The sequence below is a fragment of the Dactylosporangium sp. NPDC006015 genome, assembly GCF_040614215.1.
GTDB classification, from domain to species: domain Bacteria; phylum Actinomycetota; class Actinomycetes; order Mycobacteriales; family Micromonosporaceae; genus Dactylosporangium; species Dactylosporangium maewongense.
The window spans coordinates 281,189-396,531 of sequence record NZ_JBEXUD010000005.1; the positions used below are offsets into that span (position 1 = coordinate 281,189).

Genomic DNA, 115,343 nt, shown 5'->3' on the forward strand with positions numbered 1-115,343 from the left:
CGCCGGGCTCGACTGTGACGCCGCGCACGTCGGCCGGGGCGCCGCCGTGGTTGATCGCGAACAGGAACGGCGGCCGACGCACCACCTCGACGGTGTCCGGGAGATCCGGCGGGGGTCGCAGCCCCGCGCCCTCATACACCCGCCGCAGGAGCGGGCCGAGGTCGGCCGGGCGCGTGGAGACGTACCAGGCGACGCCGCTGCCGTGCCGGTGGCGGGTGACGGCCGGGCCGCCCGGCGCCGGTCCGTCCACATAGGACAGCACGGTCTCCGCGCCCGCGAGGACCAAGTGCTCGGCCCAGACGTCGGCGGTGGATCCGTCGCTGAGGGTGACCCGCTCGCCGGCGCGCAGGGGCAGGAACTCCTCGACGGTGAGGCCGAGCAGGTCGCGCAGCGCGCCCGGGTAGGGGCCGTCGGGCACGGTGTCGTTGGTGTCGACGATGCCGGAGAAGTACGACACGACGAGCGTCCCGCCGCCGGACACGTACCGGTCGAGGTTCGCCGCGGCGGCCGGGGTCGTCAGGTACAGCGACGGCACCACGACCAGCGGATACCGCTCCAGGTCGGCCGACGGGTGCACGAAGTCGACGGTCAGGTGGTCGCGCCACAGCCGCCCGTAGTAGGCCTCGACCCGCTCACGGAACGCGAGGTCCACCGACGGCCGCCACTCCAGCTCGAGCGCCCACCACGACTCCCAGTCCCAGACGACGGCGACGTCCGCCGCGACCCGGGTGCCGCGCACCGCGCCCAGGCCGGCGAGCCGCTCGCCGAGCTCGGTGACCTCGCGCCAGATCCTGGTGCCGGTGCCGCCCTGCGGCAGCATCGCGGAGTGGAACTTCTCGGCGCCGGACCGCGACGCCCGCCACTGGAAGAACAGCACCCCGTCGGCGCCGCGGGCGACGTGCGCCAGGCTGTTGCGGGCCAGCTCGCCGGGGCGCTTCGCGATGTTGCGCGGCTGCCAGTTGACGGCGCCGGTCGAGTGCTCCATGAGCAGCCACGGCGCGCCGCCGGCGAGCCCGCGGGTGAGGTCCGCACACATGGCCAGCTCGACGTGCCGGTCGTCCCGCTCGGCGGTCAGGTAGTGGTCGTTGGCGACGACGTCGACCTCACGCGCCCACTTCCAGTAGTCCAGCCACTTGCAGTTGGCGATCATGAAGTTGGTGGTGACCGGGACGCCGGGGGAGTGCTGCTTCAGCGCGTCGCGCTCCCGCCGGTAGTTGGCGAGGTGCGTGTCGGAGCAGAACCGCAGGAAGTCCAGCTGCTGGGCGGGATTGACGGCGGTCGGCGCGAGCCGCGGCAGGTCGATCTCCTCCCAGTCGCCATACCGCTGACCCCAGAAGGCGGTGCCCCACGCGGCGTTCAACGCGGGCAGGTCGCCGTGCCGGTCGCGCAGCCACCCGCGGAACGCCGCCGCGCACGTGTCGCAGTAGCAGTGGGCGTTGACCCCGGCATACTCGTTGTGGACGTGCCACAGCGCAAGCGCCGGATGCCCGCCATAGCGCCGGGCGAGCTGCTCGGCGATCGCCCGCGACGCCCGCGCGTAGTCGGGGGAGCTGGGGCAGAAGCTCTGCCGGCCGCCCTGCCCCAACACGTGCCCGGCCCGGTCGACGAGCCGCGCGCCCGGGTGCCGCCGGATGAACCACGGCGGTGGCACGGCGGTCGGCGTCCCCAGGTCGACCCGGATCCCGGCGCCGTGCAGCAGGTCCAGCACCCGGTCGAGCCACTCGAACGTGTGCCGCCCCTCGGCCGGCTCGACCAGCGCCCAGCTGAACATGCCGACGCTGACGAGGTTGACCCCGGCGGCCCGCATCAGCTCGACGTCCTGCGCCCAGACCTCCTCGGGCCACTGCTCAGGCGTGTAGTCGCCCCCGTACGCGAGCATCTAACTTTCCAGGATCCTCGCCAGGGCGTCGAGGTCGGCCTGGACCGCCGCGCAGTCCCGGTCGAACTCCTCGTCCGTCATGCCCGGCTGCCGGCGCACGCTGAACACGACCTCGCTGCCCGCCCCGTTGGCGGTGACCCGCATCGGGTTGTAGAACGTCTCGCCGGACGGCACCGTCACGTGGTGGTCCATGACGCCGAACGGGTTGTCCGGCGCCCAGTCCAGCAGGATCCGCCCCATGTCCGAGTCGGCGACCCACTGCCCGTCGACCCACTCGACGGACTTCAGCAGACCCGGCGCCCAGGCGGGCAGGTTCGCCGGGTTCGCCGCGTATGCGTAGACGTCCCCTGCCGATCGGTTGATGCTGCGGCTGACGTGTCGGGACTCCATCATGGGTCTGATTCTGCCCGGCGGGTACGACAATTTCGGCCCCGCCGGGCAGATGTCAGCGGCGGCTGCGCTGCCCCGGGGTGATGTAGTCGACCCAGACGACGTCGCCGCTGTCCAGCCGCAGGGTCACCGCCGCGTCGTCGGGCACCGGCACCGGGATCGTGACCGTCGCCCACGCGGTGGCGCTGCCCTGGTTCGGCAGCCGCAGCGTGCACCTGGCGGCGCCGTTGACGAGCACCGTCAGCTGCACGTTGCCGGTGACGGTGGCGTACCGCAGGTCGATGGACGGGCCGCGACCGACGTGGTCGAAGGCGATCGACGCGCCGTTGGCGTACACCAGGGCGGTCCTGTCGTTGGAGGCGGTCGGGTCGGCGACGGCGATGCCGGTCGACCCGCCCTGCGGCAGGTCCGCGTACTCGCCCTCGGTGCGGCCGGGGCCGGAGAAGTCCGGTGGCTCGAAGCCGCGGACGCGGTCCGGGCCGTGGACGTAGAGGCGCTTGGCGATCTCGGCCCGGAAACGGCGCAGGATCAGCGGGTTCGCCTGGATCCTGCTGTCTCCCCAGTACCCGTTGGCGCAGGCGCCGGGCTGGCAGTTCCACATCGACTGGCTCGCCCAGTCGGTGTTGATGTACGCGACGCCGCGGACGATGTCGCGGTTACGCTCGATGAACCGGAAGTACGGCGCGTACCAGGTGTCCCAGATCTGCTCGGCGGTGACCGGCACGGTCGCCCGCGGCCCGCCGGTGGCAGGGTCGACGAAGATGCAGCCGGCGGTCAGGTTGCCGAGGTCGAACCCCTGCGGCGCGGACTCGGCGACGAACACCGGCTTGCGATGCTTGCGGGCGAAGTTCAGCAGCGACTCCTGCACCGCGAGCGGTGTCGCGGCCACGTTGCCCGGCGTCTCGCAGGCCCACTGGTAGCGGTCGAAGCGCTCGCCGTAGAAGTGCGACAGCCCGGCCCAGTCGACGTACTCGTCGCCCGGGTACCACTGCTCCCAGTGCCCGGCGGCGGTCGGCGCGTAGGGCGCCTGCTCGACCCGCGGCCACGCCGCCGACTGCCACACCGTCGCGATCCGCCGCGCCCCGAGCCGGTCGATGCGCCGCGCGATGTACCGGAACGCCTCCTTGTACAGCTCCGGGTCGTAGGCGTTCCACGCGCCGTCGAACTCGTAGCCGATCCGCAGGAACACGTCCCGTCCGGTCCGGTCGAAGTACGTGATGAACTCGTCGAGCCACTTGCGGTACCGCGCGACGGTCGCCTGGTCGGCGGTGCCGGCGAGCGCCTTCAGCGGCGTCTGCGACGGGTCCGACAGGAACAACCCGACCGCGATCCCGCCGCCGTACGTGTTGAGCGTGGCCGGGAAGTCGTTGTCGCCGGCGCCGTAGTTGGTCGGCTGGAACATCCCGCTCATCGGCGCCCCGACGAGGTTCGTGTACAGCGTGACGCCCGCGGGCACCGGGAACCCGCGGTCGGTGTCCAGCACCGCCGTGTCGAAGTCCGCCAGGGTGCTGCTGTCCTGCCCGAGGTAGAACAGCACCCTGTCGCCGGACGGCAGGTTCACCGCCGACAGCGGCCGGCGCCGGTCCCCGCCGCCGTCGGTCGCCTGCGCGGTCCCGGCGGAGCTGAGCACGACGGCCACCGCCGCCAGCGTCGCGGCCAAACGGCCCAGTCTTCTGTGCAAGGGAGTCCTCCCAGGGTGGGGTGTGGCCGCGACCGTAGGTCGCACCCCCGGGGAAACCCCAGGCCTTTCGAGAGGTTTACGGCAGGTCGGCGGAGAGCGTCTTGAAGTACCGCTGCGCCGACCACGCCTCGCGGTCGCCGATGACGTACAGGCGGCGCTTGGCCCTGCTGACGGCGACATTGAGCAGGTTGGGGCGGCTCGCGGCCCACCGGCGGGCGCCGGGGCGGGCGGGGTTGCCGCCGAGCACGAGGATCACCACGTCGGCCTGCTTGCCCTGGGCGGTGTGCACGGTGCCCGCGGTCAGCCCCGGGAACCGCCGGGCCCGGGCGGCGACCTGCCGGGCGATGTCCCGGAACGGGGCGATGACCATCACCTCGGACATGTCGACGCCGACCTCGTCGAGCACGCCGAGGACCAGGTCCAGCCGGCGGCCCTCGTCCGGGATCCAGTGGCCTTGCGCGTCGGCACCGGCGACGTCGATCCACTTGGATTCGGGCAGGGTCGGGAACTCGGCGGCGAACCGGTCGCGGGCCGCGGTCCCGGTACCGTCGATCATCAGCCCGTCGTACGCGATGGCGTTGACGATGTCGAACATCGGCCGGTCGCAGCGGCGGTGCACGGTGAGCGGGACGCCGACCCAGATCTCGTCGTCGCCGTCGGCGGGCAGGCTGGTGCCCAGCGGCGTGAGACGGTCGGCCAACCGCTGCACGGACGTGCGGCTGGTCAGCCACTCCTCGTCGACGCCGAGCTCCGCCCGGATGGCCTGCTCGGCGCGGAACGGCAGCATGGTGACGGGCTCCAGCTGCAGCGGGTCGCCGACCACCACGGCGCGGCGGGACCGCCACAGCGCCCCGGCGGCGTTCTGCGGGGTCGCCTGGCCGGCCTCGTCGATGAGCAGCCAGCCCAGCGACTCCCTGCCCAGGTGGCCGAAGAGCCGGGCGAACGAGGCGAACGTCGTGGACACCACGGGCACGACGAAGAACAGGCTCTGCCACGCGGCGAGCGCGGCGTCCCGGGCGAGGTCGCGTGGCGCCTCACCGCTGACGACGTCCATGGCCGCCTGCAGGTTCCGGCGTACGTCGGTGGCCGCGTGCCGCAGAAACGCCCGGTGCAGCGCGAGCGCGGCCAGGAACAGCTCGCTGCGCGCCGTGTTCCACTCCGGATCCGTCCACAGCGCGGCCGGCTCGCGGCGCTCGCGGTCGGTCCACCAGGCGTCGTCCGGGAAGTGCCGGCCGAGCGCGGCCGCGATGCCGGCGAGCCGGTCGACGGCGGCGGCGCGCCGGCCCCGGGCGGCGTGCCAGGCGGTCTCCGTCGCCGCCAGGGCCCGGCTGGCCGCGGTGACCTCCTCGTCGGCCCGGGCGAGCTCCCGGCGCGCGGCCACCAGCGGCTCGTGGGTGACGTCCGGGGCGGGCACCGCCGTCGCCGTGGCCGCCTCGCGGCTCGCGACCTCGTGGGCCCGCCACGCCGCGTCCGCGTCCCGCTGCGCCGCGGCCAGCGTGGCCTGCCGCACCTCCAGCTCGCGCCGGGCGGCCCCCATCTCGGCGTCGAGCCACCGGTCGTGCGCCGCCCAGCGCCCGTTCGCCGCGCCGAGCGTCCGCAGCCACTCCCACCAGCCCGGCCGGGCCTGCTGGTGCGCGGCCCGGACCTGCCACTGCCGGCCCACCTCGGCCTCCCACGCGCGCAGCGAGCGCTCGGCGTTGGCCACCCGTCCGGCGACGATCCGCTCGGCCTCGGCCCGGCGCTCGCCGGCGGCCCGCGCGGCCTCCTCCCGGCGCCGCAGGGCGGCCCGCTCGGCCTCCAGCCGGCGCTCCCGCGCGATCCGCTCCGCCTCCGCGGCCCGCTCGCGCTCCACCCGCACCGCCGTCTCGCGCCGCTGCCTGGCGCCCTCGACCCTGGCGGCCGCGACCGGCGTTGCCGCGGCCAGGCGGGCGATCTCGCGGTCGAGCTCGATCCGCTCGACGACGGCGCCGTACGCCTTGGACCGCTCGGCGCGGATCGCCTCCACCCGCGCCTCGGCGGCCCGGAAGCCGGCCACGGCCTCCTTCCACGACTGCTCCGGCGCGTCCTGCTCGTAGCCCTTGAGCACGGCCAGCAGCCCGGACCACGCCTCGTCGGGCGGATCGTCGTCCGGCGTGTGGTACCAGAACGCGTTGACGAACCGCCCGCGGTTGCTCTTGTTCCCGAGCCGGGCCGCCACCAGCGCCCACGCCGCGCCCGGCGCCGGCGCCTCACCCTCCGCCGCCAGCAGCGCCCCGGCGACCTGCGGGAAGTAGTCCACCGCGGCCGCCCGCTCCCGCCAGCACCCGGCGATCGCGCCGGCGGCCGGGATCTCGTCCGTGACGTTCTGCACCGCGCCGTTGTTGGCCGAGGCCACCACCATCTCGAAGCCGACCAGGTCCGCCCGCCAGGCGCTCACGACGCGGTGGTAGTTGCCCGTCTTCCACCGCAGCTGCCGCCCGCTGAACGCCTGCCGCGGGTCGGGCAGGGCGGCCAGCCGCCGGGCCCGCTCGACCACGAGCGCCGCGATCAGATCCCGCAGCATCGTCGTCTTGCCCGTCCCCGGAGGCCCGTTGACCCCCACGATTCCGGCGTCTGCGTCGGTACCGCCCAGCGCCAGCGCACTGTTGACCGCCAGCTGCTGGCTCAACGCCAACGCGTGCCCCGGGTCGCTCGGCCACCGCCCGGCCGGCACCGTCTCCGGTGCGGTCGCCGCGAACACGTGCTCGATCCGCTCCCGTACGTCCACCCGCCCGGCGACGGCGATCTCGCTCCCCGGCCGCAGATACTCCCGCAGCGCGACCCCGTCGTCGCCCTTCGCCACCTGCCCGGCGACCAGCGCCAGGTCGCTCACGATGAAGCTGTTGAGGAACTCGTGCCCGCTCACGTTGTCAGCGCTCCGCCGGGCCACGATCTGACTGCTGACGCGGATCTCCACCCCCGACAGCGCGTCACCGGTGCCCGCCACCGCGACCGCCAGCTCCAGGCAGGCGCCGAGCTCCTCGACCCCGAGCACCCGCGCCGGCCGGTCGTCCCCTGCATTTTCATGGTTCTCAGCGTTCTCTGGCCCGGCGGGCTCGTGGGTGACCACCTCCCGCCACAGCTCGCCGAACGCCCTCGACGCCTGCTCGAACCGCGCCACCCAGTCCGCCGCCGGCCCCTCGCCCAGCACCCGCCCGGTCGCCCAGGCACAACTGGACAACACCTCCGAACCGGGCACCGCCCGCCCGTCCTCACCCACCACGAACGCGGCGAACGCACTCTCCCCACCCGGCCGCTCGTCGTAACTGTCAGGGTCCGGCTCCAACACCCGCGCCAGCACCTCGAACACCTCGTCGAGCCGGTAGACCCCCAGGTACACCACATGCCGCCAGGCCTGGTTCGCCCGCAACCTCCGCCGCGCCAGCTCATGCCCCGGCTCCCACGGCAACGCCTGCCCCGCCCGCACCCCGAACACAAGCTGCTCGCGGTCGACCTTTTCCACCCTCTGCGGGCTGAACATCTCAACCGTCTGCCAGAACTCCACCACCCGCGCCCGCCGCGCCTCCACCCCAACCCCCATCCAAACCCATCGCTCCCTCAACGCCCCCAGATCCTAGCCACCCCCACCAATCCACCCGCCCCGACAAGCCCCTCCGCCGGCCCACAGAAACTGTCGTACCCCCAATGGATACTGCGCATGGGACCAGTCAGCAACGGGGGTGGACTGGATGCAAACGGTGCTGAACCAGCCGCCAACAGAGCGCTCCTACGGCGCGCCGAAGGAGCCACTGACCCAGCTGCGATCTGTCCATCGCCGGCGTCGCGGCGGACATGGAGCGCAACGAAGGCCGCGGTGCCGCCGCAGTGCCACGAGACGTCGAAGGAGCCGTCCACCACCGGCCTGGACGCCGTTGCCGGCGGCAGGACTGGAAGCCAACCGTCAGCCCACCCCGATGTACAGAAGGCGCAGACGGAGCGGAGCCCCACTGTGAGGAGCGACTTCCGTTCGACCGTGCTGCCCACAAGCGGCGCCGGTCGGAGTTGCGGGGCATGCAGGGGTCGAAGTCCCCCTGCAGACCGCAAGCGAAGCGGCGCGGCAAGTCCGTCGACGTGCCCGACGTGTCCGCAAGTGGTGCAACCACCGACGGTGTTGAGGGGGCGAGGGTGGGGCGAAGCTCCACTGTGGCAGCGAGTTCCGTCCGGCCGTGCTGTCCACAGCCGGTGCAAATTGGCGCCGGTCGGGGGGTGCGGGGGATGCACGGGTTGCAGGGGCGAAGCTCCCTCGCAGTCCGCAAGCGAAGCGACGCGGCAAGCCGTCGACGTGCCCGACGTGTCTGCGAGCGGACCAGCCACCGACGGCTTTTGCGGGTGAGAGTGGGGCGAGCTCCACTGTGGGGAGCGATTTCCGTTCGGCCGTGCTGTCCACACCCAGTGCAAGCGGCGCCGGTGTGGGGTTGCAGGGGGGGCGAAGCTCCCTCACAGTCCGCAAGCGAAGCGACGCGGCAAAGCCGTCGACGTGCCCGACGTGTCCGCAAGTAGTGCAACCACCGACGGCGTTGAGGGGGCGACGGTGGAGCGAAGCTCCCCCTGTGGGGAGCGAGCTCCGCTCGCGCGGGGGATGCGGAAACCTGAACGGCAAGCGGCCCCCGCCGCGAAGCAGGGGCCGCCAAGGTTGTAGCGGGGACAGGATTTGAACCTGCGACCTCTGGGTTATGAGCCCAGCGAGCTACCGAGCTGCTCCACCCCGCGTCGGTTTCTCAACCTTACCTGAGGGGTGCGACGGGATTTTCAGCGGGGCGGCTCAACCTTCCGGGGGGGTCGTCTTGACCGCGACGAAAGGAGAGCCTGTGTCCTGGAGACGCGGCTTCGACGGACTGGACGCCCTCGTCGCGGAGCGTGGCGGTGCCTTGCTCGCCACGGCGGTGCTGCTCACGGGCAGCAAGGTGGCGGGGGAAGACCTGCTGCAGGGGGCGCTGGAGCGGTTGATGCGCTCGTGGGGACGGGTGCGTGAGGACCCCGAACGGTATCTACGGCGCACGATGTACCACTTGGCCGTCGACCAGTGGCGGGTGCGGCGGCGGTCGGAGGTGGCGCTGCTGGCGGAGCCGCCGGGGGAGCCGGACGGTGCGGACGCCGTGGCGCTGCGGCAGGCGTTGATGCAGGCGCTCGCCCAGTTGCCGCCGCGGCAGCGGGCCGTGCTGGTGCTGCGGTACTGGGAGCAGCTCAGCGAGGCCGAGGCCGCCGACGTGCTCGGCTGTTCGGTCGGCACGGTCAAGTCCACCGCCTCGCGGGGTCTGTCCCGCCTGCGCAGCTCGCGGCCGGTATGCGGGCGCAGGTCGCCGGGATCACCGGCGGCGGCGACGTCCTGGCGCGGGCGACGAGAAGGCACCGGCGGCGCGCCGCGGTGATCCGCACGGGGTACGCGCTGGGCGTCGCCGGGCTCGCCGGTGCGCTGGCCGTGGGCCTGACGACCGGCGCGGGCGGCGGCAAGGAGGAGCAGCGGCAGCCGCCGGTCGTGCAGGCGGAGCCGCCGGCGTCCCTCAAGCTGCAGAAGGCGGCCGCGGCCAGCGACAACATCAGCTACCGGATGAAGCTGACGATGCGCAGCGCGGACGGGCGCACGGTCATCGAGTCGGAGGGGGCGTTCGACCCGATGACCGCCACCGGCTACGTCCGCCGCCTGCAGGACGACTCGGTGACGGTGGAGCTGCTCATCGACGGGGTGCGGTACATGGGCGCCGAGCCGCCCCTCGGGCCGCTGCCGCCGGACAAGACACCGGGCGGCGAGGTGTACGGGCGCTACGGCCAGTATCCGGGCAGGTTCGACCGCCTGTCCCTGGCCGGCAACGGCATGGGGGCTCTCGGCTCGACCGGGCCGGACCCGGCGACGCTGTTCAAGGCGCTGCAACAGGTGAACGCGACGGTCACGCAGTACCCCGACGGGACGCTGCACTTCGAGTACTCGACCCACGGCATCCCGGCCGATCCGACCCTGGAGACGAGGGTCTCCGGCGACGTCATCCTCAACGCCGACGGGCGGATCGCGAAGGTGACGATGCAGGACTGGTGGCAGTCGACGATCAAGAGGACTGTCGCGTCCGGCCAGTTCTTCGCCACGCTGGAGCTGTCCGACTACGGCGTCCCCATCCACGTGGACCGCCCCAAGGACGTCGTCCCGGCGAACTGACCATGCCCGGTGGTGCTCCCCGCATGGGAGCACCACCGTTCACCGAACGGACCCCGGAGACGGGCCGGGCTTTATCCGACCAGGGCCTGGCCGCTGGAGAAGACGTTCGTCGGGTCGTAGGAGCGCTTGATGCGCAGCAGCCGGTCCCGGTCGGCGGTCGCCCAGTTGGCCAGGAGCGCCTCCGGGGCGGCGTGGCCGGAGAAGTTCATGAGGCCGCCCGGCATCGTCTCCACGGCGAGCAGCCGGTCGGTGACCTCGTCGACGACCGGCGCCAGCTCGGGCAGCCCGGGCCCGATGGCGAACAGCGAGTACTGCGCGCCACGGCCGCTCACGGCGTTGGGGGTGGCGGGCGTCCGCGCGAACGCGCCGCCGAGGTGCCGGATCTCCACCATCATCAGCGGTACGTCCACCTGGGGCCCGGCGACCTCCAGCACATGGTCGACGGTCTGCGCAGTCAGCTCACCCAGCAGTACGCCGCGATCGCGGGACGGGAGCGGGTCGACCGGGTCCTGGTGCACGGAGTCGACGGCCGAGTACGGCCGCCATGACACGTCGTCGACGAGCGCGGGCGCCGCGGCGCGCATCGGGGCGAGGAGCGCCTCGCCGTCCTCGGCCGTGCCGAGGTACGCCACCCGCAGGTGCGCCACGTACGCGCCGCGCAGCGGCTCGGGCAGCAGCGGCAGCGGAGGCAGCCGCAGCAGGGCAACCGACGTGCTCATCTCCTCCGGCAGCCCGGCCACCCACGCCCGGTAGGCGTGCAGGACCTCGGCGGCGTGGCTGCCCGGGAAGTGGATGCCGCCGCCGAAGAACCCGGCGACCTCGAACAGCCCGAACTCGATCTCGGTCACGATGCCGAAGTTGCCCTTGCCGCCGCGGACCGCCCAGAACAGATCGGCCTCGTGGTCGGCGTCGACGGTACGCAGCGCGCCGTCGGCGGTGACGATCTCGATGGAGCGGACGTGGTCGGCGGCGAAGCCGTACCGGCGGCCGAGGGGGCCGGCGCCGCCGCCGAGCGTGTAGCCGACGACACCGACGTGCGTCGACGAGCCGTTCAGCGGTGCGAGGCCGTGTGCCGCGGCCGCCTCGACGACCTGCGACCAGCGCGCGCCGGCGGCGGCGCGGGCGGTGCGCGCCACCGGGTCGACGGAGACGGCGGTCATCCGGCCGGTGGTGACGAGCAGGCCGCCGGTCACCGGGCGCACCGCGCCGTGCCCGGTCGCCTGGACCGCGACCGGCATGCCGTGGGTGCCGGCCCAGCGCACCGCCGCCGCGACGTCCTGCGCGCCGGTGGCGCCGACGACGACGTGCGGCTCGTGGTGGATGGCGACGTTCCAGGACGCGACCTCGGCCGCGTAGCCCTCGTCGCCGGGAACAAAGACGGGCCCGGCCGTGACCGGGAGATCAGTCAGTGCGATGGTCATGCCGGTACGGTGCCGGAGGCCGCTTGGCCGGTGCTTGGGTGCCGCTAGGGCTTCGCCAGGGTCGCCAGCTGCGCGTCGCTGGCCGCGACCAGGTGCGCCGCGCCGAGCCGAGCGTGCGCGGCGCGGGCCGATCGGGCGTGGTCCAGCGCCGCGTCGCGGTCGCCGAGCCGGGCCGCCAGTTCGGCGAGGACGAAGTGCATCGAGCCCCAGGTGGCGCATCCGCTGCCGACGGTGCAGAACCGGTCGGCGAAGGGGGCGATCTCGTCGTACAACTCGCGCGGGTCGGGCGTGCCCAGGCGGGCCGAGATCAGGCCCCACTGAAACGCCACGAACTCCCAGCCCCACAGCTGCTCGCGCGCCGTGCCCCAACGCTCGACCAGCGCCCGGGCCAGGCCCTCGTCGCCGGATTCGCAGGCGGCCAGCACGGCCGTCGGGCGCAGCAGCGAGTACGGCGGCTCGTCGGCGCAGCGCACCAGCTCGTCGCGCAGCTCGCTCTGGCGGCCCTGGAAGCGGCGGATGGTGTACAGCAACGCCAGCCGGATCCACTGCGCACCCCACAGGCTGGTGTGCTCCTGCAGCGCGAACGCCTCACCCACCAGGCGCTCGCCCTCCGTCCAGCGGCCGGCCAGCATCGCGCGACCGGACTGCGCATACCGCACCTGCGCCGGCAGCACCGGCGTGCGGATCCCCTCGACCAGCCGCACGCAGCGGGCCAGGTCGGCGTCGAATCCCGCGATGTCGCCCGCGATCACCTCGGTCATCATCCGGTGCAGCCGCGCGGTCGCCTCGACGGTCGGTGGCAGCGGCGTGATCGTCAGCAGCTCGTCGACCGCGGCGCGGCGCTCCGCCTCGCGGTGCGGCACCCACGCGGCGTTCCAGTAGTTGTTCAGCGTGCGCACCAGCAGCTCGGGGTCGCCGAGCTCGCGCGCCAGCCGCACCGCCTCCGCGGCGTGCGCCTCGCCGACCTCACGGTCGGGGCTGTGGTACAGCTCGACGGCGAGCGTGCCGAGCAGCACCGCGCGACGGTAGCGGTCGTCCGGGTCCAGCCGGTCCAGCTGTTCGCGCAGGATGCCGGTCATGCGCTCGTCGACGGTCAGGTACGGCCGCCACAACCACAGGGTCACCCCGCCGAACAGTGTCGCGGCGTCCATCGCCAGCTCGTCGTCGCCGAGCTGCCGGGCCAGGGTCAGCGCCTCGTCGAGCACGGTGCGGGTGCCTGCCACGTCGCCCGCGGCCCGCCGCGCGACGCCGAGGTCCACCAGCAGGCGGCACCGCTGCGTGGCGGCGCCCGGGCGGGTCGGGTCCAGCGCGCCGAGGGCGGACTCCAGGTACCGGGCGGCCTGGTCGTAGGCCAGCTGCGCCATCGCCACCTCGGCGGCCCGGGTCGCGTACCGCACCGCGCGCTCCGCGACGCCCAGCCGCGCGGCCATCGTGAAGTGGTGCACCAGCCGCCCGAGCAGGTCCGGGTCGTCCGGGCGGTCGAATGCCTCCAGCGCCTCGCCGACCTGCCGGTGCAGCCGCGCCCGCCGCAGGCGGCTCAGCCCGCCGTAGACCGTGTCGCGCACGAGGGCGTGGGAGAACCGGTAGTCCCAGCCGTCCGGCACCTCCAGGAGCACGCTGGCTTCGACCGCCGGCTCGAGGTCCGCCATGACGTCCTCGCCCCGGTCCTCGGTGGCCGCCTCCAGCAGGAGCGGGTCCACGTCCCGCCCGATGACCGCGGCGGTCTCCAGCAGCGCGCGGGTGCGCTCGGGCAGCCGGGACAGGCGCCGGGTGATGACGTCGCGCACCTTCTCCGGCACGCCGGTCCCGGCCACCGCCTGCGCGCTGCCCCACCCGCCGGGGTGCTCGCTCTCCAGCAGCCGCAGCAGCTCCTTGAGGTAGAACGGGTTGCCGCCGGTGCGCTCCAGCAGCGCGGCGGCGACCGCGCCGCCGGGCCGGTCCCGGTACCCGGGCGCGAAGCCAGCCGTGTACTCGGCGATGTCGTCGGCGGTCAGCGCGCCCAGCCGCAGCCGCTCGGCGCCGCGCTCGTTGGCCAGCAGCGCCAGCGTCTCGCGCAGCGCCGGGCCGGCGTCGGCCGACTCCGGGCGCAGCGTGGCGAGCACCAGGATCGGCAGCCGGTGCAGCGCCGGCGCGAGGTGCGCCAGCAGCTGCAGCGACGAGGCGTCGGCGACGTGCAGGTCGTCGACGACGACGAGCAGCGCTCGCGCGGCGGCGTGCGCGCGCAGGATGTCGCCCACCGCCTCGTGCAGGTGAAACAGGGCGGTGTCCGGGTCCTCGGCGCGCCAGCGGTTCTCGCCCCGCCCGGTGAGCACGTCGAGCAGGTCCCGCACGGCGTCGGTCTCCGGCAGGGCGCGCAGCACCTGCGTCCACGGCCAGAAGGCCGGCGTGGCGCTCGTTTCGACGCACCGGCTCCACGCCACGTCGAGCCCGGACTGGCCGGCGAGCTCGGCCGCGCGCTCGGCCAGGCGGGTCTTGCCCAGGCCTGCCTCGCCCGCGACGAGCAGCACGCCACCGGCCCCGCCGCGGGCCAGCTCGATGCGCTCGGCGACGCGGCGGACCTCGCCGCCGCGCCCCACGAGCGGCTCGGCTGCCTGGTGCCCTGCCGGTGCCGCGGCCTGCTGTTCCGCCTCCGGTGTGGCGGCCTCGGCCGGATGCCGGGCCGGTGCGGCGGCGGTCCCGGCGACGGTCAGGGCCTCCCGGGCAGGCGGCGGTGTCAGGGACGGGTCGTGGCGCAGGATCGTCGCCTCCAGCGCGCGCAGCTCCGGCCCGGGCGGCAGCCCCAGCTCCTCGTCGAGCAGCGCGCGGGCACGGCGGAACGCGGCCAGCGCGTCGGCCTGCCGGCCCTCGCGGTACAGCGCGAGCATGAGCTGACCCCACGACCGCTCGCGGAACGGCCGGCGGTCCAGCAGCGCCTGCGCCTCCGCGATCGCCGCCCCGTTGCGGCCGGTGCCGAGCCGGACGTCGACCAGGTCCTCGTGCGCGGCGTCGCGCAGCTCGTGCAGGTGCGCCACGGCCGCGGCGGCGAACGCCTCGTCGGCGAGGTCGGCCAGCACCTCGCCGCGCCACTCGCCCAGCGCCTCGCCCAGCAGCCGCTCGGCCGCGGGCAGGTCGCCGCGGCCGAGGGCCTGGCGGGCGGCCTCGGCGCGGGCGGCGAAGCGCACCGCGTCGATCTGCTCGCCGTCGACCGCCAGCAGGTATCCCGGATCCCGGGTGAGCAGCACCGCCGGCGGCGTGCGCGGCGGCCGGTCCGGCTCCAGGACGCGGCGCAGCTGCGAGACGTACGCCTGCATCGTGCCGGTCGCGCTCGCCGGTGCCGCGCCGGCCCACAGCCCCTCGACGATCCGGTCGACCGAGACCACCCGGCGGGGCTCGAGCAGGAGCATCGCCAGCACCGCGCGCTGTTTGCGGGCGCCGAGGTCGATCGGCTCGTCGCCCGGCGTCCGCGCCTCGAGCGGGCCCAGGATCCGGAAGTCGAGCCGCGCCACCGGGCCACGATAAGCCGTCCCGCCGAGCCGGCAGATCGGCCGAGCGATCCCCGAACCGGCTCCGGACGGACGACGCGTCGCCCCCGATGAACTGACGGCCACTCAGCATTTCGAGAGATGGCCTATTGCCTGATATCAGTTGTGACCTTCGAAACAATGCTGTGCGGCGCGGTAACCCGGGCGTTTCTTTATCGGCGAGCTCCTGGAACAGGTCATTCGTATTTTCCATTTCGCGCTGAAGCTTTCAGTGCGAAATAGGGAGAGTCGCATATGGTCCGTTTCGCACCCCTTCGGGGTCGAGTCCGGCTTCCGTCCGCAATACTCGCCGGCTGCATCGCCGCAGCAGGCCTTTTCGTATCTTCCGCCGCCGCGGACCCCGGCGACGAGCCGATCGGCTCCAATGGCTTCACCGTCGACGCCTTACCCGACGGCGGCGCGCGGGTGACGCTGCGGCTCGACGAGCCGCTGCCGGTCCGCGACGCCGTGCCGGAGCTCGCCGTCGACGGGCGCGTCATCGGGGCGGCGAAGGAATCGGCCGACGGGCTGAGTCTCATCGTGGAGACCACCGACGCCACCGTCGCCACCGCACAGCGCGTCGACGTCGCCTGGAACGGGGTGGTGCCCGGATCCAAGGCGGCGCCGCCGCGGTCCGCCGCCGCCCCCACCACGCCCAAGGGCCTGCTCAAGAAGCAGCTGTACACGGACCCGGCGCAGCCCGGTCCGTTCCAGGTGGAGCGGATCGACTACGACCTCGGCGACACGGCGACGACGCTGCCCGGGCTGAGCGACCTGCCGGCCGAGATCCGGGCCGCGGTCTACGCACCGGCCGGCGCGAAAGGCGCCCGCCCGGTCGTGATTTTCCTGCACGGCCGCCATTCGGCCTGTTACAACCCGGTCAGCCGGGCGACGAACAACACCAATTGGCCGTGCGCGGCCGGGTTCATTCCGATCGACAGCTATCTCGGGTACACCGAAACCGCGCAGGCCCTGGCCACCCACGGCTACGTGGTCGTGTCGATCAGCGCCAACGGCATCAACGCCAAGGACGCCAGTTTCACCGACGACAACGGGGCCGTGGCTCGCGGGCAGCTGGTCATGGACCACCTGGACCTGCTGGCGAAGTGGTCCACGACCGCGGGGCACCCCCTCGCCGGCCGGCTGGACCTGTCGAACGTCGGGTTGATGGGGCACTCGCGCGGCGGCGAGGGCGTGGTCGAGGCCGCGCTGCTCAACGCCGAACGGCAGCACCCGTACGGCATCAGGGCGGTCCTGCCGCTCGCCCCGGTCGACTTCGGCCGGCCGACGCTGCCGGACGTACCGATGGCGGTCCTGCTGCCGTACTGCGACGGCGACGTCTCCAACCAGCAGGGCCAGCACTTCTACGACGACACCCGGTACTCGGTGCGGGACAACGTGCTGCGGTCGTCCCTCATGATCATGGGAGCCGACCACAACTTCTTCAACACCGAGTGGACGCCCGGCGTGTCCGTCGCGCCGTCCAGCGACGACTGGTCGCCGGCCAACGACGAGGTGTGCGGCAGCGCCAGCCCGGCCCGGTTGACCGCCGCCGAGCAGCGGGCCGTCGGCACCGCGTACATGGCCGGCTTCTTCCGGCTCGTGCAGGGCGGCGAGACGGTGTTCCTCCCGCTGTTCGACGGCACGAACGGCACGGTGCCGTCGGCGGGCCGGGCCGTCGTCCACGCGCAGGCCCAGCAGCCCGGCTCGCGCCGGCTGGACCTCGCGCCGCTGGAGCGCCCGGCCGGCAACGTCTCGGTCTCCGGCTTCGACCTGGGCGCGTACTGCTACAGCGTGGCCGCGCGGGTGCTCCCCGGGGACACCCCGTGCTCGGCGACCACCGCGACCTCGAAGATCCCGCACTGGACGCCGGCGACGTTCGCCCCGTCGGTGCCGGTCAGCCCGGTCCTGCGGCTGCAGTGGAGCGCGGCGTCGGTGTCGCCCGAGGTACGGGTGGCGCTCGGCCCGGGCGAGTGGAACGTCACGAAGTACGACGCGCTCACCTTCCGGGTGGCCCGGGACGAGGCGGCGGCCGGCGACGTCGACCTCGCGGTCACGCTCGTCGACAAGGCGGGCGGCACCGCGACCGTACGGGTCGGCGACGTCAGCCCGGCGCTCACCCCGTTCCCGGCGTCGACGAACACGGCCAACGGGATCAGCCGGCTCGGCAAGACCTGGCTGCGCACGGTCCGGCTGCCGATCGCCTCGCTGTCCGGGGTGGACCTGACCAGCGTCCGCTCCGTGATCGTCCGGCCGGCCACCCCGTCCGGCGGCGCCTACCTGTCCGACGTCGCGTTCGACACCCCGGGTGTCGGCGGCGGCGTCGCCACCCCGGCGGTGCTGGTCAGCATCGCCGACACGACGGTCTCCGAAGGCAACGGCCCCGGCACCGCGACGATGCGGCTGTCACTGAGCGGCAAGCTCAAGGAGGCGGCGACCGTGCAGGTGCAGACGGCCGCGAGCGGGTCCTCCTCCTCCGGCCAGGTGCCACTGCTGTCGTTCCCGGTCACCATCCCCAAGGGCGCCACCGAGGCGACGATCCAGATCCCCCTCACCGGCAACACGGTCACCAACACCGCGTCGCTCCGCTACAAGATCACCATCTCGGCCCCCACCGGCGCCGCGATCGGCGACGGCTTCGCCTGGCTGACGGTCCTCGACGACGACGCAGCCTGACGCGAACCCACGCGGTGGGGCCGACGCGACCCGTCGTCCCCACCGCACCACCCGGCGAGGTCGGCCGGGCCTAGCCGTTGAGCTTGCACGTACGTGCTGGGTCAGGATCAGGACCTACTCGTCCTGCGCGTCACTCCCGGTCCTCGATGAGAGATTCCAGCTTGCCTGCGGCCCAGAGCGCGACGAGGGCACCGGCCAGCCGGCCGGCGCCACCGGCAGGGTGCCCCAGGCCGGTCGTCACCGTGACCGCAAGGTCACCGGCCGCGACGCCGAGTGCGGAAGCGAGGGTGAGAACCACGGTCGACCGCAGCGACAGCGGTTTACGGGACATGGGCACTCCTTGAGTCGATCCGATCGGCGTTTCTCGCCGTCGCCATCGATCTCATCGCCGGCGTGGGGGTTCGCCGCCGTCCGGGCGAACCGTTTTTACAGCGAACCATCGGGAGCTGCGCCAACTCGATGTGCCGCACGATCGCGGCGAACATCGCGCCGGTAATCTGCCTGGATGGACTCACTGCAGTCCGTCGCGCCCGGCCCGTCGGCGTCCGCCGAAGACCTGCTGAAGCTGCTGCGGCAGCTGCGCGAGGCGGCCGGTTCGCCGTCGCTGGACGTCATCGCCGGCCGGGTCCGGCCGAACCGGGGCAGAGCCACCTCGAAGGGCTACCTGAGTCAGATCTTTCGGGGCGAGCGGACGCCCAGCGCGGACCGGGCCGAAGCGATCGCGTGTGCGCTTGGCGCCGAAGGGGGTACACGGGACCAGGCGCGATGGCTGGCGGACCGGGCGGCCGACGAGAACGCGCCGGGGTGGGCCGCCATGCCGAGCGCCGCTCCGATGTGGTGGACGCGGTCGGCCTACATCGAACAGGTCCGCGACTTCGCCCCTGCCGGTGGACTGCGCGACCGTGCCGACGAGCTGGCCGAACTGCACCGGTTCTGCGACCGTGACCAGACGTATCTCTGGTGGCAGGCCGGGCCCTGGGCGGGCAAGTCGGCGCTGCTCGCGACGTTCGTGCTCGAACCGCCCCCGAATCGGGACGTGATCTGCTTCTTCGTCACCGCGCGGCTGGCCACCCAGGCCGATGCGGCCGCCTGCGTCGAGGCGCTGGTGGACCAGCTCTCGGCGCTGCTGGGCGAGCGGGAGCCGGCGCCACCGGCCGGGCCCGCGCGGGACGGGCACTGGCGCAAACTGCTGCGCACCGCCGCCGGGCGGGCGGAACGGCAGGGCCGGCGGCTGGTGCTGGTGGTGGACGGGCTGGACGAGGACCGCGGGGTCCGGCCCGGATCCGGGCTGTCCAGTGTCGCGGCGTTGCTGCCCGCCGAGCCGATGCCCGGGCTGCGGGTCGTGGTGGCGAGCCGGCCGTCACCCGAGCTGCCTGACGACGTCCCGACACACCATCCCCTGCGGTTGTGCCGTCCGCACCACCTGACAGTGTCCCCGTACGCCCGTGACCTGGGCCGGCTGGCCCGGCAGGAATTGCACGAACAGCTCGCCTCCGACGGTGCCGGACGGGGCGTGCTGGGTCTCCTCACCGCGTCCGGGGGTGGGCTGACCGTTGCTGACCTGGCCGAGCTGAGTGGTCACCCGCCGTATGAGCTGGAGCCCTTGCTGGCTGGGGTCCTCGGCCGGACAGTAGGCGTGCGCTCCGGGCGTGAGGCGGGCGCCTTGCTGTTCGCGCACGAGACGCTCGCGGTCGAAGCGGTGCAGCGGTTCGGGGCGGCGCGGGACACGTACCGGCAACGGATCCACGACTGGGCGCAGTCCTACCAGGACCGGGGGTGGCCTGCTGGAACGCCCTACTACCTGCTGCACGGCTACGAGTCGATGCTGGCGGCGACTCCGGATCTCACCCGCCTCGTGGAACTGGTCACCGACGAGGCCCGGCACGACCGTCTGCTCGACGTGACCGGCGGCGACGCGTTCGCCGTGGCCGAGGTGACCGCCGCCCAGGCCGCGCTGGCCGGCCGTAGCGGCGACGAGCTCCTGCCGCTCGTCCGCGTGGCCGCGCGGCGTGACGACCTGGCCGCACAGAACGAGGACCTGCCCGCGAAGTTGCTGGCCGTGTGGGTGGGGCTCGGGCAGCCGGCCCGCGCGGAGGCGCTGGCGCGCGGAGGCGCCAGCTCCGAAGGGCGAGGCGCGTCGCTGCACAACCTCGTCGCCGCGCTGATCGAAGCGGGAGAACACGAACGGGCCGAACGCATCGCGCTCGGCATCGACTTCCCGGACTGGCGACGTTCCGCGATCATCCTGCTCGCGGAACGAGCCGTCGAACTCGACGACCGGGACTGGGCAACCCGTCTCCTCGCGACCGGTGCCGTCGCCCAGGAGGATCTGTGTGAGGGCAGCCGCGGTCGGATTCTCGCCCGGTACGCCACCGTGCACCATGCGATCGGCGACGTCGCCACGGCGGCTGCTCTGCTGGAAGCGGCCGTCGCAGACGCGGAGAGGGTGGCTGGTTGGGAAGAGGCGTCATACCGCGACGTGTCCGATGTCGCGGAGACTCTCGTCGGGATGGGCCACGCCGATCGCGCGGAGCAGATGGTCCGCGATTTCCTCCAGCCGAATGAGGCGTCGCTCGGGTACGCGGCGCTCTCCGCTGTGGCGTTCGCTTCGGAGCAGCGAGACCTCGCCGATCGGATGATCGGGCTCGCCGTCGCGACCGCGCGGGCGTTGGCGGATCCCTATGAGCGTGGGACCGCCCTGGCAGCGTCAGCTCGTGCCGTTGTCGCCCGACCGGATCCGGCGTGGGCTCGTCGATTGCTGGACGAGGCGCTGAGGGTCGCCGCTGAGGTTGACGGCGAACTGCACGAGCATGACTGGTTACTCCTGGATCTGATCAAACTCGCCGGGCAGTTGGGAGCGGTGGAGACGGCCGTGGAGATCGCCGATCAGGTTCTCGGCGAGGAACATGAGAGCGCATGGGTCGAGGTGGCCCGGGCCTGGGCCGTCGCGGGACGCCTGGATCTCGCCGAGGAGATCGTATTGTCGTTGTCGCATCCCTACACTCGCGCCGGAGCGCTCGCGGCGATGGCCGCCTCCGTGCTGCCCGGTGCGCCAGCGGACGCCGAGCGACTTGCCCTGCAGTCCGAGCACATCACACGAGCGGAGTCTTACGGTCGTTGGACCCTGCTGGGTGCGCTCGCGGCAGCAGCCGCTCCGTTGGGTGGCGAAGAACTCGCCGGCGCCGTCATCGGACGGATCACCTCTGCCCGGCTGCGGGTCTCCGCATGGATCAAGGTGAGCGCCAGGATGATGGAAGTCGGCGGATGGGCTCAGGCTCAGCAGACCGCGGTGCTCGCGGAGGCGGCACTATCTGCCGTCAAAGACAGGTGGGACCGGGAGAAGGAGGCTGCTGACCTGGTGGCGACGGTTCTCGCCGCCGGGGAGCTCACCTGGGCGGAGCGACTTGCGAGGACTCTCGACGAGCCGCAGTGGCGGGTGAAGACGCTTTGCGCCGTCGCGGCGGCGGTCGGTCGTGGGCCGGCGGCTGCCGTCATCGTCGAAGAGGCGGACATTGCTGCCGGCACCATCTATGGACAGGACGCGCGCGAAGGGGCTTTCGTCGATGTCGCGGGCGGGTATGCCCATGCCGGGGAACAGGACAAGGCATGGTCCGTCCTGGCCCGCATCGGAGACAAGATCTACCGCGATCGGGCGATGTTCAGTATTGCCGAGGCTGCGGTAGCCGTCGGGGATTATGGCACTGCCGAAGAGGTCACCCAGATGATCGTCGACGAGTACGTCCGAGACGACAGCGTGGCGATGACTGCCGAACATCTGGCCAGGACCGGTGACCGGGAATCGGCGGCCGGTCTACTGCGGCAACTGGCCGACGACAGCTGCCGGGCGCGCGTGATCATGGTGCTCGGGGTCGCGGCCGCCGAGCAGGCCGACTGGGCGACCGCCGATCGGTATCTGACCGAGGTGGACGAAACGTGCCGGTCCGAGGTGGTCGTCGCCCTCGCCGCCACGGCCGCCCGGGCCGGCGATACGGCCCGGGCCCGGAACTACCTGCGGCGGATCCTTCCGGACACGAAGCTGGCAGTGTGCCTTCCGGCGATCGCCGCCAACGAGCCGACCGCGGTCCTCTGGCTCGCCCGGCGGATCACCGGCGCGACGTCGGGCTACGGAGGGCTGGGATCGACGGACTCAAGGAGTAAGAGCGACCGGCAGTAGGTGTTACCTGAGTCGGCGGATTGAGTCGACCGATTGGTGCCGCTGTGCAGGCGACTTCCCGGCGGCTCAGCCGTTTCATCGGCCCGGCCACGAATTGTCGACTTGGGCTTGTGCGACCTAGGTGACCTGCTCGGGATCCCACCGTCCGACGGCCACGCCGGACAGCGCTGGGCCGAGCATTGCCTTCACCAGCAAGGCGCGCAACATGACGCTCGGTCGTCGCCGACGAAGGTAGTGGTGTGTCACCTGACGTAAGTCGCAGGGAATGACCGACGACGGGGTCGACCGACCGCGTCGACGGTCGCCAGTGACGGCGGAGCACCGCCGCTGTCCGCCCTTCATTCCAATCGAGCGGCATTGCCCACGAACGCCGCGCTATCGATGCATTCGCATCCCCGTGCGCCCAGGCCAGGATTTGCCCAGGATGCCAATCTTCGAACCTGTCAACGCAATTGTGGCCATATGTGTCCTGGGGTGCGGAAACGTGGGGCATAGTCCTCGCTTGAGCGGCGCTTGCAGATCGCTGTCATTCAGCGCCGCCTGGTTCGCGAATGTCGATGTTTATGAATTGATGTATGGGACTTGAACTGCGAAAACGCGACCCATCAGCCTTGCAGAAGCTGGCGGGCCATGACGATGCGCTGGACCTGGTTGGTGCCCTCGTAGATCTGGGTGATCTTGGCGTCGCGCATCATGCGCTCGAGGGGGAAGTCCTTGGTGTAGCCGTAGCCGCCGAGGAGCTGGACGGCGTCGGTGGTGATCTGCATGGCGGCGTCGGAGGCGAAGCACTTCGCGGCGGCGCCGAAGTACGTGAGGTCCTTGTCGCCGCGTTCGGACTTCGCGGCGGCGGCGTAGGTGAGCTGGCGGGCGGCCTCCAGCTTCATGCCCATGTCGGCGAGCATGAACTGGATGCCCTGGAAGTCGGCGATGGGCTTGCCGAACTGCTTGCGCTCCTGGACGTAGCCGAGGGCGAAGTCCAGGGCGCCCTGGGCGATGCCGAGGGCCTGGGCGGCGATGGTGACCCGGGTGTGGTCGAGGGTCTGCATGGCGGTGGCGAAGCCGGTGCCCGGCGCGCCGATGATGCGGTCCGCGGGGATGCGGACGTTGTCGAGGTACACCTCGCGGGTGGGGGAGCCCTTGATGCCGAGCTTCCGCTCCGGCGCGCCGAAGCTGACCCCCTCGTCGGACTTCTCCACGACGAAGGCGGAGATGCCGCGGGAGCGGGCGGCGGGGTCGGTGACGGCGAAGACCGTGTAGTACTCGCTGACGCCGGCGTTGGTGATCCAGCGCTTGACGCCGTTGAGGACCCAGGTGTCGCCGTCGAGGACGGCGCGGGTCTTCATGCCGGCGGCGTCGCTGCCCGCGTCGGGCTCGGAGAGGCAGTAGGAGAACATGGCGTCGCCGGCGGCGACCGAGGGCAGGTAGTGCTGCTTCAGCTCCGGCGACGCGGACAGCAGCAGGGGCATGGTGCCGAGCTTGTTGACGGCGGGGATCAGCGACGAGGACGCGCAGGCGCGGGCGACCTCCTCGATGACGATGGCGGTCGCGAGGGCGTCGGCGCCGGCGCCGCCGTACTCCTCGGGGATGTGCGGGGCGTGGAAGTCGGCGGCACGCAGCGCGTCGTAGGACGCCTGGGGGAACTCACCGGTCTCGTCGGCGGCGGCGGCGTTGGGCGCCACCTTGCCGTCACACACCGCACGCACCGCTTCACGGACCGCGGCGTGCTCCTCCGGCAACTGGTACACCTCGAACACGGCATCCCCCAAAGACCCGAAAATCCTTGTCCTGAACCACCGTTCAGGCTCATCCGAGTGTGAGCATACCGATGAGTAACCAAGGAGCTGGAGGCGCGGTCGCCGGTGAGGGACTACTCTCGCCGGAGCAACGTCGGCAGTACCAAGCCCTATACGCCACAGATGTCCGCAATGCGGGTATTTGCGGAACGGGAAAGAGTGGAGACATAGGCGTGACCATCGCGTACCCGAGCACCCCACCCGTAGTAGCCGCGCCTTCCGGCGCACCACGCCCGCGGCTGACCTTCCTCGGCACCGGCTACCTTGGCGCGACCTATGCCATCTGCTTCGCCGAACTGGGCTATGAGGTGCTCGGCTTCGACGTCGACGAGGCGAAGATCTCAAAGCTGTCCGGCGGCGACGTGCCGATCCACGAGCCCGGCCTGGACGAGCTGCTCCGCAAGAACCTCTCCGCCGGCCGGCTGCGGTTCACGACGTCGTGGGAGGAGGTCGCCGAGTTCGGTGACGTCCACTTCATCTGCGTCGGCACGCCCCAGCGCCCCGACGGCATGGCCGCCGACCTGTCCCACGTCGAGAGCGCCGTCACCAACCTCGCGCCGCTGCTCAAGCGCAAGGCGCTGATCGCCGGCAAGTCGACCGTCCCGGTCGGCACCGCCGAGTGGATCGAGCAGCTCGTGCGCCGCCACACCCCGGCCGAGCTCGGCGTCGAGGTCGCCTGGAGCCCCGAGTTCCTGCAGGAGGGCGTTGCCGTCGAGGACGTGCTGCGCCCCAACCGGATCATCTTCGGCGTGAAGAGCGACTGGGCGACCGGCATGCTCTACGCCGCCCACAAGGGCGTGTTCGACCTGGCGCTCACCGAGGACCGCGAGGTCCCCGTCGTGGTCACCGACTTCGCGACCGCCGAGCTGGTCAAGGTCGCCGCCAACGCATTCCTCGCCACCAAGATCTCGTTCATCAACGCGATGGCCGAGGTCTGCGAGGCCGCCGGCGCCGATGTGACGCAGCTCGCCCGTTCCATCGGGTACGACGCCCGCATCGGCAACAAGTTCCTCCGGGCCGGCGTCGGCTTCGGCGGCGGCTGCCTGCCCAAGGACATCCGCGCGTTCCAGGCCCGCGCCCAGGAGCTCGGCGTCGGCGAGGCGCTGCGCTTCCTGCACGAGGTCGACCTGATCAACCAGCGCCGCCGGCAGAAGATCGTCCAGCTGTCCGCGGAGCTGCTCGGCCGCGGCTACGGCCCGGCCGGCCCGGACCTGGCCGGCACCCGGATCACCGTGCTCGGCGCCACCTTCAAGCCCAACTCCGACGACGTGCGCGACTCGCCGGCCCTGTCGGTGGTCCGCAAGCTGGCCCGCTCCGGCGCCGAGGTCACCGTGTACGACCCGGAGGGCATGGACAACGCCCGCAACGACGTCGCCGACGTGACGTACTCCAAGACCCTCACCGACGCCGTCACCGGTGCCGACCTGATCTGCGTGCTGACGGAGTGGGAGGAGTTCCGCAACGCGGACCCCAACTCGCTCAACGAGCTCGTCGCGGCCCGCCGGGTGATCGACGGCCGGAACTGTCTCGACCAGTCCGTCTGGGTCGCGGCCGGCTGGGAGTACCGCGGCATGGGCAAGCCGGCAGTCGCTTAAGCGCCGGAATCTCCCGAACGGGCGCATCGCTTTCGCGACACGTCGAAACAAGGCATTCTTCCCAGTAGGGCGTGAACAGCCGGGGGTGGCCGCACGCGCGGCCGCCCCCGGCTGCGGCCCGGGGGGAGGAGTCGCGTGGAGACGTATCCGTGCCCGGCGTGCGGTGGCCCGGCCAGTGAGGGCGCCGGTTGCCGCGATTGCGGCCGCCCGCACGACCCCGACGCCGCCGCGCTCGCCCTGTTCCAGCGCACCGTGGCGTCGCTGGAGCAGAAGAAGCGCGACCTGACCGACGACACCCAGAAGCTGCGTCGCCAGCTCGCGCACGCCTCCGCGCAGCGCGACTCCCTGCGCCGCAAGGTCCGGCAGTCCATCGACCAGGAGCAGACCGGCCGTGGCCGCCGCCCCCGGCTGGGGCGCAGCGCGAAGGCCGGCGGCGCGAAGATCGAGAGCACGCCGCCGGTCGCACGGCAGGTCCAGAGCCCGACGGTGCCGCCGGGGCAGGAGGTGTACTCGCCGCGGGCCCCGCTGGCCCCGGGTGAGACCCGGGGCGAGACCGAGGAGCGCAGACCGGTCGGCGCGACGCGGACGGCACCGCCCCGGACCCGGCTCGCGGCGCTGCCGCAGATGCGCCGCCCACCCGGCGGCGACGGCCCGCACGGCCCGGCCGACGAGCCCGAGGCGACCACCTCCAGCATGCAGGCGTCGGTCCTCGCGCTCGGCGGCCTGCTCCTCGCCGGCGCCGCGATCGTCCTCACCACCGACGCGTTCGGCACCATCGGCACCGCCGGCCGGGTGCTGCTGCTCGCCCTGATCACCGCCGGCGCCCTCGCCCTGCCGCTGATGCTGGTCCGGCGCGGCCTCACCGCCACCGCCGAGACGGTCGCGTCCGTCGCGCTGCTGCTCGTCCTGCTCGACGGCTACGTCCTGCGCTCCGAGGGGCTGCTGGGCGCGGACAAGGTCGAGGGCAGCCTGTACACCGGCCTGGTCTGCGCCGCGACCGCCGGCATCGCCGCCGCGTACAGCATGCAGAGCCACCTCATCGCCTCGCGGTACGCCACCCTCATCGCGCTCCAGCCGGTGCTGCCGCTGCTCGCCTACGACTCCATCCGTGGCCCCGCCGGCTGGTCCCTCGCCCTGTCCGGCGTGGCGCTCATCGACCTGGCGTTCGGCGTCGCCCTCGGCCGGTCGGTCCAGCGCCGCATCCGGCAGATCGAGGCCGAGCGCAGCGGCGACGACGGCACCGGGACCGCCCCGGCCGAGGACGCCGAGCAGCACGAGCCGCACACCGTGCAGACCGACCGGTTCGCCGACGCGCTGATGCGCGACGCGGCCTGGGTGCTGTTCGCGGTCACGTTCGGCGCGGCCCTGCTGTGCGCCGCCGCCGCCCTCGCCACCACCGAGGCCCTCGGCGAGACCGTCCGCGCCGCCGCCGTCACCCTCGTCGCCGCCGCGATCGGCGTCGCCGGCTCCCTGTCCTGGCGGCGCGGCGTCCTGCCCGACATCGCGGCCGGCATCGCCACCGTCGCGGTCATCGCCGCGTTCGCGCGGGTCGGCGCCGTCGCGTTCCCCGGCTCCACGCTGCTGTTCCTCGCGCTCGCGGTGGCGCTCGCCGCGGCCGGCGTGCCGTTCCTGCCTGGCGACGCCCGCCGGGGGCCCCGCTACGCGGTCTCCGTCGCGGCCGCCGCCACCACCGCGCTGCTCGTCGTCACCGTGCTGCCGGCGCTCGCCGCGCCGCTGCGGGCGGCGTGGCCGGTGTGGGACGCGGACCTCACGGCGTATCGCGCGGAGGTCGACACGGCCGTCGGCGCCGACGGCTGGCAGTACGTCCTCGCGGTGCTGCTGCTGACCGCCGCGGGCGTGCTCATGCTCAGCGGCCGCACCGAGCCGGTCGACGTGCCGCTCGGCTCGGCCGCCGGACCCGCCGGACGGATCGGCTCGATGTTCCGCCGCCGGGTCGAGGTCCGCCCCCAGCCGGCCCCGCCGCCGGGGCTGTGGCCGGGGCCGCTGGGCGGGGCGGAGAGCGGCCCGCGCACCGGCGTCTGGGACGACCCGCGCCCCGGGTCGCCGGCCGCTCCCCGGGCCGGCGCGGCACCGGCGACCAGGGCCAGGGACGTCGCCTTCGTCACCGTCCCCCCGCCGGAGCGCTTCCGCCCCGACGTCGCCGTCGTCGGCGCCGCCCTGATCCTGCTCATCGCGCCCGCCGCGTTCGGCCTGAGCTGGCTGGCGATCCCCGCCCTCACCGTCGCCGGCGCGATCGTCGCCGGGGCGCTCGCCATGCGGGTCCGGGAGGCGCACACCGCGTGGGTCTGCCTCGGCGCCGCGCTGGTCCTCGGCCTGTACGCGGCCGCGGCCGGCCTGGCCCGACCGGCGTCGACCGCCCTGATCCTGCTCGCCATCTCCGTCGCCGGCGCGGGCATCGCGCTGCTGCCCCGGCCGCACCGCACCGACGCCGAGGGGGAGTACGTCACCCGCAGGGTGGCCGACGCGGGCGCCGGCGGTGCCCTCTTCGCGCTGCCGGGCGCCGCCGCGGCCGGTGCCGCGATCGCCTTCGGCGACCTGCCCGGCGGCGCGACCGTCGTGCTGGTGATGAGCTTCCTCGCGCTCGCGGTGACGCTCGGGTACGCCGCGATCACGCAGGTCGCCCGCGGCGCGCAGAGCCCGCCGCTGCTGATCGGCGCGACCGCCGGCACCGTCGCGGTCGCGATCGCGGTCCTGCGCGCGGACGGCGCCACCACGATCGACCTGGTCATCGGCCTGCTCATGGTGATCGCCGTGGCGATGCTGTGGATGGCGCCCCGGATGGACGACCGGCAGACGTTCGGCGCCGAATTCACCGGCGCCGACGCCGCGGCGGCCGCCGTGACGATCGCCGGGATCGGCGCCGTGGCCAGGGCCGTGTCGCTCGCGTCCGACGGCATCGAGGTCGTGACTCTCGCGCTGCTCGTGTTCGCGGTCGCGGTCGCCGCCCGGACCCTGCCCGACGAGTGGCGCCGCGGCCCGGTCGCCGGCGCCACCACCGTCGGCGTCTGCACGGGCCTGTTCGCCGGCAGCCTGGCCGTCATCGGGGCGGTCGGGGTGATCCGGGCCGCGGACCCGCCGTGGCGCGCCGTCCTCGACGACCGATGGCTGGCCAACGCCCAGCAGCTCGCGACGTACGGGTGGCAGGTCCCCATCGCGCTGCTGCTGCTCGCCGGCGCGGCCGCGATCGCACTGCCGCAGCCGTACGGCGACGACACGGCCGCCTCGGCTGCCGCCCTCGCGGCCATCGGTGCCCCCGTCGGGCTCGGCCTCGGCTGGCAGTCCCCGATGGTCATCGGCTGGATCGCCGCGACCGGGATCGCGGCCTGGGCCGCCACCGCGAAGGGCTGGCGCGGCGCCTACACGCGGCTCGGCGCCGCGCTGGTGGCCGGCATGTTCGCCGCCGGCGCGAGCCTCGTGCGGCCCGGCGCGACCGCGGGCACACTCGTCGCGCTCGCGGTCAGCGGCGTGGCCATCGCCTGGTTCGCCCGGGCCACCGCGATCCGCCGGGGCGACCCGTCCGACGGCCCGCTCACGTTCGTCGGCGGGTGCGGTGTCGCCGCGGCCCTCTTCGCCTTCGCGGGTGCCGCCGCGGCGGCCGCGGGCGGGCTGCACCCGGGCCAGGCCAGCACCGTGCTCATCGCCGCGCTCGCGACCTCCGCCGTCGGTCTCGCCGCCGCCGCGACCGGGGCCCAGCAGGCACCGGGGTACCTGCCGTACGTGACCGTCGGCGTCGCGGGCGGCGCGACCACCACGGCCGTGGCGGCGCTGATCGTCGAGCGCGACGGCGCCGTCGTCTACGCGGCCGCCGCGGCGCTGCTCGGGGTCCTCGCCGAGCTGCTGCGGGTCACCTGGCAGCCGGGCGTCGCGTGGGTGCCGATGTCCGGCTTCCGCCCGGACAACGCCGGCACGCCCGGCCGGTGGCGGCAGGTCCGGGCACCCCGCGGGTACACCGTCGGCGTCGCCGCGGCGGCCGGCCTGCCCGCGCTCATCGTCGTCGTGTTCGTGGCGCCGGCGGTGTACGCGGCGTTGGCCGGACCGTACAAGTGGATCCAGCGCCCCTGGACGGGCACCGCGCAGACCGCGTCCGACCTCGGCGAGCTCGGCCGCTTCGCGGGCAACGGCACCCACGTGCTCGCCGCGGCGCTGCTCACCATCGCCGGCGCGCTCATGGCGGTCGGTCTCGGCGGCTCGGGGCAGGCCGTCGCCGGTCGCGCCGTCGCGATCGTCGTGCCCAGCGCCGCGCTGACCATGCTGATCGCGCCGGCGGCGCTGCACGCGCCGTGGCCGTGGCAGCCGACGGCGGCGCTGCTGGTCGCCACGATCGCCGGGCTCGGCCTGGCCCTGACGATCCCGCCGGAGGCCGACAGCTCCGACGGCCGGATGCTCATCATCGCCCGCCGGCTCGTCTTCGTCATCGCCGTGCTCGCCGCCGGGGCGGGCGGCGCGGGCAGCCTCGCCACCAAGCAGCAGACGCTGACGTGGCTGGCCGGCTCGATCGTCGTCGGCGCGGTCGCCGGCATCTGGGGGCGCACACCCAACGGCCGGATGCTCGGCTGGCACGTCGCGGCGTCGACCGCGCAGGGCTTCGCCCTCGCGGCCGGGCTCGCCGCCGGCCTGCCGCTGCGGCAGTGCGCGTTTCCGCTGCTGATCGTCGCGACGATGCTGCTCGTGCTGGGTGCCGCGCTGCCGCGGCTGCGGCCGGGCAACAGCATCAACCGGGAGGCGATGACGATCGAGGCGGCCGGCTACGCCGGCGCGGTCGTCGCGGTCCTGCTCACCCTCGGCTCGGCCGCGCACACCGCGGCCGCCCTCACCGCCCTCGGCGCGGTCCTCGGCCTGTCCGCGGCTCGCAAGGGGCGCAGCGGCCAGCAGCGGGTCATCCTCATCATCGCCGCGTCCGTCGCCGAACTGATCGCGATCTGGCTGCTGCTGATCACGGTCAAGGTGGCCCTGATCGAGGCGTACACGCTGCCCTTCGCGGTGCTCGCGCTCATCACCGGGCTCCTGGAGATCCGCCGCCGCCCGGAGCTGGGCAGCTGGCTCGCCTACGGGCCGGCCCTCGTCGCGGGCTTCGCGCCGAGCCTCGCGCTCGCGATCGCCAACGAGAACTCCCCGGAGCTGCGCCGCGTCCTGCTGATCCTCGCCGGCGTCATCACCGTCGCGATCGGCGCGGTCCGGCAGCAGAAGGCGCCGGTCGCGGTCGGCTCCGCGGTGACGATCATCGCCACCGTCAACGAGCTGCTGCGCATCGGGCTGCCCGTCTGGATGCTGCTGCTGCTCTTCGGCGGCACGGGCCTGCTGCTCATCACGCTCGGCGCCACCTACGAGCAGCGCCAGCGCCTCGACCGGCTCCGTGGCGTCTATCGCGGCATGCGCTAGGCGCCGCGGCGTGTAGCATCGATGTTTGTGAGTGCGATGTTGGTGTGTGACCAGCATGACTTCGCCTACACGGTGCACGTGGCAGGCTGCGGCGAGATGCGTCGCGCCGGCCGGCTGAGAGCCTGGCGTGAGGACGACGGCGGCCTGCTGGCCGTGCTGACCGTCCGCGGATCCAACCTGGCGGACGAGTCGGGGGTCGTCGCGGACCAGGTCCGGCTGCGCTTCGTCGGCGAGCGGGTGGATGTCGTGGCGTACGAGCCGGGCTGGTGGGGCGCGGACTTCGCCTACCTGCGCTCGGTCGGCGGCACCCGCTGGGCGCTGCTCGACCCGCGGGTGCTCGCCGACCGGCTCGGCCCTTCGTTCGTCATCGACGACGAGGAGGACACCGCCTCCGGCTACGGCGGCGCCTAAGCGCCCTCGACCTCCAGCTCGTAGATGCGGGTCGCGGGGTCGGTGGTCTGGGTCGGGGTGGTGACGACCAGGCGCACGTAGCGGGCGGTCAGCGGGCCGACCCGGTGGCTGGTGACGCCGTCGGTGTTGGCGGTGACGGTCACCGCGGTCGTCCACGTCGCGCCGTCGGTGCTCACCTGGATGGTGAACGCGCGGGTGTTCAGCGCCTGCGGCTCGCCGCCGGAGGAGGCGTGCCGGACCACGAACCGGCGCACGGTCCTGGCGGCGCCGAGGTCGGCCTGCAGGGTGGCGCCGGCGGCGCCGCTGCACCACTTGCTGTTGCCGGTGATCACGCCGTCGACGGCCTTCGCCGGGGCCTCCGCCGCGACGCAGGCGGCGCTGCCGGTGACGGTGGCGCCGCGGGCCAGGTTCACGCCCGGGTCGGCGCCGCCCTCGTCGGTGATCGCGATGTCGTCGACGTAGCCGCGGAACGGTCCGGTGCCGGTCGGGCGGTCGAAGCCGACGTCGACGCGGGTGATCGTGCGGCCGGCGAGCCCGCCGAGGCTGACCCGCACCAGGTTCCACTGGTTGACCACGAGGTGGCCGCCCTCGCCCTGGAACTGCGGGTGGGCGCGGACGCCGTACTGGTCGACGGCGCCGGAGTCACGCAGCGCGGAGCCGTCGCTGAACTGCAGGTCGACCGCGACGAACGTGCCGGTGGCCTGCTGCGGGTAGATCCAGTAGGACAGCGTCGTGGCCGCGCCGACCGGCAGGTCCGTGGCGAGGATCCGCTGGTAGGAGTAGGACTGGGTGGCGGAGTTGTCGGCGCCGGAGTACATCAGCGCGGCGCTGCCGCTGCGGGCCAGCTCGGCGCGCGGGGAGGACTCCATCGCGGTCAGGGCGCAGCAGTAGCCGCCGACGCCGATGGCCGCGCCGGCGCTGTCCAGCCAGGTCGGCGCGGGGTCGCTCGGCTCGAACGGGGCCCGCAGCAGCGGCCAGTCGCGGCCGTCGCCGAGCACCGGCTCCAGGGCCGTGTACCAGCGCGTGGCCATCTTGGCGTAGCCGGAGTCGTTGGGGTGCAGCGTGTCGTTGAGGTCGGACGCCGCGAGCGTCGACAGGTCGACCAGCCTGGCCCTCGCGCCGCGGGCGCTCACGATGCCGGGGACGGCGGCGTTGAACGTGTTGATCCGGGCCTGGATGGTGGCGTCGAGCGCGGGCACGATCTTCGCGACCAGCACGGTGGCGGTGGGGCGCGCGGCGAGGATCTGGTCGATGAGCGAGCCGAGCCGCTGCGGCGCCGTGGCCACCTGATAGTTCTGGTTCATGTCGTTGGTGCCGATGTGCAGCAGGATCACGTCGGGCTGGTAGGTGGCGAGCCAGCCGTTGGCGCTCGCGGCGATCTGGTCGATGCGCCAGCCCGAGTGCCCCTCGTTGTCGGTGTCCGGCAGGGAGCCGGACCGCTGCGAGCCGACGAAGTCGATGTTGTAGCCCGCGTTGGCGACGAGGCGGTTGTACAGCGGTGCCCGGTAGCTGGACGTGGTCGGGCTGCCCTCGCCCCAGGTGATCGAGTCGCCGAGCGGCATGACCTTGACCGGCCGGGTGGTCACCGCGGCCTGTACAGGTGCGGCGATCGCGGCGATGCAGCTCACCAGGACGGCGGCGAGCACGAGGATCCGGCGCATGCGGGGGCTCCCGGGGGTTCGGGCATTGACGGCTGTGGCGAGTCTCTCCGCGTGATCTGGTTGTGTCAAGAGTTGACAGAACTGCATGCGTGGAGGATCGTCGATGAAAACCGGATGGCGGTCCGGGCCCTTTGCCAGGTTCGGAGGCCGCCGTGCGTGTGCTTGTTGCTGTTGCGTTGGTCTTTGCCGCCGTGGTGGCCGTTCCCTCGACCGCCGAGGCCGCGACCGTCGTCTGCAACCGTTACTGCGACGGGCGCGACGCCGCGCTCGCCCCCTCGGACCGGCAGACGGTGAGCAGCACCCTGTACGGGCGGCGCTTCACCATGCATCTCAACGACACCGACGCGATGGCCTGGGCGAGCCTCGACAACGGCAAGGCCGGCGACGAGGTCTGGATGGACCGGTCCTTCGACGGCGGCCGCACCTGGGTCGACAGCCGCATCGGCTACGCCACCGTGCCCGCCGGCGCCACCGCGCGGCGGACCGCGCAGTTCAACGTCGACAACTGGGCGGCGAACGGGGTCGGCGCGCTGCGCGCCTGCGGCAAGGCCGGTGACCGCCCCGAACTGACCTGCACGGCGTGGACCCGCAGCACCTGGAACGCGTGGGACCGGCGTACCGCGGCCGCCACCGCCCTCATGATGCAGTACAACCTCCCGACGGGGTTGTTCGGCAACAACGACTGGTGGACCTCGGCGAACGCGCTCACGGCCGTCATCGACAACAGTCGCCGGTCGGGGATGGGCAGCTACCGGTACGCCATCGCCAACACCTACGACAAGCAGGTCAACGCCAAGCTCGGCCAGTTCCGCAACGAGTACCTCGACGACACGGGCTGGTGGGCTCTGGCGTGGGTGGCCGCCTACGACGCGACCGGCGACAGCCGCTACCTGAACACCGCCCGGGCCGGCGCCGACCACATGTACGCCTACTGGGACACCCGCTGCGGCGGCGGGGTCTGGTGGAAGACGGACCGGCTGGTCAAGAACGCCATCGAGAACAGCCTCTACATCCAGCTCAACGCGGCGCTGTCGCTGCGCATCCCGGGCGACACGGTCTATCGGGGGCGGGCGCAGGCGGGCTGGACGTGGTTCCAGAGCACCGGGATGCTCAACGGGTCGAACCTCGTCAACGACGGGATCAGCCTCAGCACCTGCCGCAACAACGGGTCCGTCACGTGGACCTACAACCAGGGCGTGCTGATGAACGCGTTGGTGCAGCTCAACCGCCTCACGGGCGACGCCGCCGCCCTGGCCACGGCGCGGCGGATCGGGGACGCGCTGGTCGCGAGCACGTATCTGTCGCCGGGCGGCATCCTGCGTGAGCCGAACGAGAGCAGCACCTGCGCCGGGGACGGGGTCTCGTTCAAGGGCGCCGCCGTGCGCGGCCTGGGCGTGCTGAACGCGGCCGCCGTCGGGGCCTACAACGCCTATCTGCAGCGCAACGCGGACAGCGCCTATGCGAACGATCGGGACACGTTGGACGCTTACGGCAGTCACTGGGCCGGGCCGCGGACCGCCTCCAACCACAGCTGCCAGCACAGCGCGGTGGATCTGCTCAACGCCGCTCCGTAGTTTCTCTCGTGGTCGTGAACCGGTCGGCGGGGTCGATCCGATGATGAGGTGTGAGGGTTCAGTCTGACGCCGATCTGCTCGCCTTGGCCGCCGCCGGGGACAGGGCGGCGTTCGAGGAGTTCTATCGGCGGCACGCCGTCTGGTTGACGTTGCGGCTGCGGTACCGGTGTGCCGATGAGACTTTGATCGACGACGTCGTCCAGGAGACGTTCCTCGAGCTGTGGCACGGCGGCGCCGCCCGCTACCGCGAGCAGGGCGACGTCGCCGGCTGGCTGTGGCGGATCGGCTCGCGGCGCCTGGTCGACGCGCTGCGCCGCACCAGTGCCCGGCACCGGCTCGGCCGGCTCCTCGCCAGGTTCCGCGGCGGTGAGGAGCCCGCGGAGCCTTCGGCCGAGGAGCAGGTGCTGCGGGGCGTCGAGCACGGTGACCTCGCCGGCGCCCTTTCGCGGCTCTCCCCGGAGCTGCGCGCCGTCGTCCAGGCCACGGTCCTGGACGGGCTCACCACCGCCGAGGCCGCGGTGCTGCTCGGCATCCCGCCCGGCACGGTCAAGACGCGGGCGATGCGGGCCCGCCGGCAACTACGGCAGGAGCTGGCATGAGCGGGCAGCGGAGCGGCTCGGCCCGCTCATTGGGATGGCAGGTTTGGCTCAGGCTGGCGCCGGAGCGCAGCGGAGGTGACGGCATGAGCGGGCAGCGGAGCGGCTCGGCCCGCTCATCGGGATGGCAGGTTGGCTCAGGCTGGCGCCGGAGCGCAGCGGAGGTGACGGCATGAGCGGGCCTTTGGAGCGGAGTGGGGGTGGCGGCGTGGGTCGTTCCGATGTCTGGCATCTGCAGGACTCCGACGTGCGGGCGTATGCCGGCGGCGGGCTCGCCGGGCCGCTGCTCTGGTCGGTGGAGGCGCACCTCGGCGCGTGCGCGGCGTGCCGCTCGCGGCTCACCGCCGTCGCGGATCCGCGGCTCGTCGACGACGGCTGGGCCCGTCTCGACGCCTCCCTCGACGCGCCCGTGCCCGGGCCGGTCGAGCGGCTCCTGCTGCTGCTGCGCGTGCCCGACCACACCGCCAGGCTGCTCGCCGCGACCCCGGCGCTGCGGCTGTCGTGGCTCGTCGCGATCACCCTGACCCTGGCGATGACGGCCACGGTCGCCCGGCTCGCCGACCCGCTCGTGTTCCTCGCCGGCGCGCCGCTGCTGCCGCTGCTCGGCGTGGCCGTGTCGTTCGGGCCCGGCATCGACCCCACGTATGAGGTGGCCCTCGTCGCGCCGATGCAGTCGTTCCGGCTGCTCCTGCTGCGTTGCGCCGCCGTCGTCTCCGTCACCACCGTGCTGTGCACCCTCGCGAGCCTGGCGGTGCCCGACGCCGGCCCCGGCGCGGCCGGCTGGTTCCTGCCGTCGCTCGCGCTGACGGTGCTCACGCTCCTGCTCGCCCCGCGCCTCGGCACGGTCACCGCGGCCGTCGTCGCCGGCGTCGGCTGGGGCGGCCTCGTCGCCGCCGCGGCGGGCGTCCTCTTCACCGCCGCCGGCCAGGCCGGCACCGCACTCGCCGTCGCACTCGCCGTCGGGCTCCTCGCCCGGCGGGCGGCGACCTTCGACACCGACTCCAGGAGGCTCCGATGAGCATCGACGCGGCCAGAACACGCCGCCCCGACGACACCGCCGGCGCCGTGCGGGCCGAAGGCCTGACCCTGCGGTATGGGCGCAAGACCGCCCTCGACGGCGTCACGCTCACCCTCGGCACCGGCGTCACCGGGCTGCTCGGCCCCAACGGCGCCGGCAAGACCACCCTCCTGCGGATCGTCGCCACCGCGCTCGACCCCGACGAGGGCTTGCTGCGCGTCCTCGGCCACGACCCGCTCACCGGGCCGGGGCGGCTCGCCGTGCGGCGCCGCCTCGGGTATCTGCCCCAGGACCCCGGCTTCCACCCGGGCTTCACCGCGTTCGAGTTCGTCGACTACGTCGCGATCCTCAAGGAGCTGACCCACCGCGGCGACCGTCACGCCGAGGTCCGCCGGGTCCTCGCCGCCGTCGGCCTCGACGACCAGCGCCGCACCCGCATCAAGGCGCTGTCCGGCGGCATGCGCCAGCGGGTCGCGCTCGCCGCCGCCCTCGTCGGCGACCCCGACCTGCTCATCCTCGACGAGCCGACCGTCGGGCTCGACCCGCAGCAGCGGATGCGCTTCCGCGAGCTCTTCGCCGACCTCGGCGAGGACCGGGCCGTGCTGCTGTCGACGCACCAGACCGAGGACGTCATGTCCCTGTGCCGCGAGGTCGTCGTCATCGACCGTGGCACCGTCCGCTTCTCCGGCACGCCCGCCGCCCTCGCCGCCCTCGCCGACGGCCGGGTGTGGACCAGCGCCACCCGCGAGCCCGGCGCCCTCGCCTCCTGGCGCACCGGCACCGGCCTGCACCGTCACGTCGGCGACCCGCCGCCCGGTGCCGAGCTGCTCCCACCCACGATCGAGGACGGCTATCTCATGCTCGTCGACGTCGGCGGTGCGTCATGACGGCCGTGCTCGCACCTGCCGAGGACGCGGTGCGGGTGCCGTGGCGCCGGGCGATGCTGGCCCTGGCCCGGATCGAGGCGGTCCGCTTCGCCCGGCACCCGCTGACCCTCGTCGCCGTGCTGCTGTTCGTGTCCCCGTGGGTGTACGACCTCGTCACCGGCTCCACCGACCGCTATCCGGTGCTCCACGACAAGGTCGTCGGCCTGCAGCTGTCGGGGCTGTTCATCCTCGGCGGCGGCGCCCTCGTCGTCGCCAACCTCAACGCGCTGCGCGCCCACCGCCACCGCACCGACGCCCTCTACTCGGTGCTCGTCCTGCCGGACCCGTGGCGCACCGCGGCGTTCCTGCTCGCCCCGCTGCCCTACGCGGCCGGCGTCACCCTGCTGGCCGCCGCGCGGATCGGCGCCCTCGCCCTGCTGCCCGGCGCCGCCGGCCGCCCCGACCCGGCCGAGCTCGCCCTGATCCCGGTCCTCGTCGCGCTCCTCGCCGCCACCGGCGTGCTGCTCGCCAGGCTGGTCCGCTCCGCCGTGGTGGCGCCCCTGGCGATGTTCGCCTTCGCCGTGGCCGCGTTCACCGTCCTGGTCGCCGCCGCCAGGGGCAACGCGGCCCTGCGCCTGCTCCAGCCGGTCATGTTCGGCGACCTGCCCTTCGCCCTGCCGGCCGACCTGGTCGACCGGCCGTCGCTGCGGCACCTCGGATACGTGGCGGGCCTCGCCGGTCTCGTCGCCGTCGCCGCCCTGTTCCGCTCCGGCGCCCGCGGCCGCCCCGTGACCGTGGCCGCGGTGCTCGTCTCGCTCGTCGCGGCCGCTGCCGGCGCCGCCCAGTTCCACACCGACGACGCTCTGCGCCGCGCCGCCGTCACGGCCACCGACAATCCCGCCGTCCAGCAGGCCTGCCACCGCCGCGGCGACGTCACGTACTGCGCCTTCGCCGACTTCACGGCCTGGATCCCCGGCTGGGAGGCGGTGCTGCAGGGCGTCCGCCGCGCCGTTCCCGCCGTCACCGGCCCACCCCTCGCCGTCCGTCAGCGCGTCTGGGCCCACGGCTACCCGACCGGCGGCTCCACCAGCAGCTCCGCCGACGAGACCGGCCGCAACACCGCCTGGGAGCGCGCCGCGGAGGCCGCCGGCACCCCGGCGGTGATCCCGGTCGGCACCCGCTGGGGCGACGACACCTCCGAGGCAGTCTTCGCCGCCGCCGCCGCGCACCGCCTCATGACCGGCAGCGCGTTCACCCCCTCCAGCATGGTCTGCGGCGCCCGCGGCGCGCTGCTCGTGTGGCTCGTCGGCCAGGCGACCCCCGCGACCGCCCGAGGGCTGCGGAAGCTGGACGCCGCCAGCTCCGGCGCCCTCGCCTTCGTGGACGACACGACCTTCATGGGCATGGTCGTCCCCGACCGCGACGCCGCGCCCGGCCTCAGCGCCCTGGGGCGGCCCCCAGCCGAGGTCGGCGCCCTGGTCACCGCGCACTGGACCGAGCTGACCGACCCCGCCACCGCGGCGGACCGCTTCGCCGCGCTCATGGGCGTGCCGATCGCCCCGGAGCAACCCGAGGAGGAGCGCACCGTATGCACCGCCTGACCGCCGCCGGGCCACGCCGCCGCCCTCCGGCCACCGACCGCCGCCGGGTCGATCCGATCGTCCGCACTCCCCGCGGCGGCGCGGTCGCCACTTCCCGCGGTGATGTGGTCGCCCCTTCCCGCGGCGGTGCAGTCGCGGCTTCCCGCAGTGACACGGTTGCGGCTTCCCGCGGCGGTGCAGTCGCGGCTTCCCGCAGTGACACGGTTGCGGCTTCCTGCGGCGGTGCGGTGGCGGCTTGCCGTGGTGGTGTGGTCGTGGGGCGCGTGGCGGGTCCGGCATGAGGTGGCCCGCCCTTGTCCGGCCGACCCTCCGGGCGATCCGCTGGAGCCCGGTGCTCGGTGCGATGGCGGCCGGTCTCGCGATCGTCAGCGTTCCCGCGGCGATGACGGTGACCCTCACGGCCGACAACCTGGCCGCCCTGCTGCGCCTGGCCACCGCCTGCGCCGCCGTCGGCCTGGCGTTCCTCTACGACGACCCCGCCAAGCCCACCACCGCCACCGCGCCGGCTCCCGCCTGGCACGGGGTCGCGATCCGCACCGCCATCGGCAGTGCCGTCCTGGCCGCGTGGTGGGCGGCGGCGCTCGCCGTCACGCTCGCCGGCGCCCAGGACGGCACCGGTGACCTTCTTCCGCTGCGGGCGCTGACCCTGGAGGCGGCGGCGATCGGCGCCCTCGGCCCGGCCGCCGCCGTCCTCGCCTGGCGGCTGGCGCCGCGCGGCGTGGCCAGCCCCACCGCGGCACCCGCCGTCCTGGTCGCCCTCGCCGCGCTGGCCTTCGCCCCGCGCTCGGCGGCGTTCTTCGTCAGCGTCGACGGGCCCGACTGGACCGGCGCCCACCAGCGCCTGGCCGCCGTGCTCGCCGCCGCCTGCCTCACCACGGTCGTCGCCGCGGTGCCGTTCCTGCCCCGCCGCTCCTTCACCTGGTCGGGGTCCGGGGCCACGCGGGCATCCGATCGGCCGGCCGCACCTATGCGGCGCGGACGTGGCCGTCGGTGACGTGCCAGCGGTGGTCGAAGCCGACGTTGCGGGCGAAGTACTCGTCATGGGTGATCATGACGAGGGTGCCCTGGTAGGCGCGCAACGCCTCCTCGACGACGTCGATGGCCTCGAAGTCGAGGAAGTTGGTGGGTTCGTCGAGGAAGAGGACCTGCGCGCCGGTGTTGACGATGACGGCGAGGAGCAGCCGGCGCAGCTCACCGGCACTGAGGTCGCGCAGGCGGCGGTCCCACTCGTCGGGGCCGAAGAGGTGGGCATCGAGGAGGGATTCGGCCTCATCGACGTACACCGGCACCCTCGAACGGAAGAATCCCAGCACCGTGCGGTCATCGCGGCGCAGGTCGTCATGGGTCTGGGGGAGGACGGCGACGTCGGCGGCGGTGGTGACCGTGCCCGCGTCGGTGGGGAGCCGTCCGGACAGGGCGCGCAGCAGGGTGGTCTTGCCGGCGCCGTTGGGGCCGGTGACGAGGACGCGGCCGTGGACGTCGAGCGAGACGTCGTCCAGGACGCGCCGCGCGCCGAGCTTGACCGTGAGCCCGCGGGCGCTCACCACGGACTCCGCGGCTTCTGGGGCCTCCGGAGCCACAGGGAACGCGAGGGTGAGCGGTGGGCGGGTGGACGGCTCGGCGATCCAGCGCGCGGAGGTGAGTTGCCGGGTCAGGCGGCGTTCGCGGGCCTTGGCCTTCTTGGCGACCTTCTTCGCGTACCGGCGGATCTTGTCGGACCCGAGCCCCGACCGTACCGACTCCTCGACGCCGCGGGCCTGGTCCTTGGTGCTCGCGATGTCGGCCTCGAGCCGGCGGCGGAACTTCTCCTGCGCCTCGTGGTCGAGCAGGAGCTTCTGCCAGCGGCGGGTCTTCTCGGCGCGGTAGTCGGTGTAGCCGCCCTCGTACCACTGCGGGGTGGTGTGGATGCCGTCGAGCTCGACGATCCGGGTCACCGTGCGGTCGAGGAACGCCCGGTCGTGCGTGACGACCAGGACCGCGCCGCGGAACGCCGCGAGGAAGCCGCCGAGCCACGCGGTGCCGGCGGCGTCGAGGTGGTTTGTCGGCTCGTCGAGAATCAGCACGTCAGGCGTCGCGAGCAGGACTCGGGCGAGCATCAGCCGGGCCTGCTCGCCGCCGCTGACCTCGCCGACCGGCAGGTCGTCGGGCAGGTGTGCGATGTCGAGCCGCTCGCGCACCTCGGCCCGGCGCTGCGGTGCCGACCAGCCTTCCAGGGCCAGCCAGCGCTCTTGGACCTGCCCGTACTCCTCGAGGACCGTGGCGTCGTCCGCCATGCGTGCCTCGAGCGCCCGCATCCGGCGCGCGAGGTGGTCGGCTTCGCCGTCGCTCAGGAAGGAGAGAACGGAAATATCCGGATCCGGGACCTGCTGGGCGAAGTACCCGATGCGGCGCCGCGGTGCGAGGCTGACGTGCCCGCTCGTCGGCTTCTCGGCCCCGGTCAGCAACCGCAGCAGCGTGGTCTTCCCAGCGCCGTTGGGCCCGACGAGCCCGAGCCGGTCACCGGCGTTCAGGGTGAAGTCGACGCCTTCGAACAGCAGCTCGGCGTCGTAGTGCTTGGACAAAGAAACAGCGCGTAGCAAGGTGGCCTCGCAGCGGGAGTGTGAGCGGACGGGAACGTCACCCGGCCCGTCCCCTGCGCGGGGTCCAGGTCAGGCGGTCAGCACGTCCTGCGAATCACACGGATGCATCGTCGCGCATCTCGTCCCGGCACCGCCACCGAATTACGACCGAGGGCCGCCTCCTCGAAAGGTGACGGCCCTCGGTGCGCCTGCTGCTCAGGTGCGGTCTGCTCAGATGCGGTCTGCTCAGATGCGGTCTGCTCAGGTGCGGTCTGCTCAGGTGCGGTCGCGGGGTGGTGCGGCCCACGGAGACGTCGGCGGCTCGTCGTCGCCGTGTTCGGAAGCGGCGGCCCGCTCGGCGGTGAGCCGCTCGAGCTCGGCCTGCGCGTTGGCCCGCCGCTCCGCCTCGCCCCGTGCGAACGCCGCCCGCCGCTCCGCCTGCTCCGCCGCACTCGGCGCGCCGAGCCTGGTGGTCACGTCCGGGTCGACGGGTCCGATGCGGGTCGTCGCCTGCTGGTCCTGGTCCGCGTCCGTCCCGGTCGCCGGCTCCTGGACGGGGTCGGTGGCCCGCATCGGCATGAACCGGGTCGTCGCGCCCTCGTCGACGCTCCCGCCGACGGTCGGGTGCTCACCAGTCTCGTTCTGCGCGGCGTGCCGCGGCCGGGACGGGCGGTTGGGGTGGAGCGCTTCGGTCTCCTCCTCGCGGACGCCCCGCCGCCCGGCGCTGAACCCGTCGAACGACGGCCCCGCCAGGATCGACGTCTCCCGCACGCCGTCGGGCCGCGCCGCCCGCGACGGCAACGCCTCACCACTGCCGGCGGCCGGCGTCTGCTGCGTGATGCCGAACGGCTCGGTGGCCGGCTCGCTCGCGCTGGGCCGCCCGTACCTGGTCTGCGGCACCTGCGGCGAGGGAGCCACCGACTCGGACGCAGGACGCAACGGCCCCCCACCCTCGTGCGGCGTGACAGGCGCGCCCAACGGCCGGGTCGGCAACTCGTCGCCGCCCTCCGCCAACCCGCCGGGCGCCCCGGCCCAAGGCGTGCCCCCGGCCGCGGGCGGCGCGGAGGCAGGCCCGGCCGCGGGCGGTGCGGATGCAGGCCCGGCAGCGGGCGGTGCCGACGCGGGACCGGCGGTGTGCCCGAACTGCGCTGCGGGCGGTGCGGATGCCGGCCCAGTCGCGGGTGGCGCTGAGGCGGGACCGGCCGACGGCGGTGCTGACGCGGGCCCGGCTGCGGTGTGCCCGAACTGCGGCGCAGGCGGTGCGGAAGCAGGCCCGGCCGCAGGAGGCGCGGACGCCGGCCCGGAGAACTGCGGTGCGGATGCGGACCCGGCCGCGGGCTGCCCGAACTGTGGCGCGGACGGTGCGGACGCGGGTGCGGAGAACTGCGGTGCCGCCGGCGACGCCGCGGGACCGGACCCGGCCTGCCCGAACGGCGAAGCCTGCGGCGCGGACGAGGGCCCGGACGCGGGCGGAGCCGACGCGGGTCCCGAAGCCGGCGGAGCGAATGGCGCGGGCGGTGCTGATGCGGGCCCGGCGGGGGACTGCCCGAACGGTGCGGGCGGTGCCGATGCGGGACCGGCCGTCGGTGGTGCGAACGGCGCGGGCGGTGCGGCTGCGGGACCGGCGGAAGGCTGCCCGAACGGTGCGGGCGGTGCGGATGCGGGCTGCCCGAACTGCGCGGGCGCGGGGCCGGCCGGCTGGCCGAACTGGGCCGGTGGTGCGGAAGCCTGGCCGGGTGCGGGCGGTGCGGACGCGGGGCCGGACGTGGGAGGTGCGAACGGCGCCGGCGGTGCGGATGCGGGCTGGCCGAACTGGGGCGCGGGCGGTGCCGAGGCAGGACGGGGCGCGCCCGGCGGAGCGAACGGCGGCGTCTGCGCACCCTGGCCGGCGGCCGGGCGGAACTGGGTCGCGGAGCCAGGGGCGGGCGCGCCCCCGGGCGGGAACGGCCCAGGCGGCGGCGAACCCTGCGGGGCGGCCGGAGCCGGCGGTCCACCCCGGCCACCGAGCGACGGCGGGAACGGGCCGGGCGGGGTGGCCGGCGCGGCCTGCCCACCCGGGGTCCCGGCGCCGTGAGCGGCGGCCGGCGGCTGCGCGACCGGCGCTGCGGTGGAGGACGGCTGCGTCAGCGGGGGCTGCCCGGCGAGCGGGGCCGCGTAAGGCTGCCCAGGGGCCGGGGGTGCCGAGTGAGGCTGCCCAGGGGCCGGCGGGGCGGAAAAAGGCTGCGCGGGATACGACTGCCCAGGGGCTGGCGGTGCTGAATGGGGCTGTGCAGGGGCCGGCGGGGACGAGAAGGGCTGTGCGGGATACGGCTGCCCAGGGGCCGGCGGCGCCGAATGGGGGTGCGCGGGGGCCGGCGGCGCCGAGTAGGGCTGCCCAGCGGCCGGCGGGGCGGAGGACGGCTGGGGAGAAGAGGGCTGGGCGGCGATCGAGTCCGGGGTGAGCCACGACGGGCCGGTGCTGCTGCCGGGCGCCGAGACCGGGGCCGGGCCGCCCTGCTGGCCGGGGTGCCCACCGGCGGGGGGCTGCGCGGCGAACCCAGGAGCCGGCGCCCCGCCCGCCGCGGGGGGCTGCGCGCCGAACCCAGGCGCGGCCGGCTTCGAAAGCGCCGGCGGAGCAGACGCCGGTGGAGCAGAGGACGGCGGGGCAGAGAACGGCGGGGCGGACGACACCGGGGGCGCGGAGGTCACCGGAGGCGGGTACGACCCAGCGCCGGACACCGGAGCGGCGAAGTGCGACACGGGCGGGTGGCCGGCGGCGGGGCGGCCCACCGGCGGCACGGGCTGCGTCGCGTCGGAAGGCAGGCCCGGCGAACCGGCCGGAGCGGCCCCATAGGTGGGCAGGACGGAGGTGGCGCCGGAGCTCGGCGTACCAGAGCCGCTGCCGCCACCGGAGGAGGCCTGCGCGCCATACGGCGGCAGCACCGACGTGGCACCGGCGGCGGACGGGAACTCGGTGGTGCGGGAGCCGGGGTGCGCCGCGGTCGGGCCCTGGCCCAGGGGGAACTCGTGCGGGTCGAGGGGTTCGCCGCCGGTGGCGACGACCGGGGCGGTCAAGGGCCACGCGCGCCAGCGTTTGACGCTCGCGGCGGCGACCAGCAGGGCCATGCCCAGGACGGCGGTCGTGCCGTTGAGGATGGGCAGCTGCAGGTTGATCGTCAGGCCGGCGAGCTTGTAGTCGGCGGGCAGGCCGTCCAGGGCGCCGAGCGGGTCGATGAAGAGGCTCACGTAGGTGCCGAGCAGCGCCAGGCCGGCGACGATCGGGCCGACGGGGGAGATGCGCAGTGTGGCGATGAGGCCCAGGATCAGGCCGGCGCCCAGGAGGTATGCGGCGGGCACGATGAGGTCGACGCTGTCGAAGGCGCCGCGCTCCACCCACTTCGTCACCGTTTCAGTGGATTTCTGCTGGCCGAGGGCGATCAGCAGCCACGCGATCGGGGCGATCAACATCCCCGCGATCAGGCTTCCCACGTGTCGCATGGTTCGCACCGTACCGTCTGGGGAATGCAGGAGCACACTGGCCGACCGACCGCGTATTCGCGGGTGACGCTGAGTCGCATCATGACCGCCGTCGACGTCAATCTCTACGGCACGGTCCACGGCGGTGTGATCATGAAGTTCGTCGACGACGTGGCGGGCGCGGCGGCGGCGCGGCACTCGGGCGGCACGGCGGTGACGGCGTCGATCGACGAGATCCTGTTCCTGGAGCCACTGCGGGTCGGGGACCTCGTGCACGCGTACGCGCAGGTCAACTGGACCGGGACGACGTCCATGGAGATCGGCGTGCGGCTGGTCGCGCAGCGGTGGGACGAGGTCGCCGAGCCGGTCGTGGTGGCGACCGCATATCTGGTGTTCGTCGCGGTCGACGCCGACGGCAAGCCCCGGGCGGTGCCGCCGGTCGTGCCCGATTCGCCCGAGAACGAGGGCCGGTGGCGCGAGGCCGAGATCCGCCGCGAGCACCGCCTGTCGCGCCGGGAGGCGATCCAGCGGCACCGCCAGGAAGAACAGAAGTAGCGGGAACATGACAGGCGCGTGCGGACAAGAAGGGGTGTGGACCCGGAAGGCAACCTCTTGATCGCGGACGGCTTCACGGCCATCTACGACCGGCACGCGCGGACGCTGTACCGCTACTGCGCGCGCCGGGTCGGTCCGGATCTGGCCGAGGACGTCGTCGCGCAGACGTTCCTCATCGCGTACGAACGCCGCCACACCTTCGCGCAGGACCAGCCACCGCTGCCGTGGCTGTTCGGCATCGCCACGAACGTGCTCAACCGGCACCGCCGCGACGAGGTGCGCGGCTACCGCGCCCTCGCGAGGACGGGGGTCGACCCCGTGCAGGAGAGCCACGCGACCCGGGCGGAGGAGCGCACCGACGCGCAGCGCCGGTCGCGGAAGGTCGCCCGGGTGCTGGCGAAGCTGCCCCGGCGCCAGCGCGACGTCCTGCTGCTGTTCGCGGTCGCCGAACTGTCCTACGCGGAGATCGCCGAGGCGCTGGACCTGCCGGTCGGCACGGTCCAGTCGGCGCTGCACCGGGCCCGCATCAAGATGCGCAAGGCGTTGGAGGACGAGGACCGATGAACACTGACGATCTGGCCGCCGTGCGCGAGTTCCGCGCCGACCTCGACGAGCCCCGCGAGGGCGCCCTGGCCGAGGGGCGCTGGAAGCTGGCCGGCGCCGCAATCCCGGAGCGGACGGCACCTCGCAGGACCTGGATCCTGGCGACGGCCGGGGCGGCCGTGGCGGTGGCCGCCGTGGTCGGCGCCGCGGCCGCGGTACCGACGACGCAGCCACGACAGGAGCAGGCTCAGACACCCGGACAGAGCGCGCCGGCGCAGACCCAGCCGGCGGGGGTGGACCTGCCGGTCACGCACGGCACGAAGGCGCCGATGCGCCCGCCGGTCGCGGGGAAGGCCGGCGGTGACCACGCCGCCGCGGTCGCGGCGCTGACCAGGATCGCCGGGCAGCAGCGCGGCGGGCCGCTGCCGATCGGGGCCGGTCAGGTGCTGTACGTGAAGACGTACAACCTGATCGACGGCACGGGCAGCTACATCCACGAGGTGTGGCAGGACCCTGGGACCGGCGTGGCGCTGCGCATCCGTCGCTCCGACGACGGGCCCAAGAGCATCGACCACAGCCTGTCCGATGACGAGATCGCACTGGAAACGGCGCGCGCGCACCTCGGGGCGCCGGGCCTGGACAACATGAAGGCCGAGTACGTCGCCGCGTTCCCGCGGGGGGCCGCGAAGGCGCACGAGCTGTCGGCGGCGTGGCGGGCGTGGGCCGCGAAGGCGTATCCGGGCCGCAACGCCGACGGCATGATCTTCAAGTACCTGCACGAGGTGTTCCACTACGTCGAGCCGCTGCTCGACGCGCAGCAGCGGGCCGCGCTCTACCAGGCGCTCGCGGACCTGGCAGTCGAGGCCACCACGGCGAGCATCGGCGGCCGGCAGTACGACGTGATCTGCATGGCGGACGCGCAGAAGGCCGACTGCCTGCTGGTCGACGCGGCGACGGGCCGGTTCGCCGGCGGCGCCTGGACGGGCGCGGACCTGAAGGTGACCGCCGGGAACTTCGAGTTCGTGGACTTTGCCACACAGCCGCGGCCGGTGCCGGGCGCCACCCGGGACCTCACGCAGGAGAAGCCCGGGGCTAGCGGTTCATCCACCACACCGAAGCGTTGAGCGCGGTGGCGAGCGAGGCCGACCCACTGCGGGCGGTGGTGGTGCGGCAACGAGAGCGTCATACCCGCATCGATTACCCGCGGCCGCCACACGGAAACCCGGGTGCGGATGTCGGTGGCCCACACTGAGCGATCGTTCGGGCGTGCAGGAAGATGGTCGGATGGCGAAGGAGCTGTGGCGACCCCCTGCAGACGTCCGCGAACGCACCCGTATCGGTGCCTTCCTGCGATGGCTGTCGAGCGAGCAGGGCCTGGAGTTCGAGGACTACGGGCAACTGTGGCAGTGGTCGGTCGACCATCCGGCCGAGTTCTGGCAGGCGATCTGGGAGCACTTCGAGGTCATCACGCACGAGCCGGCCACCGCGGCGCTGCCCGACGCGCGGATGCCCGGCGCCGACTGGTTCCCCGGCGCCCGCCTCAACTACGCCGAGCACGTGCTGCGGATGCCCGGCGTCGCCGACGACGAGCCGGTCGTGCTCGCCTACTCGCAGACCCGCGAGCCGGTCACGCTGACCGCCGCGCAGTTGCGCGAGCAGGTCCGCCGGGCGCAGGCGACGCTGCGGCGGCTCGGCGTCACGCAGGGCGACCGGGTCGCGGTGTACGCGCCGAACATCCCCGAGACGTTCGTCCTCATGCTCGCCACCGCCGGCCTCGGCGCCATCTTCTCCAGCTGCGCGCCCGAGTTCGGCACCCGCTCGGTCGTCGACCGGTGGCAGCAGATCGAGCCGAAGGTGCTCGTCGCCGTGGATGGCTACCGCTACGGCGACAAGGCCGTCGACCGCAGCGCCGAGGTGGCGGCGATCCGTGAGGCGCTGCCGTCGGTCGAGGCGTTCATCGAGCTCCCGTATCTCCGCGGCGGCGACCCGGTCTGGGACGAGACGTCCGACGCGTTGGAGTTCGCGGCTGTACCGTTCAGCCACCCGCTCTACGTGCTGTACTCCTCCGGCACCACGGGCCTGCCGAAGCCGATCGTGCACGGCCACGGCGGCATCCTCCTCGAGCACCTCAAGATGCTCGCGCTGCACCACGACCTCGGCCCCGGCGACCGGTTCTTCTGGTTCACCACCACCGGCTGGATGATGTGGAACTACCTGGTGTCCGGCCCGGCGGTCGGCGCCGCGATCGTCCTCGTCGACGGCAACCCCGCGCACCCCGACCTCGGCTGGCTGTGGCGGGTCGCGGCCGAGTCCGGCACCACGTACTTCGGCACGTCCGCGCCGTTCCTGCTGTCGTGCCGCAAGGCCGGGCTCGTCCCGAAGGAGCAGGCCGACCTGTCGGCGCTGCGCGGCGTGGGCTCGACCGGCGCGCCGCTGCCACCCGAGGGTTTCGAGTGGGTGTACGACGCGGTCTCCGCCGACGTCCTGCTGGCCTCGGCGTCCGGCGGCACCGACGTGTGCACGGCGTTCGTGGGCGGCGTGCCGCTGCTGCCCGTCCACGCGGGCGAGATCGCCTGCCGGGCCCTCGGCGCGCGGGTCGAGGCCTACGCCGCCGACGGCACCCCGGTCATCGGTGAGCTCGGCGAGCTCGTCATCACCGCGCCGATGCCGAGCATGCCGGTCGGTTTCTGGGGCGACACCGACGGATCCCGCTACGCCGACGCCTACTTCGGCACGTACCCGGGCGTGTGGCGGCACGGCGACTGGATCACCATCGACGAGGGCGGCGCCTGCGTGATCACCGGCCGCTCCGACGCCACCCTCAACCGTGGCGGCGTCCGGCTCGGCACCAGCGAGTTCTACTCGGTCGTCGAGGGCCTCGACGACGTGACCGACTCGGTCGTCGTGCACCTGGAGGACCCCGAGGGCGGGGCGGGGGAGCTGCTGCTGTTCGTCGTGCTGCGGCCCGGCGTGACCCTCGACGACGCGCTGCGCGCCACGATCGCGCGGGAGCTGCGCACGGCCCTGTCCCCGCGGCACGTGCCCGACCAGGTGTTCGCGGTGGAGGCGGTGCCGCGGACGCTGTCGGGCAAGAAGCTGGAGGTGCCGGTGAAGCGGATCCTCACCGGCACGCCCGTCGATCAGGCCGCCGCGAAGGGCGCCCTGGCGAACCCGGAGTCGCTGCGGTACTTCGAAGCGGTCCGGGCGGCTAGAGACCTTTCGGGGTCAGGGTTTGGGTGGGGATAGGCCGGTGGCGGTGAGGTAGCTGTCGAAGAGGCCGTGGCGGTATTGCATGCGTTTGAGGCGGTTCTTGACGGTGTGTTCCAGGGCGGTGGCGGTCCGGGTGGAGAGGTTGGCCAGGCTGCGTTTCAGTGCCGACCAGACCTTCTCGGTCGGGTTGAGCTCGGAGGCGTAGCCCGGTAACCGGTAGGCGCGCAGCCATGGCCGGGCGGCGATCAGCGTGCGCATCCGGGCGGACCTGTGGGCGTTGAGACCGTCCCAGACCAGGATGATCGGTCCGTGAAGCTGCTGGTGAGCGGCGTCGAGCATCCGGGCGAAGTCGTTCTCCCGGAAGCCTTTCGGTTCACCTTTGCGGCCCCGGTGCAGCATGGTGCGGTAGATCAGCCGCGAGCGGTCACCGGGCCGGTAGCAGACCAGACCCGCCACTGAGACCCGGACGTTACCGGCGGCGGTCACCGACACCACCGGCGTGCCCCCGCGCGGTGCCCAGGTCGTGGCCTTCCTCGCCCGCAACGTCTGACCGCACTCGTCGGCGAAACAGATCCAGGCTCTCAGCCTGCGCGCGACCCTTTTAGCGCCGGCCACCGGCGCCGCCGCCAATGCGTGATGGCCTGCTCGTCACGCTCCACAGCACGATGCACCGGCAGCTGGGCGGTGTAGCCCAGGCGGCGCATCACCTGCCACGCCGTGGCGATGCTGACCCGCTGATGGAACATCGTGGCGATCAACGCCGCGATCCGCTGCAGCGTCCACCGCTGATCCTCGCCGTACCCGGCAGCGGCCGGCCCCAGCTCCAGCTGTTGCCGTAACCGGACCAGCTGCGCCTCGGACAGCACCGGGTCCGGCCCCGGCGGGCCCTTCGACGCCAGCGCCTCGACCCCACCGGCCGCCCACGCCCGCCGCCACCGGTACGCGCTGTTCGCCGAGACCTCCAACACGGCAGCCACGCCCAACGCCGTGACGCCCTCCGCGAACAGCTCCCCGGCCCGACGACGCACCAACTCCCGCCGCTCCCGCGCAGCCGAGTTCAGACCACCGCCATCGCCGTACCGCATACCCCCAGCACACCGCCGCCACAGGCCAAAGCGATCACCCACAAAGAAGGAGCAACCCAAACCCTGACCCCGAATGGTCTCTAGACAGTAGGGCCGACGGTGTGGTCGACCTGCTCGGAGGTGCCCCGCGCGGGCAGCTTCGACAGGTCGGTGCGCACGCTGAGCACCACGCTCGCCCCGGCGGCGAGCGGCGCCAGCAGCCAGTCGAGGGGGTACGGGTACGCGTCGGCGTCGATGAGCACCCGGCCGCCCGAGATGCCCAGCTCGGCGGCGCGGGCCCGGGCGCGGTCCAGGAGCGGGCCGTGCCCGTCGAGCGAGCCGTCGGTCTCGACGAGCGCGCCGGTGTCCGCGGCGACGGGGGCGCCGGGGAAGTGGTCGCCGTGCTGGCGGGCCGAGGTCACGTAGTCGGCCCAGCCGGCCGGTGGGGTGCGCATCGGCATGCCCATCGGGGCCAGCCCGAGGACGAACCGGTCCGGCGGGCCCGCCGGCACGCCCGCCTCGACCGCCTGCGCCGACGCGAACTCGACGTCGATGCCGGCGGCGGTCGGCTCGCCGTAGGCGACGGTGACCCCGGCGGACCAGGCACCGAGCAGCACCGCGGCGGTCTGCCAGTGCGGCGGCAGCCAGACGCCGGCCGTGTCGCCGGGGCCCAGCCCACAGCCGTCGACCAGCAGGTTCGCGGTCTTGGAGACCCAGTTGCCGAGCGTCGCGCCGGACAGCTCGGCCCGCTCCCCGGTGGCGTCGTCATAGAACGTCAGCAGCGGAAGTGACGGGTCCCTTCCGACAATTGCCGCAAAGAGTGAAGGAACTGTATTCCCCATATGTCCGGAAAATCCTCCCATAGCATCTCCAATCGGGTCTAGCTAGGTGGTGTGCGATGGGGGTATGGGCAATGCGACGATACCGGCGGCTCGAACTCGTCGCCGTGGGCGGCGTCGCCATCGCACTGCTCAGCGCCGGCGGTGCCACCGCCGACCCGCGCATCCCGTTCCTGCCGCCGGCCCCTGACCTCGCCGCGCCGATCCAGTGGGCCAACCCCGTCGCCAAACAGCCCGGCCCCACCGGCGTCACCCCCAACGTCACGCGCATCCCGCTGGGCAGCTTCGAGAAGCCGGCCGACGGCGTCGCCACGCAGGCCGGCGCGCCGGCGGGCCTCGGCGAGCGGTACCGGCGCGGCGTGAAAGCGCGGACACTCACCGTCACCCGTGAGGGCGTGGCCCCCTTCAGCGCCGTCGGCGTCACCTGGCGCGAGACCGGGAAGATCGGCGATGTCAGCGTCGCCGTCCGGCACCACACCCCCGGCGGCGCCTGGAGCGCCTGGCGGACCGTCGACACCGCCGAGGCCGACCGCGACGTCACGCCCGACGCCCCCCAGGCCGGCCAGCGCGGCGGCGCGGACCTCGTCTGGACCGGCAAGGCGGACGGTGTGCAGCTGGCGGTGACCACGACCGGCGGGGCGACGCCGCACGACATCGCCGCCGACCTCATCGACCCCACCGACGCGCCCGGCGACATCGCGCCGGCCCCCGCCACCCCGGCCACGGAGAGTCAGCCCGTCGGGCTGCGCCCGTTCATGCCCGCCATCCTGCGCCGCGCCGCCTGGGGCGCCAACGAGCAGCTGATGGACTGGCGCCCGCAGTACGCCACCTACGTGAAGGCCGTCGCACTGCACCACACCGCCACCGGCAACGACTACAGCCCGGAGGAGGTGCCGAAGATCCTCCGGTCGATCTACCAGTACCAGACGGTCAGCCGCGGCTGGGGCGACATCGGCTACAACGTGCTGGTCGACCGCTTCGGCAGGCTCTGGGAGGGCCGCTCCGGCGGGCTGTCCCGCCCCGTCGTCGGCGCCCAGGCCGGCGGGTTCAACACGGGCACCGCGGGCATCGCGATGATCGGCGACTACCGGTACACGAGCGTGCCGCAGCCGGTCCAGGAGGCCGCCGCGCAGTACACCGCGTGGAAACTTTCACTGCATCAGGCGATCGATCCGCGCGGCACCGTCAGCCTCACCGGCGGCGGGTCGACGTCGCGCTACCCGGCCGGCACGACCGTGACGGTGCCCCGCGTCTTCCCGCACCAGCAGACCAACCCGACCGAGTGCCCCGGCGCGAAGGGCCTCGCCGCGCTGCCCTGGATCCGCGACCGCGCCGGCGCGATCCTCGGCGACCTGGTCAAACCCGAGATCGTGCGGACGCTGCTGGCCGCGTACCGGCCCACCGACGGCACCGTCCGCCTCCAGGGCATCCCCGATCCGATCTTCACCAGCGGGCCCAACGAGATCCCGGTCGCCGCGGACTACAACGGCGACGGCAAGGACGACGTCGCGACCTGGTCGCCGACGACCGGCAACTGGAGCATGCTGCTCACCGGCGAGGGCCGCAGGACCGTCCAGTGGGGTCTGCCGGGCGACGTGCCGGCACCCGCCGACTTCGACGGCGACGGCGCTGCTGAGCTGGCGGTTTTCCGTCCAGCGACCGGTGTCTGGTACATCAAGGGCATCGGCGAGCTGCAGCTCGGGGTGCCCGGCGACGTGCCCGTGCCGGCCGACTACACCGGCGACGGCCGCGCCGAGGCGGCCATCTGGCGCCCGTCGACCGGACTGTGGGCGATCTACGCGCTGCGCGAGTTCAAGGTCGGCGCGCCCGGTCAGCTCGCCGCGCCCGCCGACTACGACGGCAACGGCACCGTCGACGCCGCGACCTGGAACCCGGTCACCCAGCAGTTCACCATCGAAGGCCAGGCAGCCGTGAAGTTCGGCGCCTCCGGAACGCCGGTGTCCGCGCAGTACGACGGGGACGGCCGCGCGGATCCGGCGGTGTACCACGACGGCCGGTACGAGATCCGCGGTGCGGGCGGTTACGACGTGGGTGCGCCGGGCGACATTCCGATGCCGTTGAGCTGAATCCTGGGTTTCCTCGATCGCGAGTCGCGTCGTGGACATCGATCACCGGGGGATCGGGCGTAGGCTTTGCCTGACGTATCGCGTGACGTTCGTTACGCGTGGCATGCCGTGTTCGAAGGAGACGCCCAGTGACCCCCGGCCGTCCGCCCCGTGTGCTCGTCGACGCCACGAGTGTCCCAGCCGACCGAGGCGGTGTCGGGCGCTACGTTGACGGCCTGCTCGGCGCCCTGGCCGCGCTCGACGCCGACCTCGCCGTGGTCTGTCAGCGCACCGACGCCGAACGTTACGGACGGTTACTGTCCGGTGCCCGGATCATGGCCGCGCCGGCCGCTGCGGCCCACCGCCCCGCCCGCCTCGCCTGGGAGCAGACCGGCCTGCCGATGCTCGCCCAGCAGGTCGGCGCCCAGGTGCTGCACTCGCCCTTCTACACGTGCCCGCTGCGGGCCGGCTGCCCCGTCACCGTCACGGTCCACGACGCCACGTTCTTCACCGAGCCGGAGCACTACGACAAGTCCCGCCGCACCTTCTTCCGCTCCGCGATCAAGACGTCACTGCGCCGTGCCGGCCGGGTCATCGTCCCCAGCAAGGCCACCCGCGACGAGCTGATCCGCCTTCTGGACGCCGACCCGACCCGCATCGACGTCGCCTACCACGGCGTCGACCCCGACGCGTTCCACGCGCCCACCGACGACGAGAAGGCCCGCGTCCGGGCCCGCCTCGGCCTCGGCACGACGGAGTACATCGCGTTCCTCGGCGCCAAGGAGCCCCGCAAGAACGTGCCGAGCCTCATCCGCGGCTGGATCTCCGCCGTCCGCGACCGGCCCGACCCGCCCGCGCTCGTCATCGCCGGCGGCCAGGGCCACGACGACGAGATCGACGGCGCGCTCGGCGAGGTGCCCAGCCACCTGCGCCTGCTGCGCCCCGGCTACCTGCGCTACGCGGACCTGCCGGGCTTCCTCGGCGGCGCCGTCGTCGCCGCCTACCCCTCCTTCGGCGAAGGCTTCGGCCTGCCGATCCTGGAGGCCATGGCCTGCGGCGCCCCCGTCCTGACCACGCCCCGGCTCTCGCTGCCCGAGGTCGGCGGAGACGCTGTCGCCTATACCGGACCCGGCACCGACGAGATCGCCCGCGACCTCGCCGCGCTGCTCGACGACCACGAGCGCCGCAACGCGCTCGCCAAGGCCGGTGCCGCGCGCGCCAAGGAGTTCACCTGGGAGTCGAGCGCCGAGGTGCACCTCGCCGCCTGGTCGAGAGCGGCCAATCCGCGCAGTTAGTCCTCCCGCGTCACCCTCTGAAACCAGATCAGGCGATATTCGTAGTGGACATGACACCTTCGAGTTGTTGGAACGCGCCCTTGGCTGGGCATGATGGGCCTGTGTTCTACGCGGTCATCCCAGCAGGGGGCAGTGGCACGCGGCTCTGGCCGTTGTCGCGAGCCGGTCATCCCAAGTTTCTGCACGCCCTCACAGGCACGCCGTTGTCGCTGCTCCAGGCGACGTACGGGCGCCTGGCCGACCTCGCGACCCCCGAGACCACGTTCGTGGTCACCGGTGTGGCCCACGCGGCGGCGGTGGCGCGGCAGCTCCCGGGCCTTCCCGAAGGCAACATCCTGGTCGAGCCCACGCCGCGCGACTCGTGCGCCGCCATCGGGCTGGCCGCGGCGGTCATCGCCCGGCGCGACCCGCACGCCGTCATGGGCGCCTTCGCCGCCGACCAGCTGGTCCGCGACGTCCCGGCCTTCACGTCCGTCCTGCGCAAGGCCATCGCCGGTGCCGAGGACGGCCTCCTGATGACCATCGGCATCACCCCGACCCACCCCGAGACCGGCTACGGCTACCTCCACGTCGGCGAGCCCACCGGCACCGGGGACGTCTGCAAGGTCGCCTCCTTCGAGGAGAAGCCGGCCCTGCCCCTCGCCCAGGCGTACGTCGACTCCGGCGAGTACCTGTGGAACGCCGGCATGTTCGTCTGGCGCGTCGACGTCTTCCTGGACGAGCTCGCCCGCCAGCAGCCCGTCCTCCACGACGGCCTGCGCCGCATCGCCGAGGCCTGGGACACCCACGACCGCGAAGAGGTCCTCGCCGACCTCTGGCCCGACCTCACCAAGATCTCCGTCGACTTCGGCGTCATGGAAGGCGCCGGCGTGGCCGGCCTCGTCGGCACCGTCCCCGGCGACTTCGGCTGGAACGACGTCGGCGACTTCCACACCCTCGGCGAGCTCCTCGAGACCGACACCGCCGGCAACGTGGTCGTCAACCTCGACCCCGCCGCCCCGACCGGCGTCATCATGCAGGACGCCGAGCGCGTCGTCGTCGTCCCCCAGTCAGGCCGCCTGGTCGCCGTCGTGGGTGTCAACGACCTCATCGTCGTCGACACGCCCGACGCCCTCCTGGTCTGCCCCCGCTCCCGCGCCCAGGACGTGAAGAAGCTCGTCGACAACCTGAAGGAACGCGGCTCCGTCGAACTCCTGTAACCTCCCGCCCGATCGAAGCCCGCAGCTCGGTCATGTCCCATCTGCGAGCGGGTCCGGGACGTCGGCGAGGCTGATCGAGTACTTCGATCTGCGCAAGGCGGTGACTCGCCCACCTGCGAACGCGGGGCCGTGTCGGTCAGTCAGACGGACACGCCCTCACCCGCACCGCTTCGAGCAGGACATCAACGGAGGCAGCACGCCGCGACGGCCCAGTGAGGCGCGGACGGCGGCCAACCGCTGGTCGCCGCCCTCGCCGCCGTGCGGGACTGCTTCGACGTGGTGTGCGCTGGACCGTGAACGCGGGCAGTGCGGGCTGGTCGTCGGCCTCGCCGCCGCGCCGGACTGTCTCGACGCGGTGCGGCCCGGGTCGTGGTGCGAGCGGCGGGCTGATCGCAGGTAGCTGGCCTCGCCGTCATGCGGCCGCTTCGACGCGGTGTCCAGCGTGTTGGTGCAGGGCGCGGGCGATCGCCGGTGCCGCACGGGGCTGCTGCGATGTGGTGCGGTGGAGTGTGGGTGGCCGGTTGCTTGCTGCCCCAACCGTCGCGCGGGACCGCCTCGACGTGGCGCGCCGGGTCGTGGTGCGAGCGGCGGCCTGGTCGCAGGTGGCCGGCCTCGCCGTCATGCGGGGCTGCTTCGATGTGGTGTTCGCCAGCGTGTGGGCGCAGGGCTGTAGGCGATCGCTGGTCGCCGGTCTTTATCGCCGCGTGGGGCTGCCTCGACGTGGTGTGCGCCGGGTCCTGGTGCGGGCGGTGGGCTGGTCGCAGGTGGCCGGCCTTGCCGTCACGCAGGGCTGCTGCGGTGTGGTGTGGGCGCGGGTGGCGGTTGCTTGCCGGCCTTGCTGTCGTGCGGGACTGCCTTGATGCGGTGTGCGCCGGGTCGTGGTGCGGGTGGTGGGTTGATCGCAGGTGGCTGGCCTCGCCGTCATGCGGGGCTGCTTCGACGTGGTGTGCTGGACGCGAGCGCCGGGGCTGGTTGTCGGTCTTGCCGCCGTGCGGGGCTGGTTCGACGTGGGGTGCTGGAGCGTGGACGCGAGCGGCAGGCGGGTTGTTGGCCTTGCTGTCGCGCGGGGCAACCTCGACGCGGAGCGTGCCCGGGTCGTGGTGCGGGCGGCGGGCGATCGCTGGTCGTCGGCCTCGCCGTCATGCGGGCTGCTTGGACGTGGCGTGCTGGACGCGAGCGCCGGGGTCGGTTGTCGGTCTTGCCGTCGCGCGAGGCGGCCTCGACGCGGAGCGCAGCCGGGGTCGTGGTTCGGGCTGCTTCGACGCGGAGCGCAGCCGGGGTCGTGGTTCGGGCTGCTTCGACGTGGTGTGCTGGGTCGTGGTGCGGGCGGTGGGCTGGGCGTCGGTCTTGCCGTTGCGCGGGACCAGCCTCGACCCGGAGTGTGGGCGGGGTGCGGGGTCAGGCTCGGCGGGCCCAGGCGAGGGCGGGGGCGACCAGGACCTCGGTGGCGTCGGCGAGCGGGGTGGGCAGGTCGTCAGGGGCGAACCAGCCCAGCGCGGACGACTCGGCGCTGACGGTCTCGACGGCGCCGGCGGGGGCGATGGCGGCATACCTGACGTCATAGTGCAGGGCGGGGCCGCCGGCGCACTGGACGTGGTGGACGTCGAGGCCGATGGGGGCCTCGCTGATCCGCAGGCCGGCGATGCCCGACTCCTCGGTCGCCTCGCGGAGCGCCGCGGCCGCAACGGTCGCGTCGCCGGGCTCGCAGTGGCCGCCGAGCTGGACCCAGCGCTTGATCCTGCCGTGCAGGCACAGCAGGACGCGCTCGGCGGTGGAGTCGACGACGAGGGCGCTCGCCGTGACGTGAGCCCCCGGGTGCTCGCGCCACACCGTCGACGGGTCGCGGAGGACGAACTCGATGAACCGCCGCCGCGTCTGCTCAGCCTCGTCGCTCGGGGGCGTCCACTGGGTCAGCACCGCGAGGGCATCATCGTGCAACGTCGTCATAGTGACGGCAGGCTACCGCGACCGACGGCGAGCACGCCGAGTGGCATGCCGCCTTCCGGGATGTCGACCCCGGAGAGGTCGACCTGGTCCGCCTCCAGCCACTCGGACGCGACGCCGTCGGCGGCGAGCCCGGCCCGGATCCGCTGCACCTCCATGCCCGCCTCCATGGCCCGCCGCAGATCGCCGGCGGGGGCCCAGACCAGCAGCAACCGCTCGGCCCCGTCAGCAGCGGCGACCGGCGCGGGAAGCTCGGGAAACGTGAGCGGTGGGGTGTCGCGGATGGCGGCGGCGGTGCGGAGGCCCTTGGCGACGGCCTCGGCGGTGCCGAGCGAGAACAGGTCGGCGTCGGCGCCGCGGATCAGCGGGGCGGCGCCCTGGCCGTGTCCGTCGGGGCGGATCGGCAGGCCGCGGACGACGGCGACCGGGACCTGGCCGGTCTTGCCCTTGACCAGGTCGGCGGCGGCGGCGAGCTCGTCGACCACGGCCATCTGGGTCAGCTGGAGCTCGTTGCCGTGCACGTCGAGCACCCCGCGGTAGTCCGTCAGCGCGTCGATGCCGGCGGCGCCGATGGCGACGTCGGTGAGGCCCATCCGCCAGGGCCGGCCCATGGTGTCGGTGACGATGACCGCCACGTGCAGGCCGAAGCGCTCCCGCAGCTCGTCGCGCAGCCAGCGGGCCGAGGCGTCCGGGTCCTTGGGCAGCAGGACGAGCCGGGTCGGCTCCACATTGGACGCGTCGATGCCGGCCGACGCGAGCACGAACCCGTGGTGCGTCTGCACGATCTGCGTCGCGCCCCGGCGGGCGACGACCCGGGACGTCTCGGCCCGCAGCACCGCCTCGCGGGCGGCCTCGCGGGCGGGCTCCTCCAGCGGCACGTCGACCAGCTGCCCCTCGGCCTTGCTGACGATCTTGCTGGTGACGACGAGGATGTCGCCGTCGACGAGCCACGGCGCGGCGGTCGTGATCAGCGCGGCCAGGTCGTCACCGGGACGCACCTCGCCGATGCCGTCGACCGGCAGCACCTCGAACCCCGCGGGCGGCACGCTCATGCCACACCCGCCACGGACAGCGCCTCCCGGACGATCGCCGCGGTCGCCGGCACGTCGGTCATCCACAGCGGGCGGGCGCGGACGGTCAGGCCGGGCACCTCGACGCCCGCGTCGGTGTCGTCGACGAGCCAGCCGTCCAGGACGCCGCCGGCCGAGCGGGCGCCGAACAGGCCGCCCACGCCGGCGGGGGTGCACTCGACGCCCATCACGGCGAGGCACTTGTCGGCCATGCCACGGACCGGGGCGGTGCCGATGATCGGGGACACGCCCACGACCGGGGCCCGGCCGGTGGCGACCGCCTCACGGACCGCGGGGACGGCCAGGATCGGCGCGATGGAGACGATCGGGTTGCTCGGCGCCACCAGCACGACATCCGCGGCGGCGAGCGCGTCCAGCACCCCCGCGGCCGGTTTGGCCGACTCGGCGCCGACGAAGACGAACCGCGACGTCGGGATCTCCGCCCGGTGCCGGATCCACCACTCCTGGAAGTGGATCGCGCGGGAGGCGCCGTCGACCTCGACCACCGCGTGCGTCTCGACCCGGTCGTCGCTGGCGGGGAGCATGCGGATGCCGGGCTGCCAGCGGTCACAGAGCGCCTCGGTCACGGCGGACAGCGGATAGCCCGCGTCGAGCATCCTGGTGCGCACCAGATGGGTGGCGATGTCCTTGTCGCCGAGGCCGAACCAGGTCGGCTCCGCCCCATAGGCGGCGAGCTCCTCCTTGACGGTCCACGTCTCGCCGACGCGTCCCCAGCCGCGCTCGGGATCGGCGCCGCCACCGAGCGTGTACATCACGCTGTCGAGGTCGGGGCAGATCCGCAGGCCGTGCAGGGTCACGTCGTCGCCGACGTTGACCACCGCGGTGACCTCCGCCCCCAGCTCCTGCCCCACCGCGCGCACCCCGAGGAGGAAGCGAGCGCCGCCGATGCCACCTGCCAGAACCACGATCCGCATACCCTTCATCCTGCCCCACGGGTATGACACTTCCCGTGCGAGGCGGCCGGTCCGGCCACGCACGCGGATTTTCCGTTCGACGGCTAGGCTGCGAGCGACCTGTCGCGTGTCCGCTAGATCTTGGGGAGAGCCAGTGAGCACCCAGCCACCCGACCCGACCTCCTCGGCGGCGCCGCATGCGGCTTACGCCGCCGGTCCGGCCACCTCGTCCTTCGTGCCCCAGGTGCCGCCGGCGCAGCAGCCCGGCCAGAGCGTGCAGGCGACGGTCGACGCCAAGAAGGCCCGTTCGCTCACGCTGCCGTTTCGCGAGCTGGCGGCGTTCGTGCTGCTCGGCGCGACCGCGGCGTTCCTGCTCGCCGGGTTCATCTCGCTGCTGACCTCGCTGGACGGCAACTTCCTGCTGAGCGCGGGCGGCACGTTCGGCACGTTCGTCAACCTGCAGACGATCCTGCTGCCGATCCTGGCGGTGCTGGTCGCGACCCACGTCGACCCCGTGGTGCCGAAGGCGAAGGTCATCGTCCTCGTCGGCCTCGTCGAATACGGGATTGTGGCGCTCTTCGGCCTGATCCTGCTGCTCGCCAGCCTCATCGGCGACATGGACAGCGAGTCGGGCCTGCGGGCGACCTCGGCGCTCACGATCTTCCTGACCCGTCTCGGCGGTCTCGCGCTGCTGGGTCTCGTCCTGTTCCTGGTGATCAGGGTGTACCTCGGAGCCTACGCACCCCCGAAGCCGCCCCCCGGCGTGTACGGCCAGCCCGCGTACCCGTACGGGCAGCAGCCGGGCTACCAGTACCCGCAGCAGCAGCAGCAGTACGGCTACCAGCAGCAGACCGGTTCGGTCCCGCAGCAGCCGTACCAGCAGCAGCCCGCCCAGCACCAGCAGCCGACCGGCAGCTGGACCAACCCCGCGACGACCGGCTCGGGTCAGGTCGTCCCCGCCGCGCAGCCGTACGCGGCGCAGCCCGGGGCCTACCCGGCCGCGCAGGCCTCGGGCGCTCCGGCCGTGGGCCCGGCGTCGGGTGCCCCGGCCTACCCCCAGCCGGCGGCCCAGGGGTACAACCCGCAGTCGACGGGCGCGCCCGCGTTCAACGCCCAGCCCGCCCCCGTGCAGCACCCGCAGGCGACCGGCGCCCCGGCGTTCGCCCCGCAGCCCGCGGCGGCCGAGCCGGTGTCCGCGGCGCCCGCCTCGACGCCGCCGCTGAGCTCGCCGTTCGCGGCGTACACGGCGGCCGCCGCCCAGCCGGTGTCGGCGCCGCCGGTCACCCCGCCGGTGTCCTCCCCGCCCGCCGACGGCGGCGCGACGCCTTCGGGCGGGTTCGCGGCGGCCGGCTGGCCCGGCGGGTCCTCGACCCACCCGACCTCGGGCGCGGCCACCGGCGCGCCCGCGGCGCAGCAGCCGGCGGAGGACACCAGCGACGGCGCCGCCTCACCGTTCGGCAAGACGGGCGCGTTCCCGACGGCCGAGACCACGGCGGCCCCGGCGGCCGAGCCCGCGGTCCCGGCCGGACAGGAGCCCACCGCCCAGATCTGGACCGCGGGGGAGACCACGGCGGCCCACGGCACCGTCGGCGAGCCGGAGACCCAGTCGGCCGCCCCGGTCAGCATCGCCAAGGCCGACGCCGACCCGGACGCGACCGCCGCGTACGCGCCGGTCAGCGCCGCCCCGGCCGAGACCACCGGCGACGTGACCCAGACGAACACCCAGGCGAACACCCAGGCGAACACCCAGGCGCACGACTCGGACGCCACCGAGGTGTTCCGGCCCGCGGGCCAGGAGAAGCCGGCGACCGACCAGGGCGACGACGACGAGACCCAGCGCACCCAGGTGATCCCCCCGAAGGACTGAGCACCGGAGCACACCCGACCCGGGCGCCCGTCACACGACGGGCGCCCGCGTCGTAACAGGGGAAGAAGCGAAGGAGAACAGTCACATCCGGTGTGAGGGCCGATCCGCCCGGCGGCGGCCTAGGCTGCAAGCTGTGACGTCTGTAGTCAGAGGTACCGAAGGCAACGCCATGCGCCGGGCGCTGCGCCGTGCGGCCGACGGCCGTGCTCTCGACGTGACCGAGGCCGCCGTCCTGCTCACCGCCCGCGACCAGGCCCTCGACGACCTGCTCGCGGTCGCCGGCGCGGTGCGCGACGCGGGGCTCGCCGACGCCGGCAGGCCCGGCGTCGTCACGTACTCGCGCAAGGTCTTCATCCCGCTGACCAGGCTGTGCCGGGACCGGTGCCACTACTGCACGTTCGCGACGGTGCCGCACCGGCTGCCGAGCGAATACCTGGAGATCGACGAGGTCCTCGCGATCGCCCGGGAAGGCGCGCAGCAGGGCTGCAAGGAGGCCCTGTTCACGCTCGGCGACCGCCCCGAGGACCGCTGGGACCAGGCGAAGCGCTGGCTCGACGAGCGCGGCTACGACTCCACGCTGGACTACCTGCGCGCCTGCGCGATCGCGGTGCTGGAGGAGACGGGCCTGCTGCCGCACCTCAACCCCGGCGTGCTGTCGTGGGCGGAGCTCCAGCGGCTCAAGCCGGTCGCCCCCAGCATGGGCATGATGCTCGAGACGACGGCGACCAGGCTGTGGTCGGAGCCGGGCGGCGCGCACTACGGCTCACCGGACAAGGAGCCCGCGGTGCGGCTGCGGGTGCTGGACGACGCGGGCCGGGTCGGGGTGCCGTTCACGACCGGCATCCTCATCGGCATCGGCGAGACGATCGAGGAGCGCGCCGAGGCGCTGTTCGCGATCCGCAGGACGATGCGCGAGTTCGGCCACATCCAGGAGGTCATCGTCCAGAACTTCCGCGCGAAGCCCGACACGGCGATGCGCGGCATGCCCGACGCGGAGCTGCACGAGCTGGCGGCCACGGTCGCGGTCGCGCGGCTCGTCCTCGGCCCGAAGGCCAGGATCCAGGCCCCGCCGAACCTCATCGACGACGAGCACGGCCTGCTGCTGCGGGCCGGCATCGACGACTGGGGCGGCGTCTCCCCGGTCACCCCGGACCACGTCAACCCCGAGCGCCCCTGGCCGGCGATCCAGGATCTGTCCGAGAAGTCCGCGCAGCACGGCTTCCAGCTCAAGGAACGCCTCACCATCTACCCCGAGTACGCGAAAAAGGGCGCGCCCTGGCTGGACCCGAGGCTTGCCGGGCACGTCGAGGCACTCATGGACACCGAGACCGGCCTGGCCCAGGAAGGCGCCAAGCCGGCCGGCAGAAAATGGCAGGAGCCCGACGGGGGCATCCAGAGCACCGGCCGCACCGACCTGCACGAGGCCATCGACACGGAGGGCCGCACCGACGACCGCCGCGGCGACTTCGACTCGGTCTACGGCGACTGGCAGGAGGTGGCAGCGCGCGTCAGCACAAAGCCACAGCACACATTGGACGGTGACGTCCGAAGTGGACTCGCGAGGGCCGGGACCGACCCCGGAAGCCTGCTGCTGCCACAGCACGAGCACGAAGCCCTCGCACTGTTCAATGTGGACGGCGACGGCCTGGAAGCGCTCACACGGATCGCCGACGATCTCCGGAAGGCGGCCGTCGGCGACGACATCACCTACGTGATCAACCGGAACATCAACTTCTCCAACGTCTGCTACGTCGGCTGCCGGTTCTGCGCGTTCGCCCAGCGCGAGCGCGACGCCGACGCCTACCGCCTCTCCTACGAGGAGGTCGCCGACCGCGCCGAGGAGGCCTGGCTGGCCGGCGCCGGCGAGATCTGCATGCAGGGCGGCATCGACCCGAAGCTCCCGGTCGGCGCGTACGCCGAGCTCGTCCGCGCGATCAAGACCCGCGTCCCGGGCATGCACGTCCACGCGTTCAGCCCGATGGAGGTCGTGACCGCCGCCTCGAAGGCGGGCGTGTCGATCCGCGACTGGCTGGCCCAGCTGAAGGAGGCGGGCCTCGACACGATCCCCGGCACCGCCGCGGAGATCCTCGACGACGAGGTCCGGTGGGTGCTCACGAAGGGCAAGCTGCCGACGTCCGCGTGGGTGGAGGTGGTGACCACGGCGCACGAGCTCGGCATCCGGTCGAGCTCGACGATGATGTACGGCCACGTCGACCACCCGGGGCACTGGCTCAGCCACTTCCGGGTCCTCGCCGGCATCCAGGACCGCACGGGCGGGTTCACCGAGTTCGTGGCGCTGCCGTTCGTGCACCACAGCGCGCCGATCTACCTCGCCGGCATCGCCCGGCCGGGCCCGACGTGGCGCGACAACCGGGCCGTGCACGCGATGGCCAGGATCCTGCTGCACGGCAGGATCGACAACATCCAGTGCTCCTGGGTGAAGCTCGGCGACGAGGGCACGGTGGCGATGCTCAACGGCGGCGCCAACGACATCGGCGGCACGCTGATGGAGGAGACCATCTCCAGGATGGCGGGCTCCGAGCACGGCTCCGCCCGCACCCGGGAGGAGCTGGAGGCGATCGGCAAGGCCGCCGGCCGCCCCGTCCGCCAGCGCACCACCACCTACGGCCGGGTGGAGGCACGGAGCTAAAGCGGCAGCGCCCCGGTGGTGGGCACCAAGGCCAGGACGGCGACAAGGCCGCCGAGCAGCGCGACCCCGAGCAGCCGCCGGCGTGGCCAGACGACCGCCAGGATCAGCGCCACCCCGGCGACCTTGAACGGGTGGGTGCGGACCTGGACGACGGGCCAGCCCACGCTGGGGAGGATCAGGCGGACCGGCCCGATCACCTGTCTTCGCTCGACCGGACGGGTGTCCGGCTGCTGGTTCGCGTCGCCTTTCACCGTGAACGTGCCGTCCTCCGCCTGCGCCACGACCCGGTGCGTGACGAGCCCACGCGGATCGCTGTAGGTGACGATCTCGTAGACGGCGAGGGATGTCGCCTGAGGATCGACGAGAATGACATCACCGGCGTGCATGGCAGGCGCCATCGAATCGGACATGACCACGTAAGGCTTCCAGCCCAGCCCGATGATTCCGACCGTGAAAAGCACGGTGGTCACCGCGGCGCCGAGCAGCAGCCGCCTGATCACGACGGTATCCCAGGACACGCGCAGAACTCGTGGTTTCCCCGCACATCGGCGCAATTCGGCCGCGGATCCGGGCACCTGAGCAAACTCGCCGAGAGTCTTCCGGCGCGTTCGGCGTGTCGCCCGTTACCTCCGGAGGGGGTTGCTCGGTATGGGTACGGCACGGGGTGCAAGCGGTCGCCCGAGCGGGCCTATTTATCAGGTTCGGCTTGACGACGCACGCATTACACGCGTGTAATTTCACGGGGGATGTTCGGGGGGATGACCGAAAGCGGGTCATCTTTCGGACATAAAGAACACCGCGCCGAGGAACAGCAACCTTGTAGGACATGCGCCTTCCGCGTGGGGGGTTGCGCCGGCATCGTCGCCGGCGCGCAAGAAGGAGGCACGCTGATGGACGGCCGACCAGTCGTGGCCGACCTGCTGGGTAACGCTCCGGAGTGGCAAGAACGCGCTTTGTGCTCGCAGACCGACCCGGAGGCATTCTTTCCGGAGAAGGGTGGGTCCACCCGCGAGGCCAAGCGCATCTGCTCGCGCTGCGAGGTGCGGGCGGACTGCCTTGAATACGCACTGGGGCACGACGAGCGCTTCGGAATTTGGGGTGGGCTCTCGGAACGGGAGCGTCGCAAGCTCAAGCGACGCGCTGCCTAGCAGGTCGTAGGTTTGAGTGAGGGGTTCCGGCGCGACGGCCGGGACCCCTCACGCGTCTGGTGGGATGACCCGCAGGTGACCGCGGCGGCCCTGCTGGTGCGGATGGTTGCCGGGGTCCTCCTTGTGCGGCGCGGGGCGCGCCGCCTCGCGGACCGCCTCGGCGAGGGCGACCAGGTCGTCGTTGGACGGCGGCGGCGGACCGTACTCACCCTCGTGCCGGACCAGGTCCCACCCCCGGGGCGCGGTCAGCCCGCGGGCGTGCGATTCGCACAGGTCATAGGAGTGCGGCTCGGCGAACGCCGCGAGCGGACCGACAACTGCGGTCGATTCGGCATAAATGTACGTCAACGTCGCAACGGGCTGTCGGGGGCATCCGTTGCGCGAGCATCGACGTGGGGTCCTCACGGCCGAACCGTATCGCTCCGTGGGCCCGCGCCCAACCCCGAAGCCTCACGACACGCCGTGGTGACCACGCCGACACGCCCGTCCGGTTGACCGGCCCCCCTCCGAAGTGGCATGGACGATCTCGACGTGGCGCCGTGCCACTGTCGCGTCGACGGTGGCGCTACGCTGGCAGCGTGGCGAGCCCCGATCGACGACGCAGCGGACCGGGACGGCGCGGCCGCGACCGGCACGGCCGGGGGCTGCGCGGCAGGCTGGTGCCCGCCTCGCTGCCGATGTCCCGCACCCGCGCGGAGATGTTCGACGACCTGGTGCTGGACTCCGTCGAGCAGCTGGAGCAGCGCTTCGCCAACGAGCTGGCCGGCGTCGAGTTCGCCGTCGAGGACGTCCCGCCGGACCTCAACGTCTACGACTCCGACGTGCTCGAGGACGGCGAGGTGCCCCTCGCGCGGCTGCTGCCGGGCCGCCCGGGCCGCCACGGCGTCCCGCCGCGGATCGTGCTGTACCGCCGCCCCCTGGAGTTCCGGGCCGCGGACCACGACGACCTCGCCGATCTGGTCCACGACGTGATCCTGGAGCAGGTCGCCAACCTGCTGGGCGTCGCGCCCGAGGACCTGGAGCCGTAACACCTCAGCCACCGAGCACCCGCGCCAGCAGTGCGGCCCGGCGCGACGGCCGGCCCGTCCGCGACTCCGCCGCGTCGGCGCCGGTCATCACCCGCAGGCTGGTGTTCACCCCGAGCCACCGCAGCGGCTCGGGCTCCCACCGCGGCGAGCGGTGCCCCACCCAGGGCAGTCCGACCAGCGGAGAGTCCTCCTTGCGGATGAGGTCCGCGAGGGTACGGCCGGCGAGGTTCGACGTGCCGACCCCGTCCCCCACGTAGCCGCCCGCCCAGGCCAGCCCGGTGGTCGGGTCGAGCCCGACCGACGCCATCCAGTCCCGCGCGATCCCGAGCGGCCCGCCCCACGAGTGGGCGACGCCGGCGTCCTCGAGGGCCGGGAAGAGGTCGACCAGGACCCGGCGCAGCTCCGCGAACACCCGCGGCGACGCGTCGAACGCCGGCGCGACCGCCGAGCCGAAGTGGTACGGCGCGCCCCGCCCCCCGAACGCGAGCCGGTCGTCGGCGGTGCGCTGCCCGTAGATGATGAGGTGCCGGTGATCGGAGAACGTCTCCCGCCGTGCCAGGCCGGCGGACGCCCAGAACGACGCGGGCAGCGGCTCGGTCGCGATCATCAGCGAGTAGACCGGCGCGATCGCCCGGCGCAGCCCCGGCAGCCGCGGCGTGAAGCCCTCGGTGGCCCGCACCACGATCGGCGCCCGCACCGTCCCGTGTGGAGTGTCGGCCCGGCCCGCGGTGATGGCCGTGACCGGGGTCTGCTCGAACAGCCGCACCCCGAGCCGCTCCACCGTGGACGCCAGCCCCCGCACGAGCTTCGCCGGCTGGATCGCCGCACAGTGCGGCGTGTACGTGCCGCCGAGCACGTTCGTCGCGCCGACCCGCTCGAACGCCTCCTCGGAGGACAGCAGCCGCAGGTCGACGCCGAGTCCCTGCGCCTCGGCGACCTCGTGTCGCGCCCGGTCCAGCTGTACCGCCGAACGCGCCAGGACGACGGTCCCGCCCTTGGCGTAGTCGCAGTCGATGCCCTCGAGCGCCGCGACCCGCCCGACCTCGTCCACAGTGGACTCCATCGCGGCGTTGAGCGCGAGCGCCGCCGGCAGCCCGTGCGCGCGGGCCAGGGCCGGCACCGACTTCGGGAACAGCGCCGAGCACCAGCCGCCGTTGCGGCCGCTCGCCCCGAACCCCGCGGTCTCGGCCTCCAGCACCACGATCCGCAGCGCCGGGTCGGCCTTGGCGAGGTAGTACGCGGTCCACAGCCCGGTGTACCCGGCGCCGACGATCGCCACGTCGGCGTCGGTGTCGCCGGTCAGCGCCGAACGCGGCGGTACCGAAGGGAGCACGGACATCCAGAAACTCAAGGCAGCTCCTCCTCGCACTCGATCGGTTCGCCGCGTTCGACGCGAAGAGGCACTACCCCCACCCACGGGTCGAACCCCGCGTCCTCGGGGGAAGTGCTCGGCGGCCCGGCGCTCACCTTCACTGACACTTCGTCCAGGGCCAAGGCGAGGACCAGGGTGGCGGCCAGCTCCTTGCGTGAGGGCGGGCGGACGACCGCCCATCGCCCGGGCGTGACGTGTTCGCTGATGGTCTCCAGGGCCGGGAGCTTGTCCTCGACGACCGTGCACGCGCCGAGCACCATCACCGACCGGTAGTGCATCGAGGTCTCGAAGGCGCTGCGGGCCAGGACCAGGCCGTCGAGCAGCGTCACCGTGAAGCAGCAGGGCGCGCCCTCCGCGAGGACGCGGAACAGGCGGCTGCCGGTGGAGCCGTGGAAGAGCACCGAGGAGCCGGACCGGCCGTACGCGACGGGGATCGCGTACGGCTGTCCATCGTGGACGATCGAGAGATGGCCGATCGTCCCCGCGTCGAGAATGCCGTGCAGCACGGCGGGATCGTCGACCTGGAGCTCGGGAAGCCGACGGACCCGCGTCCGGCTCAGAGGCGCGCCCATGCCTCGGTCAGCACCGAACGCAGGATCTGCTCGATCTCGATGAAGTGGCTCTCGTCGCAGATCAGCGGCGGCGCCAGCTGGATCACCGGGTCGCCGCGGTCGTCGGCGCGGCAGTAGAGGCCGGCGTCGAAGAGGGCCTTGGACAGGAAGCCGCGCAGCAGCGCCTCGGACTCCTCGTCGTTGAAGGTCTCCTTCGTCGCCTTGTCCTTCACCAGCTCGATGCCGAAGAAGTAGCCGTCGCCGCGGACGTCGCCGACGATCGGCAGGTCGTACAGGCGCTCCAGGTAGGACCGGAAGAGCGGCGAGTTGGTCCGGACGTGCCCGTTGAGGTCCTCGCGCTCGAAGATGTCGAGGTTCGCCAGCGCGACCGCGGAGCCGACGGGGTGCCCGCCGTAGGTGATGCCGTGGGCGAACCAGTTGGCCCCGTCGAGGAACGGCTCCGCGAGCCGCTCGGAGGCGAGCATCGCGCCGAGCGGCACGTAGCCGGAGGTGAGGCCCTTCGCGACGGTGATGATGTCGGGCTGGTAGCCGAAGCGCTTGGCGCCGAAGTACTCGCCGAGCCGCCCGAACGCGCAGATGACCTCGTCGGAGACGAGCAGCACGTCATACCGGTCGCAGATCTCGCGGACCCGCTGGAAGTAGCCGGCCGGGGGCGGGAAGCAGCCGCCCGCGTTCTGCACCGGCTCCAGGTAGACGGCCGCGACGGTCTCCGGGCCCTCGAACTCGATCGCCTCGGCGATGCGGTCCGCGGCCCAGACGCCGAACTGCTCCTCGGTCATCGACTGGTCGGGCCGGCGGTAGAAGTTGGTGTTCGGCACCCGGAACGCGCCCGGCACCAGCGGCTCGAACTCCTGCTTGAGCACGGGGATGCCGGTGATCGACAGGGCGCCCATCGACGTGCCGTGGTAGGCGATCGAGCGGGACAGCACCTTCGTCTTCATCGGCTTGCCGGTGCGCTTGAAGTACGAGCGGGCCAGCTTCCACGCGCTCTCGACGGCCTCGGAGCCGCCGGTGGTGAAGAAGACCCGGTTCAGGTCGCCGGGGGTGAGGTCCGCGAGCCGGTCGGCGAGCTCGATCGCCTTCGGGTGCCCGTAGGACCACAGCGGGAAGTACGCCAGCTCGGAGGCCTGCTTGGCGGCGGCGTCGGCGAGCTCGTGCCGGCCGTGCCCGGTCTGCACCACGAACAGGCCGGCGAGGCCGTCGAGGTAACGCTTGCCGTTGCTGTCGTAGATGTAGGGGCCGTCGCCACGGACGATCACCGGCACCGGCGCGTCGGCGTACGCCGACAGGCGGGTGAAGTGCATCCAGAGGTGGTCTCGGGCGGCCTGGTCGAGTCGCTCGGCATCGGGCTGCTGGTCGGTCATCGTGTCCCCCACGCATAGGTCTGCTTGGCGAGCTTGAGGTAGACGAAGGTCTCCGTGGCGGTGACGCCAGGGATGCTCCGGATCGTGTCGTTGAGAAGGTTCAGCAGGTGCTCGTCGTCGGTGCAGACGAGCTCGACGAGCAGGTCGTAGCCGCCGGCGCAGATCACCACGTAGTCGATCTCCGGCACCGCGGCGAGGGCCTTGGCCACCGGCCGCAGGTCGCCCTCGACCTTCAGGCCGATCATCACCTGGCGGGCGAAGCCGAGCGTCAGGGGATCGGTCACCGCCACGATCTGCATGACGCCGGTGTCCAGCAGGCGTTGCACACGCTGGCGGACCGCCGCCTCCGACAGGCCGACGACCTTGGCGAGGGCGGCGTAGGACATGCGACCATCGCGCTGCAGCTGCTCGATGATCCGCTTGTTGACGTCGTCAAGGACGGGCTCGGTCACGTGTGGATTCTTGCCCAAGACCCCGCTGTTGGCAACTAATTCCATAGCTGGATAACTAGGGATCTGCGGATTCGTGATCCGTCAGGAATCGATCGTCGTTCGGGACCATATTTCCGCCGGGTCACGACGGTAACCTCAATCTGACCAAGTGGCGCTTTTCGTTGTGCGGCCCGATCGTAACGACGGAATCCCTTGTCAGTGATGGTACCTCGTGTCAGGATCGGTCGTCGGATACCACCCCCCGAGGTTCCGGCCCGAGATCCGTAGGAGCCCTCGTGCGAAACCCCTCTCGCCCGCCGCTCTCGCCCGAAGCGGCCGCCGTCCTCAACGCCACCGGCCTGTCGCGCCGGACCCTGATGCGAGGCCTGTTCGCCGGTGGAGCGTTCATCGCGACGGGCGGCGCCCTCGCCGCGTGCGGCACGAAGCCCGCGAAGAAGACCGAGGCGGAGAAGGCGGCGTGCACCGCCACCGACGTCTCCGCGACCGAGAAGAAGATCACCTTCTCCAACTGGCCCCTGTACGTCGACGTCGACGAGAAGGACGAGAAGAAGCGGCCCAGCCTCGACGCCTTCGCCGCGAAGACCGGCATCGCCGTCACGTACAACGAAGACATCAACGACAACAACGAGTTCTTCGGCAAGGTCCGCAACCAGCTGCAGGCGTGCCAGTCGATCGACCGCGACATCATGGTCCTCACCGACTGGATGGCTTCCCGCGTCGTCGGCCTCGGCTGGGTGCAGGCGTTCGACAACGCCAAGACCCCGAACTTCACCAAGAACGTCCTCGGCACGCTGAAGAACCGGGCGTGGGACAAGGACATGAAGTTCGCCGCGCCGTGGCAGTCCGGGCTCACCGGCATCGCCTACAACGCCAAGGCGACCAAAGAGGTCCGCACCATCGACGAACTGCTCACCCGCGCCGACCTCAAGGGCAAGGTCGCAGTGCTGTCGGAGATGCGCGACACCGTCGGCCTGATCCTCATGTCGCAGGGCAAGGATCCCGGCACCGTCACCGACGCCGAGTTCGACGCCGCGCTGGAGAAGCTGAAGAAGGCCGTCGACTCCGGGCAGATCCGCAAGTTCACCGGCAACGACTACAAGGAAGACCTGAACAAGGGCGACCTCGCCGCGTGCATCGCCTGGTCCGGCGACGTGATCCAGCTCAGCGCCGAGAACGAGGACGTCAAGTTCGTCACGCCCGAGTCGGGCCTGGTGCTGTGGTCGGACAACATCCTCATCCCGTCGACGGCGACCCACAAGGGCAACGTCGAGCAGCTCATCGACTACTACTACGACCCGAAGGTCGCGGCGGAGCTGGCGGCGTACGTCAACTACATCTGCCCCGTCCAGGGCGCGCAGGACGCGATGCAGCAGATCGACCCGGACCTGGCCAGCAACCCGCTGATCTTCCCGGACGCCGCCACCCTCGCCAAGACCAAGAGCTTCAAGGCCCTCACCGAGGACGAGGACAAGAAGTACTCGGCGAAGTTCGAAGCGATCTCGGGAGCTTGATAGATGGCCGAGCAGAGCGGTGCCGACCTCAACCTGGTCGGCGTGACGAAGTCGTTCGGCGCCTTCACGGCCGTCGACGACCTCAGCCTGACGGTGCCCGCGGGGTCGTTCTTCGCCCTCCTCGGCGCCTCCGGCTGCGGCAAGACCACGACCCTGCGCATGATCGCCGGTCTTGAGGAGCCGACGACCGGCCGCATCCTGCTCGGCGACGAGGACGTGACGCGGCTGCGGCCGTACAAGCGGCCCGTCAACACCGTGTTCCAGAGCTACGCGCTCTTCCCGCACCTCAACATCGCCGACAACGTCGCGTTCGGCCTGCGCCGCCGCGGCGTCAAGGGCGTCGCCGACCAGGTGGAGCGGATGCTCCACCTGGTCGACCTGGAAGGCTTCGGCAAGCGCCGGCCCGCCCAGCTCTCCGGCGGCCAGCAGCAGCGCGTCGCCCTCGCCCGGGCCCTGATCAACCACCCGCGGGTGCTGCTGCTCGACGAGCCGCTCGGCGCCCTGGACCTCAAGCTGCGCCGGCAGATGCAGGTCGAGCTCAAGCGGATCCAGACCGAGGTCGGCATCACCTTCGTCCACGTGACCCACGACCAGGAGGAGGCCATGACCATGGCCGACACCGTCGCGGTCATGAACGCCGGCAGGATCGAGCAGCTCGGCAGCCCCGTGGAGATGTACGACTTCCCCGGCACCGCCTTCGTCGCCAACTTCCTCGGCCAGTCGAACCTCCTCGCCGGCGCCGTCACCGGCCGCTCCGGCGACGACGTCCTCGTGGAGGCGCACGGCGCCCGCCACTCGCTGCCGGCTTCGCGGGCCAGGATCGCGGACGGCTCGGTGTGGCTCGGCGTCCGGCCGGAGAAGATGCACCTGGCGACGGGTCTGGACAAGGTCCCGGCCGGGCACCAGTCCGTCACGGGCATCATCACCGACTCGTCCTACGTGGGCGTCAGCACGCAGTACCTCGTCAAACCGGCGTGGGGCGACGAGCTGACGGTGTTCGTGCCGAACTCCGGCGTCTCCGCGCCGCTCGCGGTCGCCAGCGAGGTCACCGTGCACTGGCGGCCCGAGCACGCGTTCCTGCTGCCGCGACCCGAGGGGCAGACGGTGGCGCCAGTGGTCGACGCCGAGGCGTTGGCATGAGTGCGCTCGGGCACGTGGGGGCGGGCACCACCGGTACACCGGCGAACCTCGAAAAGCCGAGGAAGCGCTGGCTGCCGTATCTGCTGCTGCTCCCCGGCGGCCTGTGGCTGATCCTGTTCTTCGCCGTGCCCTCGATCCAGCTCTTCGCGACCAGCCTCTACGACCCGAGCGGATCCCTCGAAGAGGGCTACGCGATGACGTGGCAGTTCAGCAACTACGTCGACGCCGCGAGCGAATACCTCCCGCACTTCATGCGCTCGCTCGGCTACGCGGCGCTGACCACCGCCATCTGCCTGCTGCTCGGCTACCCCCTCGCGTACGCGATCGCGCTCAAGGGCGGCCGGTGGAAGAACCTGCTGCTGATCTGCGTGATCGCGCCGTTCTTCACCAGCTTCCTGATCCGCACCCTCGCGTGGAAGGTCATCCTGTCGGACAACGGCTGGCTGGTGACGACCCTCAACGCGCTGCACGTGCCGCTGCCCGACGACCGGCTCCTCGCCACCACCCCCGCCGTCATCGCCGGGCTCGTCTACAACTTCCTGCCGTTCATGGTGCTGCCGCTGTACGCCAGCCTGGAGAAGCTCGACCCGCGGCTGCTCGAGGCCGCCGGCGACCTCTACGCCCGGCCCGTCGCCCGCTTCACCAGGGTCGCGCTGCCGCTGTCGATGCCGGGCGTCGTCGCCGGCACGCTGCTCACGTTCATCCCCGCCGCCGGCGACTACATCAACGCGCAGCTGCTGGGCACCAACCGGCAGTACATGATCGGCAACGTCATCCAGTCGAAGTTCCTGAAGGTCGGCGACTACCCGAGCGCCGCCGCGCTGTCCTTCACGCTGATGGCGGCGATCCTGGTCCTGGTCTTCGTCTACGTCCGGCGCGCCGGGACGGATGAGGTGCTCTGATGCTGCATCGCCTACGCCGCTCCGTCGCCGACCACTGGGTCATGGCGATCGGCCTGCTCGTCCTGCTGTACCTGTTCGTGCCGATCGGCGTCGTCGCCGCGATGTCGTTCCGCGACGCCGGCCGCAACGCGCCCTACTCGCTGGAGAACTACAAGTTCACCTGGGCGCACTGGGCCGACCCCTTCGGCACCGCCGGCATCGGCGACGCCTTCCTGCTCAGCATCGTCATCGCGGCGATCGCCACGCTCGGCGCGGTCATCCTCGGCACGCTGATGTCCTTCGCCCTGGCCCGCCACACGTTCCGAGGCCGCGCCGCCACCAACACCCTGATCTTCCTGCCGATGGCGACGCCCGAGATCGTCATGGGCTCGTCGCTGCTGGCGCTGTTCGTCGCCTCCGGCGTGCAGCTCGGCTTCTGGACGATCGTCATCGCCCACATCATGTTCTGCCTGTCGTTCGTGGTCGTCACCGTCAAGGCCCGCCTCGCCGGCCTCGACCCGCGGCTGCAGGAGGCCGCGATGGACCTCTACGCCAACGAGGCGCAGACCTTCCTGCGGGTCACGCTGCCGCTGGTCATGCCCGGCATCGTCGCGGCGGCGCTGCTGTCCTTCTCGCTGTCCTTCGACGACTTCATCGTCACCAACTTCAACTCCGGCAGCACCGTCACGTTCCCGATGTTCGTCTGGGGCGCCTCGCAGCGGGGCATCCCGCCGCAGATCAACGTGATCGGCACCGCCATGTTCGTCATCTCCTTCCTGGTCGTGCTCATCGGCCAGGTCCCCAACATGCGCCGCTCCCGTCAGAAGGGCTGACCGATGCACCTGCTCATCGTCGGCGCCGGTGGCGTCGGCTCCGCCGCCGTGCGTATTCTCGGCCGCCGCTCGTTCTTCGAGACCTGTGTCGTCGCCGACTATTCGCTGCCCCGCGCGCAGGCGGCGGTGATCGACGACCGCTTCACGGCGGCCCAGATCGACGCCTCATCGGCGGCAGCTGTCGAGGAGCTGTGCCGGGCTCATCGGATCACGCACGTACTCAACGCGGTCGACCCGCGGTTCGTCATGCCGATCTTCGAGGGCGCGTTCGCCGCCGGCGCGCACTACCTCGACATGGCGATGTCGCTGTCCTCACCGCACCCCACCGCGCCGTACGCGGAGACCGGGGTGAAGCTCGGCGACGAGCAGTTCGCCGCCGCCGCGACGTGGGAGGCCGCCGACCGGCTCGCGCTCGTCGGCATCGGCGTCGAGCCCGGCCTGTCCGACGTCTTCGCCCGGTACGCCGCCGACGAGCTCTTCTCCGAGGTCCACGAGGTCGGCGTCCGGGACGGCGCGAACCTCGTCGTCGACGGCTACGACTTCGCACCCTCGTTCTCCATCTGGACCACGATCGAGGAGTGCCTGAACCCGCCGGTCGTCTGGGAACGCGACCGCGGCTGGTTCACCACGGCGCCCTTCTCCGAGCCGGAGGTCTTCGACTTCCCGGAGGGCATCGGTCCGGTCGAGTGCGTCAACGTCGAGCACGAAGAGGTCCTGCTCATCCCGCGCTGGGTCGACTGCCGCCGGGTCACGTTCAAGTACGGCCTCGGCGACGAGTTCATCGACGTGCTCAAGACCCTGCACAAGCTCGGCCTCGACTCGACCCGCAAGGTCCGGGTCGGCGGCGTCGAGGTGGCACCGCGGGACGTGGTCGCGGCCTGCCTGCCCGACCCGGCCGGCCTCGGCGACCGCATGCGCGGCAAGACCTGCGCGGGGACGCTCGTCACCGGCCTGGACAAGTCGGGCGCGCCGCGCAGCACCTACCTGTACCACGTGGTCGACAACGCCTGGTCGATGGCCGAGTACGGCTCGCAGGCCGTCGTCTGGCAGACGGCGATCAACCCGGTGGTGGCCCTGGAGCTCCTGGCGTCCGGGGCCTGGGAAGGCCGTGGCGTGCTCGGGCCGGAGGCGCTGCCGCCGAAGCCGTTCCTGGAGTTGCTCACCGAGTACGGCTCGCCGTGGGGTATGCAGGAAAAATGACGCGATACGGTCCTATGTACGGACCTGACATCACGTTTCTCGGGGTGCCGCCCTGCGACCTCGACGCGCTGCCGCCGGACGCGGACGTGGTCATCGTCGGCGCGCCCTTCGACGGCGGCACCTCGCACCGGCCCGGGACCCGCTTCGGCCCGGGCGCGATCCGCCAGGCCTGTTACCTCGCCCACGACGGCTCCCGCCCGTCCCTCGCGCTGCGTGTCGACCCGTTGCGGGATCTGCGGGTGTACGACGCGGGCGACGTCGAGATGTTCTCCGGCGACGCGGCCGGCGCGATCGCAAGGCTGGAGGACGCGGTCCACACGGTCGCGGCCACGGGCGCGATCCCGGTGGTCCTGGGCGGCGACCACACGATCGCCTGGCCCGACGCCACCGGCGTGGCCCGGCAGCTCGGCTACGGCCGGGTCTCCCTCGTGCACTTCGACGCGCACGCCGACACCGGCGACACCGAGTTCGGCTCCCTCGTCGGCCACGGCCAGCCGATGCGCCGCCTCATCGAGTCCGGCGCGGTCCGCGGCGACCGCTTCCTGCAGCTGGGCCTGCGCGGCTACTGGCCGGGCCCGGCCACGCTGGACTGGATGGCGGCCCAGCGCATGCGCTCCTACGAGATGACGGAGATCGTGGCCCGCGGCCTCGACGACTGCCTCACCGAGGCGTTCACGATCGCCACCGACGACTGCGACGGCGTCTTCCTGTCCGTCGACGTCGACGTGGTCGACCCCGGCATGGCCCCCGGCACCGGCACCCCCGAACCCGGCGGCCTCACCTCCCGCCAGCTCCTCGACGCCGTCCGCCGCTGCTGCTACGAGCTCCCGATCGCCGGCATCGACGTCGTCGAGGTCTCCCCGCCGTACGACCACGCCGAGATCACCGCATACCTCGCCAACCGCGTCGTCCTCGAAGCGCTGTCCGCCATCGCCAGACGCCGCCGCGGCGACCCCTGGAACCCGCGCCAGCCCCTCCTCGACGGCCGGGGTCGGTCCCCGGCCGCCGAGGCGTGAGCTACAGGGCCGCTTCCAGGATGTCCAGGGCGCGGCCGAGGGTGGCGTCGTCCATGACCAGGGGTGGCAGGAAGCGGATCACGTTGCCGTAGGTGCCGCAGGTGAGCAGGAGCAGGCCCGCCTCGTGGGCCGCCTTCTGGATCGCCGCGGTCTTCGCCGGGTCCGGGGTCGGGCCCGCCGGGCCGGAGGCGTCCGGCACGACGATCTCCAGGGCGAGCATGGCGCCCCGGCCGCGGACCTCGCCGACGCACGGGTGGGCGGCGGCCAGGGACTCCAGGCGCGGGCGCATGACCGACTCGATCCGCCGGGCCGCGGCCGCCAGGTCCAGCTCCATCATGGTCTCGATCGAGGCCAGGGCGGCCGCGCAGGCGACGGGGTTGCCGCCGTACGTGCCGCCGAGACCGCCGGGGTGCACGGCGTCCATCACCTCGGCCCGGCCGGTCACTGCGGCGAGCGGCAGCCCGCCGGCGATGCCCTTCGCGGTGGTGACCAGGTCGGGCTCCAGGCCTTCGTGGGTCGAGGCGAACCACTCGCCGGTGCGGCAGAAGCCGGTCTGGATCTCGTCGGCGACGAAGAGCGCCCCGGCGGACCGGGCCCACGCGGCGACCGCCGGCAGGAAGCCGGGCGCGGGCACGATGAAGCCGCCCTCGCCCTGGACCGGCTCGATGAGCACGGCGGCGACCTGGTCGGCGCCGACCTGCTTCTCGATCATGCCGGTGGCCAGCGCGGCCGCGTCGGGGCCGGAGAGGCCGTCGCGGAAGGGGTAGGACATCGGCACGCGGTAGATCTCGCCGGCGAACGGGCCGAAGCCGTGCTTGTAGGGCATCGCCTTGGCGGTCAGGGCCATCGTGAGGTTGGTGCGGCCGTGGTACGCGTGGTCGAACACCACGACCGCCTGCCGCCCGGTCGCGTGCCGGGCGATCTTCACCGCGTTCTCCACCGCCTCGGCGCCGGAGTTGAACAGCGCCGAGCGCTTCTCGAACGTGCCCGGGGTCAGCGCGTTGAGCTGCTCGCAGACCGCGACGTAGCCCTCGTACGGCGCGATCATGAAGCAGGTGTGGGTGAAGCGCTCGACCTGGCGCCGCACCGCCTCGACGACCTTCGGCGAGCTGTTGCCCACGTTGGTGACGGCGATGCCGGCGGCCATGTCGATCCACTCGCGACCGTCCACGTCGGACAGCGTGCCGCCCGAAGCGTGGTCCACATAGGACGAGATCATGCTGCTGACGCCGCGGGCGACCGCGGCGCCGCGGCGCTTGTGGAGCTCCCCGGACGCCGTCATCACAGCTCGATGTTGTGCATGACGTGCTTGATGCGGGTGTAGTCCTCCAGCCCGTACATGGACAGGTCCTTACCGTAACCAGAGGACTTGAAACCGCCGTGCGGCATCTCCGCGACGATCGGGATGTGGGCGTTCACCCACACGCAGCCGAAGTCGAGCCGGCGGGTCATCCGCATCGCCCGGCCGTGGTCCCTCGTCCACACCGACGACGACAGCCCGTACTCGACGCCGTTGGCCCAGCGGACCGCCTCGTCCTCGTCGGTGAAGCGCTGCACGGTGATGACGGGGCCGAAGACCTCGTCCTGGATGATCTCGTCGTCCTGGCGCAGGCCGGAGACGACGGTGGGGGAGTAGAAGTAGCCCCGGTCGCCGACCCGGGCGCCGCCCGCGTCGAGCTTCGCGTGGTCGGGCAGCCGGTCGACGAAGCCGGCGACCCGGGCCAGCTGGTTGGCGTTGTTGAGCGGGCCGTAGAGCACGTCCTCGTCGTCGGGCGCGCCGGTCTTCGTCGCGGCGGCCTGCTCGGCGATCGCGGCCACGAAGTCGTCGTAGATGCCGGGGCCGGCGAGCACGCGGGTCGCGGCGGTGCAGTCCTGGCCGGCGTTGAAGTAGCCGGCGACCGCGATCGCCTCGGCCGCCGCCTCCAGGTCGGCGTCGTCGAACACCACGACCGGCGCCTTGCCGCCGAGCTCCAGGTGGGTGCGCTTGAGCATGGGCGCGGCGGAGCCCGCCACCTCGCGGCCCGCGCGGACCGAGCCGGTGATCGACACGAACTGCGGCACCGGGTGCGACACGAGGGCCCGGCCGGTGTCCCGGTCGCCGGTGACCACGTTGAGCACGCCCGGCGGCAGGAACTCCGCGGCCAGCTCGGCCAGCAGCAGCGTCGACACCGGGGTGGTGTCCGACGGCTTGAGGACGACGGTGTTGCCCGCGGCGAGCGCCGGCGCGATCTTCCAGATCGCCATCATCAGCGGGTAGTTCCACGGGGTGACCTGCGCGCAGACGCCGATCGGCTCGCGGCGCACGTAGCTGGTGTGGCCCTTCATGTACTCCCCGGCGGACTTGCCCTCCAGGACCCGGGCGGCACCGGCGAAGAACCGGACCTGGTCCACGGCCGGGGGCAGCTCGTCGCTGGTGGTCAGCGCCCGCGGCTTGCCCGTGTTCTGGCACTCGGCGTCGATGAGCTCGGCCGCGCGGTCCTCCATCGCGTCGGCGAGCTTCAGCAGCGCCCGCTGCCGCTCCGCGGGCGTGGCGTCCCGCCACGTCTCGAACGCCTTGCTGGCCGCCTTCACCGCGCGGTCGACGTCGGCCTCGCCCGAGACCGGCGCGGAGGCGAACACCTCACCGGTCGAGGGGTCGATCAGGTCCGAATAACGGCCGTCGGCGGGCTCCACGTGGGCGCCGTCGATGAAGTTCTGCAGTTGCTTGGTCATGTCCACTCCTTTGAGTGTCGGCAGCCACATCCTTCCACCGATTCCGCAGTGCACAACCCCTTGAGCAACTGTTTCCATGCTGTGAAGCGGCGTAGGCTTTCAGTGTGACCCCGTTCTTCATCGCCGGCCGACCGGCGACCAGCGACGACGCCGTCGAGATCCGTCACCCGTTCGACGGCCGGGTGGTCGGCAGCACCGCCAATGCCACCCCGGCGCAGGTCGAGGAGGCCGTCGCCGCGGCCGGCGCGGTCCGTGCGAAGGCCGCCGCCCTCCCGGCGAGCGTCCGGGCCGCGGCGCTGGACCACGTGAGCGCCCGGCTGAAGGAGCGCGCCGAGGAGGTCGCCCAGCTGATCACGGGGGAGAACGGCAAACCCCTGAAGTGGTCCCGGGGCGAGGTGGGCCGGGCGGTGTCCACGTTCCGCTGGGCCGCCGAGGAGGCCCGCCGCTTCTCCGGCGCCGTGCAGCGCCTCGACACCGACCCCGCCGCGACCGGCCGGATCGCCCTGGTCAAGCGCGTGCCGAAGGGGCCGGTGCTCGGCATCGCCCCGTTCAACTTCCCGCTCAACCTGGTCGCGCACAAGGTCGCCCCGGCGATCGCGGTCGGCGCGCCGATCGTGCTGAAGCCGGCGCCGGCGACCCCGCTCAGCGCGCTGCTGCTCGGCGAGATCCTCGCCGAGACCGACCTGCCCGAGGGCATGTGGTCGATCCTGCCGATCCCCAACGACCGGGCGCCGGCCCTGGTCGCCGACCCGCGCCTGCCGGTGGTGTCCTTCACCGGCTCCGGCCCGGTCGGCTGGCAGATCCGCGAGGCCGTGCCCCGCAAGCACGTCACGCTCGAGCTCGGCGGCAACGCCGCGGTCCTGGTCTGCGAGGACTGGGACGACCTCGACTGGGCCGCGACCCGCGTCGCGACGTTCTCCAACTACCAGGCCGGGCAGAGCTGCATCGCGGTGCAGCGGGTGTATGTCCACGACCGGCACTTCGACGCGCTCACCGAGCGCCTGGTCGCGGCGGTCGAGGCGCAGGTGACCGGCTCGCCGTGGGAGGACGCCACCGACGTCGGCCCGCTGATCAGCGAGGCCGCCGCCGAGCGGGTGGAGTCCTGGGTCGGCGAGGCCGTCGCGGCGGGCGCGAAGCTGCTCACCGGCGGCACCCGCGACGGCGCCAACTACGCCCCGACGGTCCTGACCGGCGTGCCCCGCGACGCGAAGGTCGCCTGCGAGGAGGTCTTCGGCCCCGTCCTCGTGCTGGAGCGGGTCGAGTCCGACGAGGCCGGGCTCGCCGCCGTCAACGACTCGCAGTACGGGCTGCAGGCCGGCGTCTTCACCCGCCGTCTCGACCGCGCCTTCGAGGCCCACCGGGTCCTCGACGTCGGCGGCATCGTCGTCGGCGACGTCCCCAGCTACCGCGCCGACCAGATGCCCTACGGCGGTGCCAAGGCCAGCGGCGTCGGGCGCGAGGGCCTCGCCAGCGCCATGACCGACTACACCGAGGACCGCGTCATGGTGCTGACGGGTCTACAGCTGTAGGAGCCGCGGAGCCCGGCGGCTTGGCCTCCGTCTCGTGCAGGCGCTGGTCCCAGACGTCGGGCTCCAGGAAGATGAAGCACTCGTCGTCGAGGTCCTCGCGGATGCGCGCCTCGGCCCGGTTGATCGCCTCCGCGGCGTGCGCCACCGTCTCGTCGGGTCTGAACGCGACCTTGGCGGCGATCAGCAGCTGGTCGGGGCCGAGATGCATGGTGCGCAGGTGGATCAGCCGATCGACGAAGGGCTCGACGGCCGCCTCGATGCGCCGCAGCGTCTCCTGGTCGGCGGACTCGCCGATCAGCAGGCTGCGCATCCGCATCGACAGGGTGATCGAGATGACGACCAGCAGGATGCCGATCGCGATCGTCCCGACCGCGTCCCACCGGCCGTCGCCGGTGACGACGGCGAGGGTGATGCCGACCGCGGCGAAGAACAGGCCGGTCAGCGCGCCGAAGTCCTCGGCGAGCACCACCGGCAGCTCCGGCGAGCGGGTGGTCCGGATGAACCGCAGCCACGGCAGCCCGCGCCGCTCGGGCTGGGCTTCGTGCACCGCCGTCCGCAGCGAGAACGACTCCAGCGCGACCGACACGCCGAGCACGGCGAACGCCCACACCGGCGACTCGACCGGCTCGGGGGAGTGCAGCTTCTCGTACCCCTCGAACAGCGCGAAGACGCCGCCGACCAGGAAGATGACGAGCGTCACCAGGAACCCGTAGAAGTAGCGGAAGCGCTGGTAGCCGAACGGGTGCAGCGGTGAGGCCTCCCGCTTGGCGCGGCGGCCGCCGATGAGCAGCAGCAACTGGTTGGTGGTGTCCGCCACCGAGTGCACGGCCTCGGCCAGCATCGCCGAGGACCCCGTGAAGAGGAACGCGACGAACTTGCTGATGGCGATGCCGAGGTTGGCGGCGAACGCGGCGATGATCGCCCTGATGGAGTTACCTTCCTCGGCCACGTATCCCCCTGTACCACACCGACGACATGAACTAACACCGGCAACCCCGGACTGACACGTGTGCGGAACCTCGCGGCACTAGGCTTCGCGGTAGGACCAGCGCCCACGACAGGAGCACGGACTGTGATCGACCTGAGCCGGATCGTCAAGGCCTACGACGTGCGGGGGACGGTGCCCGACCAGCTCGACGAGCCGGTCGCGGAGGCCCTCGGCCGCGCGTTCGTCCAGACGCTGCGCAGCCGGGGAGAGTTCGCGGAGCGCGTCGTGACGGCGCACGACATGCGCGAGTCGGGTCCGGCGCTCGCGTCGGCGTTCGCGGCGGGTGTACGGGCGGAGGGCGCCGACGTCGTCGAGTCGGGTCTGGGCTCCACGGACCTGCTGTACTTCGCCTCCGGCACGCTCGACCTCCCCGGTGCCATGTTCACGGCGAGTCACAATCCCGCCCAGTACAACGGCATCAAGCTGTGCAAGCAGGGGGCGAAGCCCGTCGGGCAGGACTCGGGCCTCGCCGAGATCCGCGAGCGGGCCCAGGCGATCCTGGAAGGCCGCGGGGAGCCGCCGGCCGGCGGGCGCGAGGGCGGGATCGAGCAGCGCGGCATGCTGACCGCCTACGCGGCGTACCTGCGCGGCCTGGTCGACCTGAGCGGCATCCGCCCGCTCACCGTCGTCGTCGACGCGGGCAACGGCATGGGCGGCTACACGGTGCCGGCGGTGCTCGGCGACGGCCTGCCGCTGACGATCATCCCGCTGTACTTCGAGCTGGACGGCTCGTTCCCCAACCACGAGGCCAACCCCCTGGAGCCGGCCAACCTGGTGGACCTGCAGGCGAAGGTCCGCGAGACCGGCGCCGACCTGGGCCTGGCCTTCGACGGCGACGCCGACCGCTGCTTCGTCGTCGACGAGCGCGGCGAGGCCGTCTCGCCCTCGACGATCACGTCGATGGTGGCGGTGCGCGAGCTGGCGAAAACCCCCGGCGCCACGATCATCCACAATCTCATCACCTCCCGGGCCGTGCCGGAGATCGTGCGCGAGCACGGCGGCACCCCGGTGCGCACCCGCGTCGGGCACTCGTTCATCAAGGCCGAGATGGCCACGACCGGCGCCGTGTTCGGCGGCGAGCACTCCGCGCACTACTACTTCCGCGACTTCTGGGGCGCCGACACCGGCATGCTCGCCGCGATGCACACGCTCGCGATGCTCGGCGGGCAGGCCGCCCCGCTGTCGGCGCTGACCAAGGACTACGTCCGCTACGCGGACTCCGGGGAGATCAACTCCACGGTCGCCGACCCGGCCGCGAAGCTCGCCGAGATCCAGGCCGCGTATCCGGTCCCGGTCGACCACCTCGACGGGATCACGCTGGACTTCCCCGACGGCAGCTGGGTCAGCGTGCGCCCGTCCAACACGGAGCCTCTCCTGCGGCTTAACGTTGAGGCGCCGACCGCCGAGCGGATGGCAGCCCTGCGCGATGAAATGCTGGCTGTCATCCGCCGCTGACGAACGCTGCTAGAAGGAGTTGGATCAGACGTGTCCGTCGACCCCGCCCTGCTGTCCATCCTGCGCTGCCCCGACGAGCACCACGCCGAGCTCACGCTCGACGCGGAGGCGCAGACGCTGACCTGCACGTCCTGCGGCCGGATCTTCGAGATCCGGGACGGCATCCCCGTCCTCCTGCTCGACGAGGCCCGGCTCCCCGAGGGCGGCGGCAGCGCTCCCGTCACCGGCGACAGCGCTCCCGTCGCCGGCGGCGAGTCCCCGCTCACCGAAGGCGGCGCCGCGTGAACCCGCTGGAGGGCACCGCGGGCGTCCGCGGCCATCGCGAGATCGACCTGTCGCTGCTCGACGACGCCGCCGCGCTGGAGCGCAACGACCCGGGCGGCATGCTGCGCGCCACCGCGTCGGCCGGCGCCCAGGTCCGCGAGTCGGCGGCGCTCGCCGCGGAGACCGACCTGAGCGCCCTGGCCGACGAGGGCCGCCCCCGGGCGGTCGTCGTCGCCGGGGTCGGCACCGCCGCCCGCACCGGCGACATCCTGGAGACGGTCGCGGGCCCCCGCTGCCCGGTGCCGGTCCTCGCGCACCGCAGCGCCGGCATCCCCGGCTGGGTCGGCGCCGCCGACGTCGTCATCGCCGTGTCCGCGTCGGGTCGCTCCCCGGAGGCCCTCGCGGCCGCCGAGGCCGCCGGCCGCCGCGGCGCCCGGCTCGTCGCGATCGGCGCTCCCGACACGCAGCTGCACGCGCTCGCCGACCGGTTCCGGGCGCCGTTCATCCCGGTGCCGCGCCGCGCCCCGGCCCGCGCCAGCCTGTGGGGCCTGGCCGTGCCGGTGCTGCTCGCCGGCCGGCAGCTCGGCCTGGTCAAGGTCAACGAGGCAGACTTCGCGGAGACCGCCGCCCGGCTCGACGCCGACGCCGACCGGTGCCGGATGACCCTCGAGTCGTTCGTCAACCCGGGCAAGAGCCTCGCGCTCGACCTGGCCCGGTCCGTGCCGATCGTGTGGGGCTCCTCGCCGCTGGCGAACGTCGCGGCCCGGCGCTTCGGCGACACCCTCGCCGCCAACGCCCGCTACCCGGCAGTCGCCGGTGCCCTCGGCGAGGCGGGCCGCGGCAGGGTCGGCCTGCTCGACGGCGTCTACGGCGGGCTGGCCGAGGCGGGCCGCGACATCTTCGCCGACCCGTCCGACGAGGACGAGTCGGTGACCCGGCTGCGGCTGGTGCTGCTGCGCGACGGCGGCCTCTCGGCGGACGAGGAGGAGGCCGACGGCGAGCCCTCGGCCGTCGAGGAGAAGCGTGCCGACGCGGTCCAGCAGCTCGCGGAGCGCCGTGGCGTGCGGGTGAGCCTGATCACCGCCGAGGGCGGCTCGGCCCTGGAGCGACTTGCGTCTCTCGTCGCGGTGCCCGACTTCGCTTCGATCTATCTTGGACTCGCGCACGGCTTCGACCCGATGGCCGTGCCCGCGGTCTCGGAGATGAAGGAGCTGGTCAGTCCATGAGCGGTCCGGAGCGAAGCGGAGGAGCCGCGAATCAGGGGCTCAGGTTCGGCTCAGGCCGACGCCGGAGCGTAGCGGAGGCGGCGGAATGAGCACAGAGGGTGGGACGAAGGCCGTTGTCGCGGCCCTGTTCGCGAACCTCGGCATCGCTGTCACCAAGTTCGTGGCGTTCCTGCTCACCGGCTCGTCGTCGATGCTCGCCGAGTCGATCCACTCCGTCGCCGACTCCGGCAACCAGGGGCTGCTGCTCTTCGGTGGCCGGCAGTCCAAGCGGCGGGCCGACGCCGAGCACCCGTTCGGCTATGGCCGCGAGCGCTATGTCTACGCGTTCGTCGTCGCGGTCGTGCTGTTCTTCGTCGGCGGCATCTTCGCGCTGTACGAGGCCTGGCACAAGATCGGCCACCCGGAGCCGATCGACAAGTGGCAGTGGGTCCCGGTCGCCGTGCTGGTCGCCGCGATCGTCATGGAGAGCCTGTCATTCCGCACCGCCATCCAGGAGACCCAGAAGATCAAGGGTGACGCCACCTGGTGGCAGTTCATCCGCCGGGCGAAGCAGCCGGAGCTGCCGGTCATCCTGCTCGAGGACCTCGCCGCCCTCGTCGGCCTGGTCCTCGCGCTGTTCGGCGTCGGGCTGACCCTGATCACCGGTGACGGCATCTGGGACGGCATCGGCACGGCCGCCATCGGCGTCCTGCTGATCGTGGTCGCCGCCATCCTCGCGGTCGAGATGAAGGGGCTGCTCGTCGGCGAGGCCGCGACCCCGGAGCAGATCGCTCAGATCAAGGCGGCGATCGTCGCCGGTCCCGAGGTCGAGTCGCTGATCCACATGCGCACCGTCCACCTGGGCCCCGACGAGCTGCTGGTCGCGGCGAAGATCGCGGTGCGGCACGACGAGACCGCGAGCGAGGTCGCGCGCGGCATCGACGCGGCCGAGGCCAGGATCCGGGCGGCGGTCCCGATCGCCAGGATGATCTACCTGGAGCCCGACATCTACCAGGCAGGAAAACCCGCGAAGACGGACCTGCCGGACACCGCGGAGGCGCATTAGCCGTGGAGCTGCTCGACAGTCCGATCCGCAAGTACGCGTGGGGGTCGCAGACCGCGATCGCCACACTGCAGGGGCGTCCCGCGCCGACGGCAGAGCCGGAGGCGGAGCTGTGGATGGGCGCGCACCCCGCGAGCCCGTCCCGCCTCGCGGTGAGCGGCACGACCCTCACCGACGCGATCGCCGCGGACCCGGCCGGCCTGCTCGGGGCGGCCGGGGTCGAGCGCTTCGGGGCCCGGCTGCCCTTCCTGCTGAAGATCCTCGCGGCGGCCCAGCCGCTGTCGCTGCAGGCGCACCCGACGCTCGCCCAGGCCCGGGAGGCGCACGCGGCGGGCCACCCGTCCTACGTGGACGCGTGGCACAAGCCGGAGATGCTGGTCGCGCTCACCGAGTTCGACGCGCTGTGCGGCTTCCGGGACCCGGCGGTCACCGCGGCCGACCTGGCCGCGCTCGGCGTCGCGGGGCTGGAGGAGACCGTCGGCGCGCTGCGCCAGGACGACAAGGCCGCCGCACTGCACGACGCGGTGCGCGGCCTGCTGGCCAAGCCCGACGCGGCGCTGGTGGACGAGGTCGTGGCGGCGTGCGCCGGCCGCGGCGGGGCCTACGCCCTGGCCGTGGAGCTCGCCGAGCAGTACCCGGGGGACGCCGGCGTCATCGTCGCGATGCTGCTCAACCGGGTCCGGCTGCACCCCGGCGAGGCGGTCTGGATGCCCGCGGGCAACCTGCACGCCTACCTGCGGGGCGTCGGCGTGGAGATCATGGCCGCCTCCGACAACGTGCTGCGGGGCGGCCTGACCCCGAAGCACGTCGACGTCGAGGAGCTGCTGCGGGTGCTGCGCTTCGAGGTGCTCGACGACCCCGTCACCCGTCCCACGCAGGTCGGGCCGGGTCTCGTGACCTGGCCGGTGCCGGTCGACGACTTCACCCTGCACCGGGCGGTCCTGGACGCCGGGACCCCGGCGGTCCGGCTGCCCGGCGGCGGCCCGCGGATCGTGCTGTGCGTGCGCGGTGGCGTCCGGGTCGACGACGGCGTGGTGCCGGTCACCCTCGAGGCCGGGCAGGCGGCCTTCGCCCCCGCGTCCCGGGGGGAGCTGGCGATCAGCGGCGAGGGCGACGTCTTCCAGGCCGCCACCCCGTAGAAGCCGCAACCCAAAACGCGGCATCTTGTCCGTATTTGCCTTGACATTATGACTGCACAGGGTAGTGTTCTGACTACGCAGGGTTCGACGTTGAGTCTGAGCCTCACGCGGGAGAGCCAAACCGGGGGGAAGCACGGGGCGGTGAGAGTGATCTCACCGCCCCGTGCGCTGTCCAAAGGCCGGTGGTCATCACTAGTGCCATGCCGCGTACCGTAAGAGTCGCGCCGCTTTGGGCCTGGCCGCGACTGGTCGATCAGCGCGGCTCGCATTCGGGCCCAGATCCAGATCCGGCCCACAGACCAGGAGACTGCATGACCAGCACGCTGCCGCCGCGGATCGCCCAGGGCGACCGCCCGAAGACCGTGGCCGAGGGTGACTTCAAGGTTGCCGACCTCTCCCTCGCGGCCTTCGGGCGCAAGGAGATCCAGCTCGCCGAGCACGAGATGCCCGGCCTGATGGCGATCCGCCGTGAGTTCGCCGCGTCGCAGCCGCTGCGGGGCGCGCGGATCACCGGTTCGCTGCACATGACGATCCAGACCGCGGTGCTGATCGAGACCCTCGCCGCGCTCGGCGCGCAGGTGCGCTGGGCCAGCTGCAACATCTTCTCGACGCAGGACCACGCCGCCGCCGCGATCGCGGTCGGCCCGGAGGGCACGCCGGAGAACCCGGCCGGCATCCCGGTCTACGCCTGGAAGGGCGAGACCCTGGAGGAGTACTGGTGGTGCACCGAGCAGGTCCTGCTGTGGCCGGACGGCGAGGCGCCCAACATGATCCTCGACGACGGCGGTGACGCCACGCTGCTCGTGCACAAGGGTGCCGAGTTCGAGGGCATCGGCGCGGTCCCGGCGGTCGACACCGCCGACTCGGAGGAGTACGCGGTCATCCTCCAGCTGCTGCACACCTCGCTGAGCGAGGACAAGGGCCGCTGGTCCAAGGTCGCCGCCGGCATCAAGGGCGTGACCGAGGAGACCACCACCGGCGTGCACCGGCTCTACGAGATGCACCAGCAGGGCAAGCTGCTCTTCCCGGCGATCAACGTCAATGACTCGGTCACCAAGTCGAAGTTCGACAACAAGTACGGCTGCCGCCACTCGCTCATCGACGGCATCAACCGGGCCACCGACGTGCTGATCGGCGGCAAGGTCGCGGTCGTGTTCGGCTACGGCGACGTCGGCAAGGGCTGCGCGGAGTCGCTGCGCGGCCAGGGTGCCCGCGTCATCGTCACCGAGGTCGACCCGATCTGCGCGCTGCAGGCCGCCATGGACGGCTACCAGGTCGCCACCATCGAGGACGTCGTCTCCACCGCCGACATCTTCATCACCGCGACCGGCTGCCTCGACGTGCTGACCGCCGACCACATGGCGCAGATGAAGCACCAGGCGATCGTCGGCAACATCGGCCACTTCGACAACGAGATCGACATGGCCGGCCTGACCAAGCGCTCCGACGTCAAGCGGATCAACATCAAGCCGCAGGTCGACGAGTGGAAGTTCGACGACGGCCACTCGATCATCGTGCTGTCGGAGGGCCGCCTGCTCAACCTGGGCAACGCGACCGGCCACCCGAGCTTCGTGATGTCCAACAGCTTCACCAACCAGGTCATCGCGCAGATCGAGCTGTTCACCAAGCTCGAGGACTACCCGGTCGGCGTCTACACGCTGCCCAAGCACCTCGACGAGAAGGTCGCCCGGCTGCACCTGGACGCCCTCGGCGTCAAGCTCACCGAGCTGTCCAAGAAGCAGGCCGAGTACCTCGGTATCCCGGTCGAGGGCCCCTACAAGCCCGAGCACTACCGCTACTGAGCCACACAGCAAGGCATCGAGGGCCCGGCCGTTCACACGGCCGGGCCCTCGCGCTTCTACAACTTGTAGAACCCGGGACCCGCCGGTAAGGTAACGCTGACCTAAGTAAGGTTCGGCTAACCTGCGGAGCCCCGAATGACCGCCATCTACCTGATCGGCCTGCGTGAAGGGCTTGAGATCACCCTGGTGGTCTCCATTCTCGTCGCCTTCCTGGTCAAGAGCGAGCGCAAGCCCCTGCTGAAGTTCGTGTGGGCCGGGGTGGCCGCCGCCGCGCTGCTCTCCATCGGCTTCGCCGCCCTTCTCGAGGCGGGCGCGGCGACCCTGAGCTTCGAGCAGCAGGAGCTGTTCGAGGCGTGCGCGTCGTTCGCCGCCGTGGTCTTCGTGACCTGGATGATCTTCTGGATGCGCCGGATGGCCCGCAGGATGGCCGCCGAGCTGCGCGGGCGGCTCGAGGAGGCGATCCAGGTCGGCGCGTGGGCGATCGCCGGCATGGCCTTCCTCGCGGTGGTCCGTGAGGGCCTGGAGACCTCGATCCTGTTCTACGCCGCCGCCCAGGGCACGCAGGATTCCGCCGAGCCGCTGATCGGCATCAGCCTCGGCCTGCTCACCTCGGTCGTGCTCGGCTGGCTGCTGTACGTCAGCGCCGTCCGCATCAACCTGACCCGCTTCTTCACCTGGACCGGCGCGCTGCTGGTGCTCGTCGCCGCCGGGATCTTCAAGTACGGGGTGCACGACCTGCAGGAGAGCGGTGTCCTGCCGGGGATCAACACGCACGCGTACGACGTGACCGGCGCGCTGCCGCCCGACGCCTGGTACGCCGAACTGCTCCGCGGCATGTTCAACATCACGCCGCAGCCGACGGTGCTGGAGACGGTCGCCTGGCTCGCCTATGGCATCCCGGTCCTCTTCCTGTTCCTGCTGCCGCTGCTGAAGAAGACCCCGAAGCCGGCGTCGGCGCCGGTCTCCACCTCCGTCTGAACGCCCGCACCCTCACTTCCGTAGGAGAACCATGCGTAAATCAGCCCTGATCGCGGTGAGCGCGGGCACTGCCGCGGCGCTGAGCCTCGCCGGTTGCGGCGACAGCAAGGACGGCGCCAAGGCCGGTGGCGAGGCCGGCAACGGCAAGATCGCCGTCACCGCGACCGACACCGAGTGCAAGGTCTCCAAGACCGAGGTCACGTCCGGGCCGGTGACGTTCACGGTCAGCAACAAGGGCGCCAAGGTCACCGAGTTCTACGTCTTCGCCGCCGGCGACCGGATCATGGGCGAGGTCGAGAACGTGGCGCCCGGCCTGAGCCGCGAACTCATCGTCGAGCTGCCCGCCGGCACGTACGAGACGGCCTGCAAGCCCGGCATGGCCGGCAAGGGCATCCGCGGCGGCTTCAAGGCCACCGGCGACGCCAAGCCGCTCACCGACGACGCGAAGCTCGCCCAGGCGACGCAGGACTACCAGCGCTACGTGAAGAGCCAGACCGGCGCGCTGATCGACAAGACCACCGAGTTCGTCGACGCGGTCAAGGCCGGCGACATGGAGAAGGCCAAGGCGCTCTTCCCGATCGCCCGCACGTACTGGGAGCGCATCGAGCCCGTCGCGGAGAGCTTCGGCGACCTCGACCCGGCCATCGACGCCCGCGAGGCGGACCTGGAGGCCGGCCAGGAGTGGACCGGCTTCCACAAGATCGAGAAGGACCTCTGGGTCACCAAGGACGTCAGCAAGTCCGGCCCGACCGCCGACAAGCTGCTCGCCGACGTCAAGACGATCGTGGAGAAGGCCAACAGCGTGCAGCTGTCGCCGCTGAACCTGGCCAACGGTGCCAAGGAGCTGCTCGACGAGGTCGCCACCGGCAAGATCACCGGCGAGGAGGACATCTTCTCGCACACGGACCTGTGGGACTTCGCCGCCAACCTCGAAGGCTCCCGCGCCGCGATCGCCGCGCTCCGCCCGATGATCGAGGAGAAGGACGCCGCCCTCGCCAAGACGCTCGAGGACAAGTTCGCCGCGGCGCAGGCCGAGCTCGACAAGCACCGCAAGGGCGACGGCTGGAAGCTGCACAACGAGCTGTCCGAGACCGAGCTCAAGCAGCTCGGCGACGCGATCAACGCCCTCGCCGAGCCGATCAGCAAGGTCGCCCCGCTGGTCGCCGCCAAGTAGCGCGGCAGCAGGCCGTACCGACGCAGCCAACGCGAAAGGAAGAGCGATGGATCGCCGCAAGATGCTCGGGCTCACCGGTGCGGGTGTCGTGGGCGCCGCGGCAGGGGGCGTGGCGGGGGTGACGCTGATCGACGGCGCCACCCACCCGGCCCAGGCCTCCGACGCGGGTGCGGCGATCCCGTTCTACGGCGAGCACCAGGCCGGCATCGTCACGCCGGCCCAGGACCGCCTGCACTTCGTCGCCTTCGACGTCATCACCGACAAGAAGGCGGACCTCGTCGAGCTGCTGGAGAAGTGGACGATGGCGGCGGCGCGGATGACCGCGGGCCGCGACGCCGGCAGCATCGGCGCGGTCGCCGGCGCCCCGGAGGCCGCCCCGGACGACACGGGCGAGGCGATCGGCCTGCCGCCGTCGGGCCTGACGATCACGATCGGCTTCGGGCCGACGCTGTTCCGCACCGCCGACGGCAAGGACCGCTTCGGCATCGCCGACAAGCGGCCGGCGGCCCTCGCCGACCTGCCCCGCTTCGCCAAGGACACGCTGAAGCCGGAGATCTCCGGCGGCGACATCTGCATCCAGGCGTGCGCGCACGACCCGCAGGTCGCGGTGCACGCCGTGCGCAACCTCGCCCGCATCGGCTTCGGGGTGGTCAGCGTCCGCTGGACGCAGCTGGGCTTCGGCCGCACCTCGTCGACCTCCCGCGGCCAGGTCACCGCGCGCAACCTGTTCGGGTTCAAGGACGGCACCGCCAACCTGAAGGCCGAGGACACCCAGCTGCTCAAGGAGCAGCTGTGGGTGCAGCCGGGCGACGGCGCCGAGTGGATGGCCGGCGGGTCCTACGTCGTCACCCGCAAGATCCGGATGCTCATCGAGACGTGGGACCGCACGTCGCTCGGCGAGCAGGAGGCGATCATCGGCCGGGACAAGGGCGAGGGCGCGCCGCTGGGCGGCAAGGCCGAGTTCGACCTGCCGAAGTTCGACGCGAAGGGCGCGGACGGCGGGCCGGCCATCGCCGCCGACGCGCACGTGCGGCTCGCGCACCCCGACGCCAACGAGGGTGCGCGGCTGTTGCGCCGCGGGTACAACTTCGTCGATGGATCGGACGGGCTCGGCCGCCTCGACGCAGGCCTGTTCTTCATCGCCTACCAGCGGGATCCGCGCCGGCAGTTCGTGCCGATGCAGACCCGGCTCGCCCGGCAGGACGCGCTCAACGAGTACATCCGCCATGTGTCAAGTGGTTTGTTCGCCTGCCCTCCTGGCATCCGTGCCGCCGACGACTTCTGGGGTCGGGCGCTCTTCGCGTAGTTTCGACGGATTCGAAGGCATGTTTCTCGGATATTTCGGGCGCAAGTCAGCAAGATCTACTTTCACCATCTGTAACAACCGCACTTCAGAACGTCCATTTCGTTGGGCAAATGGTCGGCCAACAGTCCGCATAACGGGACAGTTACGAATCTCTACATCCTCTATGCAGGTTGCCCACCGCGTCGTTTCCTTTAGGCACCACAACGCAGCCTGGTTGGCCCACGGTCGTGCCCGCGACCGCGGACTCATCGTGGCCAGGGCTGTCGTTCCTGACTGGAGGAGACCATGCGCACGAGATCGAAGGGGCTCACCAGCCTCGTCGCGGTCGCGGCGGCTTCGCTGCTCACGTTGACCGCCTGCGGTGGCGGGAGTGACACCAATAAGGAGACGCCGACGTCCAACGCCGGCTTCGCCGACTGCGAGAAGAGCCCGAACACCTGCAACAGCGGCAACACCAAGCCGGGCGGTGAATACATCTTCGGCCTCGAGCAGAGCTTCACCAGCTGGAACATCACCACTGAAGAGGGCAACACGCTCGTCGCCTCGCAGGCGCTGTCGGGTGTCATCCCGCAGGTCTACAAGTCCGACCCGAGCGGCCAGCTCACCCTCAACGCCGACCTCATGACCTCGGCCGAGCTCACCAACCAGAACCCGCAGACCGTGGTCTACAAGATCAAGGCCGACGCGGTCTGGAACGACGGCACCGCGATCAGCGCCGACGACTTCATCTTCGGCTGGAAGCAGAACTCCGGGAAGAAGGAGCACTGCTCGGAGTGCACGCCCGCCAGCACCTCCGGCTATGACCTGATCAAGAGCATCGTCGGCTCCGACAACGGCAAGACCGTGACGGTGACCTTCGACGACGGCAAGACCTACGCCGACTGGAAGGGCCTCTACTCCACCGACGGCCTCTACCCGGCCCACCTCGCGACCAAGCAGGGCTTCGACCTGAACAAGCCCGAGGGCGTCAACAGCGCCGCCAACTGGTTCAGCGAGACCGTGCCGACCTGGTCCGGCGGCCCGCTGGTCATCGACACGTTCAACAAGGACCAGTCGCTGGTGCTCAAGAAGAACGACAAGTGGTACGGCAAGGTCAAGCCGTCCCTGGACAAGGTCGTCTTCAAGTTCGTGATCGACCAGGGCAGCGTCATCCCGGCCCTGAAGAACAAGGAGATCACCGGCATGTCGCCGCAGCCGAACGCGGCTCTGGTGAACGGCGCGGCCGAGACGCCCGGTGTCATCTACCGCATCGGTCACGGGTATCAGTGGGAGCACCTGGACCTGAACCTGAAGAACAAGTACCTGTCCGACCTCGCGCTGCGCCAGGCGATCTTCACCGCGATCAACGTCAAGTCGGTCATCGACAAGACCTACGGTGTGTTCGACAAGGCCGCGAAGCCGCTCGGCAGCCACAACTTCTTCCCCGGCGACCCGAACTACAAGGACGTCGTGTCCCCCACGGGTCAGGGCTCCGGTGACGTCGAGAAGGCCAAGAAGATCCTGACCGACGCCGGCTACAAGATCGAGGGCGGCAAGCTCATCACGAAGTCCGGCGAGGCCGTGCCGCCGCTGCGCTTCCGTCACACCAAGGGCAACCAGCTGCGCGCCACGACCGGTGAGCTGGTCCAGGCGGCCCTGAAGAACATCGGCCTGGACATCAAGATCGAGGTCACCGAGACGCTCGGCAAGACCCTCTCCAGCGCCGACTACGACATGATCATCTTCGCCTGGGTCGGCAGCCCGCTGTACCAGGGTGCGGCCGAGCAGAACTGGGTCACCGGCAACGGCGGCAACTACGGCAGCTACTCCAACGCCGAGGTCGACAAGCTGACCAACGAGGGTGCCCGCTCGCTCGACCCGAAGAAGGCCGCCGAGCTGATCAACCAGGGCGACGAGATCCTGTCGAAGGAGGCCTATGTCCTCCCGATCGCGCAGAAGCCCACGCTGACGTTCACCTACTCGGACTACGTCAACATCCGGGACAACGCGACGCAGTGGAGCCCGACGTACAACATCCAGGAGTGGGGCCAGAAAGCGGCCTGACGCACCGGATCGACGGGGACCCCGGACGCCGCGTGCGTCCGGGGTCCTCCCGCACCTGCCAATAAGCGGAGGAAACTCATGATCGCCTATGCGGTGCGCCGGCTCCTGATCGGAATTCCGGTGCTCATCGCCGCCTCGATATTCGTGTTCGTCATCGCCTCACTGTCGGGCAACCCCATTGACGACATGGAAGCGCGGAACCCACCGGTCCCGCTCGAGACCAGACAGCTGGAGGCCCACCGGCTCGGCCTCGACAAGCCGCTCCACGAGCGGTACTTCAACTGGCTGGGCAACCTCATCCTGCACGGCGACTTCGGCCAGTCCACCGAGAAGACCCTGAACATCGGCGACCAGCTCGGCGACCGGCTGTGGGTCACGCTCCGGCTGGTCTTCGTCGCCATGCTGCTGGCCGTCCTGCTCGCCGTCGTCTCCGGCGTGCTGAGCGCGGTCAAGCAGTACAGCAAGGTCGACTACGGCTTCACCTTCGGCGGCTTCCTCGCGCTGTCGATCCCGTCGTTCTGGCTCGCGCTGCTGCTCAAGGAGGCCGGCGTCGCGTACAACCAGAGCACCGGCTCACAGGTCTTCTACACGCTGGGCGATCAGGACTACAACCATGACTCGTTCGACACGTGGGGCAAGATCACCGATATCGCGGGGCACATGGTCCTGCCCACCATCTCGCTGACGCTCATCACGTACGCGGCCTGGAGCCGATATCAGCGCAGCGCGATGCTGGAGGTCCTCAACAGCGACTACGTCCGGCTGGCCCGGTCCAAGGGGCTGCTCCGCCGGCAGGTCATGGTCCGCCACGCCCTGCGCACCGCCCTGATCCCGCTCGCCACCATCACCGCCGTCGACATCGGCGGCATCTTCGGCGGCGCGGTGATCACCGAGACCGTCTTCAACTGGTCCGGCATGGGCACCTACCTGCTGGAATCCGTCACCCGGCGGGACGTCAACTCACTGCTCGGCTGGCTGCTCGTCTCCGGCGTCGTCGTGATCCTCTTCAACATCGTCGCCGACCTCCTCTACGCCGTGCTGGACCCGAGGATCCGTTATGAGTAGCTCACTGGCCACCCAGGCCCCCGAGGCGACCCCCGTCCTGACCACGCGTCAGCGCTCCCAGGCCGAGCTGGTGCTCCGCCGCTTCCTGCGCCACAAGCTCGCCGTCGGCAGCCTCGTGCTCTTCCTGCTCATCGTCCTGTTCGCGTTCGTCGGGCCGCTGGTGTGGAAGTACGACTACGCGTACATCGACGGCCCGAGCTTCTCGCCGCCGTCCGCGGAGTACCCGCTCGGCACCGACCAGGCCGGCCACGACCTGCTCGGCCAGAGCATGCGCGGCACCCAGCAGTCGCTGAAGATCTCGCTGCTGGTCGCGCTGATCGCCACCACCTTCGGCGCGCTGTGGGGCGCCGTCGCGGCCTTCTACCGCAGCTGGGCCGACGGCGTGCTGATGCGCATCGCCGACGTGGTGCTCACGCTGCCCAGCATCGCGATCGCGGTGACCCTGTCGGTCAACCTCCAGGGCGGCGCCAGCTGGTGGGGCCTCGCCCTCGTGCTGTCGTTCCTGGCCTGGGCCGGCATCTCCCGGGTCGTCCGCGGCGTCGTGCTGTCGCTGCGCGAGCAGGAGTTCGTCGAGGCGGCCAAGGCGATGGGCGCCAGCGACCTGCGCATCATCGTGCGGCACCTGCTGCCCAACGCGCTCGGCTCGATCATCGTCGCCGCGACCGTCACGATCGCGACCACGATCCTCGCCGAGACCGCGCTGTCCTTCATCGGCTTCGGCGTGCAACGGCCCGACACCTCGCTGGGCCTGCTCATCAACGACGCCAAGCTCTCCGTGCAGGACCAGCCGTGGCTGTTCTACTTCCCCGGCCTGTTCATCATCCTCATCGCGCTGACGGTCAACTTCATCGGTGACGGCCTGCGCGACGCGTTCGACCCCCGACAGACACTGGTGCGCCGATGACCTCCATCGAACTGAACACCCGCCCAACCGCGACGGACACCGTCCTGGAGGTCGACAACCTCAGCGTCTCGTTCCCCACCGAGGACGGCCTCGTCAAGGCGGTCCGTGGGGTGTCGTACACCTTGCGGCGCGGCGAGACGCTCGGCATCGTCGGCGAGTCGGGCTCCGGCAAGTCGGTCACGTCGCTCGCGCTCATGGGCCTGCTGCCCGGCTCCGCGAAGATCACCGGCTCGGCCCGCTTCCGCGGTGAGGAGCTGCTGGGCAAGAACGACCGCGAGATGAGCAAGATCCGCGGCAAGAACCTGGCGATGATCTTCCAGGACCCGCTGACCTCGCTCAACCCGGTCTACACCATCGGCAAGCAGATCGCCGAGGCCGTGCTCGTGCACCACGACGTCAGCAAGCGGTCGGCCTGGGACCGGGCGGTCGAGCTGCTGAAGGTCGTCGGCATCCCGTACCCGGAGCAGCGGGTCAACAACTACCCGCACGAGATGTCGGGCGGCATGCGCCAGCGGGTCGTCATCGCCATCGCGATGGCGAACAACCCCGAGGTCATGATCGCCGACGAGCCGACCACCGCACTAGACGTCACCGTCCAGGCGCAGGTCCTGGAGGCCCTCGAGGCGGCCCGCACGGAGATCGGCGCCGCGCTCGTGCTGATCACCCACGACCTCGGCGTCATCGCCGGTCACGCCGACCGGGTGTGCGTCATGTACGCCGGCAAGCTGGTCGAGTCGGGCACCGTCGACGACATCTTCTACCGCCCGCGGATGCCCTACGCCCTCGGCCTGCTGGGCAGCCTGCCCCGCGTCGACGAGGGCCGCGACGCCCGGCTCACGCCGATCGTCGGGACGCCGCCGTCGCTGCTCAACCTGCCGCCCGGCTGCCCCTTCCGGCCCCGCTGCCCGATGGCCCAGGACATCTGCGAGGAGGTCGAGCCCGACCTCCTCCCGGTCGACCTCGACGGCCAGCACGCCGCGGCCTGCCACTTCAGCACCCAGCTCGTCGACACCCAGGCCACCGACGTGTTCGCGGTGACCTCCGTCGACGTCGACACCGAAGAGGTCGCGGTGGCCGACACGGACCTGGTCGCCGACACGCCCGAGGACGCCTCATGACCATCGACACCACGAAACCCGCCGTCACCGGCACGGTCATCTCCGCCAAGAACCTGGTCAAGCACTTCCCGGTCCGATCCCGCGGCATCCTGCGCCGGCGGGTCGGCGAGGTGCACGCCGTCTGCGACGTCTCCTTCGAGATCGGCGGCACCGAGACCCTGGGCCTGGTCGGCGAGTCCGGCTGCGGCAAGTCGACCACGGCCCGCCTGCTGCTCAACCTGATCCGCCCCACCAGCGGAGAGATCCACTACGCGGGCAAGGAGCTCACCGGGCTGTCCCGCTCGCAGATGCGCCCGTTGCGCCGCGACCTGCAGATCGTGTTCCAGGACCCGTTCGCGTCGCTCGACCCGCGCATGACCGTCTTCGAGATCATCGCCGAGCCGCTGCGCATCCACGGCCTTTTCTCCGACGGCGGCCCGGCGAAGGTCCGCGAGCTGATGTCGACGGTCGGCCTCAACGCCGAGCACGGCAACCGCTACCCGCACGAGTTCTCCGGCGGCCAGCGCCAGCGCATCGGCATCGCCCGGGCACTGGCGCTGCGCCCGAAGGTCCTGGTCCTGGACGAGCCCGTGTCCGCGCTGGACGTCTCCATCCAGGCGGGCGTCATCAACCTGCTCGAGGACCTGCAGAGCGAGCTGGGCCTGTCCTACCTCTTCGTCTCCCACGACCTGTCCGTGGTCAGGCACATCGCCCACCGCGTCGCGGTGATGTACCTCGGCCGGATCGTGGAGACGGCGACGGTCGAGGAGCTGTTCACGAGGGCGTCGCACCCCTACACCCAGGCGCTGATCTCGGCGATCCCGCTGCCCGACCCGCGCAAGGAACGCGTCCGCAAGCGCATCCTCCTCACCGGCGACGTGCCGAGCCCGGTCAACCCGCCGAGCGGCTGCCGCTTCCGCACCCGGTGCCCGAAGTTCGCCACCGAGCTCACCGACACCGAACGAAAGCTCTGCACCGACGAGGTCCCGGCCCTCACCGACCGGGGCCAGGGCCACCGCAGCGCCTGCCACTACGCCGAGGCCGTCAAGCTGGTCTAGGCACTCGCTCCACTCACGGCCCCGGCCCGGACCCCGCCCACCCGCGAGGCTCCAGCCGGGGCCGTTCGTTCTCGGTTTCGAGTCCCGCAGCGCGCGGTGCCTCTATTCGCACAGACATTGATCAATGCCCGGAATTGCCCTGATTTCGGAATAGACGTTGCGCGATCCACCTTCATTTTAGAGATCTTTTTGTGGGCTGATAGCGAAACGTCTATGGAGCAATTGCCGCATTCTTGGGCATTGATCAATGTCTGTGTGGAGGGGGATGGCGGTGAGAAGCCTACGAGCAGGAGCCCGGCAAGCGAAGGGGGCGGGCGAGGAGAACAGGCGTGCGACAAGTGCGGGCGTGCGAGGAGTGCAAGCGAAGTGGGCAACGGGCGAGCGGAGAGCAACGGGCGAGGGGAGGCGTGAGGGCGGGAGTGCGGAGGCCGGCAGCGAAGAACACAGCGGAAGTTCGGGGAGTCCCAGGCAGTGTGGGGCGGAGGGAGGTCGACCCGGCCCCGGAGCGCGGGGAGTGGAGTGCGGAATGTGAGAGCCCCGTGGCGGTGGAATGCGGAGGCGGCGTGCACAGGGTGGGGGCATGGCGTCCACAGAAGTGGGAGCTCCGTGGCGGCGGGGTGCGGATGCGGCGTCCACAGAAGTGGGGAGTCCTGCGACGGTGTGGTGCGGTGAGCGGTGTCCGCAGGGTTGGGGGTGGCGGCTGTGCGGCCGGCGGGTGCGGTGGTGCGGCGTCGTCGGTTGAAGGGGGCGTGGAAGGGGCGGTGGGTGGTTGGGGTTGTGGTCGATGGGTGGATGGGTCAGCGGGGGACGGCGGGGCGGAGGGCGGTCGGGGGTGGGGCCGGCTCGAACGGGCCGACCAGGTGTGGGCCGGCGGCGGCGTGGAGGTCCGGCCAGACGCTGGACGAGGCGGCGCGGGCCTTGACGAGCTGGGCGGTGGCGCGGCGGTTGCGTTCGGCGATGACGGCGGCCAGGTATGCCCAGCCCGGGGCGTTGCGGGGCGGGGGTGGGGTCGTGCAGAGCGCGACCTCGCGGGCCAGGGCGCGGCCGAGGGCGGTGCGGGAGGGCTCGGTGATCTCGCGGTTGCGGGCCAGGAAGTGGCGGACGGCCAGGGCCAGGCTGTCGTCGAGGCCGGTGAGGTCCAGACGGGTCGCCCATGAGCGCAGCGGCGGTGGCATGGCGGGGACCCAGCCCCAGCTCGCCGGGGTGCGCTCGTGGATGACGATCGTGCCGGCGGCCCAGTCGCCGAGGCGCTTGCCGCTGCGGCCGATGAGCATGGTGCCGAGGCTGGCGACCCAGGTGACGACCGGCAGGAGAAGGCCGGGCCACTCCAGGGCCAGGCCGAGCAGCGCCCGGGTGAAGGCGTGGCGGAAGCGGACCGGGCCGCCGTCGTCGCGGACCACGCGCAGGCCCATGGCGGCCTTGCCGGGGGTGCGGCCGCGCAGGACGGTCTCGAAGAAGGCCGGGTAGCCCAGGGCCGTGACGACCAGGATGACGGTGAAGATGGCCTGGCCGAGGCCGTCGTCGAAGAGGCCGGCGGCGTCGGTCACGAGGCGCAGGAACGAGGCCGCCACGAACAGGAGCATGAACAGGACGGCCTGGCCGAAGGCGTCGATGATGAGCGCTACGGCCCGTGAGCCGATCCTGGCGACCCGCACGTCCAGCTCCACGGCCTCGCCGCTGACCAGGCGGTCTCCTGGACTTTCGGGGGCCGTAGCGATGTGCATGCGCAACAGTGTCCTACACGGCCGCACCACCGTGCGTCCCCGCGCGCACCCCCGAGCGACCGGACCACCGGGAGTGCCGGCGCCGTCTACGCTGCCGTCGTGGATCTGGACGCATACGTCGCCGAGCACTCCGCCGAGTGGCGGCGGCTGGACGAGCTGGCGCGCCGGCGGCGGGTGAGTGCCGCCGAGGCCGACGAGCTGGTCGCGCTCTACCAGCGGGCGGCGACGCACCTGTCCGCCGTGCGCAGCCGGTCGCCCGACCCGGCGCTCGTCGCCCACCTGTCCCGCCTCGTGCTGGCGGCCCGCAACGCGATCACGGGGGCGCCGGCGTTCTCGTGGCGGACCGTGGGGCGGTTCTTCACGGAGACGTTCCCGCTGGCGGTCTACCGGGCGTGGCCGTGGTGGTCGGCCGTGGCGACGGTGTTCAGTCTGGTCACGTTCGGGATCATGGCGTACGTGGTGGCCAACCCCGAGGTCGCCGACCTGTTCATGGACGACGCGACGATCACGAAGATGGTCCAGAGCGAGTTCGTCGGCTACTACAGCGAGTTCCAGGCGCAGAACTCGACGCTGCGCGTCTGGACCAACAACGCGGTGCTGACCGCGGAGTGCCTCGCCGGTGGCGTGCTGCTCGTACCGGTGCTGATCGTGCTGTTCAACAACGCGTTGAACATCGGGCTGACCGGCGGCGTGATGATCACGTACGGGCGCGGTGACGTGTTCTTCGGCCTGATCATGCCGCACGGCCTGCTGGAGCTGACCGCCGTCTTCGTCGGCGCCGGGGCGGGGCTGCGGATCGGGTGGGCGTGGATCGTGCCCGGCCCGCTGCGGACCCGCGGCCGGGCGCTGGTGGCGGCGGCCCGGGAGGGGATGCTGGTCGCGCTCGGGCTCGTGGTGGTGCTGCTGGTCAGCGGCGTCCTGGAGGGCTTCCTGACGCCGTCCGAGCTGCCGATGCTGGTCAAGGACGCGATCGGCGCCGTCGTGTGGCTGGGGTTCCTGGCGTACGTCGTGATCCTCGGCCGGGCCGCGGAACTGCGTGGCGTGTCGACGGACCTCCCGGAGGAACTGAGCGAGGCCGCGGTTCCGGTGGCCTAGAGCCGGCCGCTGGTCTTCAGGGCGAGGTAGTGGTCGGTGACCCGGGACGCGAACACGTCGGCCGGGGCGTCGACCACCTCCACGCCGTGGCGGCGCAGGGCGGCGCTGACCCGCTCCCGCTCGGCGAGGGTGCGCTGCGCGGCGGCGGCCGCGTAGACGTCGGCCGGGGTCGCGCCGGGCCGGACCTGGGCCATGCGGCTCAGCTCCGGGTCGTGCACCGCGGCGACGACGACCCGGTGCTTCGCGGCCAGCTGCGGCAGGACCGGCAGCAGGCCGTCGCCGAGCGCGCCCGGCTCCAGCGCGGTGAAGAGCACCACGAGGGCCCGCTTCCGTTCGCGCCGCAGCACCTCGCCGGCGACCAGGCCGAAGTCGGTCTCGACGAGCGCCGGCTGGAGCGGGGCCATCGCGGTGACGAGGCGCCACAGCAGCGTGCTCTTGTCGACGTTCGTCACCGAGGCGCGGACCGTGGTGTCGACGGCGAGCAGGTCGACCCGGTCGTCGGCGCGGGCGGCGACGGAGGCGAGCAGCAGCGCGGCGTCCATCGCCGCGTCGAGCCGGGGCTCGTCGCCGATCCGGGTCGCCGACGTCCGGCCGGTGTCCAGGACGCAGACGAGCCGCCGGTCGCGCTCGGGTCGCCAGGTGCGGACCACCACGTCGGAGCGGCGGGCGCTGCCGCGCCAGTCGATCGAGCGGACGTCGTCGCCGACGACGTACTCGCGGAGGGTGTCGAACTCGGTGCCCTGACCCCGCCCGCGGGTCACCACGGACCCGTCCAGGACCCGCAGCCTGGCGACCTTCTCGGGCAGGAACCGCCGGGACGCGAACGCCGGGTAGACCCGGACCCGCCACGACGGGGTCATGGCGTCCGCGGTCCGGCGCGTCGTCTGGCGGTACATGAGCCGCAACGGCCCATGGGAGCGCAGGGTCACCCGGACGGCGGGCCGGTCGCCGCGGCGGGTCGGGGTCAGCGACGTCGTCAGCTTCACGGCCCGCCCCGGCTCGATCCGGACCTCCTGCTCGGCGGGGAACGCGCCGGCGGACGGCACCCACGCGTCGCGGACGCGCCCCACGAACGGCCGGTCGGCGCCGTTGCGGATGGTCAGCTCGACGCTGCCGGTGTCGCCGAGCCACAGCGACTGGTGCCCGGACCGGGACAGGTCCAGCGCGCGCGGCGGCACGGCGGCGAAGTAGTCCACGGCGCACGCGGCGGCGACGCCGGCGAGCAGGACCGCGGCGCCGAGCCACAGCCAGCCGCCGCCGACCGCGTCCCCGGCGGCGATGCCGGCCAGGGCGAGCAGCAGCGTGCCGGCGGCGACGAGCGCGGCCGGCCGCCACGTGATCACGAATCCACCCCCACGCAAAGCCAGGCGGTCACGAAGCCACCCCCACGCAAAGCCAGGCGGTCACGAAGCCACTCCCGCACCGAAGACAGGCGGTCACGCGGACACCGCGTTCATCGAGGGGCCGGCACGGTCGCGAGGACCGAGTCGAGCACCGCGTCGGCGGTGACGCCCTCCAGCTCCGCCTCGGCCCGCAGCCGCACCCGGTGCCGCAGCGTCGGCCGGGCGAGGGCCTTCACGTCGTCGGGGGTGACGTAGTCGCGGCCGGTCAGCCACGCCCACGCCTTCGCCGCGGCGAGCAGCGCCGTCGCGCCGCGCGGCGAGGCGCCGAGCTCCAGCGACGGCGACACGCGGGTCGCGCGGCAGAGGTCGACCACATACGCGAGGACCCCGTCGGCGACCGCGACCCGCTGCACCGCGGCACGCCCGGCGGCGAGGTCGGCCGCGGTCGCGACGGCGGTCACCCCGGCGTCGCGCAGCCGGCGCGGGTCGAAGCCGTGGTGGTGCGCGCGCAGCACGCCGAGCTCCTCGTCGCGGGTCGGCAGCGGCACGGTCAGCTTCAGCAGGAACCGGTCGAGCTGCGCCTCGGGCAGCGGGTAGGTGCCCTCGTACTCGATCGGGTTCTGTGTCGCGGCGACCAGGAACGGGTCCGGCAGCGGGCGGGCCCGGCCCTCCACCGACACCTGCCGCTCCTCCATGACCTCCAGCAGCGACGCCTGGGTCTTCGGCGGCGTCCGGTTGATCTCGTCGGCGAGCAGCAGGTTGGTGAAGACCGGCCCTTCCCGGAACTCGAACTCGGCGGTGCGGGCGTCGAAGATCAGCGAACCGGTGACGTCGCCGGGCATCAGGTCGGGGGTGAACTGGACCCGCTTGGTGTCCAGGTCCAGCGCCGCGGCGATGGTGCGCACGAGCAGCGTCTTCGCCACGCCGGGCACGCCCTCCAGCAGCACGTGCCCGCGGGCGAGCAGGGCGATCACCATGCCGGACACGACGGCGTCCTGGCCGACGACGACCTTGCCGACCTCGGCGCGCAGCCGGCCGAGGGCGGCGCGGGCCTCCTGCGGGTCCCCGACCGGCCCCACTGCCGGCTCTGGCGCCGGCTGTGCCAGCGGGATAGCGGTGTCGGTCACCGTCGTGCTCCTTCTGCGTGGGGTTGTTCGTTGGTCACGGCCTCGGTGAGCATCTCCAGCCGGACGGCCGCGGCGACCAGCGCCTCGTCGTCCGCGGGCGGCAGGCCGAACAGCGTGTCGTCGACGACCTCGGGGGGCCAGCCGCTCTGCGCGGCGACCGCGGCCACGAGCGTCGCGCGGCCGGTGCCGGGCTCCAGCCGCAGCAGCCGCGCCATCCGGGCCACGGCGGCCGCCCGCAGCGTCCGCAGCGATTCGTCGCGCGCCCGGGCCCGCTGGTACAGCCTGCCCCGGCCGGTGACCGTCTCGCCGGCGCGCACGACCACCGGCAGCGGCTCCACCACCGGCCCGCCCATCCGGCGCGCCCTGGCCAGCGCGTACAGCAGGAGCGCGACGACGAGCAGCACGGCGACCACGTAGACCCACGCCGGGAAGGCCTCCCACAGCGGGTTGGCGGGTTCGCCGCGGCTGCCGGCCTGCGTCGCGCCGGGGTCCGGGCTGGGCGGCGCGCCCCTGGACCGGCTGGGGCCGGAGCTGGGCAGGTCCTGGTCGCGGGTCGGCGTGGCGGTCGGCTCGGCGCTGGGGGTCCGCGTCGCCGTCGGCACGGGAGGGGCGGGGTCCCGCACCGGCTCCGGCGGCGACTCGTGCCGGTGCAGGTCGACCCAGACGAGCCGCGGCCTGGTGGTCAGCAGGCTGGTGGCGAGCCTCGCGTTGCCGGCCTCGCCGATGCGGTCGTTGCGGAACGGGTCCGCGGAGCCGGCGATCGTCGTGGTGGTCCAGCCCCGGCTGAACACGATGAGCGAGTCGTCGTAGCAGCGGGCGAACTCCTCCTCGGCGGCCGGGTCGACGGGGCCGTAGCTGGTCCGGTGGATCCCCGCCGGGCCGGCGTCGGCCGCGGGCCGGTAGTCGCACCCCGGCGCGCTCACCGATCCGGCGAGGGCCCGCCGGCCGGTGGTGAGCGGCATCTGCGCGCGCAGGAGGGTCTGCTTGCTGGGCTCGACGAGCACGACCCGGGTCGAGCCCGGCAGCAGCGCCATCCGCCGCAGGTACTCGGGGTGCACGAACTGCGGGGTGGTGAGCAGGATCGTCACGTCGCCGCGGTTCTTGGCCAGGAACGCGTCGGCGGTGCTGCCGACCCGGGCGATCGTGACCCCGGCCGCGCGGACGCGGTCGGCGAGGGTGCTCGCGCCGATGGCCGCCGTGCTGACTGGCGACAGGTAGGCGGCGTCGTCCTCGTCGGGCTGCTCCCACTGGTACAGCACCAGGCCGGTGATCACGACCAGCAGGGCGGCGACGGGTGGGACCACGACCCGCAGCCACCGCCGGGAGCGCGCCTTCTTCATGCGTCGACCTCCGCCGCGTACCGCCGCATCAGGGTGTCGTGCTCCTCGGTGGCGGGGATCTGCCCGTACCAGATGTCGGAGAAGATCCCGGTCGCGCCGCGCAGCGCCGGCTCGGCGGCCGGCACCACGGCGGAGGCGGCGTGGGCCACCTCGGTCACGGTCATGCCGGGCAGCACCTCGACGGCGGGCCTGTCTGCGAGCCCCCGCACGATCGCCCGGAGCCGCTCGCGGACCGCCTCGGCGTAGCGGCCCTCCGCGGCCAGCCGGTCGGCGAGGCTCAGGAACACCTTGGCCGGCAGGTCGGGCAGCGTGTCGCCGCTCGACGGCTCGGTGACCTCGGCCTCGACCTCCTCGGGCGCGGCCGTCTCCGGCTCCTCGACGTCCTTCTTCTTCCGCTTCCTCCGGCGCAGGCGCGGGAAGCGCTTCGGGACCCAGCGCGGGAAGAAGTAGTACAGGACGCCGCCGACGACCGACAGCAGCAGCAGGAGGAAGACCAGCAGCGGCAGCCCGATCGCCGCGGACAGCCGCTCGAGGAACTCGGCCCAGCCGCGGGTCATCGCTGCACCGCACCGGAGAGGGCGGCCTGGGCCAGGTCGACGGGGCGGCCGAGCCGGCGGGAGCGGCCGACCGCGACGTCGAGCCCCTCGACCCGCATCCGGCTCTCCAGGTACAGGACGGCGTCGACGCTGGCGAGCGCGGCATACACGACGGTGTTGGCCAGCACCCACACCGCCACCGTCACGATCTCGTAGACCAGCGCGTCGCTCGGCAGCACGGTGTCCAGCAGCGCGGCGGTGCCCAGGCCGATCGCCACCCGGATCGCGGCCCATCCGCCGTAGCCGCCCAGCCGGATCGCCACGCCGCGCAGCCCGACCGGCGCCAGGTTCAGGGAGCGCACCAGCGCCGCCCCGGGCCCGACCCGGTCGACCACGAGCGCGGGCGCGGCCAGGCCGATCGCGCCGAAGAAGTAGAACCACGGCAGCGCCACGACCGCGCTCGGCAGCAGGATCAGGCCGACCGAGATGGCGAGGACGATCAGCGCCGGCGCCCGCCGCCCCCACACGCGCAGCAGCTCGCGGGCCGGCGCGGGGGTCCCGAGCAGGGCCGGCCCGGCGGCCGCCCCGGTCAGCCCGCCCAGCAGCGCCAGCACGATGCCCTCCGTGGTCAGGCCGCAGCAGAAGACCAGCCACCAGATCCCGGTGTCGGCGTCGAAGACGTCCGTCGTGCCGTCCGCCCCGGCGACGGAGCGCAGCGGAAACAGCACGGCCTGCTCGCACACCGCCAGCACGAACGCGGCGACCAGGAACAACCGGGCATTGGCGCGCAGCAGCAGCACCCCCGCGTCGAGCAGCTCACCGAAGGTGAGCGGACGCAGTGGGATCACCGGGCTGTGCTGGTCCACGCGGACACCGTAGTCGGCAGGCGCGAACCCGGCGGCCCGCCCTGACCAGATGGCCGGAAACTGACCAAGATCGGGCATCGGGTTCCCATCTTCGGGCGTCGAGGTGAAATATTGGACCGCATGAGAGCCCGCGTCCTGGTGGTCGACGACGACCCCGCCCTTGCCGAGATGCTCGGCATCGTCCTGCGCAGCGAAGGCTTCCTCCCGTCCTTCGTCGCGGACGGGGAGCGTGCACTCGGCGCGTTCCGGGACAGTCGGCCCGACATCGTCCTGCTCGACCTGATGCTGCCGGGCATGAGCGGCATCGACGTGTGTCGGTCCATCCGCGCCGAGTCCGGCGTGCCGATCGTGATGCTCACCGCCAAGAGCGACACGGTCGACGTGGTGCTCGGGCTCGAGTCGGGCGCCGACGACTACGTGATGAAGCCGTTCAAGCCCAAGGAGCTGGTCGCGCGCATGCGGGCCCGGCTGCGCCGCGGCGAGGACGTCGCCCCCGAGCTGCTGACCATCGGCCCGCCCGGCAACCAGATCACCATCGACGTGCCGGCGCACACCGTCATGCGCGACGGTGAGGAGGTCAAGCTGACGCCGCTCGAGTTCGACCTGCTGGTGGCCCTGGCCCGCAAGCCGCGCCAGGTGTTCACCCGCGAGGTGCTGCTCGAGCAGGTCTGGGGCTACCGGCACGCCGCCGACACCCGCCTGGTCAACGTCCACGTCCAGCGCCTGCGCGCCAAGATCGAGCCCGACCCGGAGAAGCCGGAGATCATCCTGACGGTGCGCGGCGTGGGCTACAAGGCCGGCACAGGCTGAGGTCTGCCGTGGTGCGTATCGACCCGATCGTCGTGCAGGTCCGCCGTTTCGGCCGCTTCCGGCCGAAACGGCTGATCCCGCACGCCGCGAGCCGCCGGCTGCGGCGCTTCTACGCCGCGGCCCGCCGGCAGTGGCGCCGGTCGCTGCAGTTCCGGGTCGTCGGCATCACGCTGCTGCTCTCGGCGATCCTGGTGTCGGCGTTCGGCTACACGGTCGCGTCGCTGATCAGCCAGGGCGTGCTGCGCACCAAGGTCGACACGTCCAAGGAGCAGATCCAGCGCGGTGCCCGGGCGGCGGCCGGGGACCTGGAGGGCTACACCCAGGCCGACGACCCGGGGCTGCCCGGGAAGATGCGCATCGTGGCCATCGACCTGGCCAGCTCCATGGACATCCCCGGCGCCGAGGTCGTCATCCTGCGGCAGGGCACGGCGCTGGGGCACGCCGCGCCGGACAACGGTGCGACGGCGGTGCTGCAGCAGGGCTCGATGCGCAAGCTCCGCGAGGCGGTCGTCGGCGGCCGCCCGGGCACCTACCAGCAGATCGCGACCCTGGACGTCGGCCAGGGGCCGACCCGGTTCCTGGTCGTGGGCACCCTGATCATCACCGGCGGCCAGCCCCTGGAGCTGTACTACCTGCTGCCGCTGAAGGCCGAGAACGACCTGGTCGAGTTCGTCGCGCTGGTGGTCACGGCGACCGGCGTGGCGCTCGTGGCGCTGCTCGCCCTGATCGCGGCGACCATGACCCGGCTCGTGGTGAAGCCCGTCCGGGTCGCGGCCCGCACCGCCCAGCGGCTCTCCGCCGGCCTGCTCGACCAGCGCATGCAGGTCAAGGGCGAGGACGACCTGGCCCGGCTGGCCGCCGCGTTCAACCAGATGGCGGCCAACCTCCAGCGGCAGATCGTGCGGCTGGAGGAGATGTCGCGCCTCCAGCGGCGCTTCACGTCCGACGTGTCGCACGAGCTGCGCACCCCGCTGACCACCGTGCGGATGGCCGCGGACCTGCTCTTCGCCTCCCGCGACGACTTCGACCCGGCCGCCGCGCGCAGCGCGGAGCTGCTGCAGGCCGAGCTGGACCGGTTCGAGGACCTGCTCACCGACCTGCTGGAGATCAGCCGCTTCGACGCCGGGTTCGCCGCGCTGGACGCCGAGCCGACCGACCTCGCGCCGATCGTGCACCGGGTCGCGGAGCGGCTCGAGGCGCTCGCCGAGCGGTGCAAAGTACCGTTGCGGGTGGAGGCGCCGGAGGATGGCGCGATCGCCGAGGTCGACCCGCGGCGCGTCGAGCGCGTCCTGCGCAACCTGCTGGGCAACGCCATCGAGCACGGCGAGGGCAAGCCGGTCGTGGTGACCTTGGCCATCGACGAGGCGGCGGTGGCGGTGACCGTGCGCGACCACGGGGTCGGGCTGAAGACCGGCGAGGAGAAGCTCGTGTTCAACCGCTTCTGGCGGGCCGACCCGTCCCGGGCGCGGCAGACCGGCGGCACCGGCCTCGGCCTGTCGATCAGCCTGGAGGACGCCCGGCTGCACGGCGGCTGGCTGGAGGCCTGGGGCGCGCCCGGCAAGGGCGCCCAGTTCCGCCTGACGCTGCCGGTGCGCTCCGGCGACCGCCTCGTCTCCTCGCCGCTGCGACTGGTGCCCGACGACGCCCGCGCCGACGAGGCCGCCCTGATCGGCGAGACGCCGTGATGCGCCGCTTCGCGGCGGGGCTGGCCGTGCTCGCGCTGGCGCTCGGCGGCTGCGGGCTGCCCGACAGCACCGAGCCGAGGTACGCCGGCCCGGCCGCCGAGCCGAGCCGCGCCCAGGACCGGGCGGAGGAGCCGCTCAAGCCCGACGGCATCACGAGCCTGATCGCACTGGTCAACAGCTTCCTGAAGACATCGGTCGGCGGCAACATCACCAGCGCCGATCCGTCTGACGCGGGGTCGGAGACCCAGACCCGCATGAAGACCTTCATGACCAAGGAGACCGCGGCCGGTTGGCGCCCGCCGGCGCAGCTGGTCGTGGTCGATGCGACCCTGACACCCTCGCCGCCGGACGACAAGGGCCGGATCGTGGTCAAGGCGCACTTCGAGCGCGTCGGCCAGCTCGACCCCAAGGGCCGGCTCGTCGCCGGGCAGAACGACCCCACCTGGGAGCGCGGCCTCAACTTCGACTTCGAGGGCGAGCAGGTCGGCGGCCAGCTGCTGCTGTCCAAGGTGCCCCCGTTCATGCTGCTGAGCACCGAAGGGCTGGCGTCGTCGTACACCCGCCAGCCCATCTACTTCTGGGAGAAGGACGTCGAGGCGCCGAAGCTGGTGCCCGACCTGCGCTACATGCCCAACGTGCTGCCGGCGTCGAAGAAGGTCAACGAGGTCGTGCAGTGGCTCGTCGACGGGCCGTCGTCGTGGCTCAGCTCGGTCGTCGACAGGCCGTCCGACATCGAGACGAAGGGCAGCCCGACGCTCAAGGACGACCAGAGCGTGGACGTGAACCTCAGCGCGAAGGCGGCCGGCAAGAGCGCCGACGACCTGCGCAGGCTGGCGAGCCAGATCCGGTGGTCGCTCCCCGGGCACCCCGTCGTCCTGCTCTCCTTCGAGAACGCCAAGGACACCACGAACGTCTCCGACGGCTACCTCAACGACAACGCCGCCGTGCAGGACGAGCCCGACCTGGAGAAGTTCGCCGTCGTCAACGAGTCGGTCCGCCAGCTCACCGTCACCCGCGACCCCCCGTCGCTGTTCGGCCCGAGCGAGTGGAACAAGGCGGTCTTGTCGGCGACGATCAACCGGGCGCGCACGAGGGCGGCGCTGGTCCGCAAGGTGGGCGCGAAGCAGCAGCTCTTCGTCAACTCCGGCACGGGCGAGCCCAAGTACGTCGAGGTCCTCGCCTCCGAGATGGGCGCCAACCTGAGCCGGCCGGTGTGGATCAACCGTCCGGCGCAGCGGTTCCTGGTCACCGACGGCGCCAAGCTGTGGGCGGTCACGCCGCCGGGGAGCGGCGGCGAGCCGCCGCAGGCCGTGGTCGTGCCCGGTCCCAACGGGGAGAGCCTGACCAATGTCTCGGCCTTCTCGGTGTCGCCCGACGGCCGGCGGATCGCCCTGATCGTGGGCGGCAAGGCCATGATCGCGGCGCTGCGGTTCGAGAACGGCAACCTGACGCTCGGCGAGCGGCACCCGGTCCCCAACACGCTCAGCAGCAACAAGGCCGTCGGCTGGATCACCGAGACCACGCTCGCGATCGGCGGCGGGCCGAACCCGCTCAACGACAGGGCGGCCGGCACCTACTCGATGGTGTGGACCAGCATCGACGGCACCGGCGAGCGGCCCTTGCCGCTGAACCCGAGCCCGCCCGCCGTCCTGGTCACCGAGCTGTCGGCGCGCACCAACGACCCGACCAGCAGGCAGTCGGAGCAGGCGGTGTCCGTCGTGTTCCAGGACGGGGGGCAGCAGGGCCGCGGGGTGTTCGGCAGCTCCGTCGACGAGCTCAAGCAGGACGTGCTTCCCGGGGCGGCGCCCGGCCCGTCGACCTCCCCACCGGCGAAGCTGGTGGCCAAGTCGCCGTTCTACGCGGACTGACGGGCGTCATGCTGCTCGCCGACCTGCTGGACCTCGTGCTGCCGGCCACCTGCGCCGGATGCGACGAGCCGGCGACCGGGCCGCTGTGCGAGCCGTGCCGCGCGGCGCTCGCCGCCGTCCGGCCGGGGCGCACGCGGCCGGTGCCCGAGCCGCCGGGGCTGCCGCCGGTCTTCGCCCTCGCCGCGTATGCCGGCTCCGTGCGGCGGATGCTCATCCAGTACAAGGAGCGCAACCGTCACGAGCTGGCGCCGGTGCTCGGCGGGCTGCTCGCCAGGGTCGTCGCCGCGTCCGTGCCGGCCGGTGCCGGGCCGGTGACGCTGGTGCCGGTGCCGGCCACGAGCGCGGCGGCCAGGCGGCGCTTCGGCGACCACGTCGACCGGCTCGCGGTCGCCGCGGCCGCGACGCTGCGCCGGCGGGGCGCCGAGGTGCGGGTGGAAGGGCTCCTGCGGGCGCTGCCGAAGCGGGAGGACTCCACCGAGCTGTCGGCCACCGAGCGGGCCCGCGCGGCCGCGCAGGCCTTCGCGGTGCGCGGACGGGGCAGGCCGGCCGGCGGTGCCGTGATCCTCGTCGACGACATCATCACCACCGGGTCGACCCTCGCCGCATCCACGGCGCGGCTCGCCGCCGCGGGCGTCCGGGTCCACCGCGTGGCCGTTCTGGCCGCTACGCAGCGTGCCGCGTAGCTAACGCCCTTCGTCCCGGTTTGAGCGGAACGTTACTTCGTGCGCCACTCGGGGTAATCCGCGAGGAGGGATTCAGAAGTTGATCGGAGAGTTCTTGTGAACCAGGGGTGACTAGCGGCTGTCCTCGGTTTAACGTCGAGAGACGACCTGACCGAAGACCTTGCCGGCGTTCGCGAAGCGCCGGTTCGGAAGGGAGGACTCTGCCCCATCCGTTTCGGTCGCGTGCCGCGAAGGCTCAGCCTCTGGGGAGGCGCGATCCGGCCGAGCAGTCCGGACAACAACCGAACCCAAACCCGTTTCTTTAGCTAGACCCGTGGGGGAGGCCAGGAGTGGACATCGTCGTCAAGGGCCGCAACGTCGAGGTGCCCGACCATTACCGGCAGCACGTCGCAGACAAGCTGCAGAAGGTCGAGCGATACGACCACAAGCTCATCCGCGTCGACGTCGAGTTGTTTCACGAGCGCAATCCGCGCCAATCCGATCACTGTCAGCGCGTGGAGATCACGTGTGTCTCCAGAGGGCCGGTGATCCGGGCGGAGGCCTGCGCCGCCGACTTCTACAGTGCGCTGGACGCCGCCATCGCCAAGCTGGACAGCAGGCTGAGCCGGGCCGCCGACCGCCGGCGCGTCCACCGGGGGCGGCATGCGCCGGTCTCCGTCGCCGCGGCGACCGCGTCGCTGGCGTTCACACAACCTGAGCGCGCGAGCGTCGCCACACTCGCCGACGTCGAGGCCGGGTCCTTCGACCTGATCGACGAGCAGGACGACCAGCCGTGGCACATCGTCCGGGAGAAGGAACACCCGGGCGAGCCGATGACCGTGGACGACGCGCTGTTCCACATGGAGCTGCTCGGCCACGACTTCTACCTTTTCAACGACAAGGAGTCGGGCCGGCCCAGCGTCGTCTACCGCCGCAAGGCGTACGACTACGGGGTCATGAGCCTCGGCACCTGAGCCGTTGCCGCCGAACGGCGGGCCGGTGTGAACCGGCCCGCCGTCCGCTCACAGGTCGCGGGCCAGGACCGCGGTGTCGGGGTAGTCGGCGAAGACGCCGTCGAGCCCGGCCGCCAGGAAGGTCCTGATCTCGCCGATCACGTCGCCCCACGCGTTGGGGTCGGTGCCCTTGCGCAGGTTGAGCGGCAGGAACTGGTTCTCGTTGCGGAACGTCCAGGAGTGCACCTTCAGGCCGCGCGCGTGGGCGTCACCGATCAGCGCCGTCGGCTGCAGCAGGTTGCCGGCCGGGTCCCGCGCGATGACCAGGTTCTTCGTCGCGCCTACGCCGTTGGTGAAGGTCTTGAGCCAGTCCAGGCCGGCCGGCTTGGCGAGGTCCGCCCACGTCCGCGGGTCGCCGCTGCTGCGGAAGTCGAAGGGCGAGCCGACCGCGTCGAGCAGCACCACCGACGGCGTGTCCACCAGGCCGCGCAGCTTCTTGATGCTGGTCGGCTCGAAGGACTGCAGGAAGACGTTCGCGTTGCGGCCGGCCAGCCCGTTGCGCTTGAGGATCCGGGCGAGCAGCGGCTCCAGCGCGAGCCCGGCGGACGCGAAGTACGTGGGGTGCTTCGTCTCCGGGTAGATGCCCACGCCGGCGGAGCGGGCGAGGTCGATGACCTCCTGCAGGGTCGGGATCTCGAAGAGCCCGTCGTAGATCGTGTTGTGCGGGCGGACCGCGGGCAGCCGCTCGACCGCGCGCAGCGTCTTGAGCTCGGCGAGGGTGAAGTCCTCGGTGAACCAGCCGGTGACGCTGACCCCGTCGATGGTCTTCGTGGTCCGCCGGCCCGCGAACTGCGGCTTCGACGCCACGTCGGTGGTCCCCGAGATCTCGTTCTCGTGGCGGGCGACGAGCTGGCCGTCCTTGGTGGGCACGAGGTCGGGCTCGATGAAGTCCGCGCCCATCGCGATCGCCAGGCGGTACGCCGCCAGGGTGTGCTCGGGCCGGTGGCCGCTCGCCCCGCGGTGCCCGATGACGAGCGGCCGGGCCGGCCGCGGCTTCGTGGTGTGGGCGGAGGCCGCGGGGCTGACGAGGGCCTGTGGAAGGACCGCCGCCCCGGCGGCCACCGAGATGCCGGAGATCACTGCACGTCGACGCATGCCCAGACTGTCTCGGGCACACGGCAACGCCACATGACGCCTAGGTTGCCGCCGGGCGCAGCTTGGCGAACTGGATGTTGTCGATCCGGGTGCCGTCCGGGCCGGGCAGCCGGCTGCGCTGCAGGCCCTCGCGGTGATACCCGGCCGCCTCCAGGACCCGCTGCGACGCCACGTTGTCCGGGGCGGTGCCGGCGGTCATCCTCGCCATCCCGATCTCGAAGCCCCACGCGGTGATCAGCCGGGCGGCGCGGGAGGCGTACCCCTTGCCGCGCGCCTCCGAGGTGAGGCTGTAGCCGATCATCGCCTCGCGCAGGAGCGGCTCGAAGTAGAACAACGCGATCTCGCCGAGGTAGGTGCCGCCGTCGGCGTCCCGGATGGTCATCTCCGCCCGCTGGCCGGCCAGCCACTTCGACACCGACTCGGCGCATTGACGGGTCACGACGGCCGGGTCCATCGGGGTGCCGACGACTGACCTGCCGCTGACGTCCGGGCGGCTGCGCATCTGGTACGTGCTGGGCCCGTCCTCCTCGCCGATCGGGCGCAGCGCGACGACGCCGTCGGTCAGCACGCCACCGGGCAGGTCCGGCAGGGCGCGGGCGCTGGGGCCGGGCGGGTCGACGGCGGTCCTGGCCCACACGACCATGTCCTGCCAGCTGCCGTCCGCGGCCTGCGAGGCGGCCCGGGCGACGCCCTCCCGGACGTACCCGCCGGCGACGGCGACCCGCTGGCTGGCGCCGTTGGTCAGCGCCGTCACCAGGTACAGCCGCTGCAGCCCCTGCGCGAACAGCCCGGCGCTGAACTGCTCCAGCGCCGCTGACGCCACCCCCTGCCGGCGGGCCCACGGCGCGACCCAGTAGCCGACCTCCACGGTGCCGGTGCCGCGTGGCGTCGACCCGATCGCGCCGAGCACCCGGTCCGTCGCCGCGTCGACGATCGCCGGGTCCCCGGGCTTCTGCCGGAAGAACGCCAGGGCGTCGTCGCGGGTGTACGGCTGGGGCAGGAACGGCAGGTAGTGCGCGATGGCGGGGTCGCCGCACGCCTCGGCGACCGCGTCGGCGTCCTCGTCCCGGAACGGCCTGAGCGCGACGGTCATTTCAGGTCCCGCTTGAGCAGGGTCGCCACCCAGCCGTCGACCCGCGTGCCGCGCTGCTCGCAGCTGTCCCGCTGGACGCCCTCGATCACGAATCCCACCTTCTCCGCCACCCTCCTCGATCCGATGTTGCCCACGTGCGCGCGCCAGACGATCCGGCCCAGGCCGAGCCGGTCGAACCCGAAGCCGCAGATCGCGCGCGCCGCCTCGGTCATGAAGCCCTTGCCCCGCATCCACGGCGCGGAGGAGAAGCCCAGCTCCGCGCTGACCGGGTCCATCGGGTTGATCCGCAGGTCGATGGTGCCGGCGAACCGGTCGTCGGGGTCCGCGACCACGAACCCCACCCCCGTGCCCTGCAGCCAGCCGTTCGGGTACCGGTGGTGGATGAAGTCCATGGCATGCTCCGGGCCGTAGTCCAGGGGGACCGACGTCCACTGGACGGTCTCCGGGTCGCGGAACGTCATCACCAGGTCGTCCAGGTCGCCGTCGCGGGCCAGCCGCAGCGTGCCCGGCCCGGCCGGCAGGCGGACCGGCGGGGTGCAGAACGTGTGGGCGCGCAGCGCGCCCGGGCCGCCCGGAGCGACCCACGCCGGGGGTGTGTCGCAGACCTCGCCGGGCAGCATCACCCCGTGCCAGCCGTCGACGAACCCGCCCTCCTTCGCCGGCAGCAGCGCCCGCACCACGCCGTCGAACGTGAAGCCGATCCGCTCGGCGGTGAGCTTCGACGAGTGGTTGCCGACCTCGGCGCGCCAGACGAGCTTCGTGAGCCCCAGCACCTCGAACGCCCAGTGCGCGACGGCCCGGCCGGCCCGCTCGGCGACCCGCCGCCCGCGCGCCCAGGGCGCCACCCAGGTGCCGAGCTCGCCCTGCCGGTTGCGCAGGTCGAGGGTGACAAGGCCGGCGGAGGCGAGCAGTTCACCCGTGCGGGCGTCGAACACCCCGAGCGGCGCCGACGTCTCGGTGACCCACGCGGCCCGTGACATCTCCCGCACGTAGGCGGCGGCCTGTTCCCGCAGGTAAGGCACAGGCACCATGGTCCAGCGCTGAATCAGGGGATCCTGGCAGGCGAGGAAGACGTCCTCGGCGTCGTCCTCATGCCAGGCGCGCAGGACGAGCCCGTCGCCGGTGGTCAGTTCGATCGGCTCCATGACCGCCGAT

The 115,343-nt window shown here is 72.5% G+C and carries 85 protein-coding genes, 1 tRNA gene and 1 pseudogene; 51 read left to right on the plus strand and 36 right to left on the minus strand.

The window, feature by feature from the left end; genetic code table 11:
• The 5 genes from ABZ321_RS11915 to ABZ321_RS11935 all read right to left on the minus strand — a co-directional run.
• On the minus strand, nucleotides 1–1,879 hold a 1,879-nt coding region (locus ABZ321_RS11915; protein ID WP_354890882.1), incomplete at its 3' end, for a beta-galactosidase.
• The gene (locus tag ABZ321_RS11920) at nucleotides 1,880–2,272 is read right to left on the minus strand and encodes an SRPBCC family protein (protein ID WP_354890883.1); all 393 of its coding nucleotides are present in this window, start codon (nucleotides 2,270–2,272) and stop codon (nucleotides 1,880–1,882) included.
• Between the two features lie 52 nt (nucleotides 2,273–2,324).
• Nucleotides 2,325–3,929, minus strand: coding sequence for a hypothetical protein (locus ABZ321_RS11925; RefSeq protein ID WP_354890884.1), 1,605 nt, complete (start codon nucleotides 3,927–3,929; stop codon nucleotides 2,325–2,327).
• Nucleotides 3,930–4,026: 97 nt separating this feature from the next.
• Nucleotides 4,027–7,509, minus strand: a complete 3,483-nt coding sequence (locus ABZ321_RS11930; RefSeq protein ID WP_354890885.1) for an ATP-binding protein — start codon at nucleotides 7,507–7,509, stop codon at nucleotides 4,027–4,029.
• A 1,095-nt stretch (nucleotides 7,510–8,604) separates the two neighbouring features.
• Nucleotides 8,605–8,678 (minus strand) — tRNA-Met (locus ABZ321_RS11935).
• A gap of 98 nt (nucleotides 8,679–8,776) precedes the next feature.
• Here ABZ321_RS11935 and ABZ321_RS11940 point away from each other — a divergent pair.
• Together ABZ321_RS11940 and ABZ321_RS11945 are read left to right on the plus strand one after the other, a co-directional pair.
• Nucleotides 8,777–9,337, plus strand: coding sequence for a SigE family RNA polymerase sigma factor (locus ABZ321_RS11940; protein WP_354890886.1), 561 nt, complete (start codon nucleotides 8,777–8,779; stop codon nucleotides 9,335–9,337).
• Entirely contained in the window at nucleotides 9,253–10,116 is an 864-nt protein-coding gene (locus ABZ321_RS11945; RefSeq protein WP_354890887.1) for a hypothetical protein, read from the plus strand. The genes ABZ321_RS11940 and ABZ321_RS11945 overlap by 85 nt, the downstream gene beginning before the upstream one ends.
• Nucleotides 10,117–10,187: 71 nt before the next feature.
• On the opposite strand, the gene ABZ321_RS11950 is transcribed toward ABZ321_RS11945, so the two are convergent.
• The gene (locus ABZ321_RS11950) at nucleotides 10,188–11,537 is read right to left on the minus strand and encodes an FAD-binding oxidoreductase (protein WP_354890888.1); all 1,350 of its coding nucleotides are present in this window, start codon (nucleotides 11,535–11,537) and stop codon (nucleotides 10,188–10,190) included.
• A gap of 44 nt (nucleotides 11,538–11,581) precedes the next feature.
• Complete coding sequence (locus ABZ321_RS11955; protein WP_354890889.1) at nucleotides 11,582–15,022, minus strand: BTAD domain-containing putative transcriptional regulator; 3,441 nt, start codon at nucleotides 15,020–15,022, stop codon at nucleotides 11,582–11,584.
• A gap of 441 nt (nucleotides 15,023–15,463) precedes the next feature.
• Here ABZ321_RS11955 and ABZ321_RS11960 point away from each other — a divergent pair, with 441 nt between their 5' ends.
• Nucleotides 15,464–17,713: a hypothetical protein gene (locus tag ABZ321_RS11960; RefSeq protein WP_354890890.1), complete on the plus strand. Its 2,250-nt coding sequence runs from the start codon at nucleotides 15,464–15,466 to the stop codon at nucleotides 17,711–17,713.
• A gap of 130 nt (nucleotides 17,714–17,843) precedes the next feature.
• Here the strand turns inward: ABZ321_RS11960 and ABZ321_RS11965 are convergent, their stop codons facing one another.
• Nucleotides 17,844–18,044 carry a hypothetical protein gene (locus ABZ321_RS11965; RefSeq protein ID WP_354890891.1) on the minus strand — a complete coding sequence of 67 codons (201 nt, stop codon included), beginning with the start codon at nucleotides 18,042–18,044 and terminating at the stop codon, nucleotides 17,844–17,846.
• Between the two features lie 174 nt (nucleotides 18,045–18,218).
• Here ABZ321_RS11965 and ABZ321_RS11970 point away from each other — a divergent pair, with 174 nt between their 5' ends.
• Entirely contained in the window at nucleotides 18,219–21,887 is a 3,669-nt protein-coding gene (locus tag ABZ321_RS11970) for a hypothetical protein (protein ID WP_354890892.1), read from the plus strand.
• Nucleotides 21,888–22,492: 605 nt separating this feature from the next.
• Here ABZ321_RS11970 and ABZ321_RS11975 read toward each other — a convergent pair.
• Entirely contained in the window at nucleotides 22,493–23,653 is a 1,161-nt protein-coding gene (locus tag ABZ321_RS11975) for an acyl-CoA dehydrogenase family protein (RefSeq protein WP_354890893.1), read from the minus strand.
• A 200-nt stretch (nucleotides 23,654–23,853) separates the two neighbouring features.
• On the opposite strand from ABZ321_RS11975, the gene ABZ321_RS11980 reads away from it, so the two are divergent.
• The 3 genes from ABZ321_RS11980 (at nucleotide 23,854) to ABZ321_RS11990 (ending at nucleotide 31,086) form a co-directional block, all read left to right on the plus strand.
• On the plus strand, nucleotides 23,854–25,275 hold the full coding sequence (locus ABZ321_RS11980; protein ID WP_344501669.1) for a UDP-glucose/GDP-mannose dehydrogenase family protein: 1,422 nt from the start codon (nucleotides 23,854–23,856) through the stop codon (nucleotides 25,273–25,275).
• A 135-nt stretch (nucleotides 25,276–25,410) separates the two neighbouring features.
• Nucleotides 25,411–30,675, plus strand: coding sequence for a hypothetical protein (locus ABZ321_RS11985; RefSeq protein WP_354890894.1), 5,265 nt, complete (start codon nucleotides 25,411–25,413; stop codon nucleotides 30,673–30,675).
• Between the two features lie 27 nt (nucleotides 30,676–30,702).
• The gene (locus tag ABZ321_RS11990; RefSeq protein WP_344501667.1) at nucleotides 30,703–31,086 is read left to right on the plus strand and encodes a hypothetical protein; all 384 of its coding nucleotides are present in this window, start codon (nucleotides 30,703–30,705) and stop codon (nucleotides 31,084–31,086) included.
• Here the strand turns inward: ABZ321_RS11990 and ABZ321_RS11995 are convergent.
• Nucleotides 31,083–32,747: a GDSL-type esterase/lipase family protein gene (locus ABZ321_RS11995; RefSeq protein ID WP_354890895.1), complete on the minus strand. Its 1,665-nt coding sequence runs from the start codon at nucleotides 32,745–32,747 to the stop codon at nucleotides 31,083–31,085. The two genes, ABZ321_RS11990 and ABZ321_RS11995, sit on opposite strands and share 4 nt — an antisense overlap.
• Before the next feature lie 191 nt (nucleotides 32,748–32,938).
• Between ABZ321_RS11995 and ABZ321_RS12000 the strand changes: the two genes are divergently transcribed.
• The 6 genes from ABZ321_RS12000 (at nucleotide 32,939) to ABZ321_RS12025 (ending at nucleotide 39,396) form a co-directional block, all read left to right on the plus strand.
• Nucleotides 32,939–34,321 (plus strand): glycoside hydrolase family 76 protein, encoded by a 1,383-nt coding sequence (locus tag ABZ321_RS12000; RefSeq protein WP_354890896.1) that lies wholly within the window; start codon nucleotides 32,939–32,941, stop codon nucleotides 34,319–34,321.
• 50 nt (nucleotides 34,322–34,371) lie between these two features.
• The gene (locus ABZ321_RS12005) at nucleotides 34,372–34,920 is read left to right on the plus strand and encodes an RNA polymerase sigma factor (protein WP_344501664.1); all 549 of its coding nucleotides are present in this window, start codon (nucleotides 34,372–34,374) and stop codon (nucleotides 34,918–34,920) included.
• Nucleotides 34,921–35,125: 205 nt separating this feature from the next.
• Nucleotides 35,126–35,935 (plus strand): hypothetical protein, encoded by an 810-nt coding sequence (locus ABZ321_RS12010; protein ID WP_354890897.1) that lies wholly within the window; start codon nucleotides 35,126–35,128, stop codon nucleotides 35,933–35,935.
• Nucleotides 35,932–36,822 carry an ABC transporter ATP-binding protein gene (locus ABZ321_RS12015; RefSeq protein ID WP_354890898.1) on the plus strand — a complete coding sequence of 297 codons (891 nt, stop codon included), beginning with the start codon at nucleotides 35,932–35,934 and terminating at the stop codon, nucleotides 36,820–36,822. Before ABZ321_RS12010 ends, ABZ321_RS12015 begins: the two co-directional genes overlap by 4 nt.
• Nucleotides 36,819–38,402 (plus strand): hypothetical protein, encoded by a 1,584-nt coding sequence (locus ABZ321_RS12020; RefSeq protein ID WP_354890899.1) that lies wholly within the window; start codon nucleotides 36,819–36,821, stop codon nucleotides 38,400–38,402. The genes ABZ321_RS12015 and ABZ321_RS12020 overlap by 4 nt, the downstream gene beginning before the upstream one ends.
• Before the next feature lie 277 nt (nucleotides 38,403–38,679).
• A complete protein-coding gene (locus ABZ321_RS12025) occupies nucleotides 38,680–39,396 on the plus strand; it encodes a hypothetical protein (protein WP_354890900.1) in 717 nt (238 codons plus the stop codon).
• Here the strand turns inward: ABZ321_RS12025 and ABZ321_RS12030 are convergent.
• Complete coding sequence (locus ABZ321_RS12030; RefSeq protein WP_354890901.1) at nucleotides 39,368–40,963, minus strand: ABC-F family ATP-binding cassette domain-containing protein; 1,596 nt, start codon at nucleotides 40,961–40,963, stop codon at nucleotides 39,368–39,370. The two genes, ABZ321_RS12025 and ABZ321_RS12030, sit on opposite strands and share 29 nt — an antisense overlap.
• Before the next feature lie 273 nt (nucleotides 40,964–41,236).
• On the minus strand, nucleotides 41,237–44,437 hold the full coding sequence (locus ABZ321_RS12035; protein ID WP_354890902.1) for a hypothetical protein: 3,201 nt from the start codon (nucleotides 44,435–44,437) through the stop codon (nucleotides 41,237–41,239).
• A gap of 24 nt (nucleotides 44,438–44,461) precedes the next feature.
• Between ABZ321_RS12035 and ABZ321_RS12040 the strand changes: the two genes are divergently transcribed.
• The 4 genes from ABZ321_RS12040 (at nucleotide 44,462) to ABZ321_RS12055 (ending at nucleotide 48,760) form a co-directional block, all read left to right on the plus strand.
• A complete protein-coding gene (locus tag ABZ321_RS12040) occupies nucleotides 44,462–44,971 on the plus strand; it encodes an acyl-CoA thioesterase (RefSeq protein ID WP_344501657.1) in 510 nt (169 codons plus the stop codon).
• Between the two features lie 18 nt (nucleotides 44,972–44,989).
• On the plus strand, nucleotides 44,990–45,535 hold the full coding sequence (locus ABZ321_RS12045; RefSeq protein ID WP_354890903.1) for an RNA polymerase sigma factor: 546 nt from the start codon (nucleotides 44,990–44,992) through the stop codon (nucleotides 45,533–45,535).
• Nucleotides 45,532–46,638: a hypothetical protein gene (locus ABZ321_RS12050; protein ID WP_354890904.1), complete on the plus strand. Its 1,107-nt coding sequence runs from the start codon at nucleotides 45,532–45,534 to the stop codon at nucleotides 46,636–46,638. The genes ABZ321_RS12045 and ABZ321_RS12050 overlap by 4 nt, the downstream gene beginning before the upstream one ends.
• A gap of 160 nt (nucleotides 46,639–46,798) precedes the next feature.
• Nucleotides 46,799–48,760 carry an acetoacetate--CoA ligase gene (locus tag ABZ321_RS12055; RefSeq protein WP_354890905.1) on the plus strand — a complete coding sequence of 654 codons (1,962 nt, stop codon included), beginning with the start codon at nucleotides 46,799–46,801 and terminating at the stop codon, nucleotides 48,758–48,760.
• On the opposite strand, the gene ABZ321_RS12060 is transcribed toward ABZ321_RS12055, so the two are convergent.
• The 3 genes from ABZ321_RS12060 to ABZ321_RS12070 all read right to left on the minus strand — a co-directional run bounded on the left by ABZ321_RS12060 (nucleotide 48,740) and on the right by ABZ321_RS12070 (nucleotide 50,630).
• A complete protein-coding gene (locus tag ABZ321_RS12060; protein ID WP_354890906.1) occupies nucleotides 48,740–49,339 on the minus strand; it encodes a transposase in 600 nt (199 codons plus the stop codon). The genes ABZ321_RS12055 and ABZ321_RS12060 overlap by 21 nt on opposite strands.
• Nucleotides 49,306–49,809: a winged helix-turn-helix domain-containing protein gene (locus ABZ321_RS12065; protein WP_354890907.1), complete on the minus strand. Its 504-nt coding sequence runs from the start codon at nucleotides 49,807–49,809 to the stop codon at nucleotides 49,306–49,308. The genes ABZ321_RS12060 and ABZ321_RS12065 overlap by 34 nt, the downstream gene beginning before the upstream one ends.
• A gap of 80 nt (nucleotides 49,810–49,889) precedes the next feature.
• Nucleotides 49,890–50,630, minus strand: coding sequence for a TIGR03089 family protein (locus tag ABZ321_RS12070; protein ID WP_344501652.1), 741 nt, complete (start codon nucleotides 50,628–50,630; stop codon nucleotides 49,890–49,892).
• 71 nt (nucleotides 50,631–50,701) lie between these two features.
• On the opposite strand from ABZ321_RS12070, the gene ABZ321_RS12075 reads away from it, so the two are divergent.
• From ABZ321_RS12075 to ABZ321_RS12085, 3 genes are all read left to right on the plus strand, one after another.
• The gene (locus ABZ321_RS12075; RefSeq protein ID WP_354890908.1) at nucleotides 50,702–52,714 is read left to right on the plus strand and encodes an N-acetylmuramoyl-L-alanine amidase; all 2,013 of its coding nucleotides are present in this window, start codon (nucleotides 50,702–50,704) and stop codon (nucleotides 52,712–52,714) included.
• A 128-nt stretch (nucleotides 52,715–52,842) separates the two neighbouring features.
• Nucleotides 52,843–53,988, plus strand: coding sequence for a glycosyltransferase family 1 protein (locus ABZ321_RS12080; RefSeq protein ID WP_344501650.1), 1,146 nt, complete (start codon nucleotides 52,843–52,845; stop codon nucleotides 53,986–53,988).
• A 101-nt stretch (nucleotides 53,989–54,089) separates the two neighbouring features.
• The gene (locus tag ABZ321_RS12085) at nucleotides 54,090–55,187 is read left to right on the plus strand and encodes a sugar phosphate nucleotidyltransferase (RefSeq protein WP_344501649.1); all 1,098 of its coding nucleotides are present in this window, start codon (nucleotides 54,090–54,092) and stop codon (nucleotides 55,185–55,187) included.
• Between the two features lie 1,398 nt (nucleotides 55,188–56,585).
• Here ABZ321_RS12085 and ABZ321_RS12090 read toward each other — a convergent pair.
• From ABZ321_RS12090 to cofD, 3 genes are read right to left on the minus strand one after another with little or no spacing between them, the layout of a single operon-like run.
• Nucleotides 56,586–57,134 (minus strand): NUDIX domain-containing protein, encoded by a 549-nt coding sequence (locus tag ABZ321_RS12090; protein WP_344501648.1) that lies wholly within the window; start codon nucleotides 57,132–57,134, stop codon nucleotides 56,586–56,588.
• Nucleotides 57,131–58,183, minus strand: coding sequence for a coenzyme F420-0:L-glutamate ligase (locus ABZ321_RS12095; RefSeq protein WP_354890909.1), 1,053 nt, complete (start codon nucleotides 58,181–58,183; stop codon nucleotides 57,131–57,133). The genes ABZ321_RS12090 and ABZ321_RS12095 overlap by 4 nt, the downstream gene beginning before the upstream one ends.
• Nucleotides 58,180–59,136, minus strand: coding sequence for a 2-phospho-L-lactate transferase (gene cofD / locus ABZ321_RS12100; RefSeq protein ID WP_344501646.1), 957 nt, complete (start codon nucleotides 59,134–59,136; stop codon nucleotides 58,180–58,182). The genes ABZ321_RS12095 and cofD overlap by 4 nt, the downstream gene beginning before the upstream one ends.
• Before the next feature lie 133 nt (nucleotides 59,137–59,269).
• On the opposite strand from cofD, the gene ABZ321_RS12105 reads away from it, so the two are divergent.
• Together ABZ321_RS12105 and ABZ321_RS12110 are read left to right on the plus strand one after the other, a co-directional pair.
• The gene (locus ABZ321_RS12105; protein WP_354890910.1) at nucleotides 59,270–60,982 is read left to right on the plus strand and encodes a hypothetical protein; all 1,713 of its coding nucleotides are present in this window, start codon (nucleotides 59,270–59,272) and stop codon (nucleotides 60,980–60,982) included.
• Nucleotides 60,983–61,115: 133 nt separating this feature from the next.
• On the plus strand, nucleotides 61,116–63,632 hold the full coding sequence (locus ABZ321_RS12110) for a bifunctional FO biosynthesis protein CofGH (RefSeq protein ID WP_354890911.1): 2,517 nt from the start codon (nucleotides 61,116–61,118) through the stop codon (nucleotides 63,630–63,632).
• On the opposite strand, the gene ABZ321_RS12115 is transcribed toward ABZ321_RS12110, so the two are convergent.
• Nucleotides 63,629–64,207 carry a signal peptidase I gene (locus ABZ321_RS12115; protein ID WP_354890912.1) on the minus strand — a complete coding sequence of 193 codons (579 nt, stop codon included), beginning with the start codon at nucleotides 64,205–64,207 and terminating at the stop codon, nucleotides 63,629–63,631. The genes ABZ321_RS12110 and ABZ321_RS12115 overlap by 4 nt on opposite strands.
• A 315-nt stretch (nucleotides 64,208–64,522) precedes the next feature.
• Between ABZ321_RS12115 and ABZ321_RS12120 the strand changes: the two genes are divergently transcribed.
• Complete coding sequence (locus ABZ321_RS12120) at nucleotides 64,523–64,780, plus strand: WhiB family transcriptional regulator (protein ID WP_033364663.1); 258 nt, start codon at nucleotides 64,523–64,525, stop codon at nucleotides 64,778–64,780.
• Between the two features lie 48 nt (nucleotides 64,781–64,828).
• On the opposite strand, the gene ABZ321_RS12125 is transcribed toward ABZ321_RS12120, so the two are convergent.
• A complete protein-coding gene (locus ABZ321_RS12125) occupies nucleotides 64,829–65,185 on the minus strand; it encodes a DUF3499 domain-containing protein (RefSeq protein ID WP_033364642.1) in 357 nt (118 codons plus the stop codon).
• 173 nt (nucleotides 65,186–65,358) lie between these two features.
• Between ABZ321_RS12125 and ABZ321_RS12130 the strand changes: the two genes are divergently transcribed.
• Entirely contained in the window at nucleotides 65,359–65,808 is a 450-nt protein-coding gene (locus tag ABZ321_RS12130; RefSeq protein ID WP_033364641.1) for a metallopeptidase family protein, read from the plus strand.
• Nucleotides 65,809–65,812: 4 nt separating this feature from the next.
• Here ABZ321_RS12130 and ABZ321_RS12135 read toward each other — a convergent pair whose 3' ends face one another.
• Genes ABZ321_RS12135 through ABZ321_RS12150 form a run of 4 tightly spaced genes read right to left on the minus strand, consistent with a single transcriptional unit; the run spans nucleotide 65,813 to nucleotide 69,613 of the window.
• On the minus strand, nucleotides 65,813–67,147 hold the full coding sequence (locus ABZ321_RS12135) for an FAD-dependent oxidoreductase (protein WP_344501642.1): 1,335 nt from the start codon (nucleotides 67,145–67,147) through the stop codon (nucleotides 65,813–65,815).
• An 8-nt stretch (nucleotides 67,148–67,155) separates the two neighbouring features.
• Entirely contained in the window at nucleotides 67,156–67,686 is a 531-nt protein-coding gene (locus ABZ321_RS12140; protein WP_344501641.1) for a pyridoxamine 5'-phosphate oxidase family protein, read from the minus strand.
• Nucleotides 67,687–67,736: 50 nt separating this feature from the next.
• Nucleotides 67,737–69,116 (minus strand): aspartate aminotransferase family protein, encoded by a 1,380-nt coding sequence (locus ABZ321_RS12145; RefSeq protein WP_344501908.1) that lies wholly within the window; start codon nucleotides 69,114–69,116, stop codon nucleotides 67,737–67,739.
• On the minus strand, nucleotides 69,113–69,613 hold the full coding sequence (locus ABZ321_RS12150) for an Lrp/AsnC family transcriptional regulator (RefSeq protein ID WP_203845385.1): 501 nt from the start codon (nucleotides 69,611–69,613) through the stop codon (nucleotides 69,113–69,115). The genes ABZ321_RS12145 and ABZ321_RS12150 overlap by 4 nt, the downstream gene beginning before the upstream one ends.
• Nucleotides 69,614–69,843: 230 nt before the next feature.
• Between ABZ321_RS12150 and ABZ321_RS12155 the strand changes: the two genes are divergently transcribed.
• Genes ABZ321_RS12155 through speB form a run of 6 tightly spaced genes read left to right on the plus strand, consistent with a single transcriptional unit; the run spans nucleotide 69,844 to nucleotide 76,149 of the window.
• On the plus strand, nucleotides 69,844–71,079 hold the full coding sequence (locus tag ABZ321_RS12155) for a spermidine/putrescine ABC transporter substrate-binding protein (protein WP_344501640.1): 1,236 nt from the start codon (nucleotides 69,844–69,846) through the stop codon (nucleotides 71,077–71,079).
• A gap of 3 nt (nucleotides 71,080–71,082) precedes the next feature.
• A complete protein-coding gene (locus ABZ321_RS12160; protein WP_354890913.1) occupies nucleotides 71,083–72,219 on the plus strand; it encodes an ABC transporter ATP-binding protein in 1,137 nt (378 codons plus the stop codon).
• Complete coding sequence (locus ABZ321_RS12165; RefSeq protein ID WP_344501638.1) at nucleotides 72,216–73,121, plus strand: ABC transporter permease; 906 nt, start codon at nucleotides 72,216–72,218, stop codon at nucleotides 73,119–73,121. Before ABZ321_RS12160 ends, ABZ321_RS12165 begins: the two co-directional genes overlap by 4 nt.
• Complete coding sequence (locus tag ABZ321_RS12170) at nucleotides 73,121–73,933, plus strand: ABC transporter permease (protein ID WP_344501637.1); 813 nt, start codon at nucleotides 73,121–73,123, stop codon at nucleotides 73,931–73,933. Before ABZ321_RS12165 ends, ABZ321_RS12170 begins: the two co-directional genes overlap by 1 nt.
• A 3-nt stretch (nucleotides 73,934–73,936) precedes the next feature.
• Nucleotides 73,937–75,133, plus strand: a complete 1,197-nt coding sequence (locus ABZ321_RS12175) for a saccharopine dehydrogenase C-terminal domain-containing protein (RefSeq protein ID WP_354890914.1) — start codon at nucleotides 73,937–73,939, stop codon at nucleotides 75,131–75,133.
• Nucleotides 75,130–76,149, plus strand: a complete 1,020-nt coding sequence (gene speB, locus ABZ321_RS12180) for an agmatinase (RefSeq protein ID WP_344501635.1) — start codon at nucleotides 75,130–75,132, stop codon at nucleotides 76,147–76,149. The genes ABZ321_RS12175 and speB overlap by 4 nt, the downstream gene beginning before the upstream one ends.
• Nucleotide 76,150: 1 nt before the next feature.
• Here the strand turns inward: speB and gabT are convergent, their stop codons facing one another.
• Nucleotides 76,151–77,431, minus strand: a complete 1,281-nt coding sequence (gene gabT / locus ABZ321_RS12185) for a 4-aminobutyrate--2-oxoglutarate transaminase (RefSeq protein ID WP_354890915.1) — start codon at nucleotides 77,429–77,431, stop codon at nucleotides 76,151–76,153.
• On the minus strand, nucleotides 77,431–78,867 hold the full coding sequence (locus ABZ321_RS12190) for a gamma-aminobutyraldehyde dehydrogenase (RefSeq protein ID WP_344501633.1): 1,437 nt from the start codon (nucleotides 78,865–78,867) through the stop codon (nucleotides 77,431–77,433). Before ABZ321_RS12190 ends, gabT begins: the two co-directional genes overlap by 1 nt.
• 98 nt (nucleotides 78,868–78,965) lie before the next feature.
• Here ABZ321_RS12190 and ABZ321_RS12195 point away from each other — a divergent pair, with 98 nt between their 5' ends.
• Nucleotides 78,966–80,390, plus strand: a complete 1,425-nt coding sequence (locus tag ABZ321_RS12195; RefSeq protein ID WP_354890916.1) for an aldehyde dehydrogenase family protein — start codon at nucleotides 78,966–78,968, stop codon at nucleotides 80,388–80,390.
• Here ABZ321_RS12195 and ABZ321_RS12200 read toward each other — a convergent pair.
• Nucleotides 80,362–81,339, minus strand: coding sequence for a cation diffusion facilitator family transporter (locus ABZ321_RS12200; protein WP_354890917.1), 978 nt, complete (start codon nucleotides 81,337–81,339; stop codon nucleotides 80,362–80,364). The genes ABZ321_RS12195 and ABZ321_RS12200 overlap by 29 nt on opposite strands.
• A gap of 123 nt (nucleotides 81,340–81,462) precedes the next feature.
• Between ABZ321_RS12200 and ABZ321_RS12205 the strand changes: the two genes are divergently transcribed.
• The 14 genes and pseudogenes from ABZ321_RS12205 to ABZ321_RS12270 all read left to right on the plus strand — a co-directional run bounded on the left by ABZ321_RS12205 (nucleotide 81,463) and on the right by ABZ321_RS12270 (nucleotide 97,931).
• Nucleotides 81,463–82,833 carry a phosphomannomutase/phosphoglucomutase gene (locus ABZ321_RS12205; RefSeq protein WP_354890918.1) on the plus strand — a complete coding sequence of 457 codons (1,371 nt, stop codon included), beginning with the start codon at nucleotides 81,463–81,465 and terminating at the stop codon, nucleotides 82,831–82,833.
• A 30-nt stretch (nucleotides 82,834–82,863) separates the two neighbouring features.
• Nucleotides 82,864–83,025: pseudogene (locus tag ABZ321_RS12210) on the plus strand (Trm112 family protein); the annotation flags it as partial.
• 98 nt (nucleotides 83,026–83,123) lie between these two features.
• Entirely contained in the window at nucleotides 83,124–84,323 is a 1,200-nt protein-coding gene (locus ABZ321_RS12215) for an SIS domain-containing protein (protein ID WP_344501907.1), read from the plus strand.
• A gap of 85 nt (nucleotides 84,324–84,408) precedes the next feature.
• Entirely contained in the window at nucleotides 84,409–85,368 is a 960-nt protein-coding gene (locus ABZ321_RS12220) for a cation diffusion facilitator family transporter (protein ID WP_354890919.1), read from the plus strand.
• Nucleotides 85,369–85,370: 2 nt separating this feature from the next.
• Nucleotides 85,371–86,504, plus strand: coding sequence for a mannose-6-phosphate isomerase, class I (manA, locus tag ABZ321_RS12225; protein ID WP_344501628.1), 1,134 nt, complete (start codon nucleotides 85,371–85,373; stop codon nucleotides 86,502–86,504).
• A gap of 311 nt (nucleotides 86,505–86,815) precedes the next feature.
• Complete coding sequence (gene ahcY, locus ABZ321_RS12230) at nucleotides 86,816–88,306, plus strand: adenosylhomocysteinase (protein WP_344501627.1); 1,491 nt, start codon at nucleotides 86,816–86,818, stop codon at nucleotides 88,304–88,306.
• Between the two features lie 135 nt (nucleotides 88,307–88,441).
• The gene (gene efeU, locus ABZ321_RS12235; protein WP_344501626.1) at nucleotides 88,442–89,284 is read left to right on the plus strand and encodes an iron uptake transporter permease EfeU; all 843 of its coding nucleotides are present in this window, start codon (nucleotides 88,442–88,444) and stop codon (nucleotides 89,282–89,284) included.
• A 31-nt stretch (nucleotides 89,285–89,315) separates the two neighbouring features.
• A complete protein-coding gene (gene efeO, locus ABZ321_RS12240; protein WP_344501625.1) occupies nucleotides 89,316–90,458 on the plus strand; it encodes an iron uptake system protein EfeO in 1,143 nt (380 codons plus the stop codon).
• A 46-nt stretch (nucleotides 90,459–90,504) separates the two neighbouring features.
• Nucleotides 90,505–91,764: an iron uptake transporter deferrochelatase/peroxidase subunit gene (gene efeB, locus ABZ321_RS12245; RefSeq protein ID WP_354890920.1), complete on the plus strand. Its 1,260-nt coding sequence runs from the start codon at nucleotides 90,505–90,507 to the stop codon at nucleotides 91,762–91,764.
• A gap of 285 nt (nucleotides 91,765–92,049) precedes the next feature.
• Complete coding sequence (locus ABZ321_RS12250) at nucleotides 92,050–93,807, plus strand: ABC transporter family substrate-binding protein (RefSeq protein WP_344501623.1); 1,758 nt, start codon at nucleotides 92,050–92,052, stop codon at nucleotides 93,805–93,807.
• Nucleotides 93,808–93,885: 78 nt separating this feature from the next.
• Complete coding sequence (locus ABZ321_RS12255; protein WP_344501622.1) at nucleotides 93,886–94,872, plus strand: ABC transporter permease; 987 nt, start codon at nucleotides 93,886–93,888, stop codon at nucleotides 94,870–94,872.
• Nucleotides 94,865–95,776: an ABC transporter permease gene (locus ABZ321_RS12260; protein WP_344501621.1), complete on the plus strand. Its 912-nt coding sequence runs from the start codon at nucleotides 94,865–94,867 to the stop codon at nucleotides 95,774–95,776. The genes ABZ321_RS12255 and ABZ321_RS12260 overlap by 8 nt, the downstream gene beginning before the upstream one ends.
• Nucleotides 95,773–96,894 (plus strand): ABC transporter ATP-binding protein, encoded by a 1,122-nt coding sequence (locus ABZ321_RS12265; RefSeq protein ID WP_354890921.1) that lies wholly within the window; start codon nucleotides 95,773–95,775, stop codon nucleotides 96,892–96,894. Before ABZ321_RS12260 ends, ABZ321_RS12265 begins: the two co-directional genes overlap by 4 nt.
• A complete protein-coding gene (locus ABZ321_RS12270) occupies nucleotides 96,891–97,931 on the plus strand; it encodes an oligopeptide/dipeptide ABC transporter ATP-binding protein (protein WP_354890922.1) in 1,041 nt (346 codons plus the stop codon). Before ABZ321_RS12265 ends, ABZ321_RS12270 begins: the two co-directional genes overlap by 4 nt.
• A 797-nt stretch (nucleotides 97,932–98,728) precedes the next feature.
• On the opposite strand, the gene ABZ321_RS12275 is transcribed toward ABZ321_RS12270, so the two are convergent.
• Nucleotides 98,729–99,655: an RDD family protein gene (locus tag ABZ321_RS12275; protein WP_354890923.1), complete on the minus strand. Its 927-nt coding sequence runs from the start codon at nucleotides 99,653–99,655 to the stop codon at nucleotides 98,729–98,731.
• Nucleotides 99,656–99,754: 99 nt separating this feature from the next.
• Here ABZ321_RS12275 and ABZ321_RS12280 point away from each other — a divergent pair, with 99 nt between their 5' ends.
• The gene (locus ABZ321_RS12280; protein WP_354890924.1) at nucleotides 99,755–100,750 is read left to right on the plus strand and encodes a stage II sporulation protein M; all 996 of its coding nucleotides are present in this window, start codon (nucleotides 99,755–99,757) and stop codon (nucleotides 100,748–100,750) included.
• On the opposite strand, the gene ABZ321_RS12285 is transcribed toward ABZ321_RS12280, so the two are convergent.
• From ABZ321_RS12285 to ABZ321_RS12305, 5 genes are all read right to left on the minus strand, one after another.
• Nucleotides 100,747–102,093 (minus strand): DUF58 domain-containing protein, encoded by a 1,347-nt coding sequence (locus ABZ321_RS12285; protein WP_354890925.1) that lies wholly within the window; start codon nucleotides 102,091–102,093, stop codon nucleotides 100,747–100,749. The two genes, ABZ321_RS12280 and ABZ321_RS12285, sit on opposite strands and share 4 nt — an antisense overlap.
• A 110-nt stretch (nucleotides 102,094–102,203) precedes the next feature.
• The gene (locus ABZ321_RS12290; RefSeq protein ID WP_354890946.1) at nucleotides 102,204–103,172 is read right to left on the minus strand and encodes a MoxR family ATPase; all 969 of its coding nucleotides are present in this window, start codon (nucleotides 103,170–103,172) and stop codon (nucleotides 102,204–102,206) included.
• A 44-nt stretch (nucleotides 103,173–103,216) separates the two neighbouring features.
• Nucleotides 103,217–104,560, minus strand: a complete 1,344-nt coding sequence (locus ABZ321_RS12295; protein ID WP_354890926.1) for a DUF4350 domain-containing protein — start codon at nucleotides 104,558–104,560, stop codon at nucleotides 103,217–103,219.
• Complete coding sequence (locus ABZ321_RS12300) at nucleotides 104,557–105,117, minus strand: DUF4129 domain-containing protein (protein WP_354890927.1); 561 nt, start codon at nucleotides 105,115–105,117, stop codon at nucleotides 104,557–104,559. Before ABZ321_RS12300 ends, ABZ321_RS12295 begins: the two co-directional genes overlap by 4 nt.
• Nucleotides 105,114–105,962, minus strand: coding sequence for a hypothetical protein (locus tag ABZ321_RS12305; protein WP_344501613.1), 849 nt, complete (start codon nucleotides 105,960–105,962; stop codon nucleotides 105,114–105,116). Before ABZ321_RS12305 ends, ABZ321_RS12300 begins: the two co-directional genes overlap by 4 nt.
• 120 nt (nucleotides 105,963–106,082) lie before the next feature.
• Between ABZ321_RS12305 and mtrA the strand changes: the two genes are divergently transcribed.
• From mtrA to raiA, 5 genes are all read left to right on the plus strand, one after another.
• Entirely contained in the window at nucleotides 106,083–106,772 is a 690-nt protein-coding gene (mtrA, locus tag ABZ321_RS12310) for an MtrAB system response regulator MtrA (protein WP_033364613.1), read from the plus strand.
• 74 nt (nucleotides 106,773–106,846) lie between these two features.
• On the plus strand, nucleotides 106,847–108,457 hold the full coding sequence (gene mtrB / locus ABZ321_RS12315) for an MtrAB system histidine kinase MtrB (RefSeq protein WP_344501905.1): 1,611 nt from the start codon (nucleotides 106,847–106,849) through the stop codon (nucleotides 108,455–108,457).
• On the plus strand, nucleotides 108,457–110,325 hold the full coding sequence (locus ABZ321_RS12320; protein WP_354890928.1) for an LpqB family beta-propeller domain-containing protein: 1,869 nt from the start codon (nucleotides 108,457–108,459) through the stop codon (nucleotides 110,323–110,325). Before mtrB ends, ABZ321_RS12320 begins: the two co-directional genes overlap by 1 nt.
• A gap of 8 nt (nucleotides 110,326–110,333) precedes the next feature.
• Nucleotides 110,334–111,008 (plus strand): phosphoribosyltransferase family protein, encoded by a 675-nt coding sequence (locus tag ABZ321_RS12325; protein ID WP_354890929.1) that lies wholly within the window; start codon nucleotides 110,334–110,336, stop codon nucleotides 111,006–111,008.
• 329 nt (nucleotides 111,009–111,337) lie between these two features.
• On the plus strand, nucleotides 111,338–111,961 hold the full coding sequence (raiA, locus tag ABZ321_RS12330) for a ribosome-associated translation inhibitor RaiA (protein ID WP_344501610.1): 624 nt from the start codon (nucleotides 111,338–111,340) through the stop codon (nucleotides 111,959–111,961).
• Between the two features lie 48 nt (nucleotides 111,962–112,009).
• Here the strand turns inward: raiA and ABZ321_RS12335 are convergent, their stop codons facing one another.
• From ABZ321_RS12335 to ABZ321_RS12345, 3 genes are read right to left on the minus strand one after another with little or no spacing between them, the layout of a single operon-like run.
• Nucleotides 112,010–113,095 carry a glycerophosphodiester phosphodiesterase gene (locus tag ABZ321_RS12335; RefSeq protein ID WP_354890930.1) on the minus strand — a complete coding sequence of 362 codons (1,086 nt, stop codon included), beginning with the start codon at nucleotides 113,093–113,095 and terminating at the stop codon, nucleotides 112,010–112,012.
• 40 nt (nucleotides 113,096–113,135) lie between these two features.
• Nucleotides 113,136–114,188 carry a GNAT family N-acetyltransferase gene (locus ABZ321_RS12340; RefSeq protein ID WP_354890931.1) on the minus strand — a complete coding sequence of 351 codons (1,053 nt, stop codon included), beginning with the start codon at nucleotides 114,186–114,188 and terminating at the stop codon, nucleotides 113,136–113,138.
• Nucleotides 114,185–115,333, minus strand: a complete 1,149-nt coding sequence (locus ABZ321_RS12345; protein WP_354890932.1) for a GNAT family N-acetyltransferase — start codon at nucleotides 115,331–115,333, stop codon at nucleotides 114,185–114,187. Before ABZ321_RS12345 ends, ABZ321_RS12340 begins: the two co-directional genes overlap by 4 nt.
• Between the last annotated feature and the right edge of the window lie 10 nt (nucleotides 115,334–115,343).

Excerpts from the sequence above, each read along its gene's own strand:
- efeB (WP_354890920.1), top strand. The coding sequence starts at position 90,505 with ATGGATCGCCGCAAGATGCTCGGGCTCACCGGTGCGGGTGTCGTGGGC.
- ABZ321_RS11930 (WP_354890885.1), bottom strand. The coding sequence starts at position 7,509 with ATGGGGGTTGGGGTGGAGGCGCGGCGGGCGCGGGTGGTGGAGTTCTGG.
- efeO (WP_344501625.1), top strand. The coding sequence starts at position 89,316 with ATGCGTAAATCAGCCCTGATCGCGGTGAGCGCGGGCACTGCCGCGGCG.
- efeU (WP_344501626.1), top strand. The coding sequence starts at position 88,442 with ATGACCGCCATCTACCTGATCGGCCTGCGTGAAGGGCTTGAGATCACC.
- ABZ321_RS12250 (WP_344501623.1), top strand. The coding sequence starts at position 92,050 with ATGCGCACGAGATCGAAGGGGCTCACCAGCCTCGTCGCGGTCGCGGCG.
- cofD (WP_344501646.1), bottom strand. The coding sequence starts at position 59,136 with ATGCGGATCGTGGTTCTGGCAGGTGGCATCGGCGGCGCTCGCTTCCTC.
- ABZ321_RS11920 (WP_354890883.1), bottom strand. The coding sequence starts at position 2,272 with ATGATGGAGTCCCGACACGTCAGCCGCAGCATCAACCGATCGGCAGGG.
- ABZ321_RS12095 (WP_354890909.1), bottom strand. The coding sequence starts at position 58,183 with ATGAGCGTGCCGCCCGCGGGGTTCGAGGTGCTGCCGGTCGACGGCATC.
- gabT (WP_354890915.1), bottom strand. The coding sequence starts at position 77,431 with ATGACGGCGTCCGGGGAGCTCCACAAGCGCCGCGGCGCCGCGGTCGCC.
- ABZ321_RS12050 (WP_354890904.1), top strand. The coding sequence starts at position 45,532 with ATGAACACTGACGATCTGGCCGCCGTGCGCGAGTTCCGCGCCGACCTC.
- ABZ321_RS12300 (WP_354890927.1), bottom strand. The coding sequence starts at position 105,117 with ATGACCCGCGGCTGGGCCGAGTTCCTCGAGCGGCTGTCCGCGGCGATC.
- ABZ321_RS12120 (WP_033364663.1), top strand. The coding sequence starts at position 64,523 with ATGGACGGCCGACCAGTCGTGGCCGACCTGCTGGGTAACGCTCCGGAG.
- ABZ321_RS11995 (WP_354890895.1), bottom strand. The coding sequence starts at position 32,747 with ATGCGCCGGATCCTCGTGCTCGCCGCCGTCCTGGTGAGCTGCATCGCC.
- ABZ321_RS12220 (WP_354890919.1), top strand. The coding sequence starts at position 84,409 with ATGAGCACAGAGGGTGGGACGAAGGCCGTTGTCGCGGCCCTGTTCGCG.
- ABZ321_RS12320 (WP_354890928.1), top strand. The coding sequence starts at position 108,457 with ATGCGCCGCTTCGCGGCGGGGCTGGCCGTGCTCGCGCTGGCGCTCGGC.
- ABZ321_RS12255 (WP_344501622.1), top strand. The coding sequence starts at position 93,886 with ATGATCGCCTATGCGGTGCGCCGGCTCCTGATCGGAATTCCGGTGCTC.
- ABZ321_RS12170 (WP_344501637.1), top strand. The coding sequence starts at position 73,121 with ATGCTGCATCGCCTACGCCGCTCCGTCGCCGACCACTGGGTCATGGCG.
- ABZ321_RS12295 (WP_354890926.1), bottom strand. The coding sequence starts at position 104,560 with ATGAAGAAGGCGCGCTCCCGGCGGTGGCTGCGGGTCGTGGTCCCACCC.
- ABZ321_RS11945 (WP_354890887.1), top strand. The coding sequence starts at position 9,253 with ATGCGGGCGCAGGTCGCCGGGATCACCGGCGGCGGCGACGTCCTGGCG.
- ABZ321_RS12035 (WP_354890902.1), bottom strand. The coding sequence starts at position 44,437 with ATGCGACACGTGGGAAGCCTGATCGCGGGGATGTTGATCGCCCCGATC.
- ABZ321_RS12065 (WP_354890907.1), bottom strand. The coding sequence starts at position 49,809 with ATGCGGTACGGCGATGGCGGTGGTCTGAACTCGGCTGCGCGGGAGCGG.
- ahcY (WP_344501627.1), top strand. The coding sequence starts at position 86,816 with ATGACCAGCACGCTGCCGCCGCGGATCGCCCAGGGCGACCGCCCGAAG.
- ABZ321_RS12260 (WP_344501621.1), top strand. The coding sequence starts at position 94,865 with ATGAGTAGCTCACTGGCCACCCAGGCCCCCGAGGCGACCCCCGTCCTG.
- ABZ321_RS12175 (WP_354890914.1), top strand. The coding sequence starts at position 73,937 with ATGCACCTGCTCATCGTCGGCGCCGGTGGCGTCGGCTCCGCCGCCGTG.
- ABZ321_RS12160 (WP_354890913.1), top strand. The coding sequence starts at position 71,083 with ATGGCCGAGCAGAGCGGTGCCGACCTCAACCTGGTCGGCGTGACGAAG.
- ABZ321_RS12090 (WP_344501648.1), bottom strand. The coding sequence starts at position 57,134 with ATGACGACGTTGCACGATGATGCCCTCGCGGTGCTGACCCAGTGGACG.
- ABZ321_RS12275 (WP_354890923.1), bottom strand. The coding sequence starts at position 99,655 with ATGCACATCGCTACGGCCCCCGAAAGTCCAGGAGACCGCCTGGTCAGC.
- ABZ321_RS12345 (WP_354890932.1), bottom strand. The coding sequence starts at position 115,333 with ATGGAGCCGATCGAACTGACCACCGGCGACGGGCTCGTCCTGCGCGCC.
- ABZ321_RS12325 (WP_354890929.1), top strand. The coding sequence starts at position 110,334 with ATGCTGCTCGCCGACCTGCTGGACCTCGTGCTGCCGGCCACCTGCGCC.
- ABZ321_RS12270 (WP_354890922.1), top strand. The coding sequence starts at position 96,891 with ATGACCATCGACACCACGAAACCCGCCGTCACCGGCACGGTCATCTCC.
- ABZ321_RS12145 (WP_344501908.1), bottom strand. The coding sequence starts at position 69,116 with ATGACCGACCAGCAGCCCGATGCCGAGCGACTCGACCAGGCCGCCCGA.
- ABZ321_RS12165 (WP_344501638.1), top strand. The coding sequence starts at position 72,216 with ATGAGTGCGCTCGGGCACGTGGGGGCGGGCACCACCGGTACACCGGCG.
- ABZ321_RS11950 (WP_354890888.1), bottom strand. The coding sequence starts at position 11,537 with ATGACCATCGCACTGACTGATCTCCCGGTCACGGCCGGGCCCGTCTTT.
- ABZ321_RS12015 (WP_354890898.1), top strand. The coding sequence starts at position 35,932 with ATGAGCATCGACGCGGCCAGAACACGCCGCCCCGACGACACCGCCGGC.
- ABZ321_RS12340 (WP_354890931.1), bottom strand. The coding sequence starts at position 114,188 with ATGACCGTCGCGCTCAGGCCGTTCCGGGACGAGGACGCCGACGCGGTC.
- ABZ321_RS12335 (WP_354890930.1), bottom strand. The coding sequence starts at position 113,095 with ATGCGTCGACGTGCAGTGATCTCCGGCATCTCGGTGGCCGCCGGGGCG.
- ABZ321_RS12070 (WP_344501652.1), bottom strand. The coding sequence starts at position 50,630 with ATGGGGAATACAGTTCCTTCACTCTTTGCGGCAATTGTCGGAAGGGAC.
- ABZ321_RS12265 (WP_354890921.1), top strand. The coding sequence starts at position 95,773 with ATGACCTCCATCGAACTGAACACCCGCCCAACCGCGACGGACACCGTC.
- ABZ321_RS12075 (WP_354890908.1), top strand. The coding sequence starts at position 50,702 with ATGCGACGATACCGGCGGCTCGAACTCGTCGCCGTGGGCGGCGTCGCC.
- ABZ321_RS12150 (WP_203845385.1), bottom strand. The coding sequence starts at position 69,613 with ATGGAATTAGTTGCCAACAGCGGGGTCTTGGGCAAGAATCCACACGTG.
- ABZ321_RS11965 (WP_354890891.1), bottom strand. The coding sequence starts at position 18,044 with ATGTCCCGTAAACCGCTGTCGCTGCGGTCGACCGTGGTTCTCACCCTC.
- mtrA (WP_033364613.1), top strand. The coding sequence starts at position 106,083 with ATGAGAGCCCGCGTCCTGGTGGTCGACGACGACCCCGCCCTTGCCGAG.
- ABZ321_RS11970 (WP_354890892.1), top strand. The coding sequence starts at position 18,219 with ATGGACTCACTGCAGTCCGTCGCGCCCGGCCCGTCGGCGTCCGCCGAA.
- ABZ321_RS12040 (WP_344501657.1), top strand. The coding sequence starts at position 44,462 with ATGCAGGAGCACACTGGCCGACCGACCGCGTATTCGCGGGTGACGCTG.
- ABZ321_RS12020 (WP_354890899.1), top strand. The coding sequence starts at position 36,819 with ATGACGGCCGTGCTCGCACCTGCCGAGGACGCGGTGCGGGTGCCGTGG.
- ABZ321_RS12055 (WP_354890905.1), top strand. The coding sequence starts at position 46,799 with ATGGCGAAGGAGCTGTGGCGACCCCCTGCAGACGTCCGCGAACGCACC.
- ABZ321_RS12135 (WP_344501642.1), bottom strand. The coding sequence starts at position 67,147 with ATGTCCGTGCTCCCTTCGGTACCGCCGCGTTCGGCGCTGACCGGCGAC.
- speB (WP_344501635.1), top strand. The coding sequence starts at position 75,130 with ATGACGCGATACGGTCCTATGTACGGACCTGACATCACGTTTCTCGGG.
- ABZ321_RS12025 (WP_354890900.1), top strand. The coding sequence starts at position 38,680 with ATGAGGTGGCCCGCCCTTGTCCGGCCGACCCTCCGGGCGATCCGCTGG.